Here is a 115343-nt window from a genome sequence, read left to right as displayed (position 1 = left end):
GGTCGAGCGCGATGTAAGAGACCTCAGATCATCGTCCTTCTCCACATAGCCTGACAACTCGCCGGACAGGCCAAGCTTTTGCACAACGGCGAGCTGTTCCAACCGGGCAACAGAAACGGCCCCGGCCACAATCCTGGCACACGCCAGCGAACTAAAAAGTGCCGTAGCAACGATGGCGGCAATGACAAGGACGCCACCTCCTCCGTCCACAATCAGGCCTCCCGCCGCCACGGTCGCCAGGACCAATGAAACAACCACCATTTTGCTGCTGATTGCTGACAAGCTCACCTGCCGTTCGTCTAACATAATAACCACCTTTGGGAAACGATGTGCTCCCAGTTTCTATCACGCCGGTCACGGGCTGTCAACGAATGTCAGGGAGACAATATCTTTAATTTCAGATAGATGGAATAAAATCAGCGCCGTGCGCCCGCGCCAATCGCCAAGTCGGCAGGGACGCCGCAGCAATGCTTGATTTTTTTGGCATCCGGTGCGATACTGGCAAAACTATTTACCCAATGTTTAGGAGGATCACATGTTTGGATTTGGCATGCCCGAACTGATAATCATATTGGTCATCGTTCTGGTCGTATTCGGTGCAGGGAAGCTTCCCGAAATCGGCGGCGCACTGGGCAAGAGTATTCGTAACTTTAAAAAGGCGTCCGAAGGAAAGGACGAGATCGAGATCAAGCCAAAGAAGGAAGGCGAGGACGATAAAAAAGCCTGATTGGGGTTTGTCAATCCGGATGAATTACCAAGGGGGAAAGGCCTGATGCCTTTCCCCCTTTTTTATCCTCTCAGGAGAAAACCGATTTTGAGGGGAGCGACAGCAACTACGACGCCAGGTATTCGCTGATCTTTTCAGCAAGTGTGCTGTAGATCCTGCGGCACTCGTTTTCGTCCTTCTCCAACAGTGTTACGCGAAAGCCCTGCAACGGCGTAGAGAACGATGAGAGAGGCACGACGCAGATACCAGTCGCCGCCAGGATGTGGTAGACGAACCTCTTGTCCGGTGAGACACCGGACTGGTTGACCAGGCCGTTCACCAGGTCGCGCACCTCGCTGTTGGCGATGGGGAGCGACTGGCGGTTGGTCAGCAGACCTTCCTTGAACGCCACAGCCATGTAGAATGCCCCGTTGGTGCGGTTGACCAGAAGTTGGGGTACCTCTTTGAGGAAGTCGTAGGTGATGTTGCTCATTTTTTCATAGCTGGCGATGCGTTCCGCCAAGTACCCGGCGTAGCCGGGATGCTGCATGATGGCTGGGATGACGGTCTGGGGGAGGGTTGTGGAGCAGACCTCGTTCATCTTGCTCGTCAGGATCAGATTGACATACTTGTGAAACTGCTGGTCGTCGTGGCCGTTATAGACCTCGATCCAACCGCAGCGCGAACCGGGCCAGGGAAACTCTTTGGAAATCCCCTTCAGCGAGATAGCCGGAACATCACCGATCACATCGCTGATCGGAACGGCGATTTCACCGTTGTACACAATGTTCGTATAAACCTCGTCCGCAATGATGAACAGGTTGTGTTCCCTGGCCACCGACACGATCTCGCGCAGGGTTTTCTCGGTATATACCATGCCGGTGGGGTTGTCGGGGTTGATGATCATGATAGCGCAGATATTGGGGTTATACTTAATATGGTTGCGCAGGTCTTCAAGGTCGGGATACCAATTTTCCTCGGGCTTGAGCCGGAACAGGGCCGGCGCGGCATGGGCATGGCCAATCTCCCCCAGGGTGTGCGTTGTGTAGGAAGGTGACGGCATCAGTACGCGGGCCTCGGGACGCAGGCAGCCGTAGATCTTGGCAATGGCATCCCCCAGGCCGTTGAAGAAGATGATATCCTCCGGGGTAATCTGGGCTCCACCGCGGCGGTTGGTCGTCTCGCAGATGAACTCACGGGTTTCCAGCACCCCACGGGTGTGGCAATACCCCCAGGTGGCGTCGTCCGCAACCGCCTTAGCCACGATCTCCTTCATCCAGGGCGGGATGACTTCACCCTTGACGATGGGGTCGCCGATATTCTCCCAGTTGATCTTCACGCCATGCTTTTGCAGTTTTTCAGCCACATTGACGATATTGCGGATCTCGTAGGTCAACTCCCCCGTTCCTGGGCTCACCAGATCAATACGCATTGCCGACTCCTCTCGAATATTTTATCTGAAGTGGGTCTCTATCTCTTTGCATCAACCAGTAAGGAAGGCGGCAAGAACCACGTGCCAAGACGCCAAACCGCCGGGCGAAAACAGTGGAAAACAAAACAGCCGCGGGCTTTTCTGCCCGCGGCTGTTAATGGGTATTGGGACCATAGATGATCACCGGGCAGAAGTCACTCCAGCGGCGTCGTTCGCCGCGGCGCTGATAGCTCGTGCTGCTGCAATGGCGGTAATCATGGTAAACATAGGTTTTTTTCTTTACCACACCCGACATGCGAGCGTCAATATTTTTGTGTATCGGAATCCATATCTACCGAAATCAGTAACCGGCCGTCCTCGTCACGCCAGCGCAGCCACCCGAGCGTATCCTGATCAGGCATCACCAGCACCCAATCGCCTTCCAGCTTGACGACTTTAAAAGACTGTTTGGTTAGGGCATGAGGCGTCAAGGGCACCTTACCCGGCCGGCGGAATACCTGGTACTGCTGTTTGCGCAAGCCGGGCAGCAAGCGGCACGACCTCCCCTTCAGCAGGGATTCCCATGACTGAAAAGAATCTCGCTGCCGTGGCTCCAGCCATCCCTGTCGGCCGGCATCATCATAGGCGACCCGCAACCAGTCTCCCCTACGGGCCATCACGATGAGCGGCAGTTGGGAAGCATTCCGGATAAAGAGCCACTCATAGGGAGGTGCCTGACTCCTGTCAAGTGACCCTATGCGCAGCATGGCCGGTTCCTCGTACAGGTTAAGCGGCTCCTGACGGCCACCATCCCCCTGCTCCGTTGCAAGGAACAGCACACCGATGCCGCTGTAGGGCCGCATCGGCTGTGGAGCCTGCTGAGGAGCCGCTGTTGTGGCAATCAGGAGCAGCAGGATAATCGCAGTTGCGCACATTTTCATCGCCGCACCCGCCTCACATCTTAAAAAAGCGCTCTCAGCCGTTCCAGGTAAGCTGTTGCCGCTGGTTCATCGTCGGTTGGCGCCCAAGCGGCTTTCTCGGCGTCGCCGAGCGGCAGGTAAGGCCCGGCCTTGGCCTCGAAGAATACCGTTCCCGGTTCGAGGCTCACGGCCGTATGATAGATGCCGTGGGGGACATCGGTGGCAAGATTGCCGTTCTCGCGTGAGAGCAGAACCGTTTCCGTGACGGCCCCGTCGTCTGAAAACGTGACGACCCCCAGCCTGCCGCTCATCAAAATGAAGGTCTCATCCTTTTCGAGGTCCAGGTGGCGGTGGGGACGAACGTACGAGGCAGGTTCAATGGCGTTCAGCAGGCGATGGCAACGGGATTCGTCATTCTCATGAATATTGTGATTCCTGCGCAGGCGCGGGGAGGTGCGGGCCTGTTCTGAAAGCTGGCGCAGCAGGCCGAAGGTGACTATCTTCATCTATCCAAATTCTCCGTGATTCAAAAGACCTGCAATCTGCCTCAACGACAGGGCACAGAGGGAAATGTTGCCGAAGATGGACGGAACAAACCATCCCCACTCCTTCAATGGGTTGTCGTTATCCTGCCCATCCCCTTTATCCCCACTGGAATGTTTTCTTTTCTATTCTGCGCCCCTGCGCAATATGTACGCGGCAGGAATCAGCGATCCACCAAGGCGTACTGATTACCGTCAAAATCAGCGATTACCGCCATCTTGCCCCACGGGCTCGACTCCAACGGCTCGACAAAGGTAACGCCGCCGGCTCGCAGCGATTCGCACAGTGCCTCGATCCCCTCGACCCGCAGGGAGATGCCGGTATGCCGACCCACCAGCCTACGGGCGTCCTCATGAAGCGCCAGCGACACGCCGAACGAGGTCGGCGCGCCGGGAAAGAACTCCATCATCATCTCGCTCTGCCCGGCAACCGGAAGGCCGAGCAGTTCGCAATAGAACTTCTTTGCCTTGGCCAGATCGGTGACAAAGACCACCACATTTTTTATCGATACGGTCATGAGGCCCCCATTCCCAAGGTAAAAACTTAATGGGCCGCCTTTTGTGACAGGCGATGCACGCACTCCACCATATGGATGGCATTCTCAGGGGCAACCGTCGGCAGGATACCATGCCCCAGATTGAAGATGTGTCCGGGGCGGCCGGCGTTTTCGTCCAACACCCGCTTGACCTCGGCCTCAATGACCTCCTTCGGCGCATAGAGCACAGTTGGGTCCAGATTTCCCTGTACTGCCATGCCCTGGCCCAGCACATCGCGTGCTGTACCCAGGTTGACGTGCCAATCCAATCCCATAACATCACCGCCAGCCTTCTTCACCGTTTCCAGCATGGCGCCGGCACCTTTGACGAAGTGAATCACCGGCGTATCCATCCGGTTCAGGCCGTTGATCAACTTGATGGTGTAGGGGAGGACATAGGTCTCGTAATCGGACGGCGCCAAGATGCCACCCCAGGTATCGAAAATCTGGATAGCCTGGGCCCCGGCCTTGATCTGGGCATTAAGGTATTCCATGTCCATCATGGTGATTTTTTCCATCAGGGCCGCGTAGACGTCGGGCGCCGAGTACATCATGCGCTTGATCTGGGCGAAATCCTTTGAGCCCTTGCCCTCCACCATGTAGCAGGCAAGGGTAAAAGGAGCACCGCCGAAACCGATCAACGGAACCTTGTTGGCCAACTCGCGGCGAAGAATCTTGATAGTCTCCAGAACATACGGCACGTCCTCTTCCATCTGTGGAATGCGGAGTTGCTCCACGTCGGCCATGTTCCTGACCGGGTGTTCGAAAACCGGCCCCGGCACGAAATCCAGCTTCATCCCCATCGGTTCCACCGGGGTGAGGATATCGGAAAACATGATTGCGGCGTCGACCCCCAGTATATCCACCGGTTGAATGCTCACTTCGGCCGCCAACTCCGGAGTTTTGCACAATTCAAGGAAGGTGCAATTCGAGCGTACCGACATGTATTCCGGCAGGTAACGTCCAGCTTGGCGCATCAGCCAGACCGGCGTGCGGTCCACCGGTTTACCCCAACAAGCATCGAGAAAACGTGTGTTCATATCATCTCCCAGAATGTGATAACAGCATGAAAAATGGCAAAATAAGGGAGGATTTTAGTTCTACACCACGGGAAAAGTCAAATTAATTTGAGGGTTAGTCAAAACGAAGGGTCACCAATCAGGGGTGCCGCTCCACCAAGTAGCTGTATCCAGCCAGTTCAACCCGGTCGCCGGGGTGGAGTTTACGTCCCCGGCGCAATTCAACGGAACCGTTCACGCGCACATCGCCTTCCGCAATGATCACCTTTGCCTCCCCACCCGATCCCACGGCATTAACCGCCTTGAGAAAGCTGTCCAACTTGATGTATTCGCTGGTAATGAAAAAAGACATTGATCCTTTTTTCCTTTCGGCCCGAATCCGACGCCCCCTGTCCGATGGGGAATGGAAAGACGATCTGGAGCATCATGAAAGGGTATCCCATATGGACAGGCCTCAGAACTCCGCTGGGTGAGTACACCATAACGCGGTTTTTGTAAACTGTACAGCGAAGACAACTACCAGGAACGATAAAATGGCTATAAGCTTGCCCCAGGCATCCGACTCCTACCTTCCACGGTCTGACCGGCGCCACTCGCGGCGGAACCTTCGCCGCACGCCATCACACCTGCCGCCTGGACCAGAGTAACCTCTAATCCTTTCATGCCAAGCTTCTCAACAGCCAGATTGTTATATAAAGAGAAAGAGGCCGTGCGCCATTCGCCGCACAGCCTCCCGCGTTACCCGTTCACACCGGATTGCAGGTCTCTGCAACCCTACGCTTATCCGCCACCGCCGTTTTCAATGAGAAGCTCGAACTGTTTATTGTAGTCGTCACGCTCATTCTGCAGTTGTCTCAATTCTTGAGGCGTGTAAACATCAGTTCCCCGGCTGATTTCCCCATTCAGCCTCTCAATCCTTTCCTGAATCGAGTCAACGTCCTTGCCGCAGTTCATGGCTACCAGGAGACATTCATCCTTTTGGCCCTGCCCAACCTGCGGAATCTGCGACTCCGTTGCCCCCATATTCCCTTCATCGGCAAGGACCGGTATGGCTGAAAAAAGCATAGATGCCGCGACGATCGTCACCGTTCTTGCTATACTGTTCATGGTTGACCTCCTATGAAACGTTCTACTTCTTTATGGTTGTATAGTAACCAATTCAATTTCGAATGTAAATGATTTTGACTATCGTTTTCATAAAACAGTAAGACCTTATCCTGCAAAAAAGCTTATTTTAAGCCCTGTTGGCATAGCAAGAGTCCGGACAGTGTCATCTTCTTGTCCTGCTCCTGCCCAGACTCATTTCTTCGGCCGCTATTTTACCTCTTCGTAACCGACTGCCACGACGCGATTACGGCCCTCCTGCTTGGCGACATAGAGCGCCTCATCCGCCGCCTTGTAAAGTTTTTCCGCCGTGTCATATTTATCAAGGGAGGCGACACCACAACTGAATGTCGAATAAAAGGAAGTATCCCCGGCCGGAAAACCGATAGTGGCAAAACTTTCCAGCAACTGCTGCAGGAGATGGCCTGCATCCTGGAGGGTGCATGTGGGAAGCACCACGGCAAACTCCTCGCCCCCGGTGCGGCCGACCACATCGGATTTGCGGAGCCGCTGCCTGAGAAGTCTGGCCAATGCCATCAGAACCCGGTCACCCGCCTCATGACCGTAATTGTCGTTAATCTCCTTGAAGCGGTCAAGGTCGATCATGGCAAAACAGACATTTTCTCTTTGACGCTGGGCCTGCTTGATAGCGATGTCGAGATGGTCCTTGGTCGCAGCGTAATTGAAGAGCCCGGTCATGCTGTCCCTCACCATGAAGGAGCGAATTATCTTCATCCGTTCGGCAAGAACGGTCACTGTAGAGATCAGGTGGTCAGGCTTAATCGGTTTGACCAGAAATTCGTCCCCTCCCATCCGTCTCGCTTCAAATTGGGCATCCGCATCGGTTTCGGCGGAGAGGAAGATTATGGGGATACTGAAATAAGCGTCGATCTGCCGGATAGCCTTGGCCAACTCCATACCATTGCAATCAGGCATGTACATATCCATTAGGATCAAATCCGGCTTGAATTCAAAGAGGAGCGGCAACGCCTGCAGAGGATCATTCAAAGTCCGGGTATCCATCCCCGCATCTTGGAGGACCAAGGTGGTCATCTCCGTCAACAGGGGATCGTCATCCACGACCATGATCCGATACGGCTCGGGGGCCTCCCGCGTCGTTAGGGCGTGGAGGGTGGTGCAAAGGTCGGTGATGTTTATCGGCTTGACGAAGTAGGCGCTGGACCCAGCTCGTAACGCCGCGAGACGGGAAGGAAGGCTGCTCTGGGACGAAATGAAGACCGTGGGGATTTCCCGCTCCAGATCGGCCTGCACCTCCCGCATTATGTCCGCCCCTCCGGCCGGCAGGTCGGGATAGACCAAATCCATGACAATGATGTCGGGGTGCCCGTTGCGGATCGCCGTGCGAAACTGATCAAGCTCCCCGAAAGAAACCACCTCGAAACCGAAACAGCCGATCTGCGTGGCAAGATTTAAACGTTGAATCGAATCATCCTCGCAGAGGTAGACGACCTTGCGCTCCATCTCGTGAAAGGTTTCGGCGGCGGCCACAATCTCCAGAGCCTGCAGGTCCATCAGCTGCGACGCATCGGTACGGGCCGCCTCACGTTCCAACCGGCCAACAAGTTCTGCCAAAAGGGGACCCCACGCGGTCTCGGGGCCGGCTTCCCCTTTTCTCGCCTCCTTTGCCAACCGTTCTCCCTCCGCGGCAATGTCGCTTAGGGCGTCCAACCCGAAGTTGGCGCTCACCCCCCTTAAGGAGTGCAAACAACGATGCAGCCTATCCAGCCCGTCCTTGGCCGAAGCAGCCTGACCAAGGGCGGCATGAGCCTCCCTGATCTGGTCTAATTTCGAGGGGAGTTGACGTATGAACGTCTCACGAAAATTTTTCAGTTTTGTTGCAACCAAGGTTGACTTGCCGCTCATAAAGCCTCTACTTAGAACGTCGGTGACGAATCGCGTAAAAAGGACCACACAGGAAATATGCGCGAGGGAGCCGGCTAAGGTTTTGCCGGCATCGGCCAAAACAAGAAAGGCACCCATGCATAAACATAAGTACCTTTATTATATGGCGGAAGAGGTGAAATTCGAACTCACGAAGGCTTGTGCCCCTGCGGTTTCTTAGACCAGTCCCTCCAGAAAATAACTATTATATCAAAAAGTTATCCTCAAGCACTTTCCATTACCGCTGCATTTTTATGTATCACCGTACATTAAACAGTCTTATAATTCAAGTATCTTTGCAGCATGTGGCGGCTTGCCAAGCGATAGTTGGGCATATCGTTCCATTATCTGGAGACTTCCACGCCCAAACTTTATCCATCCGTTATTACGCTACAAAATAAATAGTTACTTAGATTTCTTTGCAGGTACACTAACTTTCTTTGTCTTTGCCTGTACTGGGGCTTTGGTCTTAATCGCCGGTACTGATGCCTTAACTCTCACTGCCGGTACGGCAGGCTTCACTCTCACTGCCGGCACGGGTGCTTTCTCCCCTTGCGCTTTGGCGGCTCTTAACTCCCTGGCTTTGGCAAGCCCTTCACCAAGCCCCTTGTCCACTGCCGTCTGCCGGCGCGACTCAGAATAGCTCTTGGCGGTCAAAGACATTGAGGAAGGTATGCTGAATTGTTTTCTATATTGACCCGGTTTTAGATCGTGTGCTTGTGCAAGGTGCCTCTTGAGGGTTTTGAATCTCTGCCCGCACACCATACAAATGATTTCATCTTTTTTGAAAGCCTGCTTGATGGTCAGCTTGGGTTGCTCTTTTGTCGCTGGTTCGACAGATGTGCCCGATTCGATTGCCTTGAGAGAAGCGTGTACCTTCTGGAGTTCTTCAAGTAATTGGTCTTGGGTCATGTCTGATGAAAGGGCATGTGACGATACGATCTGCACTGTAAGTTCGAGCAGGGTTGGCATTTAACTATCTCCTTTAAGATTTGATATTAAACAATTTATATCACGTTATCATGATACTATAATATATCAATTAGCGTAGACATTATTTTCTATAAAATGGTTCACATAATACTTTTAACAATATTTATCATTACAATCATCGCTATTCTGGTATTTTCGTCGTGCGTCTGGCAGTATGCTATAATTGATGTTGTTCTGAATAGATTCCGCGATTTAGGTGTCAAGATGGCATGGCTATATTCTTATGCTTCTTCCCCCCATTACAACACTCTTATACTTCCTGATGGGAAAGGGTCAACGAGTAACAGATACCAGGGCAAGGTAAACGGTGATCACGATAATACTCCTTATTCCGCTGATACCGTTGACGGCTTTGTATTGTTCCTATTGGACCAACCTCAGCGTTCCCACGAGCATCCCTGGAACAATTACCAATATAAGCACAATAGAATGACTACCAAGGAGCGGTATTGACAATGTGCGCACAATCAATGGCGAGAAATTGCGCCCAGGTGGTTTGCATCAGCTAAGAACGCACTATCCACTTGCAGCCTATGAGTGGGGTCTTTAAGGCAGCACGTTTATACCTGCATCGCCATCCGCGCCAGCCGGCAAAAAAAAGGACTTAGGTTTTTAGCCTAAGTCCTTGATATTTTATGGCGGAAGAGGTGAGATTCGAACTCACGGAGGCTTGCACCTCGGCGGTTTTCAAGACCGCTGCCTTAAACCACTCGGCCACCCTTCCATATGTGCTTTCCAAGGTCCTATAGCATAATCTCTCCCGAAATTCAAAGGGTATCAGGATATCCGCTCCAACCCGCCCATATAGGACCGCAACACTTCGGGAACGAGCACCGATCCGTCCGCCTGCTGGTAGTTTTCCAACACGGCCACCACGGTCCGGCCCACGGCTAGGCCCGAGCCGTTGAGCGTGTGGACGAACTCCGGCTTGGCTTTTTCGTTCTCCCGGAAGCGTATACCGGCACGCCGCGCCTGAAAGTCGCCGAAGGTGCTGCACGAGGAAATCTCGCGGTAGCAGTTCTGTCCCGGCAGCCAGACCTCCAGATCATAAGTCTTGGCGGCGGAAAAGCCGATATCACCGCTGCACAGGGCCATCACCCGATAGGGAAGTTCCAGTAGTTGCAGGACCTTTTCCGCATCGGCTGTGAGCTTTTCCAGTTCGGCCGCCGACTCGGAGGGGTGGACGAACTTGACCAATTCCACCTTGTTGAACTGGTGTTGACGGATCAGCCCGCGAGTGTCTTTGCCGTAGGAGCCGGCTTCGCGCCGGAAGCAGGGGGTATAAGCGGTGTAGCAGATCGGCAGGTCAGAACGTTTGAGGATCTCGCCCCGATGGATATTTGTCACCGGCACCTCGGCCGTGGGGATGAGGAAAAATTCCGGGTCCGCCAGCTTGAAGAGGTCTTCCTCGAACTTGGGGAGTTGGCCGGTTGCGGTCATGGAATCGCGGTTGACCATGAAAGGAGGCAGGACCTCCGTGTACCCGTGTTGTTCCGTATGCAGGTCGAGCATGAAGCTGGTCAGGGCACGTTCTAAGCGAGCCCCAGCGCCCCGGTAGAGGGTGAAACGCGCGCCGGTGATCTTAGCGGCCCGCTCGAAATCCAGGATGCCTAGATCTTCGCCGATCTCCCAGTGGGGCTTGGCAGAAAATTCGAACACCTGCGGTTTTCCCCAGCTTCTGACCATCACGTTGTCGTTTTCCGATTTTCCCAATGGTGTGGAGGGGTCAGGCAGATTGGGCACGGTCATAAGGACGCCGCTTAACTCGTCATCTACCTGTTTAAGCTCTTCATCCAGCGTCTTGATCCTGTTGGACACCTCGCGCATCTCCAAAATCTTGTCCTGGACCTGATTCTTGTCCTTGACCTTGCCGATCTCCTCGGAGACACTGTTCTTGACGGCCTTGAGCGCTTCGCCCTCCCGGAGCAGCGCCCGGCGCCGTTCGTCCAGATCGCGGAACCGGTCCAGACAGGAAGCCCCCCCACGGGTGGCCAGACGGCGTTCTGCCTCGTCCAGATTTTCACGGATAAATTTCATGTCAAGCATCTGAAACACCTTTATTTTTAGGGATTAAAAGTGTATTTTTTAGCACCTGCATCACGCCACGTCAATGTAAAAGAGCCTCATGAAACGGATATCCACCCTTATAATTCTAGCCGTAATCCTGCTCACCGCCATGCCACCATATTCTTATGGCGAGGGGATAGTCATCGGCGCTACCGGCGATATCATGCTGGCGGGTAGGTGGGCACCATTACTCAAGAAGCAAGGCTACGACCAACCCTTCAGCGGGGTGGCGGCAACCCTGGCCAAAAGCGACATCAACCTGGCAAACCTGGAATCGCCCATCGCACGGGGGGGCAAGGAATACACCGCAAAGAAATTCCGTTTCCGGGCCGAACCGGAAGTAGCCAAGGCCATGCGCAAAGCCGGCTTCAACCTAGTCACCCTGGCGAACAACCATAGCATGGACTTCGGACCCGAAGCGCTGACCGAAACCATGACCAACCTGGAGACGGCCGGCATCACCTGGGTCGGTGCCGGCGAAAACCTGGCCAAGGCGCGCCGGATAGCATTTTTTATCGTCAAAGGCAAAAAGATCGCCTTTCTTGGGTACTCCCTGACTCAACCGGTGGAGTTTTTCGCCGCGAGGCAACGCCCCGGAACCGCGCCGGGCTATGAAAACATCTTTACCCCTGACATTGCCCGGGCTCGTCGAGAAGCGGATTACGTGATCGTCTCCTTCCATTGGGGCCAGGAAGGACAAGGTTTTCCAACCTCGCTTCAGCGCAGTATTGCTCACAAGGCCATCGATGCCGGGGCGGACGTAATCATCGGACATCACCCCCATGTGCTGCAAGGTATCGAGCGCTACGAAAAGGGCATCATCTTCTACAGTCTCGGCAATTTCGCCTTTGCAAGCAAGAGCACCACAGCCGACCAGAGCGTCATCATCCTTCTACGGCTTGACGATGCGCAGCGCGAAGCGGAAATATTGCCGCTGGACGTACTCTACCGGCGGGTAGGGTTTCAGCCCCGGCTCTTATCGGGAAAACCGGCCAAAGCTGTTATTGAACGATTGAATTCCCTTTCGAATGCGCTTAAAACAGAGATCAAATTTCAAAATAATTCCTATGTTGTGAGCTTCTGACATGAAAATTCTACTGACCACGCTCCACGCCAAATACTCCCACGCATCACTAGCGCTCCCCTGCCTGGCGACATACTGCCACACCATTCCCGGCGTATCGGCCGCCATCCGGGAATGGACCACCAATGAACCACGCGAGCAACTCCTGCGCCATATCATGTCCGAACAGGCGGATCTGGTGGCCTTTTCCTGCTACATCTGGAACATCGAGAAAACGCTGCGCATCGCCTCAGACATCAAGAAGATCGCACCGGACACACGCATCGTTCTGGGCGGCCCGGAGGTGTCCTTCACTATTTTCGAGTTGATGCACGACAACCCGGCCATCGACTTCGTGATCAAAGGGGAGGGTGAACAGGTATTCCACCAGTTGATCACCGCCCTCGTCAGACATGGCGACAGCAATCTGCTGGAGCGTTCCCTGGGGGAGATCGACAATCTGTATTACCGCGACGGTGACGACATCACCTCCGGCCCACTCAGCAAACATTTCATGGAGCTGGACACTATCCCCTCCCCTTTCGAGGCGGGACTGGTTGACCTAAAAAAACCTCTGGTCTACTACGAGACCTCTCGTGGCTGCCCCTTTTCCTGCGCCTTCTGCCTTTCTTCCGCCGAGGGGCACGTCCGATCTTTCGGCATGGAGCGTATCAAGAGCGACTTGACCCTCCTCATGCGCCACAATATCGCCAGCATCAAACTGGTGGACCGCACGTTCAACTTCGACGCCCAGCGGGCCAACGACATCTGGGAATTCATCCTGAAACATAACCGGGACAGCCATTTCCACTTTGAAATCTCCGCCGACCTGCTGACCGAAGACAATCTAAACATCCTGAAGCGTGTACCGCCCAAAATGTTCCGGTTCGAGATAGGCGTTCAGTCTGCCTCGGAAACCACACTCCTGCGGGTCGGCCGCAAAGCCGACCTGGGCCGCATCTTCGACACCGTCCGCCGCCTGCGGGCCGAAACCGACATCGAGTTGCACCTGGACCTGATCGCCGGACTGCCGGGCGAGGATTTCACCGGCTTTCTCGCCTCCCTGCGCGCAGTGGCCGACCTGAGCCCGCACATGATCCAGATAGAACCGCTCAAGGTGCTCAAAGGCTCCGCCATGCGGGAGATCGCGAGCCATGACGATTACCACTTTTCCGGGTTTCCGCCCTATACGATCCTGCGCAACCCGTGGCTCAACTTTGCCGATATCAGCCGTATCGAGACCATCGGACGCCTGCTGGATCTGTTTTACAACCACAGTGGCTTTTCCACTGTCCTGATGCTGCTGCGGCGCACCATCGACACGGCCTCCCTCTTCGACCGCATGGCGCGTCAGGCTGGCAACGACAACCTTTCCGGCCTTTCCACCCGGCGTGTGTACGAACTGTTCGCCCGTTTGGCGGGACCACTGGTGGACGACGCAACGCGACGGTTGCTGAACGATGCACTCTTCTTCGACTACTGTCGTCAGGAGATGCCGCTCATGGGCAAGCTGCCGACCTTTGCCGCCGAACGCCAGGATGAATGCGCCTGGCCGAACCCGCGTGAATTGTCGCCCCAGGCGGGAGTGCCAGCGGGTAGCCGGGTGAAGGCCTTTCGCTGTACGTTTTTAAAGGATTACCGCTGTGATGAATGGAAAAACGGCGTGGTGGGCATCACGTTCGTGTATGTCTCCGGGGCCGGTCGTGGCCTGCAGGTCATGACGATATAAACAACCCCCTGACGGGAGGGGGTTGTTTAAACACGTAATATACAGAACCCTTAATTTAGCCAGCAGAAACTTGCTCCGTTCTTTCCTGAACCGTTCAATCTCCATCCAACGCCGTGCCACATCCGGTGGGACAACCCCCTTCTGCTTCAGCAAGCGCCACGCATCCTGGCTCCCCAACCCCGGTGCCGAACCCTTCAAACACTTTGAACCGCCGGGAATGAGTTTCAAAGAAGGTCTGCGCCAAGTACAGGCCTGTCAAGGAGCGAATCAAGCCGGTTACGGCCCAGGCCGGCAACACAGACGTCGGAGTACCGCTTACCCCAATAAGGATGCCCGGCGGCGGTCGGCACAAAGCTGCACGGGGCAAAGGTGATGTCGGAGATATTCCGATCAGCCAGAATGCGTACCATTGCCGCGCCATCGGTCCAGGGAGCGCCGTGGGCCAGAAAGGGGTGGTCCGCCCTCCACCCTACCGAAAGTTAGCCGCTTCCAGTGTCCCAAAATGGTGGTAGAGAATGGCGGCCGAGAAACCTTTTATGCCGGGATACGGGTTGCCCCTGGTCAGACTGGTATCGTCGAAGTAAAGAGAACGCCACTGCGTGGGGACGACGGTCAGGCGGAAGTTGATGTAGGTGTAGAACCAGGGGAAGAAGCTTTGTGAGGTTTATCTTGCTTATCCTTGCCCAACAACCTGTACCCTCCCTTACGCCTCCACCGCCCGTTGGTCCTCGGCTACGAAGCGTCCGGCCAGGAAGGCGAAACCGGCCGCAACCAAAATGGCCAGCGGGGTTATCAAAAGTGCGGCAGATAGCCCCCATACATCGGAAAGGGCTCCGATGATGGCGGGCGAGACAGCGTCACCCAAGGCATGGATGGCGAAGATATTGATGGCAAACCCCAAGGCGCGCCGATTGGGCGCCACCACGTTCACCAGCACGGTGTTGAGCGGGCCGGTATTAAGGAACAAGAACAGCTCGGCGGCAAAGATTGCGCCCAGACAAAATGGCAGGGAGCGGGAAAGAATGGCCAATGCAGCCATTGGCGCGCCGACCAGAAAACCGGCAGCGGAAATATGCAGGTACCCGGCGGCGCTGGTGCGCTGCAGACGGTCTCCCAGCCAGCCGCCCGCCAAGGTGCCAATGATACCGGCCACGACGGTCAACATGCCGAACAGTGTATTTCCCCGTGCTACATCCAGACTGAAGGTGCGGTGGAGAAACGAGGGTACCCACTGGGCCAGCCCTCCCAGGGCAAAGGTCATGGCCGCCATGGAGAGGGTGGAGTGGACAAAGGTGCGATTGGCAAGGAACCGGCGTAGCGTGGAGGAGAATCTTTCGCCCTGCACACCCCCGTCAGGCGTCTGTTTCCCACGGCGTGGTTCGGCCAGGAACAGCAGCGGCAAACTCAGAACAAGTCCCGGCAGGCCGACCAGCATGAAGGCCGTGCGCCAGCCGAATGCCTGACCCAGCGCGCCGCCTAGGACATAGCCCAGGGCGCTTCCCACCGGGATCGCAAGAAAAAAGAGCGACAGCACCCTCCCCCGGCGCTCGCGGGGGAAGAAATCGGCCACCAACCCCGGAGAAACCGTGCCGAAACTGGCTTCGCCGATACCCACCAGCGAACGGGCCGTCAGGAGCAGGCGATAGGAGGCGGCCCAACCGGAGAGCATGGTGGCCAGGCTCCAGGCCAGGAGGCCCCCGGCCGCAAGGCGGCTGCGGCTGTGGCGATCACCTAGCCGTCCGAAGAACGGCGCGGCCAGCATATAGCTAAGCATAAAAGCGCTTCCCAGAAGGCCCAAGGCGGTGTCGGTAAGGTGCAAATCAACCTTGATGAGAGGAAAGACGGCATAGAGGGCTTGGCGGTCGATGTAATTCAGGAGGTTGACCGCCAAGAGCACCGTCAGCGCATATCGGCCGCAATGGCGACCAGTGGGGTCATTCACCGCCCTGCTCCCAGGAAACCGGCTCCATCGGTACCCTACCACCCAGTTCTGCCAGCAGGCTATCCATCTCCTCCACAAAGCCGGGCATGACGGCAATGCGGATGATGCCGGCCGCATTGTCCACCGTGCTCATGGTGTTCATACCCTCATAAGCCTCCAGAACGAACTTGAGGTAGACCATGTCGCGGTGTTTTACCCGAAAATAACGGTAAACGGCATCAGACACAGTCACTCCGGGGGGAAAGGGGGATGAGGGGGCAAGATTGAAAACGCATCACGGGACCTGCTCCCCTTGGATGGCTACCTTGCCCGCCCGCCCGGCAATCTCACCCATAAAGAGGCGGCAGGCTGGTACGTTGGAGACCTGACGCGCCGCCTCCCCCAGAGTAATGCAGCGGATACCTCCTGCCGCAAAGCGCTCCAGCAGGCGGACAAAAGAGGGACGGATGGCACCTCCCTCCAGTTCGGCGTGAATGGTCAACACATTGAGCCCTTCCTTCAGTTGCGCGAGATAGTAATCGTGGATATTTTTGGGGGTGATGTCGTTCTCCCCCAGGATCTCGTCGGCGGTCGGCAGGGTGGTCGGAATCTGCAGAGTGCGGAAACGGCGGCCATCCATGACCGGATAAAAGGGGTGCGTGCCGCGCCCGTCGCTACAATAGTTTAGGCCCATGGCATCCTGCACCTCCAGGGAATCAACCGACACGGTCCAGCCCGGCGCTGCGGTGGTTACGGCGCGGTGGCCCAGGATTTCCTCGAACTGTGCCTCTGCCTGGCCCAGTTCCAAGGCAGTCAAATGCTTAGGAAACCAGGGGAGATAATCATGCCATTTAACGTGATCCCAACAATGGATGCCGACCTCATGGCCGCGCAGCTCCGCCTCCCTCAGCACACCGGAAAAGGCCGCCCCGATCATGGGCGCCGGCAGGAGCGTGCCGTAGAGCATGGTTTTGATGCCGTAGGCCGCGGGCGCCTTGGTGCGCAGCATCTTTTTGAGGAAGCCCTTGCGGGTGAAGATACGCCGGATGGCCTTGCCCGAATTGTCCGGTCCCATGGAAAAATAGAAGGTGGCCGTAACCCCGAAACGGGCCATATCCTCAAGCAGCGCCGGTACGCCGTCACGTGTGCCGGCATAGGTATCCACATCCACCTTCAGTGCAACGATCTTTTCCGCCATGAGCCGATCTTTCCGATTAAGTGCGATAGCGCCGGAGTTTATCAAGGTTTGCCCATTGTGTACAACCCAAATGTGGTCCCGCAGTCGCGATACCGGCCTTCTTGATGATTTCTTGAGAGAGTTTCCGGCTATCTTGACACCTTCGTGATAGCGGCGCAAGGTACCAGAAACATTAATCACATTCCGCCGTGTCTCGCGGCTGCAACGCAGGGAGAAGCCCATACGGATCCGGAAATCTGTGCCGCAAAGAGCACTATCTTCAAAAGAATAACCATATTACCCATTTGTGCGGTACCCCCATGAAGATTTATCTTTGCTGCGTGGAAACCGGCCTCTATCCCGGTCAGGATTATGCGGAGAACTCATCAGTAGCCGGCATCAGCAACCCGCCGGAAAACGCCACCACCACAAGACCTCCCGAAGCCAGCCCGGATCAGGTGGCTGTGATGAATCGACAGACCATGCAGCGGGAACGGCACAGAACGCTAGACATGCATCGGGAAAAAACATTGAGCACGCCGCCCTCCGGTGGTATAAGTTATATTTTTTCGGAGGCACTACGTGGCAAAGAATGTGGAAGCCGACTCCTACTGGGGTGGCATCATCAAATCAATGGGCCTGGTGTTCGGCGATATCGGCACCAGTCCAATCTACACCCTGACCGTCATCTTCGCCCTGACCAAACCGACCAGTGACAACGTCATGGGAATTCTCTCCATGATCTTCTGGACCATGACCATCCTTGTTACCGCCGAATACGCCTGGCTCGCCATGAACCTCGGACGCAAAGGCGAGGGTGGTACCATTGTTCTCAAAGAGATCCTGGCCCGTATGCTCAAGCCCGGTCGGAAAATAGCCTTTGTCGGTTTTCTTTCATACCTCGGCGTATCGCTCCTGCTGGGAGACGGTGTCATCACGCCGGCCATCTCGATCCTCTCCGCCGTGGAGGGCATGGTCCTGATCCCTGGACTGGAAGGTCTGCAGCAGGGGACCCTGATCCTGATCGCCGCCCTTATCGCCATTGTGCTCTTCGTCTTCCAGTTCAAAGGGACCGACAAGGTGGCCGGTGCCTTCGGACCAATCATGCTGATCTGGTTCGTGTCGTTGACCATCTCGGGGCTGGTCGCCCTTACGGCTCACCCCGACTTGGTCAAGGCGGTCAACCCCTGGTACGCGGCAAAGTTCTTCATAGATAACGGCGTTGCCGCATTTTTTGTCCTGTCCGAGGTGATCTTGTGTGCCACCGGCGGAGAGGCGTTGTACGCCGACATGGGCCACCTTGGACGCAAGCCTATCATGAGAGCCTGGAAATTCGCCTTCTGGGCCCTGGCCATCAACTACTTTGGCCAAGGGGCCTACGTCCTTGACCACGGTACAGGAAAAAACCTGCTGTTCGGCATGATCCAGCAGGAAGCGCACATGCTCTACATCCCCTTTCTCATCCTGACCATAATGGCGACCATCATTGCCTCCCAGGCCATGATCAGCGGGGTATTCTCCGTCATCTACCAGGGAATCACCACCCGCATCATGCCGCTATTAAAGGTTGATTACACTTCGACCCATCTCAAGTCCCAGATTTACATCGGCTCTGTCAACTGGACCCTTTTGGCAGCGGTCATCTTTATCATGCTCATCTTCCGCAAGTCGGAGAACTTGGCCGCGGCCTACGGTCTGGCGGTCACGGGTACCATGACCATCACCGGCATTATGATGATCATGATCTACAGCCGGACCAGGAAAAAATGGAAGGTTCCCTTTGTCATTCTGGTGACCTTGGTGGATGTTGTCTTCTTCATCGCCTGCCTCAACAAGATTCCTCATGGGGGCTACTGGTCGATCATCCTGGCCTCGATCCCCTTCGCGACCATCCTGATCTGGACCTTTGGGCAACGCGCCCTCTATCGTGCCCTGCGACCACTTGACATGGATACATTCGGATTGGCCTACGAACAAATTTATGCCAAGGACAAAAACATACCGGGAACCGGTCTGTTCTTCGTCAAGGAATGGAACGTCGTCCCGCCTTATGTGGTGCATTGCATTATCAGAAGCAACATCATCTACGAACGTAATGTGTTCATCTCCATTATCCGCACCGATGAGCCGTTCGGACTTAAATCGAAACTTATAACCGGCATTGCCACAGGCCTGGATGCCTTTGAGATCAGGGCCGGCTATATGGAGATGTTTGATGTGGAACAATTGCTCTCGGAAAGCGCCATCAACGAGAAGGTCATCTTCTACGGCATCGAGGATATCACCACTGACAACCCGATTTGGAGGTTCTTTGCCACCATCAAGCGCCAAACCCCCAACTTCGTCCAGTTCAACCGGCTGCCGGCAACCAAGTTGCAAGGCGTGGTGACGCGGGTGGAAATGTAGTGTTCACCTGATCAGGGGTTACATGTTCGGAAAGAATGGTGTATAAATAGTGGGCGGCAGCAATGCCGCTCTTTTTTTGTATTCCCTGTCCGTTAAGAACGGGAGTCTCATGATTCACAAGCCAAAAGATTCTTTCTGGGGTGGCATCGTCAAGGCGCTGGGTCTGGTGTTCGGCGATATCGGCACCAGCCCGATCTACACCCTGACCGTGGTGTTCACTCTGACCAAGCCAACGGTAGCCAACGTCTACGGCATTCTCTCCCTGATCTTCTGGACTATGACTATCCTGGTGACGGCCGAATACGCCTGGCTGGCCATGAGCCTGGGTAAGAAGGGTCAGGGGGGTGAAATCGTCCTGCGGGAGATTATCATCAAGCTCTTCAAAAAGGGGCGTGTGCTGGCATTTGCCGGGTTTCTCTCATTCCTGGGCGTGTCGTTGCTGTTGGGGGACGGGGTCATCACCCCGGCAATATCGATCCTTTCTGCAGTTGAAGGTATGCTGCTGATCCCCTCTCTGGCCGCCACTTCGCAGTCGATTCTGGTCCTGATTGCAGCCCTGATCGCCTTTACCCTGTTCTTCTTCCAATCCCGTGGCACCGACAGGGTGGCCGGCATCTTTGGGCCGATCATGGTGGTCTATTTTAGTGCCCTGCTGGTATCGGGACTAGCCTCCATCGCTGGCACCCCGGCCATCGTCTCGGCCATCAACCCCTGGCACGCGCTGGAATTTTTCCGTCACAACGGCTTTGCCGGCTACATTGTATTGTCGGAAGTGATCCTCTGCTCCACCGGCGGTGAAGCGCTCTACGCCGACATGGGGCACTTGGGCAAGAAACCGATCATCCGGGCCTGGTACTTCGTCTTTGCCTCCCTCTACCTGAATTACCTCGGCCAAGGAGCTTTCATTCTGCGCAACCCTGAGGCGAAAAATATCCTCTTCGCCATGATCCAGAACCAGGCCCCCATGCTCTACATCCCTTTCCTGCTACTGACGATCATGGCCACCATCATCGCCTCCCAGGCTATCATCAGCGGCGTATTCTCCATCGTCTACCAAGGTATAACCACCCGGTTGATGCCGTTGTTCAAGGTGCAGTACACCTCCAGCCATATCCAGTCCCAAATCTACATCGGCGCAGTGAACTGGACCCTGATGGTGGCGGTCATTTTCGTGATGTTCTTCTTTCAGCAGTCGAGCAACCTGGCGGCGGCTTACGGCATGGCGGTCACTGGTTCCATGACCATTACCGCCATCATGATGATCATGGTCTTCTCCCGGACCACCAAAAAATGGAAAGTACCGATCGTCGTCGGCATCGCCCTGATCGACCTGGTCTATTTCACCTCCACTTTCTCAAAGTTCCCCCATGGAGCCTACTGGTCGATCATCCTGGCATCGATCCCCTTTGCCATCATCCTGATCTGGACCAATGGACAGCGATACCTTTACAAGGCGCTACGCCCGCTGGAACTCGACATTTTCCTGCTTTCCTACGAACAGATTTACGGCAAGGGGTGTATCCCGGGCACGGCGCTCTTCTTCCTCAAGGGATTGGATGTAATCCCCCCCTATATCATTCATTGCGTTATCCGCTCCAACATCATCTACGAACGCAACATCTTCATCTCCATCGTACGTACGGACGAACCGTTCGGGACCTTCTGTCATCATAAAAAAGATGTGGGGAGTGGGCTGGAATTTTTCGAATTAAAAGCCGGCTACATGGAGGTTCTTGACATCGAGAAGCAGTTGAAAAACCACGGTATCAGCGAGAAAGTCATTTTTTACGGGATCGAGGATATCGAAACAAACAATCCAATCTGGAAGGTGTTTGCCTTGATCAAGAAGCTGACGCCGACGTTCGTGCAGTTCAACAAACTTCCTGCTGCCAAGTTGCAAGGGGTTGTCACGCGAGTGGAGATGTAATCATGATCAATTGGTTGTTGTTGCTGGTCGCCCTGGGCATCATCCTCCTGGGAGCCACGGTCTTCACCAACGGACTGGAATGGTTCGGCAAGAAGATGAGACTGTCGGACGGCGCCGTTGGCAGCATCTTCGCCGCCATCGGTACAGCCCTGCCCGAGACGCTTGTCCCGATTGTCGCCATCATGTTCGGATCGCCCGAAGCCGGCCACAAAATCGGTGTCGGCGCCATCATCGGCGCACCGTTCATGCTGGGCACGCTGGCCTTTTTCATCAGCGGCCTGGCCGTGATCGTCAACCGCAAGAAGCGGGACGACTACCCGGTCATGCGGGTCGATACCGTGGTCATGCGGCGCGACATGGAGTATTTTCTGGTGTTGTATGCAGTAGCCATCACTGCATCATTCCTCGGCGGGCACCCGGTCGTCAAAACCTTTATGGCGCTGGCGCTTTTCCTCGCTTACGGCGGCTACGTGCTGAGAACCCTGACGGGGGGTGGCGAACCGGAGGCGCACGAGATCGAAGAGTCGGAAATCGATCCTTGCTACTTTGCCCCGAAGTCCCACGATCCGCACATGGCGATCATCGGGTTTCAGGTACTGGGATCGCTGCTTTTGATTGTCTGGGGGTCGTACATCTTCGTGGAAAAGGTGCAGATGCTCTCGCAGCAGATGGGGATTTCGGCCTTTATTCTGGCCATGATCATCGCCCCGATTGCCACGGAGTTGCCGGAGAAGTTCAACAGCGTCATCTGGATCAACAAAGGCAAGGACACCCTGGCAATCGGCAATGTCACCGGCGCCATGGTCTTTCAGGGCTCCATCATCACGGCCATCGGCATCTTGATGACCGAATGGCGGCTCAACAGCGCGGCCATGTTGACGGTCCTGCTGACGTTCGGCTCCGTCGGCATGGCCTACCTGCAAATCCGCTGGAAAAAACATCTGACGCCGGGGACGCTGCTGGTTGGCGGGGGATTCTACTTCATCTTTCTGGTGCTGATCTTTCTGGGAAAAATCTGATCCCCTGCCGACTGTTGCGCCGCTCCATTTCTGCGTCGATCAGGTTGAGCACCTCGAACTTATTGAGCGACCAGAGGGGCGCCACCAGGTTGTCGCGGCCGCCGTCGCCGGTCAGGCGATGGATCAGGATGTCCGGATCCAGGAGCCCCAGAAAATCGCACACCAGTCCGGCATAGCCGTCCCGGTCCAGCACCGCAATCTCGCCGCGTTCGTACATCTCCGCCAGGCGCGTTCCCTTCATCACATGCAGCAGGTGCAGCTTGACGCCGTCCACGCCGAGACGGCTCAACTCGCCCGCCATGGCCAGCATCTCCTCCCGCGATTCGCCGGGCAGCCCCAGGATCACGTGGGCGCAGACCCGTATCCTGCGGACTTTGGCCCGTTTCAGGGCATCCACGAAACAGGCGTAGTCATGGCGACGATTGATGAACGTTAGGCTCTTGTCGTGGATGGATTGGAGCCCCAGCTCCAGCCAGAGATAGGTTTCTTCCCTCAGGCGGGCCAGGAGATCGAGTACCGGGTCGGGCAGGCAGTCGGGGCGGGTCGCGATAATGAGCCCCACCACGCCGGGGACCGAGAGCGCCTCGTGGTACAGCGCCTGCAACCTCTCCACTGGCCCATAGGTATTGGAATAGGCCTGGAAATAAGCGATGAACTTCTCCGCCCGGTATTTGCGGCGCATGACCTCCTTGCCGTCCTCCACTTGGGCGGCCACGGAGAGTTCGGGGCGGATACTGTAGGCGCCGGAACCCGACCCGCCGCAGAAGATGCATCCTCCGGTATCCAGGGTACCGTCCCGGTTGGGGCAGCTAAAACCGGCATCCACAGAGATGCGCTGCACCTTGCAGCCGAAGAGCCGTTTCAATTCATCTGAAAAGGTGTTGTACCGTTTGGGTTGTGACACTAGTAGGTCTCTGAAAACTCAGGTTGTTCAAAAATAGTCAGATCGTCGCACCCGCAGGAAGCCCCGCGGAGGCGTAGCAGCGCTACGCTGCACAAGGAAGCTTTCGAGGACGGCGCTAGATGGCTGTTTTTCAACAACCTGTTAGTGCTTCTTCTCCGGCCGCTCCACCCAGCACTGCTCCACGGCCAGGGACTTGAGGAACTCCCCGGCGAAGAGGAACTTGCCCAAGGGGACCGGCACGCTGATGAAATCCTTGCCGCGGCCCACGGTGAGGGCATAGCCGCTCTTGCCGCCCCGCTCCCACTTTTCCACGGAAAGGGTGGTCACCGTCTCCGCCCCCTGCTCGCCGCCCGCAAACTTGTGGGGGGCGAGCTTTTCCTTGCACGGGGCCGATGAGGCTGCCACCTGGCCGATCATCAGCGCCAGGCCAAAGGCCTCGTCAGGTTCGCAGATGAAGCGGATCTGGGTCACGTCGTCCGGTTTGGTCTTCGGGGTCAGCTTGAAGAAGCGCAGTTGCACCCGGCCGGCGCGCTCCGCGACCTGGCCGTTCTCTTCGTGGACCTTGGATGCCTCGCGGATCTCCACGCCGGTGGATTGGGAGAAGATTTCGTAGCAGCGGTAGTGCTTCAGCTCGTTGGCCAGGGGCATATTCCCCTCCTGAGGATGTTACGGTTTTTATTACGGTGGATGTTACGGTCTTCTCACGGTGGGGTTACGCTTACTCCCCGATGATCTTCACCAGCACCCGTTTTTTCCGCATGCCGTCGAACTCGCCGTAAAAGATCTGTTCCCACGGCCCCAAATCAAGTTTCCCGTCCGTAACAGCAACCACCACCTCCCGCCCCATGATGGTCCGTTTGAGGTGGGCGTCGGCGTTGTCCTCGTAACCGTTGTGACGATAGCGGGAGTACGGCTTTTCCGGCGCCAGCCCCTCCAGCCACTCCTCGAAATCCTGGTGCAGACCGGACTCGTCGTCGTTGATGAACACGCTGGCGGTGATGTGCATGGCGTTGCAGAGCACAAGCCCCTCGCGGATGCCGCTCGCCCGGAGGCACTCCGCAACATCGCCGGTAATATTCCGCAACTCACGGCGCTTGTGCGTCTCGAACCACAACTCCTTGCGATGACTCTTCATGGGTTCCACCTTCCAGTGTCCCGTGCGGTTAGCTGCGGGAAGTAATTCCGCGCTATTTTGGCCGGTGCCAAGGCGCGGCGACGCAGGTGTAGCACGGCCTACATCAAGGAGCCGTAACGACGGCAGCGGTCAAAAGAGCCGGAATGACGAGTGCGAACTAACCGCACGTGACACTGCTTAATACCGGTTGCGCTTCACCTTGTCGTAGTGCAGCGCCCCGGCCGGGACCGGTTTTTTCTCCTCCGCCGGATGTCCGATGCCGACGATGCACTCCACCGCCATATGCTCCGGCAGCCCCAGGATCTCGCGGATATACTCCTCCGCCGAGCGGCCGGCGTCGTGGGTGCGCTTGCGTATTTGGGCCCAGCAGCTTCCCAGCCCCAGGGAGAGGGCCGTCATCTGCACGATGATGGCCGCGATGGAGCAATCCTCCACCCACACGTCCGACTGGGTGCTGTCGGCGCAGACCACGATGGCCAGCGGCGCCTTTTTGATGAATTGGGAGCCGTGCTCCTTGGAGCGGGAGAGCTGCTCCAGCAGTTCCCGGTCGTCCACCACCACGAACTCCCACGGATTCTTGCCACGGGACGACGGCGACCGGAGCAGCGCCTCCACCAGCAGGTCCACGGTTTCCGGCGCCACCGGCTCCGGGGTAAAGGCGCGGATGCTCCGGCGTTTCCTCAACAGCTCGATCATATCGTTCACGGGATCTCCTTTTTCATGCATTGGTAGTGTTCCTGCGGAATATTTCAGAAGCGGCGGACCACAAAACTCCCCTGGCGCAGCCGCCGTTCCAGCCAAATCCCCAGCCAGCGCTTCAAAAGCATGCGGGTGGCGGGGATGAGGAAGAACAGGCCGACGAAATCGGTAAAAAAACCGGGGGTCAACAGGAGAATCCCCCCTGCCAGGATAATGGCGCCGTCCAGGATCTGGGCCCCCGGCATGCGCCCCATGGCCAGTTCGTCCCGGATGGCGACGATGACCCGGAAGCCCTGGGACCGGGCCAGCCAGGCCCCGGCCAGGGAGATGGCCAGCAGGACCCCCACGGTGGGGAGCGCGCCGATGACCCGGCCGATCTTGATCAACAGCCAGACTTCGACGATCGGGACGATGGTGAAAACCAGGAAGAGGCGCAGGAGCATGGGTCACTCCCCGCCCGGCAGGGCGGCGCGGCGCAGCACGGGAGGCAGGGCGGAACGGTATTGTCTCGTGGCGGATATCATGCCGTAGTGAACCACGGGAAGACCTCCGCTGTCAAGAGCGGCACGGCACGATGTTGCAACTCTCCGACGCGGCGTCGAAGACCACCTTCGCCTTCCCTTCGCGCAGTTGCCGCAGCACCTGCTCGATCTTCTGGTCCAGGGTATAGCTGACCTCCCCCGACTCCTCCCACTCCCTGGTCACGAACTCGCCGACCAGATTGCGCAGGGTATCGGGATTGATCTGCTCATAGGGGACTTCCACCCCCTCCTCGTGATAATCGGTCCGTTGCGGCGACGTCATGGTCCGCTCCCCTCTTCCGGTTCCGCCAACAGCAGCCGGTTCTTGGGGGTGATATCCCCCGGTATCCGTTGGGTGATCGCCCGGTAGCCACAGGAGCGCAGCCGGGCCACCCGCGCCGCGTCCATGGCCAGCGGCCCGTCCAGCCACCCCTCCAGCCCCCCCAGGTCGCCCCCCTTCAGGTCGTGGCAACAGGGGAGCACCGCCACCCGAGCCCTCGCCGCCACGGCCCGCTCCAGCACCAGATCCGTCAACCCGCCGCAGGCGTGGGCCGACACCACCACATCGTCCCGGTGCAGTTCCACCCCCTCCAGGTCCGCCTCCACAAACCGGGTCCGCCCCGCCAGGCGCGGCCAGGCCGCGTCCATGGCCGCCGCCAGGGTCGCGGCGCTTTTGGGTATCCGCCGGTCCACGGCCAGGGCCAGGGAAGAGGTATCGTCCAGAAGCAGCAGAAGCTGGGCCAACAGCCCGTGGCCGCAGGCCAGGTCCACGACCCGCCCGCCCCGGAAACGGCGGCGCACCCGGCGGGCCACCTCCCACGCCTCATACAGCTCCTTGCGCGGCAGACAGCCCGCGGCGCAGACCGCCCGACCCACGGCGTCGAACAGGGTGGTCCCGGCAAATTGGGGCAGGAGTTTTTCCGTCAGGCGATTGCGCGAGGAGCGGTCCATGGGGTCAAGGGTGTTCGGTGCAGGATCTCGTAGGGTAGAGGTGGTCAGTCGCTGGACAGGCGGGTCGCCAGCAAGACAAGTTTACTTGGCCCCGTGGTGCGCCTCTTCCAGCTTTTCGTTCAACCAGACCTTGATGAGCGATTGATAGGGTACATCCTGGCGATTAGCGGTTGTTTTGATGGAATCCAGCATCCAGAGCGGCAGCCGCAGGGAGATGGATTGAGTTGTCGGTTTCAGATTCGGGAAGGTGACTTTTTGGGCTTTCGACCAATCGACATAATCGGTCGTGTCGTGGGTCAGCCAGAACTCCCGTTCTTCATCCTCGTTGGCAAATCTTGGTATCTCTTTAAGTTTCTTGCTCATAAACGGTTCGCTCCTTTCGGTGCATGTCCCGGGCGGAGATAACCCGAATTTTGTTGACGCGAATGGTAAAAGTAATATGCAGTAACCGGCCCTCATTTGTGTGACCCAAGGCGTGAAAACGTTGCTCGATATCGCTATGTTTCGGATCATCGAGAACAACCAGCGGCTCATTCAGAAACACGTGCTCCGCTTCGGCAGGCGTAACGCCGTGCTTGGAATTTTTCTGTTCGTTGCCCTTGTCCCAGTTAAAGCCGGTTATCGTTTCCCATGGCACCATTACTGTTCCCTGTATATGGCTAAGATATACACCATAACATCATCCTTGGCAAGCGGCCGTTTCCCTTACTCACGGAATCCCGGCCTGGAAGGCGATGATCGCCCCCTCTTCCGCCTGACAGGTGATCTCGATGGGGTTGCAGCAGACCTCGCAGTCCTCGATGTAGCGCTGGTAGCCGGCCGACAGGTCCAGCACCGCGGAGATGCGTTCGCCGCAGTGGGGGCAGGTGAATACGTGCCTGCGGGTCTCAAGCGGTTCTTCCCGTGGCGGGTGGCGTCTCGGCATGGTTGCTTACACCCGGCTCGCCTCGTTCTTGTGGTAAACCGTAAAGAAGATCACGCTGTTGTCCCCCACCTCGCGGCAGAAACCGCACTTCTCTTCCAGGGTCTTGGCCTGTTTGCGGCAGACCTCGCACCAGTTGTAGATGAGGCGGTAGTCGTTGCGGCCCACGTACTTCTTGAGGCGGCCGTGGTGGTCGCCGTGCATCCAGCCGTCGGCGTCGCCGGGGTTGTGGAGGATGCGGTCGATCACGCCCAGGATGCGGCTGTGCCCCGGCGGGTCGTGTTTCTCGATCTTGGCCAGCTTGGCGGCGAAATCCGGGGTGGGGAAATAGGAGAATGGCGTCATGGTTCACTCCTGACCGGTTTAGCCCGGCATGAGGGTAAAATCGATACGGCGAAGGACAAGAACCTGCTCTCGTTCACGAAACACACCGGCACATGCTGAAAACCTTGGCGTAATAGAGATTACAGGTGGGGTTTAGCCGTTTGTAACTTTAACAGACGGTTCAATTATCGCTGGCACTTGAAACCGTCTCCAGTTTTTTGAGTTTCCGCAGCTCCCGGAAAATCTCCTCGGCCCACCAGTGTTTATTCAGGCCCGGATACGTTTTGTAGAACTCTCCATCATGCTTTCTGAACAGCAGTACCGGATTTTCGCCGTCAAAAGAGTTGTCATGGACGTACAACCGGTCTGAGATAAGACCCGCCGAAACACAAAGGCGCATGGATCTGAAATATCTCGCAAGGATCTTGTTAATGGGTACTTCGTGCCCCCCTTCGATCATCCGGCGGGTAACCCTGGCTGCGTTGATCTCCGGCGTATCCGTGCCAATGAAAAAGACGCGCACAAAAAAACCATTCTCCTGGGCGCGCCGCAAAAAATCGACCTTATCTTCCATCGAAAGAACGGTTTCCACCACCATACTTGTCCTTGTGCGCAGACACTCCTCACGCAGTTCGGCGGCACGGTCGGCAGCCTTCAGTATCGACGCTTGGTCGTTCCATCCTCCGAATTCCCGTTCGGCAATGATATCCGGATTGATGAACACGCAATCGTCCGACCAGTGATGCCCCAGCAACTGTTTGGTAAAGGTGGTTTTCCCGGAGCCGTTCGGCCCGGCGATCACCAGGAGCTTAGGCTTTTCCGGTGGATTTTCGGCCGACAATGGTTCTGGCATCCGTCTTGGCATGGGACATTTCCTTGCGAAAACTGGCTAGCAACGACTTTTTGACCGATTTGGCCTCGGAGCGTACCGACTGACCCACCTTTTTCGAAAGAGCGGAGAGCGTTTTTTCCGTAGCATCCTTTTTCATGTGCCTTCTCCTGTCCGGAGTAAAGAGGTCGGGGGATGGCTTCGAGCCATGAATTCACTATATAACCAGTTTTCCAGACTACCAAGATATAAATATTCAAAAAGAGGAACGAGACTCGCAATCGCCATGTTCACAATTCTCCAGCACTCGGCCCGACTTGTCAATAGGGGCGCAACTGGGCGCCGCAGCCGATGTGCCAGTGCAGGTGCTTGGAGGACTGGTACTCCCCCAGGTTGGTGTACACCCGGCAGGCCCCGAAGCGCTCCATGAAGTCGCGGGCGATCATCGTGGCCGTGCGCATAAGTTCCAGGAGCAGGTCGTTGTCCGCCTCCTCCAGGGTGATGAGGGATTCCACGTGGCGTTTGGGGAGCAGCACCACATGGTTCTCCCAGATCGGGTTGGTGTGGTGGAAGGCAAAGACGTGCTCGTTCTCGAAGCACACCGGCACGTCGATGAGGCCTTTCAGGATCTTGTCGCAATAGAAGTCGCAGATTGGTGCGGTCATGGTGGCTCGCTGTCCCTTTTTGCTCACATTTCAGTTTGATTTGAGGTATAGTAACACTATGAAAAAGTCACTGCTTGACACCAATCCCTACCTGAAAGACCGCGCCACGCGCGATAGTGCCTTGGCGCGCAATGTAGCCTCCTCGTCCGCTATCGAGGGGATTTGGGTAAAACGCGACGCAACGAGCGGACGTTTTGTCGATAAAGCCAAGAACGACGAGGTTCCTACGAAGTCTCGAAAGACCTCTCGATAACACCTGCAAACAACCGTTTCATCGACTGATAGTCCCTGTCCATTCCTGCCCGCACCGCTGCAAAGTATTCTTCCCGCCGCTCCAACCCTCTCACCGTCTCTTCCAGTACGGCGCCTTCTCGGGCATGATCCAGCGCACCCCGCCGCGCGGGTCGCCGGTGTCCCCCGCATAGCGCGGGATCAGGTGGATATGCAGGTGCATGACCGTCTGTCCGGCGGCGGCGCCGTCGTTGATGCCGATGTTGAAGCCGTCGGGGTTATGTTCCCTTTGCAGGAGTGCGCGCATCTCCTCCAGCAGGTCGAGCAGCGCCGACCGTTCCTCCCTGCTCGCCTCGAAGAACGAGGCCATGTGCCGCCTCGGGATGATCAGGCTATGGCCGGGGGTCACCGGAAAGCCGTCGTACACGGCCACTGCATGGTCGTTGGCCAGGACGGCCCCAGGTATCTCCGCAGCACAGAATGGACAACTCATGTGTAACCGCCTTGCCGTTGATCTCCACCCTGTTCTACCCCAGGCCAGCTCGGCCCACAACGGAAATCCGCAGCCACTCGCTTAAAAAAGTGCCGGCCAGGACAGGACCCCGCCCCTATCCGATTGCCCCTAGCAGGCTGTTAAAAAACGCAGGTTGTTCAAAAATAGTCAGATCGTCGCACCCGCAGAAAGCTCTGAGGAGGCGTAGCAGCGCTACGCCGCACGAAAGGGCTTTCGAGGACGGCGGCGAGATGGCTGTTTTTCAACAACCTCCTAGGGGGCCGCTGCCCGCAATGCCCGCTCGATACGCCGGTCCGGCACCAGCCACATCAACGCCACGAACACGTAGATGGCGTTGGCGATCCGGGGTTCGTAGAACGACGCCGGGATGGCGGCGGCATAAAGGATGGGGGACACCTTCCCCTTCACGTCCCGGCCCACGGCCTTTTTCAGGATCGAATCCGGTCCCTGGCTGGCGATGATCGTCTGTTGCAGGATAAAGTAGGCAATGGACGCCAGAAGCAGCACCGCCCCGTAGAGCGCCAGGGGAGCGGAAGTGAAATGGTTGGTGCCGATCCAGCCGGTGGCGAAGGGGAACAGGGAGAGCCAGAAGAGCAGATGCAGGTTGGCCCAGAGGATGCCGCCGGTCACGCGGCGGACCGTGTGCAGCATGTGGTGGTGGTTGTTCCAGTAGATGCCGATGTAGACGAAGCTGAGGAGATAGCTGAGGAATACCGGCAGGACCGGCAAAAGGGCGGAGAGTTCGGAGCCGTGGGGCACCTTCATCTCCAGGACCATGATGGTGATGATGATGGCGATCACGCCATCGCTAAAGGCTTCCAGTCGGTTCTTTTCCATAGGTGGGCACCGTTATCTCTGGTTATCTCTCTGTTACCCTTTATCGCTCTCAAAGTATACCGGCACGCCCAGAAGGTGTTTCAGGAGTTTGTCGCGATAAAAGTCACGGGTGGGTGCGGTCATGTTAGTTCGCTTCGTGGTTATATTCCCACCACCAGCAGGGAAGGGCTGGGAGGGGGTGGCGTACAGTTCGATGTGGTCACGATGGAGTATAGAATTTGGCCGAATCAAAGGGTGACGCCTTGTAGTTTCATTTATTTCTATTAGAATTAAAACCAACTTGACTTACCAAGGTAACTTAGGTAACCTCGTCTTATGATGCATTCACAAGAAACAAAAAGAAAAAAAACTTTCCCTCTTGAAATCGAGGAGAAACTGCACAAAGCACTGAAATTTAAGGCTTTGGAATGCGACATGACCCTACATGCCTACATTATTGATACGCTTAATGCACGAGTGCATGAGAATTCTTCTAGCTATTCCCCCCAAAACGCGTCCGACACATCACGATCGAGAGAAGAATCATGACTGCTGCAACACATTTTGATAATGAGCCGGTTCGAATTATCCATGGTGACATCCGCCAGGAACTATCACACCTCCCCGACAACTTTTTTGATTGCTGCATCACCTCTCCCCCTTATTGGGGTATGCGCGACTATGGTTACGAAGGGCAAATCGGCGCTGAAGCAACGATTCAGGATTATATTAGGGACTTGGTTACCATCTTTCGCGATGTGCGGCGTGTCCTGAGAGGTGACGGCACGCTTTGGCTCAATATCGGTAATACCTACACTTCCGGCGGAAGAACTTGGCGTCAATCCGACTCCAAAAATGCAGGCCGGGCCATGTCATTCCGCCCTGACACACCAGAGGGTCTTAAACCTAAAGACTTGATCGGTGTAGCCTGGATGCTTGCAATGGCCTTGCAACTTGATGGCTGGTATCTACGCTCCGACATTATCTGGCACAAGCCAAATTGCCAGCCCGAATCGGTAAAAGACAGGGTAACAATGGCGCACGAATATCTGTTCATGCTATCAAAGAACGAAGTATACTACTTCAATCAAGACGCTATAAAGGAGCCAACTGCAGACGGGAAAACCCGAAAAAATAAGCGGTCAATTTGGAGCATCAATACAGAGCCGTGCAAGGAAGCTCATTTTGCCGTATTCCCGCGTGCACTCGTTCGTCCTTGCATTTTAGCCGGTTCTCCGGTAGGCGGCACTGTACTTGATCCATTTTTCGGAAGCGGTACTGTGGGTGTTGTAGCAATTGAGACAGGCCGTCAATGCGTCGGTGTAGAATTAAAAACAGAATACGTTGACATTGCCCGCCAACGTCTGTTCTCTGTCACGCCACCTCTTATGCCTGTTCTTGAAACTCCACATCGAAACGCCAAGTTGCATGAATTCTGCACAAATCCTTCCGTAGCGACTTGATTTGCAGTTTTCGCTCCCCACCACCATCGAAATAAAGGCTGTATAGAGTCTCGTTATCACGTTCTACGTAGCAGTATCCCGGTTTCGGGTGCTGCTTACTCTCCAACCGCATTTCTAAACGTCCCTGATTTGCCAATTCAAGCAAAGCCTTTGGTATTTCAACAAGTTCGTACAAATAATCTGGTGCCCCTTTTTTTAGGGCACGCAACACTAATATGCGCTCTATTCCGGCGAGATTTCCAAGAAACTGTTGTCTCAGGCCGACGAGATCATTGGGGCTATCGCCCCACTGTCCACCGCCAAGTTCCATAAATTTTGAGATGTGAATTAATTCTTGTCGGATTGCTTTGGCCGCTTCGGTTTTTAGAGATACTTTATGACCTGAAATTTCGATGTCATATCCACGCGTTCCTCTTGGAGCCAATCGGGCATCTTTCCCAGAGGCTTGGAGGACCATTTCAAGGGCAAACTCGAATTTATCCTTTGAGAAAGGTTCTCTTGAAAAACAATGATGAAGGCGCAAAACATCCCCGAAATCAGCGAGAGAGGTCTCTGAAATAATATCAGAGGTTGGATCACACGCCAATTCCCATGGTTGTGAAAAAACAGCAACAATGCGATCTACTAGCTCTAAACGATAATTACTCAAATCCGGAATTGCCTTTATTAACCGCTCGATTCGTTCTCTACGCGTCATATTTTTCTTTCCTAGTAAGTATGATTTTGCATTGAGTATCGTACCGTTAACGTATCAGATCACATAACTTACTGTAAGCATAAATACTACTGAGAATAAATACAAAGCCTTCGTTGCCTCTCTTGAAGTAAAAAAACCGCCCAACCGAGATCCTCCCCGGTTCAGCGGCCTCCATAAATCGTCCGATTCTCCCATCCCAACCATCCCCACTCCATAGCAAAAAAAATCGACTTACCTTACCCTGCCTGCATCCACCTGTCAACGCTGCAAATCCCGCCACTCCTCCACCACAAACCCGCCCTCCCCATCCATCCGCACGTACCGCAACTCATCGAACCCCTCCCCCAAGGTCGGCAATTCCAGCCGCGCCGCGACCCCGGCCACCCCCTTGTCCGGTATCCGGCCCGTGCCCTGTCGCTGCCGGTTGCGTTCCAGCGCATCCGCCACCGTGGAGTCGAGATAATAGCCGACCACCCGGAACCCGGCCTGCCGGGCCGGGCCGATGAAGCGGGCGCGCTCCTGGGGGCTGGCATTGGTGTTGTCCACCACAAAGGGTTGGCGGGCCGCCAGGCAGGCCTCCACCAGGAGCCTTTCCCGGTGGCGGGTCTTGAGCATGTCCAGGCTGATGCGCATATGGGTGAAGAAGAACCGCTGCCGGTAGAAGGTGCTCTTGCCGCTGGCCGGTATGCCGATGAGGATGATGGCGTTCATGGGGTGAGGGTAGCGCATTTCGCGGAAAAGGAAAAGCCCACCAGGGAATCGGTGGGCTTCTGAATTTTTTTGGTTCTGTGTTCCTCTTGCGAGGATAGTTCCGATCCGTGCTGCATCGGATTATGTGGTGCTGCTATACTACGTTAAAGAGCCAGGCGGAGTGTCTTCCATACGAATTGAAACCTCCTTATGCCTTTTTGTACCTCTTCCAGCTGATTTAACTATACCACCGGAAAAAAAAATAAACAGTCTGTTAAAAAAATTAACAGCGGGGTATACTCGTCAATTGTGGATAAGCACCCGCGACCCGCCTTGGCCGTCTCACCGCATCCCCACCCCCACAACAAAAGCACATCGGCGCAGGCAGACATCAGTCTGCCGGTACGTCTATCGCCCCCATCAGCCGGGTGAAAAAGTCCGGGACGCCGGTCTCGAAGAAGAGCCTTCTGCCGTTCACCGGGTGGGTGAAGGCGATGGAGCGGGCATGGAGCGCCAGGGTGGCGTAGCCGTCGTTTCTGCCGTATTTCCGGTCCCCCGCCACCGGGTGCCCCTGCTCGGACAGGTGGACCCGGATCTGGTGCTTGCGGCCGGTGAGCAGGTGGATCGCCAGCAGGCTGAGGCCTTTGGCCTCTTTCAGGACGGTGTATTCGGTGCGGGCAAGTTTCCCCTTGGCGGGGTCGGTGGTGGAGTAGACGTTCAGGGCGCTGTTCTCGGCCAGGTAGCTGGCGATGGTCCCGCTCTTCGGGTCGAGGATGCCGTGGACGATGGTGAGGTAGCGTTTGTCGGTCTCCTGCCAGTGGTCCTGGAGGAAGATCTTGGTGGTTTCGCTCTTGGCGAAGATGAGGAGGCCGGAGGTGTCCCGGTCCAGGCGGTGGACGATGTAGACCCGGTTCCGGGAGCGGGGGTCGCCCTTGCGCACGTAGTCGTTGAGGATGGTGTGGGCGGTCCGCGTCTTGTCCCGCTCCGTGCCGATGGTGAGAAGGCCGCACGGTTTTTCCACGACGATGATTGCCCGGTCCTCGTGCAGGACCGTGAGCCCCTTGGGCTGGTACTTGGGCGGCGGGCGTTTGGGTGGCGGCATGGGGGCTCCTGGAACTGCGTACTGTACCGTGGCAACCAGTTCCTTCCCCCGGCGGAGGGAGGCCGAGAGGGGGATGAACAAAAAAAAGAGCGGCATTGCTGCCGCTCCTTGACATACCTATCCGGTAGTGAACCTACCTGCGAACCGCCTTGCCCGCTACCTGCACGCGGATCATGGCACGCTCCAGCGCTGCCTCGTAGACCTTGAACTGCTTGTCCTCGGCGGTGAGCTGCTTGAGCTTTTCCTCGGCGCGCCCCAGGGCGGCCTTGGCACGCTCCACGTCGATCTCTTCGGCGGCCTCGGCGGTCTCCACCAGGACGATGATCTTGTCGTCCTTGATCTCGAAGTAGCCCCAGTTGAGGGCCATGTGCTCGATCTTGCCGTCGTACTTGTAGGCAAGCTCGCCGATCCTGAGCGAGGTCAGAAACGGGGCGTGGCCCGGCAGGACGCCGAATTCGCCCAGCTTGCCGGTGGCGGTGACCTCTTCGACTTCCATGTCAACCACCTTCTTGTAAGGGGTGACGATCTCCAGCTTCATCTTTTCAGCCATATATCAGTCCTTGAAAGGGGTGTGCCCCGTAAGGTTAATTTATACCGCAGCCAGCTTGGCGGCCTTTTCAATGGCCTCTTCAATGGAGCCGACCATGTAGAAGGCCTGCTCGGGCATGGCGTCGTGCTTGCCGGCCACGATCTCCTGGAAGCCCTTGATGGTGTCCTTCAGTTCGACGTATTTACCGGGGGAGCCGGTGAAGGCTTCGGCGACGTGGAACGGCTGGGACAGGAAGCGCTGGATCTTGCGGGCGCGGGCAACGACCAGTTTGTCCTCTTCGGAAAGCTCGTCCATACCGAGGATGGCGATGATGTCCTGGAGGTCTTTGTACTTCTGGAGCACGTACTGGACGGAACGGGCCACGGCGTAGTGTTCTTCGCCGATGACCTGGGGGTCCAGGATGCGGGAGGTGGAGTCCAGCGGGTCAACGGCCGGGTAGATGCCCAGCTCGGCGATCTGGCGGGACAGAACCGTGGTGGCGTCCAGGTGGGCGAAAGCGGTGGCCGGGGCCGGGTCGGTCAAGTCGTCGGCCGGGACGTAGATGGCCTGGACCGAGGTGATGGAACCCTTTTTGGTGGAGGTGATGCGTTCCTGCAATTCACCCATCTCGGTGGCCAGGGTCGGCTGGTAACCGACGGCGGAGGGGATGCGGCCCAGAAGGGCGGAAACCTCGGAACCTGCCTGGGTGAAACGGAAGATGTTGTCGATGAACAAAAGAACGTCCTGGCCTTCTTCGTCGCGGAAGTACTCGGCGACCGAGAGGGCGGTGAGGGCGACGCGGGCGCGGGCCCCCGGGGGCTCGTTCATCTGGCCGTACACCAGGGCGGCCTTGTCGAGAACGCCGGATTCCTTCATCTCCATCCAGAGGTCGTTCCCTTCGCGGGTACGCTCGCCGACGCCGGCGAAGACGGAGAAGCCGCCGTGCTGCTTGGCGATGTTGTTGATCAGTTCCATGATGAGAACGGTCTTGCCGACGCCGGCGCCGCCGAACAGGCCGATCTTGCCGCCGCGGGCGTAGGGGGCGAGGAGGTCAACGACCTTGATGCCGGTGGTGAAGGCCTCGACCTTGGTTGACTGGTTCTCGAAGGAGGGGGCTTCGCGGTGGATGCCGTATTCCTTCTCGTTGCCGATGGGGCCCATTTCGTCGACCGGCTCGCCGATGACGTTCATGATGCGGCCCAGGGTCTTGTGGCCGACCGGGGCGCAGATCTGTTTGCCGGTGTCGATGACCGTCTGGCCGCGCTTGAGGCCGTCGGTGGAGTCCATGGCGATGGTGCGGACCGAATTCTCGCCCAGGTGCTGGGCAACCTCGAGAACCAGGTTGTTCTCACGGTCGTCGATGGCCGGATTGGTCACCCGAAGTGCATGGTAGATCTCCGGCAGTTTGCCGGGCTCGAATTCGACGTCGATAACAGCGCCGATGACCTGCGAAATTTTACCGATGTTCTGACTCATGGAACTCTGTCCTCCTGTGGCCGTGAAGCCTCATATAGTGATTCGGTTCTCTTGTTATCCCTTGATCGATTCGGCGCCGGAAATGATCTCCATCAGCTCGGTGGTGATGGCGGCCTGGCGGGCCCGGTTGTATTGCAGGGTCAGCTTGCCGATCATCTCGTTGGCGTTTTTGGATGCGCTGTCCATGGCGGTCATGCGGGCGCCGTGTTCGGCGGCCACCGACTCCAGCATGGCCTTGAAGATCTGCACCTCGATGTTCTTGGGCAGGATCTCGGCCAGAAGTTGGGCCACCGACGGTTCGTAGATGTATTCCACCGGGTTCTCGTCGGCCACGGTCTTCTCTTCGGCTTCCACCGGCAGGAGCTGCTGGAAGGTGATGTCCTGGGACATGACCGTGCGGAAGGCATTATAGAGCAGGATGACCTGGTCGTATTCCGCGGCCAGGTAGCCGTCGATCACCTCGTGGGCCAGCATGGCCGCGGTCTGGTAGCTCGGCTTGGCCAGCACGTTGGGAAAGTTCTTGGCGATGGTGTGGCGGTTTTTGAGCGCCTCGTACCCCTTGCGCCCGACCGTCATCAGCGTGATTTCCTCGAACTCGCCCTGTTTCTCCTTGATGAAGCGCTCGCCGGCCTTGCACAGGTTGCCGTTGAAACCGCCGCACAGGCCGCGGTCGGAGGTGACCACCACCAGGAGGAGCTTCTTGGCTTCGCGCTTCTCCAGAAGCGGGTGGAGATCCCCTTCCACACTGCCGGCCAGGGACTGGAGCACCTCGGCCAGCTTGCCGGCGTAGGGGCGCGCCGCAACGACGTTCTCCTGAGCCCGGCGCAGCTTGGCGGCCGAGACCATCTTCATGGCCTTGGTGATCTGCCGGGTATTCTTTACGGATACGATCCGTTTTTTAATGCTTTTAAGGCTTGCCATGTCTCAAACCGTCCTTGTTTACGCGGTGAATTCCTTCTTGAACTGCTCCAGCGCGGCAACGATCTTGCCCTTCAGCTCATCGTCGATGGCCTTCTTGTCGCGCAGTTCGGCCAAAAGGTCGGCCTGACGGTTGTCGAAAAAGGCGTACAGTTCCGGCTCGTAGCGCTTGAGCGCCGAGACCTGGTAGTCATCGAGGAAGCCGTTGTTGGCGGCGAAGATGATCAGGACCTGTTTTTCGTTGGGGATCGGACGGTACTGGGGCTGCTTGAGGATCTCAACCAGGCGCTCGCCGCGGGCCAACTGCATCTGGGTGGCCTTGTCCAGGTCGGAACCGAACTGGGCGAAGGCGGCCATCTCGCGGTACTGGGCCAGGTTGAGGCGCAGCGTACCGGCGACCTGCTTCATGGACTTGGTCTGGGCGGAACCGCCGACGCGGGAGACCGAGAGGCCGACGTTGATGGCCGGGCGGACGCCGGAGAAGAACAGGTCGGACTCCAGATAGATCTGGCCGTCGGTGATGGAGATGACGTTGGTCGGGATGTAGGCGGACACGTCGCCGGCCTGGGTCTCGATGATCGGCAGGGCGGTGAGTGAACCGGCGCCGCACTCGTCGGACAGTTTGCAGGCGCGCTCCAGCAGACGGCTGTGGAGATAGAAAACGTCGCCCGGATAGGCTTCGCGTCCTGGCGGGCGGCGGAGCAGCAGGGAGAGCTGGCGATAGGCGACGGCCTGTTTGGAAAGGTCATCGTAGATGATCAGGGCGTGCTTCTTGTTGTCGCGGAAGTACTCGCCCATGGTGACGCCGGTGTAGGGGGCGATGAACTGGAGCGGGGCCGACTCGGAGGCGGTGGCGGCGACGACGATGGTGTAATCCATGGCGCCGTGCTCGCTCAGCTTGGAAACGACCTGGGCGACCGTGGAACGCTTCTGGCCGATGGCGACATAGATGCAGATCACGTCGCCGCCCTTCTGGTTGATGATCGTATCGATGGCAACGGCGGTCTTGCCGGTCTGGCGGTCGCCGATGATCAGCTCGCGCTGGCCGCGCCCGATGGGAACCATGGAGTCGATCGCCTTGAGGCCGGTGGCCATGGGCTGGTGAACCGACTTGCGGCTGACGATGCCGGGGGCCTTGATCTCCACCTTGCTGAAGGTGCTGGTGTTGATGGGGCCTTTGCCGTCGATGGGCTGGCCGATGGCGTTGACGACGCGGCCGACCAGGGCGTCACCAACCGGTACCTCGGTGATGCGGCCGGTACGCTTGACCGTGTCGCCTTCCTTGATCTCGGCGAATTCACCGAGAATAGCGGCGCCGACGTTGTCCTCTTCCAGGTTGAGGACCATGCCGGACACGCCGCCGGGGAACTCCAGCAGCTCGCCGGCCATGGCGCCAGCCAGGCCGTGGATACGGGCGATACCGTCACCGATGGAGATGATCGTGCCGGTTTCCGACACCTCTACCTCCTTGCCATACTCCTTGATCTGTTTCCTGATGATCTCGCTGATCTCTTCGGCTCTGATTTCCATGGAAGCATTTACCCCTTCTGTAGTATATCTTGAATCCGTTTAAGCTGAGTTTTTACGCTGCTGTCAAAGGCCGTATCGCCGATCTGGGTCACGACGCCGCCCAGAAGGGCCTGGTCCACCGTCACCTGCGGCACGACCTTCTTGCCGGTCTTTTTCTCCAGGGCGCCCTGAATGGAGGCCACCTGGGCGTCGTCCAGCGGGAAGGCGGTCCTGATGAAGGGACGGATGACGCCGGACTGTTCGTCGGCCAGTTTTTTGTAGGTCTGGACGATCTGGTCGAGGAAGGCCACGCGGTTCTTGTCCACCAGGAGGAGCAGGAAGTTCCCGACCAGTTCGGAGCAGCCGGCCTTCGCCACCAGCTCCTTCATGATCCCCTTCTTCTGCTCGGCGGTGAAAGCCGGGTTGCCGAATGCGGCCCGCAGCTCGCCATTGCCGGAGAAAAGACCGTCCACCGCGGAAAGCTCCTCATTGAAGCGGTCGATCAGGCCGGCCTCCGAACCAAGCTGCACCAGGGCCTTGGCGTATCGTCTCGCAATCGTATTGTTGATCACTGGATCTGTACCACCTTGTCAAGATATTCGCCGACAAATCGGTCGTGGTCGGCCTTCTGGATGGCGCCGGTCAGCTTGCCGGTGGCGATCTCCACCGCCAGGCGGGCAGCCTCGGCGCGCAGCTCGGCACGGGCCTTGAGGGTTTCCTGCTCGGCGGACTGGCTGGCCTGGAGCGCGATCTTTTCGGCAGCCTTGCGGGCCTCGCCGATGATGCGCTCTTTCTCCTGCTCACCCTCGCGGATGATGGCGGCGTGCAGTTCGTCAATCTCTTTGGATGCCTGGTCGAGCTTGGTGCTGTATTCCGCCAGCTTGGCCTCGGCAACGGCCCGGCCCTGCTCGGCTTCCTTGAGGTTCTTTTCGATCTGGGCCTGGCGGTCGGCCAGCGAGCCCTTCACATTGGCCTTTTTCAGCGCCCATACCATAATAACGACCAGAACGGCGAAGTCGAACACGCGCCAGCCGAAATCCTTCATCTGGGCGGCGGCGTGGTCGGCATGGTGCGCAGCCTCGCCACCCTCTTCGGCAAAACCGGCGGAGGCGGCCAGGGCGATAACGGCAATACAGGCCAGGGAGAAGGCGATTTTCTTTGTACGATCGGATACCATCAACATGTTACAGGCTCCTCCCCAGGATTTTCTCACAGATGTCGCCGGACAGGGCCTCGGCCTGCTGTTTCAGCAGCGCGCGGGCGTCGGCGGCCTCCTTGGCGACCTTGGTGCGGATTGCGTCCAGGGAGCCGGCGGCTTCCTTGCGGGCCTTCTCCAGAAGCGCGGTTTCTTCGGCCTGGGCCTCTTTGAGGGCCACGGCGCGACGGCCGGCAGCCTCGGTCTTGGCCTCGTGCAGACGGGCCTCGTACCGGGCCATCTTCTCCTGGACCTCCAGATCGACGGAAGCGGCCTTTTCACGGGCGGAGTCGATCACCCGGCGACGATCGGCCAGGGTCTTGCGGATCGGCTTGTAGAGGAAGATGTTGAGGATGAGGACAAGAATCCCGAAGTTGATGACCTGAACAACGAATGCCAAATTTAATTCAATCACGACCTACCCCTTGCAGGCATGCATAAATTGTATACTGTATCCACATATCGGACCTAGCTACCACATATTTTGGCTATATGTCAAGCTGAATTGCAAAGAAACCGGAACGATTTTACCGGCAACAGTGGCGGGCAGGGACCGGCGGGCTATTGAAAAACTCGGGTTGTTCAAAAATAGTCAGATCGTCGCACCCGCAGAAAGACCCGCGGAGGCGTAGCAGCGCTACGCCGCACAAAAGGGCTTTCGAGGACGAAGGCCTGATGGCTGTTTTTCAACAACCTGCTACAGTTCGAGCAGATCGACGATGCGGGTCAACTCGTCGGGATCGCTGAAATGGATCTCCAGCCTCCCCCCCTTGGCCCCGACCCTGCGGATGGCGACCCGTGCCTGGAAGCGCTTCTGCAACTGCTCTTCCAGAGCCCCCATGAGCAGATCGGGCTGCTGCGGGCGCTTGTGCGGCGCGGGGTGGGGATTCATCTTCAGCCGCCGCACCAGGTTTTCGGCCTCCCGGACGCTCAATTGGCGCTGCACGATCTCGTGGCGGGCCGTGAGGATCGACTCGGGGCTCTCCAGGGCCAGAAGGGTGCGGGCATGGCCCATGCTCATGCGTTCCTCCACGATATCCTGCTGCACCTCGACGGGCAGCTTGAGCAACCGCAGGGAATTGGTGACGCTGGTGCGGTTCTTGCCGACCTTTTTGGCCACATCCTCGTGGGAGATGCCGAAATGTTCCACCAGCGAGCGGTACGCCTGGGCCTCTTCGATGGCGTTCAGATCCTGGCGCTGGATATTCTCGATCAGGGCCAGCTCCAGTACCGTGTCCTCGCTGGCCTCGCGGATGACCACCGGCACGTCCCGGACGCCGGCCTTCTGGGCGGCGCGCCAGCGGCGCTCGCCGGCGACGATCTCGTAGAAGCCGTCCTTCTTGGTCACCACCAGCGGCTGGATAATACCCTGCTCGCGGATGGAGGCGGCCAACTCCTCCAGCTTGTCCGTGGCGAAATACTTGCGGGGCTGGTTCCGGTTGGGCCTGATCTTCTCGATGGGGCAGATAAAATAATCGGAGTGCTCGCCGACCGTTTCCGTTACCTGCAACAGCGCCGCCATCCCTCTCCCGAGGCCGCCTTTCTTAACCATTGGCCGTCTCCCTCTGGATGATTTCCCGGGCCAGTTGCAGATAACTGGCGGCACCGCGTGACGATATGTCGTAATGAATGACCGGCTTGCCGTGGCTGGGCGCCTCGGCCAGGCGCACGTTGCGCGGAATGACCGCCTCGAACACCTGGTCGGCGAAATGGGTCCTGATCTCCGCCACCACTTCCTTGCCCAGGTTGCCGCGGGAATCGAACATGGTCAGCAGAATTCCCTCCACCTTGAGCAACGGATTGAGCCCCCGCTGGATCAGGCCGATGGTGCGCAGGATCTGGGAAAGCCCCTCCATGGCGTAAAACTCGCACTGGAGCGGGATCAGCACGGAATCGGCCACGGTCATGGCGTTGACGGTCAACAGGTTGAGCGACGGGGGACAGTCGATGATGATGTACCGATACTGCTCCACCAGGGGGGCAAGGGCGAATTTCAGCTTCAGTTCCCGGCCGATCTCGGAGGCCAGTTCCAGCTCCGCCCCGGCGAGGTCGGAATTTGCCGGTATGACATGCAAAAACGGCTGCCCGATGTCCATGACCAGGCCCCGGGCGTCCGCCTCGTTGACGAGAGCGTCGTAGACGGAGTGCTTCAGCCGGGATTTGTCGATCCCCACGCCGCTGGTCGCGTTGCCCTGCGGGTCGATATCAACCAGAAGCGTCGGCTTCTCGGCCGCAGCCAGCGAGGCGGCCAGATTGACGGCGGTGGTGGTCTTGCCGACCCCACCCTTCTGATTGGCGATGCAGATGATCTTGGACATAACGGAATGGGCCTTGCCTGAAATCTGGTTGCGATAATTTTATAGTCATGGGGGCGCTGGGCGCCGAAGAGCGCAAAATTACCATACAAGTGCCCTTGGTGCAAAACATATTTTTCCGGCGGTCCATGAGCCGTTTATTGACAACGGTCAAATATTTTCCCACGGGGAGGCGTTAGGATTTGCCGGAAGCGTCATTTTGCAGCGAGGTACCGTCCAGATGCCAAAACCGTTCATACCGCTACTCGCCGTGGCAATCGGCCTGTCCGCAGCACCAGCGGCCATGGCCTTCGAATGCAAGGTCTGCCACAGCAAAAATCCCAAGATGGTGGCCATGCACACCGCCCTCCGGGGGGAGGGCTGTTTCGGTTGTCACAATCCGGGGGAGAAACTGATGGGCAAGAACCGGCCCACAGACAGGGAAAGCCTGCTGAAACGCAGGGTCACGGACGCACAGTGCGCGCGGTGCCACGGGGAAAAAGAATCTTGACGGACTTTCACGGCTCAGACATCGATTTTGAAACCAAGATCGATATCGCACGCCGCGTAGCCCCCTCTGATGCCCCAATTCTCGGGGGCGATTTCCCGCAGCATTATCTTCACATGGTTGGCGGGGATATCGTATTTCGAGAGATTGGTTACGATGGCCTTGTACAATGACCTCTTTGCCTCAAGAGATCTGCCGGCAAAGCAATCTATGCTGATGTGCGTATAGTATTCCGGCCGCTCCCGATCCGGCGGGCATTCGAACCGATGGGGCTCATGGACCAGCAACCTCACATTGCGATCATGGGGCATTATTTTGAAGCACTCTCTCAGGGCCGAGTGAACGGCCTCCATGATTCCCTTCTCGACCTCGACGGGGTAGTGCTGGCGGACTTCTATCAGAACGCTTGGCATCATATTCTCCTTAAGGATATCTCCGGGATCGGGTTCAACGTTTAACAGGTCGTTGAAAAACAGCCATCTCGCCGCCATCCTCGAAAGCCCCTTTGTGCGGCGTAGCGCTGCTACGCCTCCGCGGGACTTTCTGCGGGTGCGACGATCTGACTATTTTTGAACAACCTGAATTTTTCAACAACCTATTAAACGACATTCGAGGGAACGGTTTTTTTGAACGTAACCACCCGCCCCAGTCGGTCTCCCCGGCCCAGCGGAGAGTCACGCCCTCTTTGGCGCCGCCGATTATCGTGTATCGCCGGGGATAATGCAAGATGGCAATCGCTCGTTGCGAAATTGCCGCGCGTTGCCGGGCGCGGGCGGTGCCACGGCAAAAAGGGGTGAACTGGGGGGCTATCGGGTGTTCCTGATGGCGTATTGCCTCAGGGCTTTCATGCCGTCGAGGCCTACTTTTTCCATGATCCGGGAGTAATATGTTTCCACGGTGCGGTGGCTTACGGCAAGGGCCGCGGCGATGTCGGAGGTGGTATCGCCCCGGCTGATCATGGCCATGACCTGGCGCTCCCGCTCGCTCAGGGATTCGTCCCAAATCGCCATCGGGGCGGAAACCAGTTTTTTTGCCAGGCCCTGGGCGGCCCGGGGACTGATGTGGCGCTGCCCCGCCAGGACGTCGCGAACCGCCTGCACCAACTCGGCCGCAAGATCCCGCTTGGTGACATAGCCGCCCGCGCCGAAGGCGAATGCCCGTTCGATGCTGCCCGTATCCTCGTGCATGGAATAGATCAGCACCGGTATGTCCCGTTTTTTCAGATCCCCGATCAGATCGAGGCCGCTCTCCTCCCCCAGGGAAAGGTCCACCAGGGCGATATCGGCCCCGCACCCCTGGAGACGTTCCAGGGCTTCGGCCCGGCTTTCCGCCTCGCAGCAGATCGTGAACCCTTCCTGCATAAGCAGAAGCGCAACCCCCTGGCGTACTGCCGGGTGGTCGTCAACCAGAATGATTCGAGGGTTCTTTTTCTCGTGGCCCATGGGCGAGTCCTTTGAGCATGGCGGCAGAGGTGGCGTTGTTTGCAACGCTTTCCTTTTCGGGGTTGTCGCCGGCGCGGTCAAACCGTATGGATTTGCGGATGAGGACAAGCAGAAAAAGCGCCAATACCTGAAGAACGATGTATCTTGTCTGCATAGAGAATCTTCCCGTTTTCCGATTGCACCAGCTCCACAACAACGATCGGAAACCTTTCCATTCACGGATCGCCGGCACGTCGCACGGTATCGACGGCTACCGGGGATTTTCGAAAGAATAGCCTCGATCAAGGCATTTGTCTGTGGGGGGAATTACGGTTTTTGTGTAGGGAATTTTACGGACAGGGTTCCGAAAAAAAAGGGGGGGGAACGGCCTCCCCCTGCCCGGCTCCGAAACCGGACAGGGGTCCCTCGAAAGGGAAACTACTGGTAATTATGGATGGCGTGGCGCCTCAGGGCCTTCATCCCGTCCAGGCCAAGCTTATCCATGATCCGGGAATAATAGGTTTCCACGGTGCGGGCGCTGATGGCGAGGGTTGCGGCGATTTCGGCGCTGGTGTCGCCCCGGCCGGTCATTGCCATGATCTGGCGTTCCCGCTCGCTGAGCACCCCCTCCGCTTGGCCGGCCTGCGTGGCAAGCACCCTGTCGGCGAGGCTTTGGGCCGCGTGGGGACTGACGTGGCGGCGCCCGGCAAGCACGCCGGCCACCGCTTCCAGAAGGACGTCGGAAACCTCCCGCTTGGTGACGTAACCGTCGGCGCCGGCGCCGAATGCCCGCTCGATGGTTTCGGCGTCCTCGTGCATGGAGTAGATCAGCGCCGGTATGCCGCGCTCGTGCAGGTCGCCGATCAGGTCGAGCCCACTCTCCTCGCCCAGGGAAAGGTCCACCAAAGCCAGATCCGCCGGGGAACCGTCGAGCAGTTCCAGCGCCCCGGCCCGATCGCCCGCCTCGCCGCAGACCACGTAGTCCTTCTGGGCAAGCAGCAACGCCAATCCCTGGCGCACCGCCGGGTGGTCGTCGACCAGAAAGACCCGTGCCCCGGTTTTCGCTTCGTCAGCCATCCCGTTCCTCCCCTGTCATGCCCGCTTCGCATGGGACCGTACAGGTAACCACGGTCCCGCCCCCCTCGGCATCCCCGATCCTGAGCGAGCCGCCGATCATCCTGGCGCGGTGGGCCATGATCCCCAACCCCAGCCCCCCCTGCGACCTGGCCGCCCGGTCTCTGCCGATGCCGTTGTCGCTCACCGCGAGGGTGACGATCCCCCCCCCGCCCAGACAGGTGAACGCCACGGTAATCCGGCTCGGCCGGGCATGTTTCACGGCGTTGGTGAGCGCCTCCTGGGCGATGCGGTACAGGTGGGTGATCTGCTCGTTGGCACAGGAGACGCAGGCCCGTTCCTGTTGGAATTCTATGGCGATGCCGGTCGATTCGGCGAAACGCCGGGTCAACTCCTCCAGGGACGGGCTCATGCCCCGGGGATCGTGCTCGACCGGCCAGAGACCCCGGGAGAGGTTGTAGGCGTGATCGACCGACTCCTCCAACAGGGAGGAGAGTTGCCGCAACTCGGCCGTATCCTCCCCGGCGCCCGCCAGCTTGCGTTCCAGCACGGAACAGCGCAGCCTGGCGCCGGTCAACTGCTGGCAGAGTCCGTCGTGCAGATTGTGGCTGATGCTCCGGCGCTCCTCCTCGCTGATCATGACGATCTTCCGTTCCAATCCGAGACGCTCGGCCATCTCCGTTTCCAGGGAGACGTTCTTCTGCTCCAGTTCGCCCGAAAGGCGCTCGACGGCGGAGAAGGCGCGGGAAAACCGCAGCGACAGGGCAAAGGCCTGGAACAGGATAAAAACGAACATCCCCACCGGTATCAGAAACAGGGACGGGATCAGGCGGAGATCATAGAGCATGTCGTTGATGCCGACAAGCCCCAGGATGACGAAGCCGGCCAGAATGAACGTCGCCCCTTCCCTCCCCTTTATCCTCGCCCTGAGGAGCATGGCCAGGCTGTAAACGATCTGCAGGACGGCTCCGGCATAGTAGACCGGCAGCAGGCGGCTGAGCGTCAGGGCCGGAAAGAACAGGGCCACGGCCAGGAACAGCCCTGCCATGACCTGGGAAAAGCGCAGGACGCGCACGGAAAACTCCTGGGGGTACAGAGAGCGGAAAAAGCTGTAGCCGACCGGCACGGAAAGAAAAAAACAGATCGCGTCGATCATGTTCAGAAGCGGCGCCGGGACTGCCGGGAAGAAGAGGCGGATGCTCCAGTCGCCCGTGTTCGAAGCGAGGAGCGAGCCCATCCACAAAAGACAGTAGCACCCGAAGTAGAGCGGCGAGACGTCCCGTCTGCGGAACGAGAACAGGACCAGATGGTAGACCCCCATGACCAGGAGACTGCCGATGAAGAACAGGGCCATTCCCCAGCGCCGGACCTGGCCGGCCTCGATCGCCCCGGCATCCCCCAGCAGGATGGGCGAGGTGACGCCGCCCACCCGCGAGTGGTAATTGGACACCTGGAGGATCAGTTCAAGCGGCTCTCCCGTACTCGGGAAACGGGCCAGGAGTACCGATGGGCCGGGGACTTCCGTGGCGGTACTCGTCCCCACGCGACCGCTTGCGGCGAGGAGGGCGCCGTTGACCCACAGCCGGCAGGCCGAGGGGATGTCGAAGAGGCGCAGGGCCAACTCGCGCCTGCCCGGTCCCGGCAGGACCCGCAGACGAAATGTTGCGTACCCCGTCTCTCCGATCTTTTTGCCGTTGAGTTTGAAATCGTTCCAGGACGCCGGCAGGGAAAGGTAGCCGTTTTTTTCGGGGGCATGGGGACCGTGGAAATCCTTCGGAGCCAGTAACCGCCCCCAGTAGAACTCCCACTCGCCGTCGAGGCGCAGGGGGCCGTCCCGGCCCAGGTCATGGCCGCCGAGTTCCAATCCTCCCTGCCGGGCAAGGGGATTGGCGGCCAGGGCCGGGGATTGGAGCATGGCGACCAGTATGATGCAGTAGAGCCAGCGCACCATCAGGGTATGCCGCAATCCCGCAAAGCGGCCTCGAAGGCCCGGTCCAGGGGGGCTTCGAGACGGATCTCCACACCCTTTTCGTTTTTGAACGAGAGACTGGCGCAGTGCAGCATCATGCGCACAGCCTCCGCGCCGCCGTAGGTGGCGTCCCCGACGATGGGCAGCCCGGACGCCTCCAGATGGACGCGGATCTGGTGGGTGCGCCCGGTCAGGGGGTGCGCCTCCACCAGGGCGCCTCCGGCGGCGGCAGCCACCACGCGGAACTCGGTCAGGGCCGATCTGCCTCCCGCCATGACGCCGTAGCGCGACGTGCCCAGCTTGCCGATGGGGCCGTCCATGCGCCAGGTTTCCTGCCGCGGCTGTCCGCTGACCAGGGCCAGGTAGCGCTTGTCCGCCAGGCCGTCGTGAAAACGGGCCGAAAGCCAGGCGGCGGCCCGCTTGTGTTTCGGGAACACCATCACCCCCGAGGTGCCCCGGTCCAGACGGTGGATCACCCTGGCCGGTTCCATGATCCCATGCTGGCGGAAGTATTCGGCCACCCAGAACTCCATGGTCCCCTTGAGCTGATAGGGGGTCCGCTGGGTATTCGCCCCGGCGGGCTTGTCGACCGCGATCAGGTCGTTGTCCTCGTACAGGAGGGCCTCCGGGGGCAGGACGAGTTCCCGGAACCTGCCCGGCTCCATCACGCCCACCTCCACCACGTCCCCCGCCTTGACGGTGCGCGACGCCACCCGGACCAGGGCGACGTTGACGCTGCACCCGCCCCGGTCGATGATCCGCCGCGCCTCGGACTTGCTGAGGCCGTCGAACAGGAGCGCCACGGCATCGTCCAGCCGCCGCCCCCCCTGATCTTCTGTCACGGTTTTCTTATATATCATGACCTCGTTACTACCCCGATTTCATGGTGAGATGCAAATAGTTTCCTCCGGGGCTCTGGATGAAAACCAATAAACCTTAAAACGGCTATTGGGTCCACGAACGACACGAAATATCACGAAAAATAGAAACATGGTGCAAAACGGCAATTCGCCGGTAGGTTACAACCATGAAGTTGCCAAGTCTTATTATTTTTGTTCGTGTTTTTCGTGCATTTCGTGGACAACAGCATTTTTCAGGATAAAAATTCCCTGTGGAAAAAGCGGTCCGACTTTGGTACCCTCTGGCGGCCATGACTCCTGACGCACCCCACGATATCCCGCTCCTGCGCGGGCCGGTCCCCCTGGCGCACCTGCTGCTGCGGCACTTCGTCCGCCCCGGCGACCGGGCCGTGGACGCCACCTGCGGCAACGGCAACGATACGCTCCTCCTGGCGGAACTGGTAGGGACTGGGGGCAAGGTCTGGGGCTTCGACATCCAGCGGGAGGCCATCGGGAACACGGCCCGCAAACTGGCGGCGAGCGGTTTGACGGAGCGGGTGACGCTGATCGACGGGGGCCATGAAACCATGGCCGAACGGATCGACGCACCCCTGAACGCCGTGGTCTTCAACCTTGGCTATCTGCCGGGGGGCGACCGCAGCGTCATCACCCGGCCGGAGACCACCGGAGCGGCCCTGGAACAGGCTGCGGCCCTCCTGGCGCCGTCGGGCGTCGTGACGCTGACCATCTATCCCGGTCATGGAGGGGGCGGCGAGGAACGCCGCCTGGTGGAGGAATGGGCGGCGACGCTCAGGGCTCCCCTGTTCCACGTCTGGCGCATGGGCCAGATCAACGCCGCGGCCGACGCGCCGTACCTCATCCTCGTCCAGAAGGGCGCCTGACATGCTGCGTGCGCTGCTCCCCTTCATCGTCGTCCTGCCGTCATTGGCCTACAGCCTGATCTCCCTGGCCTGCGCCCGGCGGTTCTTCGCCGCAACGCCCCCCCGTTCGCCGGAAGCCCCGGCCATCACCATCCTGAAACCGGTCAAGGGGATGGACGCCGGGAGTTACGAGAACTTTGCCTCCTTCTGCCGGCAGGAGTACGCAGGCCCGGTGCAGTTGCTGTTCGCCGCGGCATCGGCCGACGACCCGGTCATTCCGGTCATTCGCCGGCTCATGGAGGAGTTCGGCGACGACCGGGTTTCCCTGGTGGTCAATCCGGCCATCCACGGGCCGAACTACAAGGTATCCAACCTGATCAACGCCTTTCCCCAGGCCCGGCACGACATCGTCATCGTCTGCGACAGCGATATCCGCGTCCCGGCCGACTACCTGAAAAACGTGACCGCCCACTTCAGCGATCCCCAGGTTGGGCTGGTCACCTCGCTCTACCGGACCTCCAGCGCTCCCACCATGGCCACGGCCATCGAGGCCCTGGGCTTTACCTCCGAAATGATCCCCAACGTGCTGGTGGCGCTCCACCTGGAAGGGCTCTCCTTCGCCCTGGGGGCCTCCATGGCCGTGCGCCGCGAGGCCCTGGCGGCCATCGGCGGCTTCGAGGCCCTGGTGGATTACCTGGCCGACGACTACCAACTGGGCAACAAGGTGCACCGGGCCGGCTGGCGCATCGCCCTGGACGGCACCTTCGTGGAGAGCATGCTCAAGGCGGAAGAGGTACTGCCGGTGCTGGCGCGGCAACTGCGCTGGGCCCGCACCATGCGGGTCAGCAGGCCGGGCGGCTACCTGGCGTCGGGGATCACGCTCCCCTTTCCCGCCCTGCTGCTGGCGGCGTTCCTTGCCCCGTCTCCGGCCCCGGCGCTGGCCGCAATCGCCCTGCTGTACGGCGTGCGCCTCGCCGTCACCACCGCCTTCAGCCGCCGCTTCGTCCGCGACCGCCTCCTCCCCGCCTGGCTCTGGCTGATCCCGGTGCGGGACATGCTGGCCTTCTTCACCTGGGCCCTCTCCTTTCTCGGCAACCGGGTCGAATGGCGCGGCAGCCGCTTCCGGCTCAGGCCGGGGGGCAAGATCGAAGAGTTGGCCTGAGCATCCAAGCCGTCCCAGTAAATCGAGGATAGCTGCGAGGCAAGGCGAACGGACAACTCCCACCGGCTACCGGACAGCCACCCTTTTAATCTATTGTCCTTTTTCAGTACACGATTCCTGTGATTGGGGAAATTGCACAGAGTGCTTGACAAATTGATTGCCGAACAGTATATGAATGACTGTTCATTCAAAATGAGTAGCAGAGGTTCATCCTTTACATTGCATAATAACGTGCTGTATAAAATAATGATTTATACTTTTTAGAGGATGTGTGGCGTGTCAAATCCGGTCCAGGCCATAGGCCGTCTGACAATCAGGTATGTGCGGGAATTGGGCAGAATGGGATGGTTCATCCTCTACTCCCTCTACATGATCGTCCGCCGGCCGGGCCATCCGCTCTACATACTCAAGCAGATGCGCTTCATCGGCACCAAATCGCTGTTCGTCATCGTGCTGACCGCCGCCTTCACCGGCATGGTGCTGGGCTTGCAGGGGTACTATACCCTGGCCAAATTCGGTTCCGAGGGGATGCTGGGGACCGCCGTGGCCCTCTCCCTGATCCGTGAGCTGGGTCCGGTGCTGGCGGCCCTGATGGTGACCGGCCGGGCCGGCAGCGCCATTACCGCCGAAATCGGCATCATGCGCATCAGCGAGCAGATCGACGCCCTGGAGACCATGGCGCTGGACCCCTTCAAGTACCTGATCACCCCCAAATTCGTCGCCGCCATGATCTCGCTGCCGCTTTTGTGCGCCATCTTCGACGTGGTCGGCATCTACGGCGGCTGGCTGGTGGGGGTCAAGCTGCTGGGCGTCAACCCCGGAGCCTATTTCTACGAGATGGAGAAATCGGTCGTGTGGCGCGATGTCTACTCCGGCATAATCAAATCATTCTCGTTCGGGATGATCATCGCCTGGGTCAGCTGCTACAAAGGCTATTTCAGCGGCCATGGCGCCGAAGGGGTGTCCCGGGCCACGACGGAATCGGTGGTGTTGACCTCCGTCCTCGTCCTGGTATGGGACTACTTCCTGACCTCGATACTCTTATGATAAAACTGACCGACGTACATAAATCCTTTGGCGCCCAGAAGGTCTTAAACGGCCTCAACCTCGAGATCCCCGAGGGCAAGGTCACGGCCATCATCGGCCCCAGCGGTGAAGGCAAGAGCGTCCTGCTCAAGCACATCATCGGCCTGCTGCAGCCGGATAGCGGCCGGATCGAGGTGGACGGCGAGAACATCATAGGATTGCGCCGCTCCCAGTTGAACCGCATCCGGGAGAAGTTCGGCATGCTGTTCCAGAATGCGGCCCTGTTCGACTCCATGAATGTGTTCGAGAACGTGGCCTTTCCGCTCCAGGAAAAGACGAAACTGGCCAGGGACGAGATCCGCCGCCGGGTGCTCTCCGCCCTGGAGGATGTGGGGCTCAAGAACGTGGAGAACAAGTTCCCGGACGAACTTTCCGGCGGGATGAAGAAACGGGTGGGACTGGCGCGGGCCGTGGTGCTCGGCCCCAAGATCATCCTCTTCGACGAGCCGACCACCGGGCTCGATCCGGTCATCAAGCGGGCCATCCACCACCTGATCCGGGAAACCCACGCCAAGTTCGGCTATACGGCGGTGGTCGTTTCCCATGAGATACCGGATATCTTCGACATCGCCCAGAACGTGGCCATGCTGTATAAGGGAGAGATTCTCCAGCACGGGACGCCGGAAGAGATCCAGGCCTCGACCCACCCGGTAGTGAGGCAATTTATCAGTGGAAGCCTGGACGGCCCAATTCATCTGGGGTAAAATAGCGAGGAAACAGGAACCATGAACATGGCAAAATTGGAAATGATGGTCGGCACATTCATGATCATCGGCATACTCTGCCTCGGCTACCTCTCGGTCAAACTCGGCAAGATGGAGTTGATGGGAGGCGACTACTACACGGTTTCGGCCAAATTCGATTCGGTATCGGGCCTGAAGCCGGGGGCGCGGGTGGAGATCGCCGGGGTCGAGGTCGGCAAGGTGGACCGCATCACGCTGGACACCAAGGGGTGGGATCAGGCGCTTGCCTACCTCAAGATCAAGAGCGACACCAAGATCGGCGACGACGTCATCGCTTCCGTGCGCACCAGCGGCATCATCGGCGACAAGTTCATCATGCTCAAACCGGGCGGCTCCGACCACTTTCTCAAAAACAACGACACGATCCGCGAGACCGAATCTGCCATCGATATCGAAGAACTGATCAGCAAATTCATCCACGGAAAGGTCTGACCCCAGGGAGAAAACCCATGAAATCACGCTTCGTATCGATCCTGGTCGCCGGGGCTTTCTTCGGTTCCCTTTCCTGTAGCCACGCCGCGGAAGAGGTTCCCGCAAACAAGTTGACGCTTGGCTTGAACGACTGTATCCGCATGGCCCTTAAGTCTGCACCGGAACTGGGCGAGGCCCAGGCCGACATCGAGCTGACCGCCAGCAAACTGGAAGAGGCCAAGTCCAACCGCTATCCCCAGATCGAGGCCATAAGCCTGTTCGGCCCCGCCCCCCAGGCCCGGGCAACGGACATCACCCCCACCATCGCGACCGACCGGCGCACCAAGCTCAGCGAACTCACCTGGTTCACCAGCGCCGACGCCACGCTCATCCAGCCGCTCTACACCTTCGGCAAGATCTCCGAGAATATGAAGGCCGCCACCCACGGCATCGCGGTGGACCGCTCCCGCAAGGAACAGCGCGCCAACGAGATCGCCCTCAAGGTGCGGGAGTACTATTTCGGCCTGATGCTGGCGCGTGAGCTGAAAGAGCTGGTGCTCGAGGTCCAGGACGATCTGACGAGCGCACGCAAGAAGGCCCAGAAACTCCTGGATGAAGGTTCGGAATCGGTCGACCAGATCGATATCTACAAGCTGGACGCCTTCTCCGGCGAGGTCGTCAAGCTGCTGGAAGAAGCGAAAAAAGGGGAAAAACTGGCCTTGGCGGCGCTCAGGACGCGCCTCGGGCTTGCGGCCGACACCCCGCTGGATATCGCCAACGAACGGCTGACCATGGACGAAGAGGTGGTCCCGGCCTATGACAGCTTCGTGGAAAGGGCTCGCTCACGGCGGCCCGAATACCGCCAGATCGCCGAAGGACTCAAGGCCCGCGCCGCACTGGTCGAGGCGGCCAAAGCCAATTATTACCCCGACATCTTCCTGGGCGGCCTCGTCTCCTGGGCCTACGCCGACGACCGCGACCGCATCAACAACCCCTACATCACCGACTCGTACAAACATTTTTACGGCGGCGCCGCCCTGGGCGTGCGCTGGAAACTGGATTTCGGCATCACCGGCTCCAAGGTGGCCGGCGAACAGGCCCAATACAACCGGTTGCTCAGCACCAAGGAGTTCGCCGACGCCAATATCCCGTTGCAGATCAAAAAATATTACCTGGACCTGCAGGAGGCCGACAAGAGCGTCACGGCAACCAAGTCGGCCTACTCCAACGCGAAAAAATGGGCGGTGGCCGCCCTGGCCAACTTCGATTTCGGCGTCGGCCCCGCCAAGGAGATATTCGATGCCCTGGAGGCCTACGCCCGTATGCGCGCCGAATACTTCCAGGCCATCTACAACTACAAGATCGCCAGGGCCAACCTGGACTATGCCGTCGGGGAACCGCCCCTGGACGGCGGAAAATGAGAGGGATGAATCAATGCTGAAACGCTACATCGTCATAATCATGGCCGGTGTGTTCCTGGCAGGCAACGCCTTTGCCGGAGCCACCGACGACGTCAAAAAGACCGTGAACGAAGTGGTCCGCATCGTAGCCGACAAAAACCTGAAAAAACACGACCAGGAACGGCGCAAGGCCCTCAAAAAGGCTATCAGCGTCATCTTCGACTATTCCGAGATGGCGAAACGCTCCCTCGGCAGGCACTGGAACCAGCGCAGCCCGGCCGAACGCAAGCAGTTCACCGACCTTTTCGCGTCGCTTCTGGAAAACTCCTATGCCGGCAAGATCGAGTCCTACAACAACGAGAAGATCGTCTACCTGAATGAAAGCATCGACGGCAACTATGCCGAGGTCAGGTCCAAGGTGATCACCCCGAAGCGGGACGAATACTCGCTGGACTACCGCCTGCTCAACGAGAACGGCAAATGGATGGTGTACGACGTGGTCATCGAAGGGGTCAGCCTGGTGTCCAATTATCGCACCCAGTTCAACAGGATCATCACCGCCAACGGCTACAACGAACTGGTCAAAAAACTCCAGACGAAAACCGATGAATTGAAGGCGCCGTAACACCGTAACAAGGCACGAATTTTATCGTTAAAAGTTCTTGACACGTGCTTTATGTCTATGATAAACGACACGGGCAGCAAGTTTCGGAAGTTTTTGCAGAACGTTGCAGTACAAGTTTGACCAAGCTTGGCGGTTTTCCTGCATCAAGACTCCGGAAACTTAAGCGGTATTCTCATCTGTTCCGGCGAAGGACCGGAGAAAAAAGGAGGTAGGAAAATGGCACAGGGCAAGGTTAAATGGTTTAACGACACGAAGGGTTTCGGTTTTATCGAGCAGGAGGGCGGCGAAGACGTTTTCGTTCATTTCTCCGCCATCGTGGGTGACGGCTTCAAATCCCTCGCCGAAGGCGACGCGGTCACCTTCGACATCACCCAGGGTCCCAAGGGACTCCAGGCTTCCAACGTCAACAAGATCAAGTAATTCAGACCACCTATTTCCCCAAAAACCCGCTGATCATTCAGCGGGTTTTTTTTGTTTTCCGGCGGGGATCGGGCAGGTTCCCCCGCCCCGGCACGCCGCCGCCCGCCACGCCCAGCATCGCCGCCGCGTCCTCGCGCCCCGCCTCCCTGAGCGCCTCCAGAACCTTGTTCCTCTCACCCGGCTGGTGCCACAGCAGAAGCGCCTTCTGCAACCCCTTCTCCCGGTCGCCGGCCGGGACATACACCCGCTTGCCGTTTTCCGGGTCGATACCGGTGTAGTACATGCAGGTGGAAAGCGTCCCCGGTGTCGGGGTGAAGTCCTGGACCTGCTCGACCATCATCCCCAGTTTTTTGAGGGCCAGGGCCAGATCGAGCATGTCCGCCACGGTACAGCCGGGGTGGCCCGAGATCAGGTAGGGCACGATGTGCTGCCGTTTGCCGAGGCGGATGCTTTCCTCGCGAAAGCGGGCCAAAAAGCGTTCGAAGGGCTTCCTCCCCGGTTTGCGCATCAGCGCCGTGACATGCTCCGCGAGATGCTCGGGGGCGATCTTGAGCAGGCCGCTCACGTGATGCCCCACCAGTTCGCGAAAATAGCCCGGTTGCCGCTCCATCAGGTCGTAGCGCACCCCCGACGAAACCGCCACATGCTTGACCCCCTGCCGGTTCCGTACCTGCTGCAGGAGGGCGACGGCGCGTTTATCGGAGGTTTCCAGATGGGCGCAGACGGCGGGATAGATGCAGCTCTCCCGGCGGCAGACCCGCATGGCCTCGGGATTTTTGCAGGCCAGGCCGTACATGTTGGCGGTCGGCCCGCCCACGTCGCTGATACTGCCCCGGAACCACCCCTGGCGGGCCATGGCGTCGACCTCGCCGATGATCGAGGCCTCGCTGCGGGACTGGATCACCTTCCCCTGGTGCATGGCGATGGCGCAGAACGCGCAGCCGCCGAAACAACCGCGATGGCTGGTGATGGACGTCTTGATCTGCTCCCAGGCCGGTATCGGCTCCCGGTAGGAGGGATGGGGCGTCTTTTCGAAGGGGAGCGCATAGACCCGGTCCATGTCGGCCTGGCTCAGGGGGAAGGCCGGCGGATTGCACACCAGCAGGCGGTCGCCGTGGGGCTGGACGATGGTCCGTGCGGAGAAGGGGTTTTGCTCCCGGTAGGCCAGGCGGAACGCCTCGGCGAATTTTTTCTTGTCGGCGGCCGCATCGTCGAAGGAGGGGAGAAAGACGCTCTCCCCGTTCTCCGGGCCTGCCGGGGCTCCGTCCGTCCCCTTCGCGATCCGGCAGGCGCCCCGCAGGTTGCGGATCTCCGAAAACGGCTCCCCCCCCGCCATGCGCCGCGCCAGCTCCAAGAGCGGCGACTCCCCCATGCCGTAGATCAAAAGGTCGGCCTTGGCGTCCAGAAGGATCGAGCGGCGCACCTTGTTCTCCCAATAGTCGTAGTGGGCGAACCGGCGCAGGGAGGCCTCGATGCCGCCGATAACCACCGGCACATCCTTATAGGCCTCTTTCAGGCGCGAGGTATAGATGATGGTGGCGCGATTGGGGCGGGCGCCGTGGCGGTTGCCCGGCGTATAGGCGTCATCGTGGCGCAGCTTGCGCGCCGGGGTGTAGTGGGCCACCATGGAATCCATGGCCCCGGCCGACACGGCAAAGAACAGCTTTGGACGCCCCAGCGCCATGAAGGGCTCCTTGGAGCGCCAGTCCGGCTGGGGGATGATCCCCACCCGGAAGCCGTGGGCCTCCAGCCAGCGGGCCAGGAGCGGAATCCCGAAGGCCGGGTGGTCGATGTAGGCGTCGCCGCTGACAAAGACGACATCCAGTTCGTTCCACCCTCGTGCCCGCGCTTCGGCAAGATCCAGGGGCAGGTGACCGGTCAAGGGAAGAGCGCCAGACCGTCAAGCCCCATGGTCTCCGGGAGTCCGCAGGCCAGGTTCATATTCTGCACCGCCTGGCCCGAGGCGCCTTTGACCAGATTGTCGATGGCCGAAACCACGATGACCCGCCCGGTGCGGCTGTCGACCAGGGGGGCGATGTCGCAGAAGTTGGACCCGCGCACGAACGCGGTCGAGGGGAGGCTCCCCTGGGGAAGCACCCGCACGAAGGGCTCGCCGCCATAGAATTCCTGGTAGAGGGCAACCAGCTTTTCGGTCGTCGCCTCTTTCGCGGGGGTTGCGTATATGGTGGAGAGTATTCCCCGGTCCATGGGGACCAGATGCGGGGTAAAGGTGATCTTGAGGTCGGTCCCGGCCAACAGCGACAGCTCCTGCTCGATCTCCGGCGTATGCCGGTGGGCTCCGCCGACGCCGTAGGCCTTGAAACCCTCGTTCACCTCGCAGTACAGGCTGTCCACCTTGGCCGACCTGCCGGCGCCGCTCGTGCCCGAGGCGGAATCGGCGATGATGCTGTGCGGATCGATCAGCCCCTTTTTCAAAAGCGGCGCCAGGCCGAGGATGATGCTGGTGGGGTAACAGCCGGGGTTGGCCACCAGCCGCGCCCCCTTGATCTTGGCCCGCCTGATCTCCGGCAGGCCGTAGACCGCCTTTTTCAGGTTGGCCGGGTTGAGGTGCTTTTCATACCAGGCTCCGTAGACCGCAGGGTCGGAGAGCCGGTAGTCGGCCGACAGGTCTATCACCGTCTTGCCCAGCTTCAGGAAGGTGGGCACCACCTCCATGGCCGCCTTGTGGGGCAGGGCCGTGAAGATGACGTCGGCCTTCTCCGCGACCCGCACCGGCTCCAGGTTCTCCAGCACCAGGTCGCAGCGTCCCCGCAGGGTGGGAAAGACCTCGGAGATCCGCTTCCCGGCGCTCTGCTCGGAGGTCAGGCAGGTCACGGCGACCTCGGGGTGGCAGTACAGGATGCGGATCAACTCCAGCCCGGTGTAGCCGCTGGCTCCGACGATGGCAACGTTCAACATGGCAAACCTCCACAAAACGTAATGGTTTAACTGGTTGTCTCAGGTTGTTCAAAAATAGCCAGATCGTCGCACCCGCAGAAAGCCCCGCGGAGGCGTAGCAGCGCTACGCCGCACAAGGTGGCTTTCGAGGACGGCGGCGAGATGGCTGTTTTTCAACAACCTCCAAGCAAAAAGGGGAAACCCTTGCGGATTTCCCCTTCTACCATGCCAGTGTACTGTAATCCGGCGATTAACGCTTGGAGAACTGGAACCGTGCGCGGGCTGCGGCCCTGCCGTATTTTTTACGCTCTTTCACGCGGGAATCGCGCGTAATGAAGCCGGCTTTCTTGAGCACGCCGCGCAGTTCGGCGTCGGTCTCCAGCAGGGCCTTGGTGATGCCGTGCTTGATGGCGCCGGCCTGGCCGGAGTCGCCCCCGCCCTGTACCGTTACGTAGATATCGTACACGCCGACCTTCTCGACCAGTTCCAGCGGCTGACGCACGACCATCTTGGAGGTCTCGCGGCCGAAGTACTCGTCCAGGGTCTTGTCGTTGACCGTGATCTTCCCGGCGCCCGGCTTGAGCCATACGCGGGCTATCGAGCTCTTGCGTTTTCCTGTGCCATAATAGCTGACTGCTGCCATATCGTATATCTCCTCAGAGTATTAAAATGCCAGGTTCTTGGGCTGCTGGGCGTCGTGGGGATGGCTGGCGCCGGCATAGACCTTGAGTTTCTTGAGCATGTGCCGGGCAAGTTTATTCTTGGGGAGCATGCCCTTGACAGCCTTGCGGATGAGGTCTTCCGGTTTTTTCTCCAGAAGCTTGCCTGCGGTGATCTCTTTCAGGCCGCCCGGGAAACCGGTGTGGTGATAGTACATCTTGTCGTCCAGCTTGCGGCCGGTCAGCGCGATCTTCTCTGCGTTCACCACGATGACGAAGTCACCGGTGTCCACGCTGGGGGTAAAAATGGCCTTGTTCTTGCCGCGCAACACATTAGCGATCTGGGTGGCAAGACGTCCCAACACGGCATCCTGCGCATCGACCAGGTACCAATCACGTTTTACGTTTTCCGCTTTTGCAACTTCGGTTTTCATAAGCTTCCTCACATACTGCACGATCTGCCGGAGACAGACCATGGTTTTTTCGAAGAGGTGTAACTTACTGAAAGAATGATGCCCTGTCAACAAAAAAATCAACCCCTCCAAACATTTCCACAGCCCGCGCCCGCTGGTTGCTGAAAATCGTCGCGAGGAGGCTGGTATGCAAGGCGCAAGCGAGCGAGGGGGTGAGGCGTACCCCTTGGTACGTTGAGCCCTTGAGCGAGCGGCAACGCCGCAGACCGGCCCCGCAGTAGATTTTCAGCAACCAGCCTGGCACAACTCTGTCAGGACCCCGTTACTGCTCTTGGGATGCACAAACGCGATCCGCGTTCCGTGGGCGCCGTTACGCGGCCGCTCGTCGATCATCCGCGCCCCGTCGGCCAGAAGTTTGGCGATGGCGGCTTCGATATCCTCCACCTCGTATGCCAGGTGATGGATGCCGGGGCCGTTCTTTTCCATGAACTTCGCCACCGGGCTCTCCCCGCTCGTCGGTTCCAGGAGTTCGATCTTGGATTCGCCCACCTGGAGCATGGCGACCCGCACCTTTTGTTCGGCGACCTCTTCGATGCCCGCAAAGGCCATCCCCAGATTATCCCGGTAGAACGGCAGCGCCTCGTCCAGCGACTTCACGGCAATGCCGATATGATTGATTTTGGTAAGCATGGTAACCCCCTTCTGGAAGGTTTTTGAAAAAAACAAGGTTGTTCAAAAATAGCCAGATCGTCGCACCCGCAGAAAAGCCCCGCGGAGGCGTAGCAGCGCTACGCCGCACAAGGGCTTTTCGAGGACGGCGGGGAGATGGCTGTTTTTCAACAACCTACTTACAACACCACGGTTTCGTGGTGCTTGCCGAACACCTCCCTGAACACATCCGCAATCTCGCCCAAGGTCGCGTAGGACTTGACCGCCTTCAGGATGTGGGGCATGAGGTTATCGGTCCCCCGGGCGGCCGTTTCCAGCGCACCCAGGGCCGCCTGCACCGCTGCCGCGTCCCGTCCGGCCTTCATGGCGCCCAGGGACGCCTTCTGGGAGATCTCCACCTCTTCCTTGACCTTGAGCAGGCCGGTGGGCGGCGGTTCCTGGACGGTGAACTTGTTGACCCCCACGATGACCATGTCGTCGGACTCGATGGCCTTCTGGTAGGCGTAGGCCGAATCCTGGATCTCCTTCTGCTGGAAGCCGCGGGAGATGGCCTCGACAGCGCCTCCCAGCTTGTCGATCTTCTCGATGTATTCCACGGCCGCCTTTTCCACCTGATCGGTCAGGGACTCCACCAGGAACGAGCCGGCCAGGGGGTCGATGGAATCGGCCACGCCCGATTCATAGGCGATCACCTGCTGGGTGCGCAGGGCGATACGGACCGAGTCCTCGGTCGGCAGGGCCAGGGCTTCGTCGCGGGAGTTGGTGTGCAGCGACTGGGTGCCCCCCAGCACGGCGGCCAGGGCCTGGATGGTGACGCGCATGATGTTGTTGTCCGGCTGCTGGGCGGTCAGGGTGCAGCCGGCGGTCTGGGTGTGGAAGCGGAGCATCTGCGACTTGGGGTCCTTGGCGCCGAAGCGCTCTTTCATGATCCGGGCCCAGATGCGGCGGGCGGCGCGGAACTTGGCCACCTCCTCCAGCAGGTTGTTGTGGGAGTTGAAGAAGAAGGCCAGGCGCGGGGCGAACTCGTCCACATTCAGGCCGGCCTTGATGGCGGCCTCCACGTAGGCGATGCCGTCGGCCAGGGTGAAGGCCACCTCCTGCACCGCGCTGGAACCCGCCTCGCGGATATGGTAGCCGGAGATGGAGATGGTGTTCCACTTGGGCACGTGGTCCTTGCAGTAGCCGAAGATGTCGGTGATGATCCGCATGGACTCCTTCGGCGGGTAGATGTAGGTCCCGCGGGCCATGTACTCCTTGAGGATGTCGTTCTGGATGGTGCCGGAGATCTTGTCCGCGGAAACCCCCTGCTTCTCGGCCACGGCGATATACATGCAGAGCAGGATGGCGGCGGTGGAGTTGATGGTCATGGAGGTGGAGACCTTGTCCAGGGGAATCCCGTCGAAGAGGATCTCCATATCGGCCAGGGAGTCGATGGCGACGCCGACCTTGCCGACCTCGCCGGCCGCCATGGCGGCATCGGAATCGTAGCCCATCTGGGTCGGCAGGTCGAAGGCGACGGAAAGGCCGGTCTGCCCCGCCTGGAGCAGATACTTGTAGCGTTCGTTGGACTCCTTGGCGGTGCCGAAACCGGCGTACTGGCGCATGGTCCAGAAACGGCCGCGGTACATGGTCGGCTGCACGCCGCGGGTGTAGGGGTACTGGCCGGGAAACCCGAGTTCTTCGTCATAGCCGGGGTAGTCGAATTCCGGCGTGAAGCAGCGCTCCATCTCGATGTCGGAGGTGGTGCGGAACTCCGGTTTGCGCTCCGGCGACTTGGCGATGTTCTTCGCAACAATGCCGTCCTGCCATGCCTTCTTGTCTTCGGGAATGCTCATGAGATGTCTCCTCACCCTGTAAAAATGATGTAGCACGCACAAAGCGCCGCATTTCGGGCTCATTGCGGTTTTGCGCATGCAAAGCGCGGTAATGGCGTTATACTGTAGCTATACGAAGCACCTTGTCGCCACGATCCATCGGTATCTGACGGAAAGGAGGAGACCATGAAGTGCCCCGCATGCAGCAGCTACGACTATAGCGGCATGGACCTGCAAACGGAAGGATTTTCCGAACAGATCATGGAATGCCGCTCCTGCGGAACCATGTGGTCGGTCAACCACGGCATTGTCGAGGTCGTCAAGGACCCCCATGGCAACTCGTTCCTGCAGTCGCAATCCGAGTGCGTCGAAGGGGACGACTACAACTCCTCGCTCTAGGCGGTTGTTGAAAAACAGCCATCTTAGCGCCTATCGGCGTCCCGCTAAGCGGGATGACTACGCTATCGCTTCGTCACCGATAATTATGCTCACGCATAATTATACGCCGCCATCCTCGAAAACCCCTTCGTGCGGCGTAGCGCTGCTACGCCTCCTCGGGGTTTTCTGCGGGTGCGACGATCTGACTATTTTTGAACAACCTGAGTTTTTCGGCAGCCTGCCGGTGTCCCAAATGGCGGACCCCGTCTTTTCAGGCGGGGTCCGCTGGCACATCGACGACTCAACCGGTTCCGGTCCCTAAGGCGTACTTGCGCCTTCGACCTGAGGGGCCTTCTAGATGACCGCCTTCAGGTATTCCGCCGTCCGCTCTCGCTTCTCGCGCTCAAGCAGCTTGGGATCGACCTCGACGAATTTCTCGTCCGGCGTGATCTTGAAGAGCGGCTGCCCCTTCTGTACGATCGTTCCGTCCCCGCCGTCCATGATGATCTTGTCCACCGTCCCGGAGAACGGGGCCCTGATCGTATTGAACATCTTCATGACTTCGATGATGTAGAGCGGCTGGTCCTTCTCGAAGTGCATCCCCTCGTGTACGAAGGGGGGGAGCCCCGGCGCTTCCTGGCCGTAGTACATCCCGCCGCAGGCGGCGACGATCTCATCGGCCTTGGTGGCGGGCGGCGGCACCAGGACCTTCTTCATCCGGGCCTGCAAATCGGGATCGGTCAGGTAATCGGGGATGACGATTTCCAGGTCGTCCAGGACGCGCATATCCCAGAACTTGGTGTTTCCGCCCACCAGGAACAGCATGCCGAGGAGTTCGAGCCCGGCCTCGTAGCCGGAATGGGCGGAGCGGATCTGGCTCCACTGCTCGGCGTCGAAGCCGCCCTGGGGCTGTTCCTTCTTCAGCAGTTCGTTGAGCTGGAAATATTCGTCGCGCGCCAGGCCGAGCTTCTCGCGCAGGGTGCGGTAGAAGTGCAGCGACTGCTGCAACAGCTCGTTGTCGTGGCTCCAGATGATCTCGGCCGCCGGCTTGTGCGGACGATAGGACATGTGCAGGTATTCGTAGGTCTCGTTCAGGACCCCGAGAGGGTTCCTCAGCCAGATGACCCGCCCTTTTTCGATGCGGAAGTTGATAGTGTTCATGCTCAACCAGCCGGAAAGCAGATGGGGGTCGTCCAGGAGGCGCTCCATGGGACGGGTGATGAGGGTGCCCTTGCGGTCGAGCAGGGCCGACATGTGTTTGCGCTCCTTGGCGCACAGCTCGGGCTGATCGGCGTACTGCTCGCACACCAGCTTGTCGTAGTGTTTCTTCATCTGCAGGAAGGCATACACCGGGTCCAGCTTGTTGGCCTCTTCCTTCAGCGTTCCCACCAGGGTCAGATACGGGACCACGAACCGGGTGGTCGGCTTGGCCATGACATTCCTGCCCAGGAACCAGTTCACGAGGCCATAGTGGAACTCCAGGTTGGTGGCCAGCGCGCTGCCCCGCAGGGTCGTGCTGCGCAGCACCTCGGACAGGCATTCGTAGCTGGCATGACGGTCCTCGCCCTTGGTGAGCAGCAGGGCGATGTTGGAGTCGTACGCCCCGGCCACCTTGTACTTCATGAATACGGCGGTGTCGGGATTCAGCATGCTGATGCCCTGATCGTCGCGGATCTCCCCTTCGATCGGCTTGGACCAGTAGCGGATCATGCCGCCGGCATGGGGGGAGAGGGAGGCGTCGGTGGCGTTCAGGCGGGCTTCCACGGCCGCGTTGAAACGGACGATCCGCTCCGGCTTGGGAAGGCGTTTCTTGTGCCGCGCCAGGAGCGCCATGGCCTCGACCAGGGATTCGACGATGAAGAAGTCGTTCTTGTCCTTGGGGTTGGTGAACTTGAGGCTGTAGCAGAGCTCCGTGACCCGGTGCTCCACCTGGATGCGGGTATTGACCTCCATGAAATAATGGCGGTCGCGGTCGACGATGCACTCGAAGGTGGAGGCGGAGTCCAGGCCGACCGCCTGGCCGAAACGGGCCGATTCCTCTTCCATCCGCTTGAGCACCTTCAGGTCGCTCTCCAGGGCCTTGACCTCTTCCTTCCTGCCGGCGGCCTTTGCCTTGGCGATGGCCTCGGCCAGGCCTTCCTGGGTGACGGAGACCTCCAGCAGCTTCTGTTCGTGCATCTGCAGGGAGCAATCGCGGCCGCCGAGGGAGATGCACCATTCGCCGTTGCCCAGGAGCTGGATCTCGTTATGGCGGGTCTGCTCGATATTGAGTTCGATCAGGATATTCTTGTTGTCGCCGACGCCGTTGGCCTTGACCTCGTTCAGGATCTCGCGGACCATGGCGGGCGCCTCGGCGGCGGCCTTGGCGATCATCTTCTCGTCGGCGTTCTTTGCCGCCAGAAGCGCGGCGCCGACAATGCGCTGTCCCTTGCCGCCGCCGCCGCCGATGGCCTTCAGGCGGAAACGGTTGCGGGGGTACTTGCGGAACAGTTCGGCCACTTCGCTCTGGACCTGGGCGCACAACTCCTCGATGGTAAAGAGGTCGATCCCCTTGGCGTAGGACGCGAACAGGACATGGTCGGCCAGTTCTTCAAGCGGCAGCTTGGCGTCCTTGAGCACCTTGGCGTCGCAGGTAAGCCCTTCGGCCTTGACCAGCGCCAGGAGCTTTTCCCGGGTGGGGTGTTTCTTGAGCAGGGTCAGGGCCGTTACGTTGTTGACGCCGGGGGTGACGCTGACATTCACCGTAAGGGCGGTCCGCTTGGCTTCGTCCTTCTTGCCGGCCCGGGCCTGGGTGTTTGCGCAGGGGCCGATGAAGGTGAGGCCGGCCTTCTCGATTGCGGCGACGAACTCCTCATCCTCGGCCATGAAGCCGTAACCGGCGAAGATCGAGTCGTAGCCGTTGTCCTGGGCGATGCGGATGATCTGGTGGATACGCTCCACCCGCTCTTCCTTGCTGGCCCCGGTGTAGTCGGGCACGCGATGCACCCGGTTGGAATCGGTCAGCTGCCGCAGTTCGGGGGCCAGGGCGTTGGGGTAGACAATGGAGTCCTTTTCGGAGAGCAGGATTCCGTAATGGGTGATGCCCATCTCCTGGTACACATCCATCGCCTCTTTCCGGATCGGGCCGCGGCAGACGATGAGCGGTTTCAGGTCCTCGCAGGAAAAGGAGCGCACCCACTCGGAAGCGGCGGTGCCCAGGCGGCGATCCCGGTGGATCAGGGGATTATTCAGGTAGTAATCGGAAGCATGTGACATGGGTCTCTATCTCCAATCTCGTCGTAAAATAGATTAGTAGAACTCGCGCTGCACCGCCTGCATGGCAGAAGGCTGGTAATGGCGGAGGAAGAAGTTCAGGTTCTCGCCAAGCACCTTGCGCAGGTCGGTGGGCATCACGAGCGAGGAGATGGAGCCCAGACTGAGCGCTTCTTTGGGGTTCATCAACTCCTTTTCATAGCGGAGGTTAAGTTCGGCCTCCCGTGCCTTCAACCACTCGGTCGCGTCCTTTTCGGCCTCTTTCTTGGCCTCGCCGGGCTCCATGCCGGCTGCGACCCGCTCCTGGGCTCCCTGCTTCACCTGCTCGGCAACCGCGTTGCGCACCTTGCGGAGTTCATCCTTGTAGACGAACTCCTTGCCGGCCGGACCCATGACCGCCAGCCGGGTGGTCGGCAGCGCCAGCACCAGGTCGGCGCCGGTGGGGTAGTTGTTGTAGGAGGCGTAGGCCCCGCCGTAGGCGTTGCGGATGATCAGCAGGATACGCGGCGTTCTGATATCGACGATGGAGTCCAGCATGGCGCGGCCGGCCTGCACGATGCCGCGGGCCTCCTGCTCGCGCCCCGGCAGGAAGCCGGTGGTGTCTTCCATGAAGATCAGCGGGATGTTGTAGATGTTGCAGAAACGGTTGAAGCGGGCAATCTTGTAGGCCGCGTCCACGTCGATCTGGCCGGAGGCCACGGCGCTGTTGTTGGCCACGAAGCCGACCACGTTGCCGCCCAGGCGGCCGAAGGCGGTGATGGCGTTACGCGCCCGGTCCCGCTGCATCTCGAAATAGTCCCCGTGGTCGCAGATCTGCTGGATCATGATCGACACGTCGAAGGGGGTATTGAAACCGGTGGGGGAGTTGAACGCCTTCTTCAGGAGCGTGTTGATCTCCCAGGTCTTGCGGTCGAGGGGGTCGCTCGTCTGCTGGAAGGGGGCCAGTACGCTGTTGTTGTCGGGCAGGTAGTTCAGCAGTTGGAGTGCGGTCCTCAGGGCGCCCACCTCGTCCTCGACGGTGAGGTCGGCAACGCCCGACAGCCCGTGGACCTTGGGTCCGCCAAGCTCCTCAGGGGTGACGTCCTCGCCCAGGACCGACTTGACGACACCGGGGCCGGTCAGGCCGAAGAACGTGTCGTTGGGCTGGATCACGAAGCTTCCCTGGCGGGGGAGGTAGCTGCCGCCGCCGGCGTTGAAACCGAACATGCACATGATGCTGGGGACCACGCCGCTGATCTTCCGAAGCGCCGTAAAGGCCTCGGCGTAACCGTCCAGGCCGCCGACCCCCGCGGGCACGTAGGCGCCGGCGCTGTCGTTCATGCCGATCAGCGGGATGCCCTTCTCGCCGGCCATCTGGAAGAGGCGGGCCAGTTTGTTCCCGTTGGTGGCGTCCATGGAGCCGGCCCGGACGGTAAAGTCGTGTCCGTAGACAGCCACGTCGCGGCCGCGGATATTGAGGATGCCGGTGACCAGGGAGGCGCCGTCCAGGTTCTTGCCCCAGTTCTGGAACAGGATGTTCGGCTCGTTTTCGGTAAGGACGCGGATTCTTTCCCAGACCGTCATCCGCTTTTTGAAGTGCTGTTTTTCGATCTGGTCGATGCTGACCGATCTGATGGGGCGATGGATCAGGTCATGGCCTTCCTTCATCACCTCTTCATAACCGCCGGTCTTGCCGGGGATCTCTCCGGGAATGGTGAATTTGACGACCTCGGGCGGGGCAAAGGGGTTTTGCAGTGACGGTTTAATCGCTTTCTTGGACATCTCCGCTATCCTTCCGATACAGGGAATTTTTCAGCAGCGTCAGACTCTATTGAGTAAACACACTTGTCATTGCGTATGAAATTGCCACGGGAACTGGGGGACGGCATGGGCGGAAAAGAGCCCTTTCCGGGCGGAAACTATCTCGTCACGACGGCCAGCACCTTCACCTCTTCCCCGTCCTTGGAGAGCAGGCGATGCTTCAGGACGGAATCGAAGTAGACGCAATCCCCCTCGTAGAGGGTAATCCTGCGATCATCCAGCAACAGGTCGGCCGTCCCTTTCATGACGAACAGAAACTCCTCGCCGTCATGGCTGTAAGTATTCTCCTCGAGGGCCTTCTCCGAAACGGTAAGAAGAAAGGGTTCCATCTTCTTGCTCTGCTTGCGGAAGGAAAGGGACTCATAGGAGTAGCCCTGGCTGGTGCCGGCGCGGGAGATGACCCGCGGGATGGCCTTGCGCTCGTGGGAGCGGACGATCTCGAAGCGGCACTCCTCCTCGTCTTCGGCGAAGAATATCCCGATCTTGACATCAAAAAACTTGGCGATCTTGGACAGCGTGGCAATCGGAGGAGATACGTTATTATTCTCGATCTGGGAGATAAGGGCGGGAGAGAACCCCGTTTCCCTGGCCACCGCCTGAAGGGTCATTTTTTTGGCGAGTCGCAGCTTCTTGATTTTTGCACCGATATTGAAGTCACTCATGCACACCCTACCAGAAATAGAACCCATTTTTATGCCGGGCTTTGTATACAATTTGCCTTATTATGTCAATAAAAATTATTTATCAGGAGCAAAGATTATAAGCCATAATAAAAATATTTAAGTACAATAAAAAAGCGTATCAAAGTTTCAATCGCCGGGCCAGCAGTTGCAGCGTGTGCAGGGCCTGGACGCGGGAGCCGTGCTGCTTCAGGCCGTCGGAAAGCTGCATCATGCAGCCGGGACAACCGGTTGCCACGACCCGGGCCGCCGTATCGATGATGGCGCGGCTTTTGGCGTCGTTGATGGTCATGGACGAGCCGTAGTGGTAGACATTGAACGTGCCTCCCAGGCCGCAGCAGCGGTCGGCCCCCTCCATCTCGGCCAGCTCGATGCCGGGCGTGCCCTGCAGGAGCTCGCGGGGCTGTTTGGTCAGGCCGCGGGTGCGCAGGTGGCAGGGATCATGGTAGGTTATGCGCACTGCGTCGCCCGCCCCGGTCTCGGCGGGGTTAAGCCCCAACTGGTGCAGCAACTGGGTGGCGTCCACCGTCTTTTTCGCCAGGGCGTCCAGCCGCGCCCGCAACTCCGGGTTGCGCTTGCCCACCACCAGCGGGTAGAAACGGTGCAGGGCGCCGCCGCAGGTGGCGCAGGCGCTCATGACGTAGTCGGCTTCGTACCGTTCCATCTCCGCCAGGTTTTTCTCGGCCAGCTCCCGAACCGTGGCGACGTCTCCTCCCGACATGGCCGGCAGGCCGCAGCACTGCTGTCCCTTGGGGATGATCACCGTGCAGCCCAGGTGGCGGAAAAGCGCCAGGGCCGCCTCGCCGATATCCGTATAGACGAAGTTGGTCATGCAGCCGACAAAGAAGACGATCCGCGGCTTGCCCGGTTCACCGGGGATCACCTCGGGATGCCGGTCCATGAAGGGCTTTTTGGCGATGGCCGGGATGTGGCGTTTGTTGCCGATGAACGGCACCGGGAACCGCAGCCGCAGGCCCGAGGTTTCGGGCACCTTCCTGAAGAAGAGCGGGCCGAGCAGACCGGCCATCCTGGCGCCCATCTTCATCAGGGTGCGGTTTTTGATCACCTGCCCGACGGCCGCGTGGAAGGTGGTCAGACCGCGACGCTGGGCCAGGGCCTCGCGCGCGGCCACGACGATCTCGTCGGTCGGCACCTCGTTCGGGCATTTCTCCACGCAACTGCCGCACAACAGGCACTTGGACATGGCCACGTAGGTCTGGTCGTCCAGTTCGATGTCGTCCTTGAGGATATGCTGGGCCAGGGCCACCTTGCCGCGGGCGACGGCCGGCTCGCGCTGAAAGGCGGTGAAGGCCGGGCAATTAGCCCGGCAAGCGCCGCACTTCACACATTTTTTAAGATCCTTTTCAACTCGCTTGAGAGGGTCGCGGGATTGTTCCACGAAAACGTTCCTTTTCCATATACAGCGTAAATTATGGCCGGTTGCCGGTGCTGCGCACCCCGCATCATGCAGGGGCTCCATGCCGAAGTTGGTATAATATCACAAAAATACCATGAAAGGCCAGACTAGTACGTCCGGCGGCGCGTGTCAAACGTTTAATCCGCTCGATTTGCCGATAAATTACACTATGATACATCAAAAAAACCACAGGCGCCGGGTATGGAATTCAATCATTTCGATGAAGAGGGCAATGCGTGATGGTGGATGTGAGCGCCAAGCGGGGGAGCGCGCGATGGCGAGGAAAGAGCGTATCGTCAAATATACGGATGAAGAATTGACCAAATTGGCCGAAGAGAAGGGCACACGTTCCGATTGGGGGAAGGCTGCCGACATGACAAAGGCCAAGATCGAGGCCCGCGTTGCTTCCGATGCCGATGAAGCCGACATGGTCATGGATTGGGCGAACAGTACCGTTGAATCGCCGCAACCCAAAGCCGTGCTTAACATGCGAATCGACCGGGAAGTTCCGGACTGCTTTCGTCGGACCGGCAAAGGCTGTCCGTCCCGCATTAATGCCGTTTTGCGGTCGTATGTCGAGCGGCGGGAGCAGCCTGATCGCCAAAAATGAAAGGCTGTGATACGGTGGGCGGGTAAAGCAAACCGTGGGGCCGCTGTCTTAGTGCCGTGGTGTGGATTTATAATTTTCCGGCGGCTTCCAAAACCGTTCGGATGGTTGACAGCGGCAGAAGCAAAGACAGAGGAGTGTCCAGAAGGGGCAACGCGCCATAGCCGGCATACCAGTGTGCTACGCCGTCATTTTTGGCATCAATCAGCATCGCCACGCCCCCCACGTCTTGAGAGGCGCGAAGGCAACGCCTACCGGCAGACAGCAGAAGTTGCCCCCCGAGCCCCTTGCCCTGCATGGACCGATCGACAGCCAGCCGGCCGAGGCGAAAAACAGGCACGTCATACCGTGCCAATCCCCGCTTGACGACAGCAGGGGCGCGGGAAAATTCTACAGAGGCGGGACTGAGGGAATAAAATCCAAGAACCGGCGGCGCGTCATCGTCTCTGATCGCAAGAAAGGTTTTGGCCCCGCCCTGGTCATGCGCTTGACGCGCATAACTGCGCAAAAAATCATTCAATACAGTATCGCCACAATCAAACGCTTCCCGATTGTGCCGTTTGGAAATCGGCTCTTCATGCCAAGGGGGAATCGTCACGATTGCTTCGGCAAAGCATGGGCCGCCGCCAGCAGCTTCGCGTTTGGCGCGGGCGGATTCTCCAAAGCATCCAATACGCGCAGGCTGTCGCGCTCCGACAGCAAAGCGTGTTCGGCTTGGGCAATCACAGCCTTCGCCGCCTGCATGGTAGTGCGCAGCACAAAATCCGTGAGATCGGTATGAGCGTAGGCAACGGCGCGCATCAACAGCGCCTTATCGTCCGGACGTATTCTCAGGGACATCCGGCTATTATCTTCAACAGCTATTCTTGGCATGTGGAACCCCCGTATCCTTGTACACATTCAAATAGTACACAAATCCAGGGAGATCGTCAAGCCGCCACTACTAAACAACAAGTACTGTTTTGTTTAATGTTGGAAAAACCAGGGCAGCAATTACGAATGATTAGGCCACATCCGGGGGGACAAAGGCCAGAATTTACGGCAACTCCGTCGTCCCCATCAGATACCGGTCGCACTCCCGCGCCGCGCCGCGCCCCTCGTTGAAGGCCCAGACCACCAGGCTCTGGCCCCGGCGGCAGTCGCCGGCGGCGAAGACCCCCGGCAGGCTGGTGGCGTACCGGCCGTAGTCGGCCTTGACGTTGCTCCGCGGGTCCCGCTCCAGGCCCAGGGATTCGAGCAAAGCCTGTTCCGGCCCGAGGAAGCCCATGGCCAACAGCACCAGACCGGCGGGACGCACCTGCTCGGTGCCCGGCACCGGCGTGGGCACGAACTGCCCCTTCTCGTTTTTCTCCCAAGCGACCTGAACCGTGTGGACCGCAGCCACCTGGCCGTTCCCGTCCCCTTCGAATTTCGTCGCGGTGGTCAGGTAGACCCGCGGGTCGTCGCCGAACCGGGCGGCGGCCTCTTCCTGGCCGTAATCCACCTTGTGCACCTTGGGCCACTCGGGCCAGGGGTTGTCGGCGGCACGCTCCTCGGGCGAGCGGGGCATGATCTCCAGTTGCGTGACCGATTTGCAGCCGTGGCGCAGGGAGGTGCCGACGCAGTCGGTGCCGGTGTCGCCGCCGCCGATGATCACCACGTCCCGGTCCTGGGCGGTGATGAAGCCGCTGCCCCTGTTGATCACCGCCTTGGTGTTGGCGGTCAGGAAATCCATGGCAAAGTGGATTCCCTTCAGGCCGCGCCCCTCGATGGGGAGATCGCGCGGCACCGTGGCTCCGGTCGCCAGCACCACGGCATCGAACTCGCTGCGCAGCCGTTCGGCCGGGAAGGCCGCGCCGCCGATCTCGGTGTTGCAGACAAAGGAGATGCCTTCCGCCTCCATCAGCTTGATGCGGCGCAGGACCACCTTGCGCTTGTCCAGCTTCATGTTGGGGATGCCGTACATCAAAAGCCCGCCGGGCAGATCCTCCCGCTCGAAGACCGTGACGCTGTGTCCGGCCCGGTTCAACTGGGCCGCCGCCGAGAGACCGGCCGGCCCGGACCCGACCACGGCCACCCGCTTGCCCGTCTTCACCCGCGGCAGCACCGGAACGATCCAACCCTCGTCAAAACCCCGCTCCACGATGCTGACCTCGATATTCTTGATGGTCACGGGAGGGTCGATGATGCCCAGGGTGCAGGAGCCCTCGCAGGGGGCCGGGCAGACGCGCCCGGTAAACTCCGGGAAGTTGTTGGTCTTGTGCAGCCGGTCCAGAGCCTGCCGCCAGAGGTTGCGGTAGACCAGATCGTTCCATTCCGGGATCAGGTTATTGATCGGGCAGCCGCTGGCCATGCCGCTGATGAGCTTCCCGGTATGGCAGAACGGGATGCCGCAATCCATGCAGCGGGCCCCCTGGGTACGCAGAGCGTCGTCGCTCATGTGCAGATGGAACTCGTTCCAGTCCCGGGCCCGTTCCAACGGCTCCCGGTCGCTCGGCACTTCGCGCTGATATTCCAAAAATCCGGTTGTTTTTCCCATGTCGTTTCCCTATGAGGTTGTTGAAAAACAGCCATCTCGCCGCCATCCTCGAAAGCCCTTTCGTGCGGCGTAGCGCTGCTACGCCTCCTCAGAGCTTTCTACGGGTGCGACGATCCGACTATTTTTGAACAACCTGAATTTCTCAACAGCCTATTATATACGATGTACTGAAATTAAACGTAACGCTCATTATTCCCCGAGCCGGGCGTTCTCCTCGAAAGCCGCGTTCAGGGCATCGTCTCCGCTCAGACCGGCGGCCTGCGCCCGTTCGATAGCCTGCAAAACCCGTTTGTAGTCCTTGGGCATGACCTTGACGAACCGGGGCAGGAACCCATCCCAGTCTGCCAGTACGGCTGCCGCGCGCTCGCTTCCGGTCAACTCCCCGTGGCGGCCGATCATCTCCCGCACAATGGACACATCCCGGTCGTCAAGCCCCTCGAGCCCAACCATCTGGGTATTGCAGCGGCCGGCAAAATCCCCGTCCTCGTCCAGCACGTAGGCCACGCCGCCGCTCATGCCGGCGGCAAAGTTACGTCCCGTCGGGCCGAGGATCACCACCGTGCCGCCGGTCATATACTCGCAGCCGTGGTCGCCCACCGCCTCGACCACCGCATTGACGCCGGAGTTGCGCACGCAGAAGCGCTCGCCGGCCATGCCGCGGATGAAGGCGTCACCGCTGGTGGCGCCGTAAAAGGCCACGTTGCCGGCGATGATGTTTTCTTCCGCCTTGAAGGGCGACCCCTCGGGGGGATAGACCAGGATCGTGCCGCCGCTCAACCCCTTGCCCAGGTAGTCGTTGGCGTCGCCGCACAGCGCCAGGGTGATCCCGCGGGGCACGAAGGCGCCGAAACTCTGGCCGGCCGAACCGTTGAACAGCAGGTTGACGGTACCGTCCGGGAGCCCTTGGGGGCCATGATGGCGGGTGATCTCGTTGCCGAGGATCGTCCCCACCACCCGGTCCACGTTGGTGATGGGCAACTCGGCGCTGACCTTCTCGCCACGCTCGATGGCGGGCTCGCACAGTTCCAGGAGCCTGGTCATGTCGATGGACTTCTCCAGGCCGTGGTCCTGGGACTCCATGCAGTAACGCCCCACATCCAGGCCCACCTGGGGCTGGTACAGGATGTTGGAGAAATCGAGCCCCTTGGCCTTCCAGTGGGCAATGGCCTTGCGGGGCTCCAGGACGTCCGCGCGCCCGACCATCTCGTTCAGGGTCCGGAATCCGAGCTTGGCCATGATCTCCCGCAACTCCTGGGCCACGAAACGCATGAAGTTGACCACGTATTCCGGCTTGCCGGTGAACTTGGCCCGCAGGACCGGGTCCTGGGTGGCCACGCCGGCCGGGCAGGTATTGCTGTGGCAGACGCGCATCATGATGCAGCCGAGGGAGACCAGCGGCGCGGTAGCGAACCCGAACTCCTCGGCCCCCAAGAGGGCGGCGATGGCCACGTCGCGGCCGGTCTTGAGCTGGCCGTCCGCCTCGATGACGATACGGCTGCGCAGATTGTTCAGGACCAGGGTCTGGTGCGTCTCGGCCACGCCCAACTCCCAGGGCAGGCCGGCGTGCTTGATGCTGGAGACCGGCGAGGCGCCGGTGCCGCCGTCGTAACCGCTGACGAGCACCACGTCGGCATGGGCCTTGGCAACGCCGGCCGCGATGGTGCCGACCCCCACCTCGGACACCAGCTTGACGCTGATGCGGGCGCGGCGGTTGGCGTTTTTCAGGTCATGGATCAGTTCGGCCAGATCCTCGATGGAATAGATGTCGTGGTGCGGCGGCGGCGAGACCAGACCGACCCCCGGCGTGGTGTGGCGGGTCTTGGCGACCCAGGGGAACACCTTCTGGCCGGGCAACTCGCCCCCCTCGCCCGGTTTGGCCCCCTGGGCCATCTTGATCTGGATCTCGCGGGCATTGGAGAGATAGTCACTGGTGACGCCGAAACGTCCCGACGCCACCTGTTTGATGGCGCTGTTCTTGGAATCCCCCTGTTCGTTGGTCCAGGTGAAGCGTTCCGGGTCCTCCCCCCCCTCGCCGGTATTGGAGAGGCCGCCGATGCGGTTCATGGCGATGGCCAACGCCTCGTGGGCTTCCTGGCTGATGGAACCGTAGGACATGGCACCGGTCTTGAAGCGCTTCATGATCTCTTCCACCGGCTCGACCTCGTCGAGCGGCACCGGGACGATGGTTTTCCTGAAATCCAGCAATCCGCGCAGGGTGTACAGCCTGGTGTCCTGCTCGTCGATCAGCGAGGAAAACTGTTTGAACTCGTTGTAGTCGCCGGTGCGGACCGCCTTCTGGAGCGAACTGACGGTAAGCGGATTGTACTGGTGTTCTTCCCCGGCCTCGCGCCACTGGTAGATTCCGCCCGCGTCCAGGGTGGGCTCGGCGGGCACCCGCTCGGGCCAGGCCCGGCGGTGCCGCGCCAGGAGTTCCGTGGCGATCCCGGCAAGATCGGTGCCCCCGATACGCGACGGGGTCCAGGTAAAGTACGTGTCGATCACCGACTGATGCAGGCCGACCGCCTCGAAGATCTGGGCGCCGCGGTAACTCTGCACGGTGGAGATGCCCATCTTGGCCATGGTCTTGACCACGCCCTTGATGGAGGCCTTGATGAAGTTCTTGACCGCTTTCTTGTAGGTGATGTCCGTCAGCATCCCCTGCCGGATCATGTCGTCCAGGGATTCGAAGGCCAGGTAGGGGTTGATGGCGTTGGCGCCGTAGCCGAGCAGCACGGCGAAGTGGTGAACCTCCCGCGGCTCGCCCGATTCGAGCACCAGCGAGACCCGCGTGCGGGTAGCCGTCCGGATCAGGTGGTGGTGAAGCCCGGAGACCGCCAAAAGGGCGGGAATGGCGGCATGATCCTTGTCGACGCCGCGATCGGAGAGGACCAGGATGGTGGTGCCGGCCTCGACCGTTATGAGGGCTGCCTCGAACAGCTTCTTCAGGGCGTTTTCCAGCCCGGCGGGACCTTCCGCCGCCGGGAAGAGCAGCGACAGGGTTACGGCCTTGAAATCGGGCTTCTCCACGTGACGCAGTTTTTCAAGCTCCTCGTTGGAGAGCAAAGGGTGTTCCAGCCTGATCATGCGGGCGCTCGCGGCGGCCGGCTTGAGCAGGTTGGCCTCGGAACCGATCAGGGTGGTGGTGGAGGTGATGATCTCCTCGCGGATCGGGTCGATGGGCGGATTGGTCACCTGGGCGAAGAGTTGTTTGAAATAGTTGTAGAGCAGTTGCGGCTGATCGGACAATACCGCCAGCGGCGTGTCGGTGCCCATGGAGCCGAGCGGCTGGACGCCGCTCATCGCCATGGGTCCCAGGATGACGCGCTGATCCTCGAAGGTATAGCCGAAGGCCTGTTGGCGCTGCAGGACCGTATCGTGGTCCGGCCCGTACACATGGAGCGCGTCGGGCAAATCCTCGAGGAGGATATGATTATCCTTCAGCCACTGGCCGTAGGGTTTGGCGTCCGCCAGCTCGCGCTTGATCTCCTCGTCCGGCACGATGCGCCCCTGTTCCGTATCCACCAGGAACATCCGGCCCGGCTGCAGGCGGCCCTTGCGCAGGACCCGCTCCGGTTCGATCGGCAGCACCCCGGCCTCTGAGGCCATGATGACGAGATCGTCGCTGGTGACGTAATAGCGCGACGGACGCAGGCCGTTGCGGTCGAGCACGGCGCCGATGCTGCGGCCGTCGGTGAAGGCGACGGCGGCGGGGCCGTCCCACGGCTCCATCAGACAGGAATGATACTCGTAAAAGGCCTTCTTCGCGGGGTCCATGGTCTCATGGTTTTCCCACGGCTCGGGCACCATCATCATGACGGCATGGGGGAGCGAGCGGCCGGCCATGACCAGAAGCTCCAGACAGTTGTCGAACATGGCCGAGTCGGAGCCGTCGGTGTTGATGATCGGCAGGGCCTTCTTGATGTCGTCCCCGAACAGGGGGCTGCTGAAGAGCGACTGACGGGCGTGCATCCAGTTGACGTTGCCGCGCAGGGTGTTGATCTCGCCGTTATGGGCCAGGAAATGGTAGGGATGGGCCCGGTCCCAACTGGGGAAGGTATTGGTGGAAAAGCGGGAATGCACCAGCGCCAGGGCCGTTTCCATCGCCGGATCGCGCAGGTCGGGGTAATACTGGTCCACCTGGACCGGCATGAGCATGCCTTTGTAGATCATGGTCCGGCTGGACATGCTGGCCACGTACCAGTTTTTGTCCACACCGGCGCGACGGATCTGGTTGATCGCCCGCTGGTTGACGACGTAGAGCTTGCGGTTGAACGACAATTCGTCCAAATCATCGGCGCCCGCCTTGAGGAACAACTGGCGCACCACCGGCTCGCTGGCCCTGGCGGTGATCCCGAGGGAGGAGTGGTCGGTGGGGACATCCCTCCAGCCGATGATCTTGAGCCCTTCCTCGACGACGATCCTTTCCAGGATGTGGCGGGCGCTGTTGCGTTCCGTCGGGTCGGGCGAGGTGAACACCATGCCGACACCATAGCGGGAAGGCTCGGGCAGGTCTATGCCCAAAGGCCCACAGACCTTGCGCAGAAAGCGGTCCGGCATCTGGATGAGTATGCCCGCGCCGTCGCCGGTATTGGGCTCGCAGCCGCAGGCGCCGCGGTGGTCGAGGTTGACGAGGACGGTCAGGGCCTGGCGCACGATCTCGTGCGATTTCTTCCCCTTCATGTTGACCACGAAACCGACGCCGCAGGCGTCGTGCTCGAACTGGGGATCGTAGAGTCCCTGCTTTTTAGGTGCTTCGATGGTTTTCATAGGGCTGCCTTTTGTATGGTGCTGGTATCGCGCATGTGCCGCTCGACGGTGAGGCGGGAAGAAATGGTGTTTCGGCGCATGCTTTGAGCGTGGGGTATTCGAACCGGTGTTGAATTGGATAGCATACCGGGAGACGTGGATATTTTCAAGAGCAAATGCCGATTTGCATGAGGAAGGAGGGCGGACGCCACCGGCTGCCGCACGGTGGCGGTCAAGGCGGTCAAGGCGGTCAAGGCGGTCAAGGCGGTCAAGGCGGTCAAGGCGGTCAAGGCGGTCAAGGCGGTCAAGGCGGTCAAGGCGGTCAAGGCGGTCAAGGCGGTCAAGGCGGACCACCGGCGCCCCGCGGCAAAACCGGATCGGGAACAGGACTGAAAAAAGGGGGGATCGCTCCCCCCACCACATGAAGGAGGCTCGTTATCGAGCCCGTGCTACTCCGAAGTTTGAAACGGCGTCTTCCGGCAGGGAGCCGGATCGGGCATGTTCACAACCCGTTCCCCCGATCAGGCCAACTTGAATTGTTCGACCAGGGAGTGGAGATCATCCGACAGCCTGGCGAGCTGCGCCGCGGCGGCGGCGGATTTCTGGGAACCCTGGGCCGTCTGATGGACCACGCCGGAAATCCGGTGGATGTTGCTGGTGATCTCGGTGGTCGTCGCCGACTGTTCCTCGGCCGCCGTCGCGATCTGGTTCACCTGCATGGAGACCGCGTCTATCTGGTGAAGGATCTCCTGAATGGCCCCGCCGGATTTCGCCGCCTCTTCCGTACCCTGGCGAACCTCCCTGACCCCCTCTTCCATCGCGGAAACGGCCCCCTTGGTTTCCGTCTGGATCGCCTTGATCATGGCGCCGATCTCCTTGGTCGCCTTGGTGGTGCGCTCGGCCAAAGCCCGCACCTCATCGGCGACCACCGCAAACCCCCGCCCCTGTTCGCCGGCCCGGGCCGCCTCGATCGCCGCGTTCAGGGCCAGGAGGTTGGTCTGGTCCGCAATATCCTCGATGGTGCCGACGATGGTGCCGATCTGGTCCGAACGGGTTCCAAGCCCCTCGACGCTCCGGGCCGTTGCGTTGACCCGCTCGGCGATGCGGGTCATGACGCTGACCGTCTGCGCCACGACCTCGGCGCCGGTCTGGGCGGCACCGGTCGCCTGCCGGGAGCTTTGGGCCGCAGCATGACAGTTCTGGGCGATATCGCCGGAGGTGGCCGACAACTCTTCACTGGCGGTGGCCACGGTCTGTGCCTGGCCGGAGACCTCTTCGGCCCCGGTGGCGATCTGCTCCGATGTGGACTGGAGCTGGTTGGAAGCGGTCGCCACCTGGTCCGAGGTGGCCTTGACCCTCCCCAGGGTATCGCGCAGGTTTTCGGCCATCTTGGCGAAGGAGCCGGCCAATACGCCGATCTCATCCCGGGATTCCTGCTCGATCTTCACCGTAAGGTCGCCGGCGGCGATCTTTTCCGCCTGTTGCACCAGGCTGTGGACCGGCCGGGTGATCAAGCGGGTGCTCACCATGCCGAACACGAAGGCAATCGCCAGCATGACCACGGTGCAGACCACCGACAGGATCAACGAGGAATCGGTGATGGCGATGGCCGCCTCGGTGTTCTTGTTGCCGTGGGCGATCTTGGCGGCAGTCAGCGCCTTGAGCTGCTCGGTGCTGGCCTTGACGGTGGCGGCAACCTCGGGGGTCCTGCCGAAGGCGTCCGCCTCGGCGGCCTTGCCGGCGACAATCATCTCGTAGATCGTGTCGAGGATGGCATTGTACCGGGTGATGGATTTCCGCAGTTCGTCCGCGGCGGCCCTCGATTCGCCGGAACTGGCGGCAATCGCGATCAAGGCCTCGTTTGCGGCCCTGAAACTCTCTTTGCGCAGAGCGCTTCCCTTCTGCCTGGCTTCCGGGGTTTGCGCTATGGTGACGTCGCGGGTGGCCACCCTCATCTTCTGGAACGCCTCGGTCAGATCGACCAGCTCTTTCATCGGCTTGATATCCTGCGCGTACAGTTGCTGCTGCATCCCTTTGATGTGCGCCAGCCGCAACGCGTTCACCACATTCACCGCCGTGGCGATAACGGCCAGAAACAGGAACCCGGCAAAAAGCTTTGTTCCTACGCGGGCGTTCTTGTGGACCGACATGACTGCCTCCGTATGTAGCAGAATAGCCCCCGGCCAGGCCGGAGGAGGTACGATCACCGGGCCGAGAGAGGGGCGCCGCCACCGGGGGCGGCGAACGCAAATCCCGGAGGCTTCAGATAGTCGGCTTTTATGGAACGGACAGCTTCGCCGGAGACAGGCGCCGGCCCCCTGCTTTCCGGGGGCACGGCAATTCCGGGGACCTGTTTTCGCGATGCGGCATCCCCGTTTTCGGCGACAGGGAACAGGACGCGGAAGGTTGTCCCCCTTCCCTGCTCGCTTTCCAGCAGGATGATCCCGCGATGCGACCTGACGATGCCTTGGGTCGCCGCCAATCCCAGCCCCCGCCCGCTGAATTTCGTGGTGAAGAACGGATCGAACAGCCGTTGCTGCGTCTCCTCGTCCATGCCGCACCCGTTGTCGGACACCTGGACATAGCAGAACCTCCCCGGTGGAGGTTTTTCAACGAGACGGCTCCTGCGGATAAGATCGGCATCGCATTCCATAACGCCGGTGACGAGCGTCACCACTCCGGGCTGCGTGCCGACAGCCTCGGCGGCATTGGCGATCAGGTTCATGACGACCTGCTGTACCTGGCTGGGGTCCGCCGTCACCGGGGGCAGGTCGGCGGCGGCGACAAGCGTCAGGGCGATGTTGCGCGGCGCAACCGTTCTGAAGAGTTCGGCGTTTTCCCGTACAACCTTGCCGATATCGATATCCATCGACTGGAATAATCCCTTGCCCGAATAGACCAGCATCTGGTTGGCAAGATCGGCGGCGCGCCTGCCGGCAAGCTCGGCCTGTTCTATACGGCGGCGGCCGGGGTCGGAGAGCGGCAACTCCTGCAGGAGCAATTGCAGGTTGCCGATAATGACCGTCAGCAAATTGTTGAAATCGTGGGCAACCCCGCCCGCCATGACGCCCAGGCTTTCCAGCTTCTGGGTGTGCAGCAGCGCCTTCTCCCATTCGAGACGTTCGGCCTCCGCAAGCTTTTGTTCGGTAATATCCTGGATCGCGACGACGATGCGGTCGGTCGCGCCCGCATTGTCGAAGACCGCTTCGCCCCGTGCCTGGACCACCCGTTCCGCGCCATCGGGCCGGCAAATACGGTATTCGAGCAGATTGGGAGCACGGTCCCGCCGTATGCATGCCGATGCCGAGCGGAGCCGCTCCCGGTCGTCGGGGTGCACGAATTCCAGATACGCCTCGAACGTGCGTGGGAAATCGCCCGCCGGCACCCCCAGAATAGCGGCGCACTCTTCGGAAGCGGAAAGGAACCGGCCGTCGTGGGAGGTTATGCAATTCCCCATGCGGGCGATGCGCTGGGCCGCCACCAGATCACGATGGGCCTCTTCCAGGGCGGCGTTCATGGCCTTGCGTTCGCTGGCGTCGAAACAGTATCCGTACAGCAACTCCTTGCCGTCGTATTCCATGATGTTGCTGGTCACTTCCACCGGGATCCGCCTCCCCGCGGCGTTGCAATGCGTCGTCTCGAGGCGCCCCATGTTCCCCTGCCTGATCAGGGCAACGACCTCCGGGAGACTCTTCACGTCGAAGAAGGGGTCCCAGTCGGCGATCCGCATGGTCAGCAGCCGCGCCAGATCGATCCCGAAGTGGGCGCAGGCGGCCTCGTTGGCATAGAACATCTTCCCGCCGTCATTACTGTCGACGACGTAGACCGGGTCGCGGGAAAACTCGATCAGGGTCTTGTAAAAAGATGCTTCCTTCTCGGCCTTGACGAGGTCGCTGATGTCTTTCACCATGGAGCAGACGAATTCCCGGTCATGGTATCTGAAGTAGGAGGAGGTTATCTCCACGGGGATGCGGCGGCCGTCCTTGGCGGTGTGAAACCGCCTCTGGCGCACGACCTTTCCCGTGCGCCTCAGTTCGTCGAGATTGGCGTGCCGCTCGGCCTGGGAGTAATCGGGGTCGATGTCGCTGTTCGAAAGCGAGAGGAGTTCTGCGCGACGGTACCCCAGCATGGTGCAGGCAGCCACATTGCAATCCCAGAAGCTGCCGTCCACGTTCGTCCAGTGGATCGCCTCCGATATGTTGTCGATGGAGAAGTTCTTGAATTGCAGGATCTCGTCGAGGTGTTTGTGTTCCGCAACATCTTCCACGACAGAGCATTTGGCTTGAGTTCTCATTCTACACCATTGTAGTGTTGCCCGAGTTATCGTCAGGACCCACCCCTCATATCCCTTTGCAGGCTTACTTCAAAAACGGACCCGTGCTGCGGCTGCTTCACGGAAGTTGCTCTCTGCATGCCGTTGCAGCGGGCGTGCCATGAAAGCATTTAAATAACTGGTCAATTTCATTTACCATTTTGCATCAAATAGGCACGCGCTACTCTTATTTTGAGAAACGGCTTCTCGCTTTGACAAAACGCCTGAAACAGTACCAAATTCGGGCGAACCGTAGCCGGCAAGACCACGGCGGCCCTGCTTTCTCAGGTGGGGAAGCCTGCGGGGCGTTCCGGTTTCTTGAAAAAACAGCACTGAAATCGGCTTTACGGGGCCATGAAGGTTCGTGCGGGATCGCACGGGGATGCGGCGGGATGGGAGGAGACGCTGACAGGACGGGCGCGGAACCCGAGCCGGCGGGGACCCGCAGGCTCTTCGCCTGGAATCGCCTTCGGGAGGGGAAAACCGGGAAACCGGTGAATGATCACCATGGCCCGGGGCTATGCGAACCGGGTTCCAGCAAGCAAGGGGGTGCAACCGGCTCTGACGCTGGTATCCCGAAGCCGGGCCGGACCATGACTACCTACATGGGGAAGCTCAAAGGGGTGGCACGCAAGGTCAGCCGGCCGGATTCCGGGTTCCGTAGAGTCCCCCGCAATCGCCCTGGTCGCCGCGGATCTTCTCCACGGCATGGCCGATGACCGGCCAGACCGCTTCCAGATTTTCCAGCGCCCCACGGGGACTGCCCGGCAGGTTGATGATCAGGGCCTGGCCGCGGATCCCCGCAATCGCCCGGGACAGTGCGGCCATGGGGGTCTTCTCCAGGCTCCTCAGGCGCATCAGCTCGCCGATGCCGGGGATCGTCCGCTCCACCACCTTCAGCGTCGCCTCGGGGGTTACGTCCCGCGGCGAGACCCCGGTGCCCCCCGTGGTCAGGATCAGCTCCGCCTTGTCCGCGTCGGCCCAGGCGCCCAGCACGGTCACGATCCGCTGGAAATCGTCGGGGATGATCTCGGCATGCACCGTGGTCACCCCCCGCTCCGCCAGCCATGAGGCCAGCGCCGGACCGCTCTCGTCAACCCGCTCGCCCCGCGACCCCTTGTCGCTCAGGGTCAGTATGGCCACTCTCATGGTCGCTCCTCCCGGCGGTACACGCCGCTTTTGCCGCCTTCCTTGTATAACAGCCGGATATCGCCGATGGTGACGGATTTGTCGGCCCCCTTGCACATGTCGTAGATGGTCAGGGCGGCCACGGCCGCGCCGGTCATGGCCTCCATCTCGACCCCGGTGCGCTCGAAGGCGCGCACGGTGCACCGGACCCCGATCCGCCCGGAAGCCGAATCCTGCTCGAAATCCACCGCCACCGAGTGCAGGGACAACGGATGGGAAAGGGGGATCAAATCCGGGGTCTTCTTGGCCGCCATGATCCCGGCCAGCCGCGCCACCCCCAGCACATCCCCCTTGGCTACCGTGCCGGTGCGGATCGCCGCCAGCAACTCTCCCGACATGTGCACCTCCGCACCCGCCGTGGCGGTCCGCAGGGTCTCCTGCTTGGCGCTCACGTCCACCATCACCGCATTGCCCTCTTCATCAAAATGATTGAATTCCATAGCTGACACCTGTGGTTGGATTTTGAAACGTCAGAAACGCCGGGCCGTTGCCAGCTTCAACGCAAGTCCGGCAAAAATGGTGCCCGCAAGGCGGTTCAGCAGCAGTTGCGCCCGGGCGGACTGCCTGAGCCGGTCTCCCAGCGCCCCGGCCAGTATGCTGATCGCCCCGAACACCAGGATGGTGGCGACAATGAACAGGCCGCCCAACAGCAGGAACTGCACGGCCAGGGGTCCCCGGCGCGGATCGACGAACTGGGGAAGAAACGCCAGAAAAAAGATGGATACCTTGGGGTTGGTGACATTCATGATGACGCCGCGCCGCAAGAGCTTGCCCGGACTCAGCCGGTCCACCGTGCCCGACGGCCCGGTCTGGGCGCCGGCCCGGAACGCCTGCCAGGCAAGAAAGAGCAGGTACGCGGCCCCCGCGAATTTCAGGGCGGTGAAGGCTGCGGCGGATGCCGCGAAGACCGCCGCCAGCCCGAAGGTGACCGCGGTGGTGTGGACGACGAGCCCGCCGCACAGCCCCAGCGTCACCAGAAGCCCGGCTTTTTGCCCCTGCTGGGCCGCCTGCGCCAGCACAAACAGGTTGTCCGGGCCGGGCGACAGGGCCAGGAGGAGCGATGTCGCGAAGAAGAGCAACAGCACATTTGCTTCTATCATGGGGGCACTCTCCCGTGTCGGTCTTATACCTTCAGATACTTGTAATACCATGCACGGCGCTCCGGAAGAAAGCGCCTTCTTATCATATCTCCAGCACGCGGCAGGGGATGCCGTTATAGGTCGCCGTGCCGATCAACGGATCGGAGGCGTCATAATCGGCGCTGGTCAGGACGTTTGCATTGGAAAGCCAGAGACCGCCGAGGGTGGGTTCGGACGCCTGCATTTCGGGGTACCACCAGCCGTATTCCACACTCACGACATTATCGCACATCGGCGAGATTTTCAGCATAAAACTCGCTTTGCCGCGTTCCGTCTCGACCCATACCCGGCAACCGTCCTCCAGCCCCAGCCTGGCGGCGGTGGCGCTGCTGACCTCAGCCCAGGGTTCGGGGTGAAGCGCCCTCAGCGAATCGAACTGGCGGAAACTGGAGGCGTAAAACGGCTGATACCGCGCCCCGGTGATGAGTTGCAGCGGGAAATCCCTCCCCGGCTGTTCAAACGGCTTGGGGGACGGCAGAGGGTCCCCGCCGATCCCGGCAAGCAGTTCGTTATACAGCTCGACCTTGCCGGTCGTGGTGGCGAATCCGGCCGGCTTGCCGCTCCGGGGATCGATGCGCTCGTGTTTTCCGTATTCTTCCGGCAGGTTATACAGGCCATACTGACAAAACAAGTCCCAACCGACCCCCGTGGGGGCCAGTGTCTCTTCCAGGCTTGCCTCGAAGCTTTCCCACGGCCAATACGCTTCCTGGCCGAGCCGGCGGCCAAGATTGCTCCAGAAATCGAAATCGGAACGGCGCTCGTAGTACGGTTCCACGGCTTTCGCGCCGCCGTAGATCAGGTTGGCCGTCCCGGCCTTTGTCTCGAACAACGGCCGCTCCAGCGCCCCGGCGCTGGGCAGCACGTAGTCTGCCAGCATGGATGTGGGGGTCTGGAACAATTCCAGGACCACGAGGAGGTCCAGGCTTTTCAGGGCCTCGTACAGCAGGGCGGAGTCGGCCTGGGTCAGGAGCGGGTTGGTTGCCATGACGATGAGCGAGCGTATGGGATACGGCTCTCCCGTCAGCATGGCCCGCCAGACGAGGTTGGGCTGGGCCGAGGTAAGATAGCGCATGGGAAGGCGCTTGCCGTGTTTCAGGGTCAACTGGCGGATACGTTCGTACGTCCGGTACGATTGCAGCTTCAGGTCGCCAAGTTGCTTGGCGCGCAACGACTCCGGGAACTGCTCGCTCAACTCCAGGTCCACCTCCGGGACGAAATCCGGCATTTCCGTCAGGTGCGATGCGCCCTTTGCATCCAGATTCCCGGTGATTGCCCGCAAAGACGCAAAGGCGTGGTGGGCGGGGACGCTGTTTCGTCCGATCTGGTCCACCCCGCGCCCGGAAAACAACGACGACGGCGTGTTCCCGGCATAGAGGCGGGCGACCTCGGCCACAACCTCCGCCCTTATCCCGGTAACGGTTTCCACATACTGCGGGGTGTACGGAGCCGCCTGCGCCGCCAGCTGGTCGAAGCCGTGGCACCAGGCCTCCACAAAGGCTCTGTTGTAGAGCCGCTCGGTTATGATGACATTGATGAACCCCATGGCGAGAACGGCATCCGTACCGGGGCGCACCGCCAGCCAGTGGGTGGCCCGCTCGGCGGTCCGGGTGCGCCGGGGGTCGATCACGACCAGGGGCTTCCCCGTGCGGCCGAACGCCATGATCCGGTGCCAGAGCAACGAGTTGTCCGACTCGGCCTGGTTGACGCCCCAGAGGATGGCGCACTTGGTGACGTGCGGATCAAGCTCGTTGTCGATCGTCCAGCCGTAGGTCACGGAATTGATCAAGGTGCCCGGGTTCCAGCAGATCTGGCCGATCCCCACGTTGTTGGGGCTGCCGAACAGGGTCATGAACCGGTGCAGGGGCCAGAATACCGCATGCGGCCCGCCGATGCAGCTCGCAAGGGTCTCGGGGCCAAACCGGTCCTTGAGCGCGGCGAGCTTGCCCGCGATCTCGTCCAGTGCCTGGTCCCAGGTGATGCGCTCCCACTTCCCGCCGCCCCGCTCCCCCACCCGCTTCAGGGGATGGTTGATCCGCTCGGGATGGTCCAGGAATTCGGGCACCAGACGCCACCTGTGGCAGCCGCGCTGGATCGACGCATCGCCGGGGTACTGGGCCGGATCGGGCTCCACCGCCACAACCCGGCCATCCTCGACCCTCGCCGTCAGACCGCATTGATAGCCGCAAAAACGGCAGTTCGTCTTTACCGTCCCGTTCATGCCGCGTTCCCCGAGCCGATCTCCGACCTCTTCTTTCCGTGGATATTCGTCAACTGGTACGAGCAAAACGGGATCAGTTCCCCATTCGGCCCGGCTACGGTCATGCTGCATTCCCTGAGCCGTTTGAGATCCATGTTCATGGCATCCATGTAGCTCATCACCACGATCGACAAACCCGGCCCAAGTTCGGGGAACATCCTGTCGGCGATATCCGGGAGCACGGAGCCCTGGGGGCTGTCCGGATCGAAATGCTCCACATACTCTTCAGTCGTGATCATGCCGGTGAGCGGCCTGAACCGCCCCTGGTCTTCAACGATATAGGTCGCGGAATCGCAGGCGGGATGGGAACACCCCAAAGGCCACAGGTCATAGGGGGTCAGGATGCCGTTACTCTGTTCGGCCAGAAGATTGGCCACATCCCCCATGGTAAGCCGCCGCTCGTTGGAGACGTCGAAGCGCCCGGAGCCGAAGGCCGGCTGGTAGGCGACGCCGGCGATCACATCGCGGTTTTGCAGGGCGAAGCGCAACACCGCGCCGAGCTGGTCATGATTGATGCCCTCGATGATCGTCATGGCAAGAACGACCTGGACCCCGGCTTTCCGGCAGTTTTCGATGGCCTGCTGTTTGATCTGCAACAGGTCCTCGCCGCGGATCTTGTCGTACACCTCGGAGGTCAGGCCGTCGAACTGCATGTAGATGCCGCTTATTCCCGCTTCGAGCAGTTCGGTCACAAGCTCCGGGTTCCTGGCGATCACCACGCCGTTGGTATTGACCTCGATGGCTTCGAAGCCGATTCGTTTGCCCAGGCGGACGATATCCGGCAGATCCTTGCGTATGGTCGGTTCGCCGCCGGTAAGCTGGATGCTGGTGGAGGGGCCGGTTTTTCCCATGATCGCCCGGTACATGGTTTCCAGCGCCGCCAGGTCCGGCCCCGGTTGCGCCGCCGCCTGCAGTGCTTCGGCAGCCATGAAACAGACCGGGCAGCGCAAATTGCAGCGCTGCGTAAGCTCGATCTCCACCAGCGTCGAATGACGCCGGTGCGCCGTGCACAAACCGCAATCCTCGGGGCATCCTTTCAAGGCGGGCGCGGGCCGTTCCGGCTTTACGAAGGGGAACCTGAAAGCGTCCATCCAGCGATAATGCTCCACATCCGGCGACAGATACGTCCTGAACCGCCCATGCTCCGGGCACTCTTTTTCCATATGAACGGTTGTGCCTTCGGCAACGATCCGGGCGTCGACAACCGCCAGACAGACCGGGCAGACGCTCTGCGTGCTGTTCAAAAGCACGGTGTCAGCAGGTATTTCGGATGTATTCATAGTTCAAGATCTCCTGCCGGTCGGCTCGTCGGATAACTACGCATGCCTGCGCTGTGACCGTTTTCGTCATAACCATCTCTGGAGGAGGGCCGGAGAATCCGGCCGTCAAGCCCGTATCCTAAACGCGCGGCGAGTAGCCGATCCGCACATTGCCCCAGTGTCTCCCCCGTATGAATATCGGGCAGGCAAGGTCGATGATGATTTCACCCGAAACCCGCATGAAGGTCTGGAGCAGGAACGGGGCGGTATTTTTGCAGGCCCTTATGCTGGTCCTGTCTTCAAAGATCAGCTTTGTCCGGTTCTGCACCCTGTCTATTTCCTTATTTCCGGTCAGCGGCTTGCTGAACTTGAGGAGGTGGCAGGGGAGATACGCCTTCTCGTCAAAGCAGGTTGCGGTCGCCAAGTCCGGATTGGCGGCGGCGACATCCTCCTGAATAGGCGAAATGATCCGTTCAAACAACGAATCGTATGCGGTCGTATATTTCTGGGGGTCCGTATTGGGTATGGGGGTGTAGTTTCGCGAGAAAAGCTGCTCCAGGGTGATCGCGCCGTTCTCGACGGCTTTTTCGAGGGTCTCCGCAACCCTGTCGCGGAACTGCAGGGCAATGGCGCGCTTTTCATCGTGGTAGGTGCCGACGCTGAAACAGCCCACCGACGAGAAGATCTGCTCCGCAACCTCGGAGAGCCCCAGCAAGGTAGTGTCGGTGGCCACCATCTGCTTGTTCACATCCTGGGCCATGTTCGAGATGCGCTGGATCTTTTCGGTGATCTCGGACGTCACAACGCTTTGCTCTTCGGTTGCGGTCGCAATCTGGTTAATCATATCGGTGGACTCGCCGGCCAGGCCGAGTATACGCGCCAACCCGCTTCGCGCCGCCTGGGCCGTAGCCACTCCGTCGACCACCTGGGCGTATTCCTCGCGCATGGCAACGAGGGCCCGTTGGCTCTCCTGGCGTATGGCGGCGATGATGCCGGCGATCTCACGGGTCGAGGCCGCGGTCTTGGCGGAGAGATTCTTGACCTCGTCGGCGACGACGGAAAATCCGCGGCCGTGCTCGCCGGCCCGGGCCGCCTCTATGGCCGCATTGAGGGCCAGCAGATTGGTCTGATCGGCGATATCCTCGATCAGTCCGGTGATCTCGCCTATCTTCTCCGAAGAATCGGCCAAACGTTCGACGGTGCCGCGAGTCACCTCGACACTGCCCTTGATCTCTTCCATGCACCGGAAGGCGGTCTCCACGGCACTCATGCCGCTGTTGGCCGCCTGATCGACGGAAGAGGCGACGTCGGCGGCATTGTGGGTGTTGTTCGCGACGCCGTTAAGGGTGGAGGCCATCTCCTCGGCGGCCACCGCCACCGCAACCGCCGCCTCCTTCTGGGTCGATGCGGTCGCAACGGTGTCCTTGGCCGTCCGGGCCATCTCGCACACCCTGACGGCAACATGTTCCCCCTGGTCATAGAGCGTGGAAATCATGCCGCGCAGCCATGCGAGCAGGGTATTGATGCCGGCGGCAAGCTGGAAGATCTCGTCGTCGCCGGACAATTCCAGGTCGCGGGAGAGGTTGCCGCCCGACAGCAGGGCGACCTGCGCGCCCAACGCCGTGATCCGCCGTACCACCAGCCGGTTGAAACAGAGGTACAGGGCCGCCAGCATGGCGCAGAAGAAGGACACCCCGACCGCGGACAAGGTCAGCGCCAGCCGTAGCGCGCTCCTGGCACCCTCCTCCAGGGAGGCGGTTATGGCGACCCCGCCGAGATATTTGTGCTCTGCCTGATGGCAGGGGCGGCAACGCTCCTCGTTGACCAGCGGCAACGCCACGTTCAAGACGCGCCGGCCGTCCTTAGTGCCCCGGATGTCCAGTTGCCTGCCCGTATCCAGTGCCCGCCTCATCGCATCGTCGGAGGCGCCGCGCCCCCGTTCCTTGCCCTCCGCATCGAAGAGCCTGATGTCCAGGACCCCTCCCTTGTTCTTGATGTCGCTTACGTATGCGTCGTATTCCTTCAAGTCGCCCCGCATCATAAGCGAAAAAACATCACGGGTGATGGTGACGGTCAATTGCCGGGCGGCCTCTGCTTGCAGGTCTATGGTGGAATTATACTGCAGGTAGATGGTCAGCAGGCCCATTCCGGCAAAGCCTATGCAGAGGATGAGGCTGATGATGGCAAGCACTTTGCGGACAAGTCTGGATTGAAACATGGAACGCTTACCCCTTTGGCAACTCACATCAACGCATGACATTACAAGTCAACAAAATTGAGCGGATGATAAATGAACCATGCTGAACGAATGTCCGGCACCGGGGAGAAACCGGCAAAATACGCGACGACCTGAAAAGGACAGGCCGTCACGTTTATAAACCGATTCAAAGAACGCCAACCTCTTTCCGTACCGGATACGGTGCCGCGCAGCACCATGCCCGTGCCGGACGGCACCTTGGCAACTATTTGTTCCAGGCTTTCAGGAATGCTTCGTCTCCAAGGGGGAGACGCCCCCGGTATTTCTGCTCGCCCGGCAGCCAGGTCCGGTCGTGTCCGGCGCGTACGACAAGGCAGCGCATGACGACACCGCCCAGCAGGACGAATAGTGCGCCGACGCCCTGCAGGGCAGGAGATGCCTGGAGGAACAGCACCATCGGCACCAGCGTCCCCAGGAACAGAAATACGAACTTGAAACTCCCGGAGAGATCGCCCGCAATCCATCTCTGGGCGCTGTCCGCTTCCGCTGCCGTAGCACCCGTACGCTTCACCCAGAGGTACCCGAACCAGACGACCAATTGGAAGAACAGCAGTGCTCCGGCCAAGAGGGGGAAATTTGCCAGGACGCCGGGCACGACGGCCGGCGGGAAGGCAAAGCCGCTCAGGAAATGCGCCGATACGCCGGTGACGAGCGAAGAAAGCAGGAAGAGCGTAATCATGCCGGGACCGACCCAGAACGGGCGGCCCTTGTGCCGGGCCAGCAAAACACCGGGGTAGGCGGCCACGACAAGTCCGGTCAGGACGCATATGACGGCCAACAGCTTACGGACGAGATATTTGTCCTGCCAGAACAGCTTCTCCACGCCGAACCACGCCGGGTCAAGGCCAAAAGAGGCATATGCTAGGCCGACGACAATGGCTATCGACATGGTCCAGGCACCGGCGGTCAGGATCGCCTTGGGGTTCATGAACACCCGCCAGGACTGGAAGGGACGCCCCAGTTCGAAAACCAGGAACGCGCATCCGACACACATAAAAACCGGTCCCAAAAGATTACCGACCAGGGACGTCCTTCCCTCTCCCACAAACAGCTCTATAATCCCGGCGATCAGGAGCATCGCGCCGCCCATGCCGGCAAAGAAAAAATCGACCGCCAGCATCCAACCCCAGCCTTCATGTTTCGTGCTCATGGATTTTTCACCTCCAATCCATAGATATAGAATGTGTACGGTTCGGTATTGAGTTCCCCAAGAAGGCGGGCCGCGTTTTCGCTGTTCACCAGCTTGTAGACCTCGCTGGTTTCGTCATCCAGGTCACCGAAGATACGCGCTTTCTGATGACAGGTATTGACACAATGCGGTTTTTTGCCGGCATCGAGGCGCTCCTTGCAGAAGTCGCATTTCTGTACCGCTCCCGTTTCATCGTTGAGGGTGCGTGCGCCATAAGGGCATGCCATGACACAGGACAGACAGCCGACACACATTTTGTCCTCAACGAAAACCACCCCGTCGTCGCGTTTCTGCGAGGCGCATGTCGGGCAGGCGTCGACACAGGGAGCATTGGCGCAATGCATACACAACAGCGGGATGTGAACCTGGTGAAGATTGGGATAGACCCCGGTCGGGCCGACCGTCGTGACCGGATTATAGATCATGTCCACCGGCAGCCCATTATGTACCTTGCATGCGACTGTACATGAATGGCAGCCGATGCAACGCCGTGTATCCAAAACCATTGCATAACGTGCCATCTATTTGCCCCCCTTTAGATTTGAAGCATCCACCTTGTAGACCCTGCAGAGCAAACCCCGGTTCGCCCAGGCGCCGCTGTAGGGATCGCAATGCTCGTCGGCGGTACTGGTCAGAACGTTGGTGTTCGATTCCAGGCAGCCCCCCAGTTCCGGATCGCGCATGTCCCGCTCCGGGTACCACCAGCCTCGCTGGGTATAGACGACGCGGGGGTGAATCCCCTGGGTCAGGTTGGCTTTCTGCTTGATACGGCCGCGTTTCGTTTCGATCCATACCCAGTCGCCGTCTTCGATGGACAGCTCGGCGGCCGTTGTCGGATTGATATCCATATACGGCTCATGGCGCAGGAAACGCACCTCCTTGATCTGGAAATGTTCCGAGTGGTGGTACGGCATGAAACCGCCGCCCGTCGTCAAAACCAGCGGGAAATCCTTGGCCAGTTCCGGGTCGTCGACCTCGTTTTCCGAAGGCCCGATATACGGGGGCAAGGGAGGATAGCCAAGGTCCTTGAGCACGGAGGAGTAGAGCTCGACCTTGCCCGAGGGCGTGGCGAATCCCTGTCTCTGGTATTTGAAATATTCGCGCTCGGGGAAGTGGAAGCGGTACAACTCGACGAATTCGTCGTAGGTGCCGGCATCGTAGCCGAGCGGGGCGATGCGGTGATAATAGGCGTCTTCCACCGTCTCCCAGGGCCACTCCTCTTTCTGGCCGGTTGCCATGCCGAGGTCGCGCCAGAAGTTGTAGTCGTTGCGGCGCTCGTACATCGGCTGGATGGCGCGCTGCGAAGCGAGCAGGAAGTCGGAGCAGCCGTAGCTGCTGGTGATGGTCGGCCGTTCCAGGGCGCCGGCGATGGGCAGCACGTAATCGGAGAGCGCGGCGGTCGGCGTCATCCAGTAGTCGCAGGTGACCATGAAGTCCACGGCCCGCAACGCATCCAGCACCAGCTTGGTTTCGCCGTAGGAATTGATCGGGTTGGTGGCGGAAACCAGGAGCGCCTTGACCTTGTAGGGTCGCTCCGTCAGAATCGCCCTGAACACTGATGGCGGGTGGGCTTCGCACATCCATTCCGCCGTCGGCGCCTTGCCCCATACCTTTTTGGTTTCTTCGGCAATGCGGCTGTAGCCGGGCCAGGTGACCAACTTGAAGCGGTCGGCACCGATCTGTTTGGGTTTCTGGCTCTCCGGCAACCGGTCGTTGGCCTCCATCTCCTCGTCGGTAATGAAGTCGGGGCTGGGACCGGTCAGGAGGTCGGAGCCGGGGGCGTCCAGGTTGCCGGTTATGGCACGCAGGATCGCGCGGGCGTGCATGGCGGAACCGGCCGGCTTGCCGATCTGGTCCACGGAGGTGCCCCACTGGATATTGCCCGGCTTATTCATGGCATACATATAGGCGCCCGCCCGGATCTGTTCCGGTGTCAGCCAGGTCAGGGGCGAAGCCCATTCCGGCGTGAACTGCTCGACATGATCGGCCAGCTCGCCGAAGCCTTCGCAGCAATTGGCCACAAACTCCTGATCGTACAGGCCTTCGAAGATGATGACGTTGATCCACGCCAGCGCCAGCGCCAGGTCGGAGCCGGGGCGGAGCGGCAGCCAGAGATCGGCCTTGGCGGCTGTTTCGCTGAAACGCGGGTCGATGACGATAACCTTCATCCCCTTGGACTGGAACTCGGTTATGTGGTGCATCTCCGGCATACCCGCGGCACCGGGGTTTTGCCCCCAGAGGATCAGGCAGCGGCTATTGCCCATGTCCAGTTCAAACGGACACCAGCCGTAGATGGCCGTTTCCACCATGAACGTGGGAATCCAGCACAGGTGGGAGTTGTGGAAACCGTTCGGACTGCCGAACAGATTCATGAAACGCCGGCGCGCCCAGTCATCCGTGCGTTGCGTCCCGCCGGCGGTGGCCACGGCTTCCGCGCCGAACTCATCCTTGATGCCGTTCAGCCTGGCGGCGATCTCCTGGATCGCCTGATCCCAGGGGATTTGCTCCCATTTCCCCTCACCGCGCTTGCCGACGCGTTTGAGCGGGTAGTTCACCCGCTCCGGGTGGTCGAGGTGTTGCAGGGCGATGTTTCCCCGGCAGCACAAGCCCCCCTGGTTCGTGGGAAAGTCGGGATCTCCTTCGATCGCGAGCACCTTCCCGTCCTTGACGTAGGCCAGTACGCCACAATTCTGGTGGCAAAAGTAACAGGCCGACTTCCTTACCTCGACGCCTTCTTGTTCCAAATCGACATTTTTGCTCATCGTTTCACCTTTCGGACCGTACTGGGACAGATTATGCTTTTCTTTTCCTACCTATATGTTTTCCGAAGATTCCGCACACAGGGCTGTGGCCTTTTGCTCCGTGAGAGCCTTGCGTTTCCTCACCAGCATGAAGCAGCCCACGAGGAGAAGACCCGCCAGATTGATTGCCGCGCCGATAATGAACGCCTTCGTGTAGTCGCCGTTATTCGCCTGCTTGACCACCGATGCCAGAAGCGGTCCGACATAGGCCGCGATGGCGATGGTCAGGAACATGATCCCGAAGTTGAGGCCGAGATACTTGGGACCGAAGGCGTCGGCGGTGACGGGGGCCATCAGCGAGAGGAACCCGCCGTAACAGAGACCCGTTACGGAAATCGCCAGAACGAAGGGAATATAGGAGGTGATGGTCGACATGCCGACCATCGCGGTGCCCGCCAACAGGTTCAGGATGACGAACACCGGGTAGCGGCCGATCTTATCCGAGATGACCCCCCACAGAACCTTGCCGAAGACCATGCCCACCGCAAGATAGCCGACGACGACGCTGGCGGCCTTGGGCGTAACCTTCAGCACCTCCTGCACGATCGGGGAGGCATGCCCGACGGCCATCATCCCGGAGGTCGTCCCGAGGATGAACATACAGGCGAGCACATAGAAGGCAGGGGTCTGTATCATCGCTTTCCAATCCTTGTCCTCCGCAATCGGGGCGCTGGCGCTGGCGGCCGGAGGAACCCAACCCGTGGGGCGGTACCCTTCGGGGGCGGTTTTCAGCAGGCGGGACATGACGCCGATGATGACAACGAAGACGACGCCCAATATCTTCAGGGCGGAAAGAATACCGTACTGGCCGATCAGGAAAGCGGATACCGGCGCCCAGACGACGGGACCGGACCCATAGCCTGCCGTCAGCAGGCCGGAGGCCATCCCGCGCTTGTCGGGGAAGAACCGGACCGTATTGGTCATCGTTGCGCCGGGGTATACCGTCCCCAGGCCGACACCGGCCAAAACGGCGCATATATAGAGCTGGCTCAAGGACTGAATGTAGCCGAGACTGGCTATGGACGCCCCGAACAGCACGCCGCCGAAGAGCAACAACTGCCGGGGCTTGACGTACTCCAGGGCTTTACCCGCGAAGATGGCCGTCGAGGCCGCCGTCGACATGATCAGGGTGAAGGAAAGGGAAACATCGGCTGCCGACCAGTGGAACATCGTGATCAACGGCTTCATGAAGACACTCCAGGCGTAGGCAAACCCGGCACACATACTGGCGATCATGCAAGCGATCAGCGACACCCACCTTTGCGAATCATTATTCATCCCTCTCCACCTCCCTGAATTCGATCTGCGATTTATGTAAGATCGCCGGCCGCCGCCCCGGGCGCCCGTGCCCGGTTTGCCGTCGACCTTGTATCTTCTCCGCGTCTGCCGACCGGGTATGAGCCGATCTTGCCCTCAAATTAGCAACAAGCGCGCCAAGATGTTTACACCTTCATAACGTATCGTAATCAAAGGTATAATTAGGCTTCATCATTTTATTTTTATGATATATCCATTCTCATTCTGAGAACAAACCGGGGGAAATTTTTTCAATTAGAGCATCGCGGCCGGTCTGGAAGTGTTCCGCTGCTGGAGATCCAGGGGGGCGAGCGAGCCTGCTGCCCGGAACCCGTCCTCCTCCAGGCGGCCCGGCTCCCTTTCATCGACAAACAAAAAAAATCCCGCGATCGCAACGATCACGGGATTTTTTTTGTCTCATGAAGCAAATATTCACTGGTTCACAGGAGGTACAATGAGCACCTCGCCGCAAAACTTACGTAAGCGCAGACTGCAACCCTAGACCTCGCCGGTGGCGGTAGATCTCATGTGTCTTTGCAGTATTACGACAAACACGGCGATAACCAGGGCGCTCATGCCATTGACGGCGCAGATCTTGAACACGCTCCAGTTGCGGGCCAGGTAGAAACCACCGACGGCCGGGGCAACGAGAGAACCGATCTTGCCGAGACCATACGCCCAACCGATCCCCGTGGCGCGGATTTCCGAAGGATACACGGCCGAGGCCATGCCCATGAGGGAGGAGTTGCCGCCGTTCACCAGCATACCGGTGAAGATGGAGACCAGCAGGACGATAACGAACGGATAGCCCTGGGAGAAGTAGCCGAAGCAGAGCATGGCGATGAAGGCGCCGATGAAAAGGCCTTTCACGACGTTCAGCTTGTTGAACTTGGCCATCAGACGGCCGATGCACAGGCAGGCGATGACGGAGCCAAGGTGAATGAAGGCAAAACCGATACTGTACTGCTGGACCGTGGCGCCGCTCTTCTTGAGCAGGGTGGGAACCCAGGAGAAGAGGATCCAGAGGAGGTAAAAGCTCATGAAGAACAGGGCCCACAACAAAAGCGTCGTCAGCAGGCGGTCACCGCTGAAGAGCGATTTGATGGAGCCGCCTTTTTCCTTGCTCTGGCTCACGACCGTAAGCTGGACGTCGGCGGTCACCGGGGTGCCCTTGTCGATCCTTGCCAGGATCGCACGCGCCTGTGCGATAGCCTTGTCCGTTCCGGTCCTCACCAGGTGGTGCAGGGATTCGGGAAGCAGGAACAATACCGCTATGGCGATGACCACCGGGGCAATGCCGCCCACATAGAAAACGGACTGCCATCCGTAGTTCGGCAGCAGGTACGAGGCGACAAAGGCCGCTATCGTCGAACCGGTAGGCATACCGGCCCACATGTACAGAGAGAGGGAGGCGCGGACCCTGGCCGGGGCGTATTCGCTGCCGAAGGCCAGGGCGTTGGGGATGGCCCCGCCCATGCCGAGGCCGGCGAGGAAGCGGTACAGGGCCAATTCCTCAACGCTGTTGATGTGCGCCGTCATGTAGGTGAAAAAGCCGAAAACAATGGCCGAACAAAACATGGTCTTCTTACGACCAACCTTGTCGGCCAGCATGCCGAGAAAAACAGCCCCAATCATGGGTCCCAACTGTCCGGCGCTCAGCGCCAGCCCCAGCTCGCTCGGTTTGGCGTGCAGGTGTTCCGCGATCTTGGGCAACGCCACCCCGATGACCGTCAAATCAAAACCGTCAAGGAATACAATGCAAAAACAGAGCAAACAGACCCCAATTTGATACGGTGAAAAAGGAATATTGTCGAATACGTCATTAACGTCAACAGACCTGCTCATACCTGACCTCCTTGTATATTGGGAATCGAGTTCCTTGTCACATTATTCGGATAGCTATCCTCTGCCTGGTGTATCTTCAGTCCGTTGCGCCCCGGCACCGGGCTGCACGGTGCGTGTCCGCCTCATCTCGCGCACGCCTGCATCTGCCCGGGTACGGATACCGATGAAGGGTTGGTATTCCGGCAATCCGGCGCCATGATACCGTAGATCAAAATTTCAGCGGTTTCGGTAATAGCATTTTTCAACGTGCTGTTGTTTTGAAAAAGAAAGTTGAAATCGGATAGTTTTTCGACGGTGCCCATATATATCTTCTGTAAAATAGCGAGATTCACCGCTCTAAACAAACCCTTTTCGACCCCTTGGCTGATGACCAACTCAACCTTTTCCCACTTGTCTTCAAAATATTTTTCAAACTTTTTCCACTGATTCGGCATGAACCTATTGACATCATTAAGTACCTGTTCAGTAAGAGGCCCGAGCGCCTTAGGCGACGCCAGCATCAAAGCTGTAAGTTTCTCTATGGGGTCCAGGCCCTCGTCATAACAGATACGGCTGATTTGTTGCCGCAGGTCATTAAGAATCAGATCAAAGACGGCTCCCAAGAGATCTTCCTTGGAATTGAAATATTCATAGAGCGCCCTTTTGCTGACCCCCAGCTTCCGCGCCAACCCTGCTGTTGTAAATTTCAGTCCCTGTTCATTGATCTGTTGCAAAGCCTTGGTCACAATCACATCGCGCACGTTACCCTCCCGGCTTCTGGTACCGGCATGGTTTCACGGGTACCCAAACTATAAAGTAGTTGGGTGTGGAGCACTTTCGATCAGGTAATTAATTCTCTGCATTTGTTTTTGAGACGACAGCGTATTCATGTTTGTAGCTACTTGTTTTGCCTGCTGGGGTAAAACTGTCGTAAAATTGTGGAGCATACTGCTTTTAACTGGTTTGAGGTTAATTGAGTAAAATAGTTATCAATCCGTGTGCGCCATGGCTCCTTTCATTTTTTATAGTCAGGCATTATTCCCCCCTTTCAGTTTGCTGCCAAACCTTTACCGGCCACATATCTGTTGTGGGTTACTTCACGAGCATCTCTATAATCCGATGCCGCTCAAGATTGTTGTTCGAAGTTGCAACGAATATGCCACGGCAAAACTCTCGCATAATAAGCTGTTTTTATTAGATTATTTTCTGCGATCCGTAATAAATGTTCTTTTTATGATAAGTTGCCTCTCAATTTGAAAAGAAGGAATAAAACAAGTTATGGAGGACTTGGCGGCCGCCGTGCCGCGAAAAATATGGACATATCCGCGTCAAATCCAGTAATGGAGCGGCGCCGGCGTCGCAACTATGAAGTTTCCAGGCAGCAACGGCAGGTTATTCCGTGAAAATCAGCAACAAACCGTAAACAGTATGTGGTTTTCTAGATCGAAAATTTTGAAATTATTAATTTACTACTGAGGTCGTATCGGGGATTCCACACACGGCCGGGGGAGGCAAGACGTCAATCTGCCTGTGGCTCTGTCGCGTATTTTGTTTCACGATACCAGGGGAACGGGACCTGCCTCGTACGAGCGTCGACGAGGCCGCCAGGGAGAACAGCGGCGGGGATACGCGGGTGCCGCAGACATTACGGGGGAGAAGACGGGAAGCCACGGGCGGAGGATCGCCGCAGCCGACAGGGACGGGAGCACATCGCGGTTGCGTGCCACCGGCGGCACGATTTTTCATGCTGCCGGTGGCGCGATCCCGGAAAACCGAATTGAGACGGCCATGAACGAGAAATCTTCACAGCCTGCGACATCAAGCCAGAGCGGCTTTTTCCCTCTTGGGGTCGAGATTCACGTCCTTGACGTAAACCACGGCGGAGTGCTCGGATTCCCACTGGACATCGAGCTTCATGCTGGCGCCCGACGTTTTGTTGGTAAAATCGATCTCACCGGTAGCTTTCGTCATCAGCAGCTTGTTCCCGAAACTTTCTATCAGCCGCTTGACTTCATCGACCATAACCCCTTGTTCCGTAAGGCCGGTCATCAGAGACGCATCCATAACGACCCTGAGATTGCCGCAGTCATATTTTGTCTGTTCCATAGTGCTGTACACCTCCTCCCTTTCTCGGTTAACGAATCGGCCTGCCGATATCGGCACGCGTGATGTCAGACAGGCATTATCAAATTGAAATAGTTATCAAACGGCCACGCACACCGGCCTTACAGCCGGCTCAGGCGGCCCGGTATCCGTCGGGTACCGGCGCGGAAGCCTCCAGCCCCAGGGCCTGCAAAGCCTGAATAGTCCTTTGGGGCAACAAAATGGAAGAACTGTGCTTTGCGGCCACCTGCATGGTTTTCACTACCGAGATGAAACCGGCAAAGTCCACGACGACATCGATATCGGGCACGATTTCGAGGATACCGAGGGGGATCTCCTTTTCCCGCGCCTTGAATGAAACCATATCCAGGGCGGTAACACCGTCCCGATTATAAAAGACCCCGCCGAAATCGAATGGCGTCGAACAGGTGTACCCCAGCAGGTTGAAGCCACACTCCTGATCGGCCGAGACGACCATTGCCGCCCCGATGCGCGGTTCGGCGCCATCCGTCGGCTCGGGACGTCCGAGGGCCGCCAGGCGCTCAAGCTCTCCGAACGCCTTGCGAATTGTGGCCGGCTGCAACGAAGGCATATCGCCGCCGACGATCAGAACCGCGTCCGCGAGCCTGGCGGAAGCGCCGCCCTTAAGAATATGATCGACGGCATACTGCATGGCCTTGTCGAAGGTCCCGCCCCGATCCGGAAAAACGCCTTTCAGGGGAGGAACCTTCTTCAGGAGCCGTTCCAGGCCGTCGCGGTCCCCATCGGCGTTATGGCAGAGATACACATCGCAACACGCCGACTCCACGCAACTGTCAAGTACGTCCAGAAGACACGCCTCATAGAATTCCGTTGCCTCTTCCGGCGTCAGAACCCCTCCGCGGTCAGTTGTCAGCCTTGTTTTCGTTTCGCCGGCCTTGGGTATCTTTGTAAATACCACAACAGCATTCAACATGTGCCATCCCCCCGGCGCAGTCGCCTGAACACGGCTTCCCCCGTACTGTTTAATCACGCATACCGGACATTACGGATACCCTGATATAGTCGCAGCTACTCTACGGGGAAGTCCGCCAGGTTTACCTTGGCTTTCGGCTTCCCATCGATGGTAAGGTTCTCAAGATTCAATATGGTAACGTCGACCGAGGCCTTCGTATCCGACTCCCATTTGATATCGAGGCCAAAACCGGCGCCGGTGTCTTCATTTGATAACTGCAAAAAATTGTCTTCTTTCAGGACCAGGATCTTGCTGGCAAAGCTTTCTATCAGCCTGAAGACTTCGATCGGGTTGATGCCTTTTCCCATCAATTCCTTTTGTACGGTTTCCTCGATATTAACAGTGAGGTCGTTACCATCAAATTTTGTTGTGAACATGCGTACTTTCCTTTCGGGTAATTTGATTTCACCATGCGCCGTTATTATCGAACGTAGAGCTCGTTGAATGCTGCTTCGGAATTTTGCAACGAGCATGCCATCACAAGAGAGGCTCTCAACTGCCAAAAATAATTGATCTATTTTTTAAGCCCCCTGACGGGGCCTCCAATTTCAACCAATTTTTTCTCAAATTGATAATGGGTGTGAGAAAGGAACGGCGGTGCCTTTATGGCGGTCATATTTCCCTGGATACCCACAGGGGGATACGGAGGCCGGGCTTTTTTTGGGGGAGGGCATGACTCAAACGGGCGCAGACTGCAATCCCCTTGTAGTCTGACGATCGCCATCACAATTTGAAGTAAAAGAGGGGAAAAACGAATGCAGCCTATTCTGTTGTCACCGGTTCCCTCGCGCCTTCTGCATCTCTTCCGTAGCAACCGGCAGAAGGCTCGGGGAAACCGGGATCAACCAGCAAATAGGCTGCATTTAGTTATTTTGCGATTCCCATTACGGCAATAACTATACCTGAATACCAATAGGAGCACACACGTCATCTAAACGTGGATCAAACTATTTTTGCTTTGCATGCTCTACTACGTCGATCCCGCCTTCGGTCTTGTCTCCGCTGTCCTTCAGTTTCCCGCCTTCGTACTCTTTCGTCGGCTGGTATTTGGTGGAATCATACTTCTGGCCCGGTTTTGCAGCAAGCGGATTGAGCGGTTTTTCAATCTTTTTGCGCGGCGGCACGTTGCTTGTTTGATCGTCAGCCATTTTGCCATCTCCTTTTTGGTTTAATTTCTCTACTTGTATGGATATAAGCGCAATTTTTATTATGTAATATTGCTCATTAACCCAAAAAGTAGAGTTTATTTATCGTGTATAACCGTTAGTTCCGTAAAACAAATATACTATAAGCTGTTGACTCAAAATATAATACTATTTATAGTTAAATCAAAGGCAATTACAAGTACGTACCATAACAGTTCATATATTTATTACAAACAACCGTACAAATCGAATCACCAACGAAAGGCCTTACTATGTGCTGGTCATGCAACCCGTACTGCGGTGGCTGCAAGCCGCCAAAACCGAAACCGGTGAAATGCCCTACCTGCAATGCCTATTGCTTTCCCGAACTGAAAACGTGCAAGCGGTGCGGTACGCCCGTGCCGGAGGTACCGAAGCCCATTCCGGTACTGTGCCTTTACATCGGTAAAATCTGCGCCACTCCCTGCAACAAGCACAAAAAAACCGTTGAAAAAGGAGCCGCAATCGAAACGTGCAAGTATCACACCCCGGTGGATGACACTGAGGACCCATCGCACTTGGGCTGACCGCTGGACGGAGCCTCCTCATATGAGAGGGGCTCCGTCTGACAGCCTGAAATGCTTCTCACCGGACAACCCGTCTGTCAGGGGGCAAAGAGAGCGACTTTCTTGCCTTTTTCCTGCATCTTCTTGGCAAGCTCATCGACAGGGCCGTATTCCATGCATCCGCCAAGGCAGTGAAGGACGCACGACGGCACTTTGCCCTCGGCGACCCTGTCCGCACAGAGATCGCAGAGCTGGGTCGGGACGGCGACATAGTTCCATTCCCACTTATCGGCGTTGATCTGGAAGGGGCCCACTTCCGTCATCTTGATACCCCATTGGCCCCTGGGTATTTTGTGCTCGTTCTTGCATGAAACTTCACAGCTGTGGCAGCCTGTGCAGTATTCGTAATCTATCAATAATCCGTTGCGTTTAGACATTTGTTTTGCCTCCAGTCTCAATTATTTCTGTTAAGTTACCCCCCCCGGCCAGCACGGGGGGGGGGCATTACCGGTTACTACAGGCTAAAGGTATGATCAGGTTCAACCCTGTAAGCCTTACAGATCATCTGTTTGAGCGGAGCGCCAAAACCGAGTTTTCCGATATGTTTGTGCGGCACCAGAGTATTGATGTTAGCCTCCCAGACACCATACAGGCTCGGCTCATCGGCCGGTTTTTCGGGATACCACCAGCCGTGTGTGGCGTGAACGACCTTCGGATGAATGGTCGGGGTCACCTTCGCCTTCATCTTGCACTTGCCGAACATGTTTTCCAGCATGACATGGTCGCCTTCGATAATGCCCAGATTTGCAGCGGTATCCGGGTGCATCTCGACGATCGGGCCGGGATCGATCTCCCGCAGGGTCGCGATATGCCGGTGTTCGGAGTGGAACGAGGTGAACTTCCTCGCGCCGGTCGTAAGCACCAGCGGGTACTCCTTGAAGAGTTCCGGCGTGCTGACGGGGCTGTAGGGAGGCTCTTTGTAATACGGGAGTGCATCGTCGCCCCAGGCCTCGAACAGGGTCGAGGTCAATTCGACCATGCCGGTTACCGTATTGAATCCGGGCTCGCCGTCGGAACGGAGGCCGCCCGTTTCATACTTGCGGTACGTATATGCCGGCTGGTACACGCCAAGCTCCCGCAGGTCGTCGAAGGTAATACCCAACTCCGGCTGGATCTGCTTGGTGAAGAAGTCGGGTACGTCGTCGAAAGGCCACATATCCGGGTGCAGTTTTTTGCCGAGTTCGATGCAGACTTCGATGTCGGACCGGGTGTCGCCGACACGCAGGGCTTCGTTGATGGCGCCGAGGAACACGGAGTTGCGGCCGAAGTGGGTGATGACGACGCCGTCATGCTCGGCGAAGGTGGGCAGCGGCAGGAAGATATCGCCGAATGCCATGGCCGTAGGCGTCATGAAGCAATCCTGCACAACGCAGAATTCGAGTTTCTGGAGCGCTTTGTGCCATCTCTGCGGTGCAGCCGAACAGGTAGGCGTGATGAAGTTACTGCTGTTGAACCAGCCCATCCGCAACTTGTACGGTTTATCCGTTTCCAGGGTATCCAGGGTTTCGTCGGGATGGGTCGTGGCCAATGCCGTGCTGAGTGCCGGCCATTCCTTGGCGCCGATACGCTTGTCCCAGAGTTCCTCGGACAGATTGCGGCGGGTTTCCACACGCCATTTGCCGAGCAGGGCTGCCGGGGGTCCGAGGGTGATGCCGCCCGGAACGTCCAGGTTGCCCGTAATGGCGGCGAGGGTCAGGATGCAGTGACCGAGTTGCACGCCGTTCGGGTTTTCGTCGACCGCCAGGCCCCACTGAATGGTGGAGGGCTTGCAGGTTGCAAACTGCCGTGCCACTTCGATGATCTTTTCTTTCGGTACCCAGGTGATTTCCGCAACCTTTTCGGGCGGATATTCCTGGACGCGCTCTTTCAACTCGTCGAAGCCGTAGGTCCAGTTATCGACGAAGTCATGGTCGTACAGGTCCTCGTTGATGATGACGTTGAGGAAAGCCAGGGCCAGGGCGGTATCCGTACCGGGACGGAGCTGGCATACGTATTTGGCCCTGGAACCGAGCCAGGTGATACGCGGGTCAATGATGATCAGTTCGGTACCGCGTTTCATCATGTCGATGTAGGAGTGGCCGAAGAAGCCGTCCGGGTTCGACATGAGGGGGTTTTTGCCCCATGCCATGATATATTTGGGCAACGTATAGGCGGGGTTGTCATAACGGTCCGGATAGTAACCGGCGTTATCGATCTCCGGGTAGCCCGCGCCGAGGATGTAGTCGGTAATGGCGCAACGGGGGCCATAGCAGGACCAACCGCTCAGGGGGTAACATACGTTGGGAGTTCCGAGTGAAGCAAAACCGAGCGGGTAATAGTACAAACACGCCTCGCGACCGGTGCCGCCGAAGACGACGATGGATTCCGCCCCGTGATCGGCCTTCAGCTGCTTGACCTTGGGAACAATGATATCCCATGCCTCGTCCCAGGAAATCTTGGTCCACTTGTCCTTACCGCGGTCCGCAAAGTCCCTTTTCATGGGGGTGGTAATACGCGAAGGATGATGCACATACTCGGGCAAGGTCAGGCACCTGATACAGAGCCTGCCGTTGGTGATCGGGTGCTCGGGGTCACCCTCGACCTTTTCGAGCATACCATTCTTGACGTGCAGGAACATACCGCAGCCCACCGGATGATCGCCCGGTGGCGACCAGCCGCATGTCCTGACGGTATAGGATCCATCTTCATTCTGTACTTTCCATTCTTTTTTCATCGTTTCACCCATCCCTTCTTTTAGTTATATAGCCAACAGTCAAATTCTGCTTTTATATTTTCAGTACACCTCCTTTCTTCTATTGGTGATATCATTGCAGATACAGATATTAAATAATCTTCACAGTGAAAGTTTTATTTAATATCGACAGCAAATAGTATTCACATAATTCAATACCGATAATGGCAAGACCAGTTGCCGGACAACTTGATACATTTAAAAAATATTCCCGCTTGATCTTTCCCGCTTTTCGTGACGAAGGCTTCCGGAGCCCTTATCGAAACGACCGCTGATGATGATTTTCATGTAGTATCAGCAACGACTGTGCCAGCACGAAAAGCTATTGATAACTATTCGATATTATTTGATTTATTTACCGAATCTCGCCAAAATAGCTATTGTTTTGATAAAGTAGTTCTCAATTTGAAAAGGCCGGAAAGCAGGCCATTAGCTATTTGGGCTGCCGCGGAAAATTATCTACATGCATTACCTGAAAACGGGACCCACCTGCAGCCGTCCAACAACGAGTTATTCTCTGCCATGCCTTGATTACATAAATAAAAAACCCCGTTAACAATAACGGGGTTTCCACGAACGATGTCCCTATCACAAAAAAATCGACTGGTATTAGTGCGGCCTGCCCCCTCTATCATATGGCGGCCAAACGAGTCCCCCAGGGGCGCCTCCAGCCTTACCGGCCCTCCCGGCAAGAGCACCCGCTCAATTCCGCGGCGACGTCGGCGGCGAAGCGGCACAGGCGTCAGTTGAGGAGCCGGACCTCGTCAACCGGACGGATGGTCCCGCCGGCGAGGACCTTGGCGAAAATACCCTCCTTGGGCATGACGCAGTCGCCCGCCTGATAGTAGATGGCGCAGCGGGTATGACATTCCTTGCCGATCTGGGTCACCTCCAGCAGGGTTTCCCCCACCTGGAGATGACTCCCCACGGGCAACGTCACCAGTTCGATACCCCTGGTGGTGATGTTTTCGGCGAAATCGCCCGAGGTTACGTCCAGCCCCAGCGCCCGCATCTTGTCGATGCTCTCCTCGGCCAGCAGGCTGATCTGGCGATGCCAATCTCCGGCATGGGCGTCTCCCGCAATGCCGTGACTCTCCCGCACCTGGACCTCGGGCACCGGGGTTTTGCGCTCACCCTTTTTCTCGCTGATGCAGACGGCGACAACCTGTGCCATCCTACCCTCCAATCTGTGCCATCGTAAAATTTTCGTGCTCATACCCGGTAAAGGAGATATTATGCCGTTCAGGTTTCGCCATGACGATATCCCTGAGGGTACGTCTCAGCTTCAGGCGATCAAGAGGGCGCAGACAATGGAGCAGGTCGGTTTTTTCATCGGAAAACAGACACCCTTTGCCCTTGCCGTCGCTGGTAACCCGGATACGGTTGCACTCTCCGCAGAAATGGCCCGACACTGCGGTGATGATGCCGATGGTGCCGCGAGCCCCCGGAATACGGAAATCGCGGGAAGGACCGGCAAAAGCCCCCTTGTCCACGTTGACCAGCAAGTGGCGCGTCGCGATGCGTTGCAGAATTTCTTCGCCCGGGACGCAGTAATGCTGCCAGCCGGACTCCTTGATCACCGGCATGTACTCGATGAAGCGCACGGAGTTGCCACGACTGATGGTCAGTTCGGCGAAATCGAGGATTTCAGCGTCGTTGACCCCGCGCATGACCACCATGTTGATTTTGGGCGCCGGAAAGCCGACCTTTTCCGCCGTATCCAGGCCGGCCAGCACCATATCCAGATCGCCGCCGCGGGTGACGGCGGAAAACACCTCACGCTTCAGGGAGTCGAGGCTCACATTGAGACTTTGCACTCCGGCTGTGCGCAGGTCGGCGGCCATTCTTTTCAGCAGGACGCCGTTCGTGCTCAATGCCAGGTGGCGCAATCCCCTGATTTCCGCAAGGCCGGCGAGAAAGTCCACGATGCCGGCCCTCACCAGGGGTTCGCCGCCCGTGATCCGCACCTTCTCGATTCCGATGCTCACGGCGGCTTCCGCGATCTGTTGCAGTTCTTCGTATCTCAAGATATCGTCGTGACACATCTTGGAGACGCCATGAGCGGGCATGCAATAGGAACAGCGCATGTTGCAACGGTCGGTAACCGACAGCCGCAGATAGTTTATGGTTCTCCCGAGGGAGTCAGTAAGCTTCATAGATGATCGGCTCCTCCACGAAATCGGCCACCCGGACGGATTGCCGAGGTCCGAGACCCCGGCTGTATTGGCCCATTACCGGCGGGAGTCGCGAGGCCGTGGTCAGGCACCTCGCCCCCGGCGGAGCAGAACGGAATCGCATCCCTGGCGATGAATTTCGATCATAGCTTGGTTCAGCGCGTCACGAAGACAACAACCGGCAACCGACTCAACCGGGGTTGCTCAAGCCCCCCGGTTGAATCTTGGCACTATCATCGCCAGAGGATAGCTGCCGACCATTGACGGCACTATGCCTTGGCTGCCCCGGCTGCATCATCCTCGGTCAGAGGCGTTTTGCAAAACGGACAGATCTTTTGCTTGACCCCACCTATGGCGGCAAGCTTCTTCTTACAATTGGGGCACTCTTGCGGTTTGGATACTCCAGCAGGTCTAAAACACATGTCTTTGTTTCCTCCTTTTTGTTATACGGAGATGGCATCACCGTTTGTTGAATAATACCGAGAACCCGGCAGCCGGCAGACTTCAGGGCCTTGTGAGTAGTCAATCAGGTAAATAACGCATCCCTCGCTATATAATCTCTTTGCATTCGTATTTTTTTATGTTATAATAAAAAATTTTATGTTACACTTAACTTACATTATTCAAACAGCGCACTTCGTTACCTGCCGTTACCTATAGCACGAGCCATGCCACTCGTTCAGGAGACATAACAAGCTTAATTTATTACATTTTTAATTATCTACCCGTGCAGTGGTTTCTTGTTTTGATATTCGCCTTATCATTATGAAAAATTGGGGGCACCATTGAGAATCGACGACATGGACCTGCGTGAGTTGCTGTCATTCAACCCCGAAGGGGGCGTAATGAAGCTGTTGGGGGAGAGGGCGCTCCTGATGAACGCCTTCGCCCAAGGGCTGTTGCGCAAGGAACTTATCGACACCCTGGGGACCTTCGCCGCCCGCAATATCCTTACCAGGTACGGCTATGCAAACGGCTGGCGCACGGCCATGAACATCCAACAGAACATGCCGGAGGTCTGGAAGGACTCGAAAGGATATGCGGGGTCGAAACTCCATGCCTTAACCGGCCAGCTCGGCGTCCACCACAACATACGAACCGATGGAGAAGGCGACGAACCGCTGATCTCCTCCAACTGGGGCGACTGCTACGAAGCCGAACAGCACCTGCTGCACATCGGGAGGTCGGACGAAGCGGTCTGCTGGACGGAGACGGCCTTCGCCAGCGGTTACTCGTCCTACGCCGAGGGGCGGGAGGTTATCTTCATTGAAGACCAGTGCCGCGGAAAGGGCGATCCGATCTGCCATGTCACGGCACGCTACAAGGAGAAATGGGGGCCGGAGATCGAACCCCATCTCGTCTATTACCGCATGGAATCCTTCCCCACCCTGCTCAAGGATCTGAGCGCCAAGCTCAATTGCACGGAAAAGAAACTGAAGAACCGGCAATCCCAACTGGCGTTCCTGGAGGGGGCCGAGGCCCCGCCGCTCATCATGGCCCGCAGCCAGTCCATGCGCAGGATTGTCGATATTGCCTGGCGCGTCGCCAAAGTGGATTCTTCCATATTGATAACCGGAGATAGCGGCGTGGGTAAGGAACTCATGGCCCGCTTTATCCACGACCAGTCTTCGCGGACGTGCGGACCGTTTTTGGCCGTGAACTGCGGAGCGCTTACCGAGACGCTCCTGGAGAGCGAACTGTTCGGACACGCGAAAGGCTCCTTTACCGGCGCGGACAGGGAGCGGGCGGGGCTCTTCGAAGCGGCATCCGGCGGAACCCTGTTCCTGGACGAGATCGGCGAGGTGTCGCCGGGCATGCAGGTAAAGTTGCTGCGCGCCCTTCAGGAACACGAAGTGCGGCGGGTGGGAGAAAACAAGTCCCGCCCCACCAACGTACGGGTGGTCGCCGCCACCAACCGTAACCTGACGGAAGAGATCGCCTCCGGACGTTTTCGCCAGGACCTGTATTATCGCCTGCGGGTGATCGAACTGCATGTACCGCCCCTGCGTGAACGCAATGAGGACATTCTTCCCCTGGCACGGTTTTTCCTGCACAAGATCACCCATGCCATGGGACGCACCATCATAGGGTTCACCCCGGATGCCGCCGACCAGTTGCTGCACTACAGCTGGCCGGGCAACGTCCGGGAACTGCAGAACACGGTCGAGTACGCCGTTGCCATGTGCCAGGAAAGCCATGTGGACGTCTGCGACTTGCCCTGCGAACTGCGGGCCATGTCGTTGCAGCCGACGGTATCGGGCTGTATCCGTCCGCTGGATGAAGTGGAGCGCGACTATATCCTGGGTGTTCTCAATGCCTTGGGAGACAACAAGGCCCAGGCGGCGGCCGAGCTGAATATCGGATTGGCCACGCTGTATCGCAAGCTTAAAGAATATGAAGCGCAGGGTTCGGGGCGGGGCGGGGCAGCCTCCTGACGAGGAGCTTGTCCGCGAATAAGCTTTGCGGACTCGCATCCTGTTTTCAGAGCATCTTCCCCTGTCCTTCGATCGCAAAAAGCAAAAACCACCGGCACAGCCCTGCTCCGCCGGTGGTTTTTCTCTGTCAGGCCGGGAACGTCCGCCCCAAATACGGGCGCGATACCCGGCCAACGTTATTTACGGACTAACCCTAAATCTGGACGATTACCGCAAGGCCCGGCAGTTTCTCTTTCATGGCCCGCTCGATGCGCAACCGGTGCGTCCAGAGGGTCGCGTGGCAGGTCCCGCAAAGCCCCGTCATTTTCACCGTGACCGTGCCGTCCGCGCCTATTTCCACCAACCTCAGATCGCCGCCCTCGGCGACAACCGCAGGGCGCACCGCATCCAGAACCTCCACTATTTTCTCTTTCATACGTCATCTCCTTTGTTTTCATACTGGGGTGTTCTCCACATCCCTCTCCGGGCAGGGCGCGAAGTCGCCGATTCCGGGAAGACCGATGCCGCACGGACGGCACGGCGCACGGCGATGCGCCACCCATGACTGTAGAGGCAACAGCAACGAATGTGCCATCCGGGGAAGGCGCGCAATCGTCCGATATCATTCAGCTCCTTCCCTGCTCCACGCTCGCGGATTCTTCTTTTGACAAGGTGCATTTCAATTTGGCTGCGGCCCGGCGGCCCGTTTGCGTCAACACTTGCCAGTAACAGGCTGTTTCGCTTCCGGAAGCTGCCTGGGCGCGCGGGCCCGGCCATCTCGAACCATATTTTCCCAAATCGATAATGCTATTATCAAAAGAAGAATACCGGCAGGACACCCCTGTAAATAAATTCAACAATTACATGAATTTAAACATTTATTCCCGATGGTACGTTAGCTGCAAACACCACTTTGTAACGTGTCGGACGCTCGCCCCCGGCCATGAATCAAGGGTGCAACCGGGGAGCTGCGGGGACCGATTACGTTGCGGAACCGGCGATGTCGCGGGCAAGCGATGGAGTGACTGCGGGACCCGCCGGGAAGGAGGGATCATGGAAATGCTCATGGAACAAGGCAGCGGCATCACCCTTTACCTGCATCAAGAGGGGCGTGGCATAGGCTTGATCAAAAAACTCAAGACGTCTACCCTTCAGACGGCAAAAGAGACGCTGTGGGGGTCTGCCGAAGGACGGACATCCGGAACGGCCGCCAGGGGAGCGGTATCCGCATCCGAACCAGGCCCGCCCCGGCGCCCGCTCAACCGGACCGACGGCCAGCTCTCCCGGCACGAGGCCCTGAAGACCTGGATACGTCCGGGTGATTCCAGATCCGACGCCAGGGCGGATCTCAACCACCGGGGTCTTCCCCAACTTCTCCAGGACCCGCTTCGAGCGGGTGGCGCCTGCCGGAGGGCATCCGCTGCAAAGGTCCCGGACATGGAACTCCTGGCCTACCAGCAGGGTAGCCACTACTTCTCGAGTGCAATGGCCGATTCCCGCCAGTATTCCGGGAGTGAGTCAAGCTGCGATAGCCGGCACCGGAGCATCACCAGCCAATTGAATACCCTGATCGACACGGTACGCCACCGGCCGGACTGCAATCCCACGGCGGAAGCGGAACGGCTTCTGGACGCCATGCTGGACCATTTCGGTTACGAGAACAATTGCATGATGCAGGTGGGATTCCCCCAGGCCGTGGTACACGGCCTTCGTCATCAGGCCATCTGCTTCAATACCGCCAAGGTCAGCCACCGCCTCCGCAAGGGTCAGGAGGTGGCGCCCCACGAGGTCGCCTTTATCCGCCTGCTCTGGCTGGAACACATCCAGGTGCACGACCGGGCCTTCGAAGAATTCCTGGCCTCCTGACGCCACGGGGAAGGCCGGCGGCCAAGTACCCGGAACGGCGGCCGACACCCTCACAAGCATTACCGCCTCTTCCGGCCCTCAAGAAAGAGCTATCCTATGGAGCTACCCGGACGTGCAGCAGATAAGCGTCTTTTGACCGCCTGCACTATCAGCTTCTTCTGCTTCCTTGCCTCGTACATGCGGATGCCGATTGTCCCGCTCCTGGCCACCGCACTGGGCGCCGACACGTTTCAGGTGGGCATGATCAACGGCGTTTTCATGCTGACGGCATGCTGCCTCTCCATACCGTCAGGCCTCATCTCGGATCGGCTGGGGCGCAGAGTGCCCCTGCTGGGGGGGCTTCTCATCCTCGGGGCGTCGTCGTTCCTGTTTTTCTGGAGCGGCAACCTGCCCCAGATGGCCGTTATCTATCTGTTCTTCGGGGTCGGGCTGTCCACGTTTTCTCCGGCCCTCATGGCCTACGTGGGCGACATCACCCCTGCCGAGTTGCGGGGTCAGGCCTTCGGTTGGTACACCATGGCCATGTACGCCGGCATGACCCTCGGGCCGGCGGCCGGCGGCTTCCTGGCCAGGGCGACGGGACTTCGGCCGGTGTTCCCTGTCGCGGGCGGCCTCATCTTCGCCATGTTTTTCGTGGCCCTTTTCTTCCTCCCGATCCCCGCCGCACAGCGGCGCAGCGACCACGCCCATCCGGCAATACTGCCGTCCTTGCGCTCTCTTATGGAAAACCGCCCGCTGGTTGCCTGCCTGGTTGCCGTCCTCGGTTGCTGCCTGGGCTACGGCATGTTTGTCACCTTCATGCCGCTCTACATAAAAAGCCTGGGGATGAATACCATGCATGTGGGGCTCGTGTTCGCGACCGGCGCCCTGACCAACACCCTGTCGCGTTTGCCGGCGGGACGGCTGTGCGACCGGTTTGAAGACCCAAGCATCCTCGTAGCCGTCAGTCTGGCGGTTTTTGCCCTGGCGCTGTTCGCTTTCGGACTGTGCCTCTCGGTGGCTTCGCTTATCGTTACCGCGGCCATAATGGGGATCGGCATGGGGGGCGCTTTTACCGTCATCTGCGCGCTGATTGCCCAGGTGGTGCCGCGCGAAATGGGGGGACTTGCGGTAGGATGCTACAACACCTGCATCTATGCCGGCATGATGCTCAGTTCGGTGTGCATGGGGCCAGTCATCAGGGCAGAGGGCTTCAAGGCCGGTTTCTTTATCAACGGAGCCCTGGGATTGGTCGCGCTGGTTCTGTTCAGATTGCTGTACACCCGTCAACCCATTGCGGAGAAGAATCCAGCCTGATAATGACGCCAGGGGCAAGGGAACGGGCAGACCGGCGAAATGCGCGGCTAGTTTCCAAACCCGGTATCCGCTACGCCGGCTGCTCTCAACGAAGCGGTTTCAACTGCACCCGCATGAATCCCCGGCCATGTTTTTCCTGTTCATCAGCGGTTCCATTACGCAACTGAGCCCCGCAGCCGCCACACCGCCGACAATCGGCCCCAATACGTAGACCGTGATAAAACCAATGCCCTGGTCGGGAAACACGGCATCGCCCCACCCCATGAACCAGGAAAACAGACGCGGGGAGAGATCCCGTGCCGGATTCAGCCCTGCCTGCGTGAGCGGGGCGAGTATGGAGATGATGACCGTCACCGTCAGGCCGATGAAGAGCGGGCTGAGCGCTTCTGACGGCCTGCCCAGGTTGCACCCTGCGGTGAGGGCGAAGATCATCGACACCAGGATGAAGGTGCCGACCGCCTCGGCGAAGAAGGCGCTCAGGGTCGAAACGACGGCGGCGGGACCGGCTCCGGGATTGGGGTAGAACTCACCGAACATCTGCGCGGTCTTGACCGATTGGGGCGAGCCGCGCAGGATGCCGTTGATGCTCTCGAAGTTGGCTATGGAATCGGCAAACAGCAGGTACAGCAGGCCGGCGGCTATGAATGCCCCCAGGAACTGGGCCGAGAGGTACACCGGCAGACGGTCCCAGGACATCCGGCGCCGTACCGCCATGGCAATGCTGACCGCCGGGTTGAGGTGGGCGCAGGAGAGATGCCGGGTGGCGTAGATGGAAAGGGTCACTCCCAACCCCCAGATCATGGCGACCTGGAACAGGCCCACGTGGGCCGAAAAGAGCACCGACACGGCAACTGAGGCGCAGCCGATCAGGACCAGCAGAAAGGTGCCGAAGAGTTCGCCGACGAATTCGCGGGTATATTTCATGAGCGGTATCCTTTATTTTTTCTTTATCCGTCCGTTCAACAGCATGAACCGCCGGCACAGGGATCGGCCGGGCCTGCCGCCGGCGCAGGTCCGCAGGGAAAAGCGCCGAAATGCACGGAGCGGTCGCCATGGACGGTAAAATGTTTGCCGAAGCGGGTTTCCTGGACCATGGCGGTACTGTTCCCGCACACCAGCATCGGCTTGCCGGTGAAGAAGGTGTGGTGATCGTCCAGTTCGAAGGAGTGGGGGCAGCCGGGGATGGTGCCGTTGTAGTACGCCACCTGGCCGAAGTCCTCGCAGATGTCCTCCAGGCAGTCCAGCTTGAAGGCGCGTATCGTCATGGAACTGAAATTGGCCTGGCCGATCCTGGCGGCGATCTCCGGGTTGTCCAGGGAGATGGCGCGCGTGGATACGGTGCGGTAGTCCATGCAGCCGAGGGAGAGGAGCAGGCGGCGGAAATCTTCGATGTAGAGCGCGCCGCTCAGGCATTCGCCGTACAGGGTGGGGTCGTTCCTCAGGTTCTCCGGCAGGCGGCGGTCGGCGAAGACATCGGAGAAGTAGAGCTCGCCGCCCGGTTTCAGGACGCGGAAGATCTCCGAGAAGACCCGCTTCTTATCCGGGGAGAGGTTGATCACGCAGTTGGAGATGACCAGGTCCACGGAGTTGTCGGCGATCCCGCACCCGGCCAGATCTTCGATGTATCCCTGCCTGAAATCCACATTCGGCTTATCGAAACCGAAGCGTTTGGCCTGGCTGTCCACATGCCTGCGGGCCACGGCCAGTTGTTCGTCGGTCATGTCCACGCCGATGACGAAGCCGTTCGGCCCGACCAGTTTGGACGCCAGGTACACGTCCCGGCCGGAGCCGCACCCCAGGTCCAGCACCGTGCAGCCGTCGATCGCCGGCGGGATCGGCGACCCGCAGCCGTAGAACCTATCCAGAATCTCCGCGTCGATCTCGGCCAGGACCGCCCGGTGCTCCGGCGGAAACGACTCGGTCGAACAGCAGGCGCTCGTTTGCAGATCCTTGGTTCCGGTCAGGACCTTGCCGTAGTATTCCTTGACCATTGCCAAGGCATCCCTCTTCTCTTTCATGCCTTCCCTCCCTGAGTTTTGACCCTTCATAGGTATTCGTGAGATGATCATCCGCTCTCACGGCCGTTCCGGTTATGGCGTCGACTATGCCAGGAGTTTGTCGAGAATCTCGGCCGCCGTTTTCACGTAGCCGGGGCAGCGGGAGGTGAAGTAACCGGCATCCGCGGCCTTCTTGACGCCTTCCGGGGTACCCATGTCCGTCCCCAGCAACCCGGAACAGCCGATATGTTTGTGCCGCGCCTCGAATTCCCTGACAAACTCCGCCACACGGGTAAAGGTCTCGTCATCCGCATGGGAATCGTTATCCACGGTCTTGCCGCACTTCATACCGATAACCATGAAGGCGCCCGTGACCGCCCCGCACTCGCTCCCCCTGCCCATGCCGCCGGCAAAAGCCGCCGCAACCCTTCGAGCCTGCTCGACCGGCATCCCCAGCGAGGGGGCATAGGTCTCCAGGATGGCCTGGGAACAGTTCATCGACTTTAAAAATCGGTCCGCCGCATGCTCGGGCTTGTTGGACGGGTCGTTCTCCGTGCCGCCGGCGCGCGCGATGCCGGCAATCCCCCCCGCAGCAAGGGTGACGCCCGTTGCCAGGGTAAGTTTGAGCAGATCGCGCCTGTTAAGACTGTTTTCCATGGGACTCGTCCTCCACGACCTTATTTGTGAACATACCTCGTGTCCCCTGCGGTTAGTTCAGGCTCCCCTGACAACTGCTGCCCGCCCCCGCGGTGCAGGCGAAGCAGTGTTCGCCGGTAATAACCGGCTTGCCGATCAGTTCCCCGCCCGTCAGATCCCCGATATGGCCGCGGGGCACGTCAAGCGGCAGTTGCAGGACATGGTTGAAGTCGCAATCGTACACGTATCCCTGCCAATCCACGCTGATCATGTTCCGGCACATGACCTTCTTGAGGTTGTCCGGGTTGAAATTGTCCGCCAACAGCTTCCGGTAGGCGTCCAGCCGCCCCTGGTTCGCCAGGTCCAAACCGAAGCGGCCGATCGGGATATTGGTGATGGTGTAGAGGCTGTTAAAGGCGATGCCGAACGCCTTTCCCAGATTTTCCTTGTAGGCGGCCTCCAGCGCCGGTTGGGGTCCGGGCAGAACACCTCCGCCGGGATTGTAGACCAGATGCAGCTTCGGCCCTTCCCCGCCGAAACCGACCCGGTTCAAGCGCTGCAGGATGCGGATGCTCGCCTCATATACGCCGCGGCCGCGCTGGGCCGTCACGTTTTCCTCCAGGTAGCAGGGCATGGAGGCGATG

Annotated in this window: 112 protein-coding genes, 1 tRNA gene and 1 pseudogene (2 of these 114 running past the window's edge); 22 read left to right on the top strand and 92 right to left on the bottom strand. The window is 59.2% G+C overall.

Annotation, left to right across the window (positions count from 1 at the left end; all coding sequences use genetic code 11):
• On the bottom strand, window positions 1–306 hold the 5' end (the start) of the coding sequence (locus LDN12_RS02970) for a methyl-accepting chemotaxis protein (protein ID WP_223921202.1). It extends 1392 nt beyond the left edge of the window; the window shows 306 of its 1698 coding nt (coding positions 1–306); the start codon lies at window positions 304–306; the stop codon falls past the left edge of the window.
• 229 nt (window positions 307–535) lie between these two features.
• On the opposite strand from LDN12_RS02970, the gene LDN12_RS02965 reads away from it, so the two are divergent.
• A complete protein-coding gene (locus tag LDN12_RS02965) occupies window positions 536–727 on the top strand; it encodes a twin-arginine translocase TatA/TatE family subunit (RefSeq protein WP_149211424.1) in 192 nt (63 codons plus the stop codon).
• A gap of 106 nt (window positions 728–833) precedes the next feature.
• Here the strand turns inward: LDN12_RS02965 and LDN12_RS02960 are convergent, their stop codons facing one another.
• The 12 genes from LDN12_RS02960 to serS all read right to left on the bottom strand — a co-directional run bounded on the left by LDN12_RS02960 (window position 834) and on the right by serS (window position 11179).
• Window positions 834–2138 (bottom strand): pyridoxal phosphate-dependent aminotransferase, encoded by a 1305-nt coding sequence (locus LDN12_RS02960; RefSeq protein WP_223921201.1) that lies wholly within the window; start codon window positions 2136–2138, stop codon window positions 834–836.
• Between the two features lie 154 nt (window positions 2139–2292).
• Window positions 2293–2424, bottom strand: coding sequence for a hypothetical protein (locus LDN12_RS17840; protein WP_274382184.1), 132 nt, complete (start codon window positions 2422–2424; stop codon window positions 2293–2295).
• A gap of 16 nt (window positions 2425–2440) precedes the next feature.
• Complete coding sequence (locus LDN12_RS02955; protein WP_223921200.1) at window positions 2441–3058, bottom strand: hypothetical protein; 618 nt, start codon at window positions 3056–3058, stop codon at window positions 2441–2443.
• 20 nt (window positions 3059–3078) lie between these two features.
• A complete protein-coding gene (locus LDN12_RS02950) occupies window positions 3079–3543 on the bottom strand; it encodes a WbuC family cupin fold metalloprotein (protein ID WP_223921199.1) in 465 nt (154 codons plus the stop codon).
• Window positions 3544–3743: 200 nt separating this feature from the next.
• Complete coding sequence (locus LDN12_RS02945) at window positions 3744–4097, bottom strand: VOC family protein (protein ID WP_223921198.1); 354 nt, start codon at window positions 4095–4097, stop codon at window positions 3744–3746.
• 26 nt (window positions 4098–4123) lie between these two features.
• On the bottom strand, window positions 4124–5155 hold the full coding sequence (gene hemE / locus LDN12_RS02940; protein ID WP_223921197.1) for a uroporphyrinogen decarboxylase: 1032 nt from the start codon (window positions 5153–5155) through the stop codon (window positions 4124–4126).
• 118 nt (window positions 5156–5273) lie between these two features.
• Window positions 5274–5486, bottom strand: coding sequence for an RNA-binding S4 domain-containing protein (locus LDN12_RS02935; RefSeq protein WP_223921196.1), 213 nt, complete (start codon window positions 5484–5486; stop codon window positions 5274–5276).
• A 428-nt stretch (window positions 5487–5914) separates the two neighbouring features.
• On the bottom strand, window positions 5915–6241 hold the full coding sequence (locus LDN12_RS02930) for a hypothetical protein (protein ID WP_223921195.1): 327 nt from the start codon (window positions 6239–6241) through the stop codon (window positions 5915–5917).
• A 207-nt stretch (window positions 6242–6448) separates the two neighbouring features.
• Window positions 6449–8122: a diguanylate cyclase gene (locus tag LDN12_RS02925; RefSeq protein ID WP_223921194.1), complete on the bottom strand. Its 1674-nt coding sequence runs from the start codon at window positions 8120–8122 to the stop codon at window positions 6449–6451.
• A gap of 423 nt (window positions 8123–8545) precedes the next feature.
• Window positions 8546–9112: a MucR family transcriptional regulator gene (locus tag LDN12_RS02920; protein WP_223921193.1), complete on the bottom strand. Its 567-nt coding sequence runs from the start codon at window positions 9110–9112 to the stop codon at window positions 8546–8548.
• 657 nt (window positions 9113–9769) lie between these two features.
• A tRNA-Ser gene (locus LDN12_RS02915) sits at window positions 9770–9857 on the bottom strand.
• A gap of 53 nt (window positions 9858–9910) precedes the next feature.
• Window positions 9911–11179, bottom strand: a complete 1269-nt coding sequence (gene serS / locus LDN12_RS02910; RefSeq protein WP_223921192.1) for a serine--tRNA ligase — start codon at window positions 11177–11179, stop codon at window positions 9911–9913.
• A gap of 79 nt (window positions 11180–11258) precedes the next feature.
• On the opposite strand from serS, the gene LDN12_RS02905 reads away from it, so the two are divergent.
• Window positions 11259–12284, top strand: coding sequence for a CapA family protein (locus LDN12_RS02905; RefSeq protein WP_223921191.1), 1026 nt, complete (start codon window positions 11259–11261; stop codon window positions 12282–12284).
• A gap of 1 nt (window position 12285) precedes the next feature.
• Complete coding sequence (locus LDN12_RS02900) at window positions 12286–13992, top strand: B12-binding domain-containing radical SAM protein (protein WP_223921190.1); 1707 nt, start codon at window positions 12286–12288, stop codon at window positions 13990–13992.
• A 224-nt stretch (window positions 13993–14216) separates the two neighbouring features.
• Here LDN12_RS02900 and LDN12_RS17935 read toward each other — a convergent pair.
• The 4 genes and pseudogenes from LDN12_RS17935 to LDN12_RS02885 form a co-directional block, all read right to left on the bottom strand.
• Window positions 14217–14459: pseudogene (locus LDN12_RS17935) on the bottom strand (hypothetical protein); the annotation flags it as partial.
• 236 nt (window positions 14460–14695) lie between these two features.
• Window positions 14696–15934 carry an MFS transporter gene (locus LDN12_RS02895; RefSeq protein ID WP_223921189.1) on the bottom strand — a complete coding sequence of 413 codons (1239 nt, stop codon included), beginning with the start codon at window positions 15932–15934 and terminating at the stop codon, window positions 14696–14698.
• Window positions 15927–16160: a DUF4911 domain-containing protein gene (locus tag LDN12_RS02890; RefSeq protein ID WP_223921188.1), complete on the bottom strand. Its 234-nt coding sequence runs from the start codon at window positions 16158–16160 to the stop codon at window positions 15927–15929. The genes LDN12_RS02895 and LDN12_RS02890 overlap by 8 nt, the downstream gene beginning before the upstream one ends.
• A 48-nt stretch (window positions 16161–16208) precedes the next feature.
• Window positions 16209–17111, bottom strand: coding sequence for a polysaccharide deacetylase family protein (locus tag LDN12_RS02885; RefSeq protein ID WP_223921187.1), 903 nt, complete (start codon window positions 17109–17111; stop codon window positions 16209–16211).
• A gap of 612 nt (window positions 17112–17723) precedes the next feature.
• On the opposite strand from LDN12_RS02885, the gene LDN12_RS02880 reads away from it, so the two are divergent.
• The 3 genes from LDN12_RS02880 (at window position 17724) to LDN12_RS02870 (ending at window position 22442) form a co-directional block, all read left to right on the top strand.
• Window positions 17724–19496 (top strand): KUP/HAK/KT family potassium transporter, encoded by a 1773-nt coding sequence (locus LDN12_RS02880; RefSeq protein ID WP_223924012.1) that lies wholly within the window; start codon window positions 17724–17726, stop codon window positions 19494–19496.
• Window positions 19497–19605: 109 nt separating this feature from the next.
• Window positions 19606–21423, top strand: a complete 1818-nt coding sequence (locus LDN12_RS02875; RefSeq protein WP_223921186.1) for a KUP/HAK/KT family potassium transporter — start codon at window positions 19606–19608, stop codon at window positions 21421–21423.
• 2 nt (window positions 21424–21425) lie between these two features.
• A complete protein-coding gene (locus LDN12_RS02870) occupies window positions 21426–22442 on the top strand; it encodes a sodium:calcium antiporter (RefSeq protein WP_223921185.1) in 1017 nt (338 codons plus the stop codon).
• On the opposite strand, the gene LDN12_RS02865 is transcribed toward LDN12_RS02870, so the two are convergent.
• The 16 genes from LDN12_RS02865 to LDN12_RS02790 form a co-directional block, all read right to left on the bottom strand.
• On the bottom strand, window positions 22405–23346 hold the full coding sequence (locus tag LDN12_RS02865) for a TIGR01212 family radical SAM protein (RefSeq protein WP_223921184.1): 942 nt from the start codon (window positions 23344–23346) through the stop codon (window positions 22405–22407). The two genes, LDN12_RS02870 and LDN12_RS02865, sit on opposite strands and share 38 nt — an antisense overlap.
• Window positions 23347–23487: 141 nt before the next feature.
• On the bottom strand, window positions 23488–23994 hold the full coding sequence (locus tag LDN12_RS02860) for a hypothetical protein (RefSeq protein ID WP_223921183.1): 507 nt from the start codon (window positions 23992–23994) through the stop codon (window positions 23488–23490).
• Window positions 23995–24064: 70 nt separating this feature from the next.
• Window positions 24065–24481 carry a secondary thiamine-phosphate synthase enzyme YjbQ gene (locus LDN12_RS02855; RefSeq protein WP_223921182.1) on the bottom strand — a complete coding sequence of 139 codons (417 nt, stop codon included), beginning with the start codon at window positions 24479–24481 and terminating at the stop codon, window positions 24065–24067.
• Between the two features lie 177 nt (window positions 24482–24658).
• Window positions 24659–25177, bottom strand: coding sequence for a nitroreductase family protein (locus LDN12_RS02850; protein WP_223924011.1), 519 nt, complete (start codon window positions 25175–25177; stop codon window positions 24659–24661).
• 53 nt (window positions 25178–25230) lie between these two features.
• Window positions 25231–25623, bottom strand: coding sequence for an FxsA family protein (locus LDN12_RS02845; protein ID WP_223921181.1), 393 nt, complete (start codon window positions 25621–25623; stop codon window positions 25231–25233).
• 112 nt (window positions 25624–25735) lie between these two features.
• Window positions 25736–25984 (bottom strand): YheU family protein, encoded by a 249-nt coding sequence (locus tag LDN12_RS02840; protein WP_223921180.1) that lies wholly within the window; start codon window positions 25982–25984, stop codon window positions 25736–25738.
• Window positions 25981–26652 carry a methyltransferase gene (locus tag LDN12_RS02835; protein WP_223921179.1) on the bottom strand — a complete coding sequence of 224 codons (672 nt, stop codon included), beginning with the start codon at window positions 26650–26652 and terminating at the stop codon, window positions 25981–25983. Before LDN12_RS02835 ends, LDN12_RS02840 begins: the two co-directional genes overlap by 4 nt.
• Window positions 26653–26733: 81 nt before the next feature.
• Entirely contained in the window at window positions 26734–27015 is a 282-nt protein-coding gene (gene brnA / locus LDN12_RS02830; protein ID WP_223921178.1) for a type II toxin-antitoxin system BrnA family antitoxin, read from the bottom strand.
• Entirely contained in the window at window positions 26999–27292 is a 294-nt protein-coding gene (locus LDN12_RS02825) for a BrnT family toxin (protein ID WP_223921177.1), read from the bottom strand. The genes brnA and LDN12_RS02825 overlap by 17 nt, the downstream gene beginning before the upstream one ends.
• A gap of 69 nt (window positions 27293–27361) precedes the next feature.
• Window positions 27362–27577, bottom strand: coding sequence for a CPXCG motif-containing cysteine-rich protein (locus tag LDN12_RS02820; RefSeq protein ID WP_223921176.1), 216 nt, complete (start codon window positions 27575–27577; stop codon window positions 27362–27364).
• A gap of 6 nt (window positions 27578–27583) precedes the next feature.
• On the bottom strand, window positions 27584–27919 hold the full coding sequence (locus tag LDN12_RS02815; protein ID WP_223921175.1) for a type II toxin-antitoxin system RelE/ParE family toxin: 336 nt from the start codon (window positions 27917–27919) through the stop codon (window positions 27584–27586).
• Between the two features lie 160 nt (window positions 27920–28079).
• Window positions 28080–28763 carry a zeta toxin family protein gene (locus LDN12_RS02810; RefSeq protein ID WP_223921174.1) on the bottom strand — a complete coding sequence of 228 codons (684 nt, stop codon included), beginning with the start codon at window positions 28761–28763 and terminating at the stop codon, window positions 28080–28082.
• On the bottom strand, window positions 28708–28887 hold the full coding sequence (locus LDN12_RS02805) for a hypothetical protein (RefSeq protein ID WP_223921173.1): 180 nt from the start codon (window positions 28885–28887) through the stop codon (window positions 28708–28710). The genes LDN12_RS02810 and LDN12_RS02805 overlap by 56 nt, the downstream gene beginning before the upstream one ends.
• 160 nt (window positions 28888–29047) lie before the next feature.
• Window positions 29048–29392, bottom strand: coding sequence for an HIT family protein (locus LDN12_RS02800; RefSeq protein ID WP_223921172.1), 345 nt, complete (start codon window positions 29390–29392; stop codon window positions 29048–29050).
• Window positions 29393–29735: 343 nt separating this feature from the next.
• Window positions 29736–30116 (bottom strand): HIT family protein, encoded by a 381-nt coding sequence (locus LDN12_RS02795; RefSeq protein ID WP_223921171.1) that lies wholly within the window; start codon window positions 30114–30116, stop codon window positions 29736–29738.
• Between the two features lie 273 nt (window positions 30117–30389).
• On the bottom strand, window positions 30390–30974 hold the full coding sequence (locus LDN12_RS02790; protein ID WP_223921170.1) for a TMEM175 family protein: 585 nt from the start codon (window positions 30972–30974) through the stop codon (window positions 30390–30392).
• A gap of 524 nt (window positions 30975–31498) precedes the next feature.
• Between LDN12_RS02790 and LDN12_RS02785 the strand changes: the two genes are divergently transcribed.
• Window positions 31499–32416 (top strand): site-specific DNA-methyltransferase, encoded by a 918-nt coding sequence (locus LDN12_RS02785; protein ID WP_223921169.1) that lies wholly within the window; start codon window positions 31499–31501, stop codon window positions 32414–32416.
• Here the strand turns inward: LDN12_RS02785 and LDN12_RS02780 are convergent.
• From LDN12_RS02780 to LDN12_RS02725, 12 genes are all read right to left on the bottom strand, one after another.
• A complete protein-coding gene (locus tag LDN12_RS02780; protein WP_223921168.1) occupies window positions 32340–33113 on the bottom strand; it encodes a restriction endonuclease in 774 nt (257 codons plus the stop codon). The genes LDN12_RS02785 and LDN12_RS02780 overlap by 77 nt on opposite strands.
• Window positions 33114–33371: 258 nt before the next feature.
• On the bottom strand, window positions 33372–33824 hold the full coding sequence (locus LDN12_RS02775; RefSeq protein WP_223921167.1) for an ATP-binding protein: 453 nt from the start codon (window positions 33822–33824) through the stop codon (window positions 33372–33374).
• A gap of 370 nt (window positions 33825–34194) precedes the next feature.
• Window positions 34195–34905 carry an RluA family pseudouridine synthase gene (locus LDN12_RS02770; protein ID WP_374045073.1) on the bottom strand — a complete coding sequence of 237 codons (711 nt, stop codon included), beginning with the start codon at window positions 34903–34905 and terminating at the stop codon, window positions 34195–34197.
• A gap of 133 nt (window positions 34906–35038) precedes the next feature.
• On the bottom strand, window positions 35039–35455 hold the full coding sequence (locus LDN12_RS02765) for a F0F1 ATP synthase subunit epsilon (protein ID WP_223921165.1): 417 nt from the start codon (window positions 35453–35455) through the stop codon (window positions 35039–35041).
• Window positions 35456–35494: 39 nt separating this feature from the next.
• Complete coding sequence (gene atpD / locus LDN12_RS02760) at window positions 35495–36910, bottom strand: F0F1 ATP synthase subunit beta (protein ID WP_223921164.1); 1416 nt, start codon at window positions 36908–36910, stop codon at window positions 35495–35497.
• Between the two features lie 54 nt (window positions 36911–36964).
• On the bottom strand, window positions 36965–37831 hold the full coding sequence (gene atpG / locus LDN12_RS02755; protein ID WP_223921163.1) for an ATP synthase F1 subunit gamma: 867 nt from the start codon (window positions 37829–37831) through the stop codon (window positions 36965–36967).
• Between the two features lie 18 nt (window positions 37832–37849).
• A complete protein-coding gene (gene atpA, locus LDN12_RS02750; RefSeq protein ID WP_223921162.1) occupies window positions 37850–39358 on the bottom strand; it encodes a F0F1 ATP synthase subunit alpha in 1509 nt (502 codons plus the stop codon).
• Window positions 39359–39366: 8 nt separating this feature from the next.
• Window positions 39367–39909, bottom strand: a complete 543-nt coding sequence (atpH, locus tag LDN12_RS02745; protein WP_223921161.1) for an ATP synthase F1 subunit delta — start codon at window positions 39907–39909, stop codon at window positions 39367–39369.
• Window positions 39906–40520, bottom strand: a complete 615-nt coding sequence (locus tag LDN12_RS02740; RefSeq protein WP_223921160.1) for an ATP synthase F0 subunit B — start codon at window positions 40518–40520, stop codon at window positions 39906–39908. The genes atpH and LDN12_RS02740 overlap by 4 nt, the downstream gene beginning before the upstream one ends.
• Window position 40521: 1 nt before the next feature.
• On the bottom strand, window positions 40522–40947 hold the full coding sequence (locus LDN12_RS02735; protein ID WP_223921159.1) for an ATP synthase F0 subunit B: 426 nt from the start codon (window positions 40945–40947) through the stop codon (window positions 40522–40524).
• 282 nt (window positions 40948–41229) lie between these two features.
• Entirely contained in the window at window positions 41230–42084 is an 855-nt protein-coding gene (locus LDN12_RS02730; RefSeq protein ID WP_223921158.1) for a ParB/RepB/Spo0J family partition protein, read from the bottom strand.
• The gene (locus LDN12_RS02725) at window positions 42077–42850 is read right to left on the bottom strand and encodes a ParA family protein (protein ID WP_223921157.1); all 774 of its coding nucleotides are present in this window, start codon (window positions 42848–42850) and stop codon (window positions 42077–42079) included. Before LDN12_RS02725 ends, LDN12_RS02730 begins: the two co-directional genes overlap by 8 nt.
• A 217-nt stretch (window positions 42851–43067) precedes the next feature.
• Between LDN12_RS02725 and LDN12_RS02720 the strand changes: the two genes are divergently transcribed.
• A complete protein-coding gene (locus LDN12_RS02720) occupies window positions 43068–43337 on the top strand; it encodes a cytochrome c3 family protein (protein ID WP_223921156.1) in 270 nt (89 codons plus the stop codon).
• A gap of 14 nt (window positions 43338–43351) precedes the next feature.
• On the opposite strand, the gene LDN12_RS02715 is transcribed toward LDN12_RS02720, so the two are convergent.
• From LDN12_RS02715 to LDN12_RS02690, 6 genes are all read right to left on the bottom strand, one after another.
• Window positions 43352–43747 carry a tautomerase family protein gene (locus LDN12_RS02715; protein ID WP_374045072.1) on the bottom strand — a complete coding sequence of 132 codons (396 nt, stop codon included), beginning with the start codon at window positions 43745–43747 and terminating at the stop codon, window positions 43352–43354.
• Between the two features lie 393 nt (window positions 43748–44140).
• Entirely contained in the window at window positions 44141–44776 is a 636-nt protein-coding gene (locus LDN12_RS02710) for a response regulator transcription factor (RefSeq protein ID WP_223921154.1), read from the bottom strand.
• The gene (locus LDN12_RS02705) at window positions 44736–44930 is read right to left on the bottom strand and encodes a hypothetical protein (RefSeq protein ID WP_223921153.1); all 195 of its coding nucleotides are present in this window, start codon (window positions 44928–44930) and stop codon (window positions 44736–44738) included. The genes LDN12_RS02710 and LDN12_RS02705 overlap by 41 nt, the downstream gene beginning before the upstream one ends.
• 263 nt (window positions 44931–45193) lie before the next feature.
• A complete protein-coding gene (locus LDN12_RS02700) occupies window positions 45194–45832 on the bottom strand; it encodes a response regulator transcription factor (RefSeq protein ID WP_223921152.1) in 639 nt (212 codons plus the stop codon).
• On the bottom strand, window positions 45825–47780 hold the full coding sequence (locus tag LDN12_RS02695) for a sensor histidine kinase (protein WP_223921151.1): 1956 nt from the start codon (window positions 47778–47780) through the stop codon (window positions 45825–45827). The genes LDN12_RS02700 and LDN12_RS02695 overlap by 8 nt, the downstream gene beginning before the upstream one ends.
• The gene (locus LDN12_RS02690) at window positions 47780–48640 is read right to left on the bottom strand and encodes an RluA family pseudouridine synthase (protein ID WP_308464303.1); all 861 of its coding nucleotides are present in this window, start codon (window positions 48638–48640) and stop codon (window positions 47780–47782) included. The genes LDN12_RS02695 and LDN12_RS02690 overlap by 1 nt, the downstream gene beginning before the upstream one ends.
• Window positions 48641–48909: 269 nt before the next feature.
• Between LDN12_RS02690 and LDN12_RS02685 the strand changes: the two genes are divergently transcribed.
• The 8 genes from LDN12_RS02685 to LDN12_RS02650 all read left to right on the top strand — a co-directional run bounded on the left by LDN12_RS02685 (window position 48910) and on the right by LDN12_RS02650 (window position 55365).
• Window positions 48910–49539, top strand: a complete 630-nt coding sequence (locus LDN12_RS02685) for a class I SAM-dependent methyltransferase (RefSeq protein ID WP_223921149.1) — start codon at window positions 48910–48912, stop codon at window positions 49537–49539.
• A 1-nt stretch (window position 49540) separates the two neighbouring features.
• Window positions 49541–50680 (top strand): bacteriohopanetetrol glucosamine biosynthesis glycosyltransferase HpnI, encoded by a 1140-nt coding sequence (gene hpnI / locus LDN12_RS02680; protein WP_223921148.1) that lies wholly within the window; start codon window positions 49541–49543, stop codon window positions 50678–50680.
• Between the two features lie 276 nt (window positions 50681–50956).
• Window positions 50957–51727, top strand: coding sequence for an ABC transporter permease (locus LDN12_RS02675; RefSeq protein ID WP_223921147.1), 771 nt, complete (start codon window positions 50957–50959; stop codon window positions 51725–51727).
• Window positions 51724–52470, top strand: a complete 747-nt coding sequence (locus tag LDN12_RS02670) for an ABC transporter ATP-binding protein (protein WP_223921146.1) — start codon at window positions 51724–51726, stop codon at window positions 52468–52470. Before LDN12_RS02675 ends, LDN12_RS02670 begins: the two co-directional genes overlap by 4 nt.
• 21 nt (window positions 52471–52491) lie before the next feature.
• Window positions 52492–52941, top strand: a complete 450-nt coding sequence (gene mlaD, locus LDN12_RS02665; protein ID WP_223921145.1) for an outer membrane lipid asymmetry maintenance protein MlaD — start codon at window positions 52492–52494, stop codon at window positions 52939–52941.
• Window positions 52942–52958: 17 nt separating this feature from the next.
• A complete protein-coding gene (locus LDN12_RS02660) occupies window positions 52959–54341 on the top strand; it encodes a TolC family protein (protein ID WP_223921144.1) in 1383 nt (460 codons plus the stop codon).
• Window positions 54342–54354: 13 nt separating this feature from the next.
• Complete coding sequence (locus tag LDN12_RS02655) at window positions 54355–54945, top strand: phospholipid-binding protein MlaC (RefSeq protein WP_223921143.1); 591 nt, start codon at window positions 54355–54357, stop codon at window positions 54943–54945.
• A gap of 216 nt (window positions 54946–55161) precedes the next feature.
• Window positions 55162–55365 carry a cold-shock protein gene (locus LDN12_RS02650; RefSeq protein ID WP_223921142.1) on the top strand — a complete coding sequence of 68 codons (204 nt, stop codon included), beginning with the start codon at window positions 55162–55164 and terminating at the stop codon, window positions 55363–55365.
• A 37-nt stretch (window positions 55366–55402) separates the two neighbouring features.
• Here the strand turns inward: LDN12_RS02650 and LDN12_RS02645 are convergent, their stop codons facing one another.
• From LDN12_RS02645 to LDN12_RS02620, 6 genes are all read right to left on the bottom strand, one after another.
• Window positions 55403–57247: a YgiQ family radical SAM protein gene (locus LDN12_RS02645; protein ID WP_374045029.1), complete on the bottom strand. Its 1845-nt coding sequence runs from the start codon at window positions 57245–57247 to the stop codon at window positions 55403–55405.
• Window positions 57244–58284, bottom strand: a complete 1041-nt coding sequence (argC, locus tag LDN12_RS02640) for an N-acetyl-gamma-glutamyl-phosphate reductase (protein WP_223921141.1) — start codon at window positions 58282–58284, stop codon at window positions 57244–57246. The genes LDN12_RS02645 and argC overlap by 4 nt, the downstream gene beginning before the upstream one ends.
• A 229-nt stretch (window positions 58285–58513) precedes the next feature.
• Window positions 58514–58906, bottom strand: coding sequence for a 30S ribosomal protein S9 (gene rpsI, locus LDN12_RS02635; protein WP_149307402.1), 393 nt, complete (start codon window positions 58904–58906; stop codon window positions 58514–58516).
• Between the two features lie 21 nt (window positions 58907–58927).
• Complete coding sequence (gene rplM / locus LDN12_RS02630; RefSeq protein WP_223921140.1) at window positions 58928–59356, bottom strand: 50S ribosomal protein L13; 429 nt, start codon at window positions 59354–59356, stop codon at window positions 58928–58930.
• 264 nt (window positions 59357–59620) lie between these two features.
• Window positions 59621–60025 (bottom strand): methylmalonyl-CoA epimerase, encoded by a 405-nt coding sequence (gene mce, locus LDN12_RS02625; protein ID WP_223921139.1) that lies wholly within the window; start codon window positions 60023–60025, stop codon window positions 59621–59623.
• Window positions 60026–60183: 158 nt separating this feature from the next.
• Window positions 60184–61839, bottom strand: coding sequence for a methylmalonyl-CoA mutase (locus LDN12_RS02620; protein ID WP_223921138.1), 1656 nt, complete (start codon window positions 61837–61839; stop codon window positions 60184–60186).
• A gap of 165 nt (window positions 61840–62004) precedes the next feature.
• Here LDN12_RS02620 and LDN12_RS02615 point away from each other — a divergent pair, with 165 nt between their 5' ends.
• A complete protein-coding gene (locus LDN12_RS02615; RefSeq protein ID WP_223921137.1) occupies window positions 62005–62217 on the top strand; it encodes a hypothetical protein in 213 nt (70 codons plus the stop codon).
• 333 nt (window positions 62218–62550) lie between these two features.
• Here LDN12_RS02615 and LDN12_RS02610 read toward each other — a convergent pair whose 3' ends face one another.
• The 4 genes from LDN12_RS02610 to LDN12_RS02595 form a co-directional block, all read right to left on the bottom strand.
• The gene (locus tag LDN12_RS02610) at window positions 62551–65451 is read right to left on the bottom strand and encodes a biotin/lipoyl-containing protein (protein WP_223921136.1); all 2901 of its coding nucleotides are present in this window, start codon (window positions 65449–65451) and stop codon (window positions 62551–62553) included.
• A gap of 33 nt (window positions 65452–65484) precedes the next feature.
• Window positions 65485–67209 (bottom strand): acyl-CoA carboxylase subunit beta, encoded by a 1725-nt coding sequence (locus LDN12_RS02605; protein WP_223921135.1) that lies wholly within the window; start codon window positions 67207–67209, stop codon window positions 65485–65487.
• A gap of 137 nt (window positions 67210–67346) precedes the next feature.
• Complete coding sequence (locus LDN12_RS02600) at window positions 67347–67910, bottom strand: helix-turn-helix domain-containing protein (protein ID WP_223921134.1); 564 nt, start codon at window positions 67908–67910, stop codon at window positions 67347–67349.
• A 139-nt stretch (window positions 67911–68049) separates the two neighbouring features.
• Window positions 68050–69327, bottom strand: a complete 1278-nt coding sequence (locus LDN12_RS02595) for a (Fe-S)-binding protein (protein WP_223921133.1) — start codon at window positions 69325–69327, stop codon at window positions 68050–68052.
• A 292-nt stretch (window positions 69328–69619) separates the two neighbouring features.
• Here LDN12_RS02595 and LDN12_RS02590 point away from each other — a divergent pair, with 292 nt between their 5' ends.
• Complete coding sequence (locus LDN12_RS02590) at window positions 69620–69955, top strand: BrnA antitoxin family protein (protein WP_223921132.1); 336 nt, start codon at window positions 69620–69622, stop codon at window positions 69953–69955.
• Between the two features lie 67 nt (window positions 69956–70022).
• Here the strand turns inward: LDN12_RS02590 and LDN12_RS02585 are convergent, their stop codons facing one another.
• The 4 genes from LDN12_RS02585 to gltB form a co-directional block, all read right to left on the bottom strand.
• Window positions 70023–70550: a GNAT family N-acetyltransferase gene (locus LDN12_RS02585; RefSeq protein ID WP_223921131.1), complete on the bottom strand. Its 528-nt coding sequence runs from the start codon at window positions 70548–70550 to the stop codon at window positions 70023–70025.
• Complete coding sequence (locus LDN12_RS02580) at window positions 70547–70825, bottom strand: DUF1778 domain-containing protein (RefSeq protein WP_223921130.1); 279 nt, start codon at window positions 70823–70825, stop codon at window positions 70547–70549. Before LDN12_RS02580 ends, LDN12_RS02585 begins: the two co-directional genes overlap by 4 nt.
• A 163-nt stretch (window positions 70826–70988) precedes the next feature.
• Window positions 70989–72470 (bottom strand): glutamate synthase subunit beta, encoded by a 1482-nt coding sequence (locus tag LDN12_RS02575; RefSeq protein ID WP_223921129.1) that lies wholly within the window; start codon window positions 72468–72470, stop codon window positions 70989–70991.
• Between the two features lie 189 nt (window positions 72471–72659).
• On the bottom strand, window positions 72660–77237 hold the full coding sequence (gltB, locus tag LDN12_RS02570; RefSeq protein ID WP_223921128.1) for a glutamate synthase large subunit: 4578 nt from the start codon (window positions 77235–77237) through the stop codon (window positions 72660–72662).
• A 204-nt stretch (window positions 77238–77441) separates the two neighbouring features.
• Between gltB and LDN12_RS02565 the strand changes: the two genes are divergently transcribed.
• Window positions 77442–77609 carry a hypothetical protein gene (locus tag LDN12_RS02565; RefSeq protein WP_223921127.1) on the top strand — a complete coding sequence of 56 codons (168 nt, stop codon included), beginning with the start codon at window positions 77442–77444 and terminating at the stop codon, window positions 77607–77609.
• Between the two features lie 128 nt (window positions 77610–77737).
• Here LDN12_RS02565 and LDN12_RS02560 read toward each other — a convergent pair whose 3' ends face one another.
• The 22 genes from LDN12_RS02560 to moaA all read right to left on the bottom strand — a co-directional run bounded on the left by LDN12_RS02560 (window position 77738) and on the right by moaA (window position 106472).
• Window positions 77738–79366, bottom strand: a complete 1629-nt coding sequence (locus LDN12_RS02560; protein ID WP_223921126.1) for a methyl-accepting chemotaxis protein — start codon at window positions 79364–79366, stop codon at window positions 77738–77740.
• A gap of 53 nt (window positions 79367–79419) precedes the next feature.
• Window positions 79420–81510 carry a PAS domain S-box protein gene (locus LDN12_RS02555; protein WP_223921125.1) on the bottom strand — a complete coding sequence of 697 codons (2091 nt, stop codon included), beginning with the start codon at window positions 81508–81510 and terminating at the stop codon, window positions 79420–79422.
• 654 nt (window positions 81511–82164) lie between these two features.
• On the bottom strand, window positions 82165–82677 hold the full coding sequence (locus LDN12_RS02550; protein ID WP_223921124.1) for a molybdenum cofactor biosynthesis protein B: 513 nt from the start codon (window positions 82675–82677) through the stop codon (window positions 82165–82167).
• A complete protein-coding gene (moaC, locus tag LDN12_RS02545) occupies window positions 82674–83156 on the bottom strand; it encodes a cyclic pyranopterin monophosphate synthase MoaC (protein WP_223921123.1) in 483 nt (160 codons plus the stop codon). The genes LDN12_RS02550 and moaC overlap by 4 nt, the downstream gene beginning before the upstream one ends.
• A gap of 30 nt (window positions 83157–83186) precedes the next feature.
• Window positions 83187–83816 (bottom strand): LysE family translocator, encoded by a 630-nt coding sequence (locus LDN12_RS02540; protein WP_223921122.1) that lies wholly within the window; start codon window positions 83814–83816, stop codon window positions 83187–83189.
• 82 nt (window positions 83817–83898) lie between these two features.
• Window positions 83899–86073, bottom strand: a complete 2175-nt coding sequence (locus LDN12_RS02535) for a molybdopterin-dependent oxidoreductase (RefSeq protein ID WP_223921121.1) — start codon at window positions 86071–86073, stop codon at window positions 83899–83901.
• Window positions 86070–87392, bottom strand: coding sequence for a radical SAM protein (locus LDN12_RS02530; RefSeq protein ID WP_223921120.1), 1323 nt, complete (start codon window positions 87390–87392; stop codon window positions 86070–86072). Before LDN12_RS02530 ends, LDN12_RS02535 begins: the two co-directional genes overlap by 4 nt.
• 118 nt (window positions 87393–87510) lie before the next feature.
• On the bottom strand, window positions 87511–89589 hold the full coding sequence (locus LDN12_RS02525) for a methyl-accepting chemotaxis protein (RefSeq protein WP_223921119.1): 2079 nt from the start codon (window positions 89587–89589) through the stop codon (window positions 87511–87513).
• Between the two features lie 244 nt (window positions 89590–89833).
• Window positions 89834–90778 (bottom strand): NrfD/PsrC family molybdoenzyme membrane anchor subunit, encoded by a 945-nt coding sequence (nrfD, locus tag LDN12_RS02520; protein WP_223921118.1) that lies wholly within the window; start codon window positions 90776–90778, stop codon window positions 89834–89836.
• Complete coding sequence (locus LDN12_RS02515) at window positions 90775–91338, bottom strand: 4Fe-4S dicluster domain-containing protein (protein ID WP_223921117.1); 564 nt, start codon at window positions 91336–91338, stop codon at window positions 90775–90777. The genes nrfD and LDN12_RS02515 overlap by 4 nt, the downstream gene beginning before the upstream one ends.
• On the bottom strand, window positions 91339–93579 hold the full coding sequence (locus tag LDN12_RS02510; RefSeq protein ID WP_223921116.1) for a molybdopterin-dependent oxidoreductase: 2241 nt from the start codon (window positions 93577–93579) through the stop codon (window positions 91339–91341).
• A 51-nt stretch (window positions 93580–93630) separates the two neighbouring features.
• Window positions 93631–94896 carry an OFA family MFS transporter gene (locus LDN12_RS02505; protein WP_223921115.1) on the bottom strand — a complete coding sequence of 422 codons (1266 nt, stop codon included), beginning with the start codon at window positions 94894–94896 and terminating at the stop codon, window positions 93631–93633.
• A 516-nt stretch (window positions 94897–95412) separates the two neighbouring features.
• Window positions 95413–96759, bottom strand: coding sequence for an MFS transporter (locus LDN12_RS02500; protein WP_223921114.1), 1347 nt, complete (start codon window positions 96757–96759; stop codon window positions 95413–95415).
• Window positions 96760–96881: 122 nt separating this feature from the next.
• Complete coding sequence (locus tag LDN12_RS02495) at window positions 96882–97499, bottom strand: TetR/AcrR family transcriptional regulator (RefSeq protein WP_223921113.1); 618 nt, start codon at window positions 97497–97499, stop codon at window positions 96882–96884.
• A 1057-nt stretch (window positions 97500–98556) separates the two neighbouring features.
• Window positions 98557–98844 carry a hypothetical protein gene (locus LDN12_RS02490; protein ID WP_223921112.1) on the bottom strand — a complete coding sequence of 96 codons (288 nt, stop codon included), beginning with the start codon at window positions 98842–98844 and terminating at the stop codon, window positions 98557–98559.
• A 130-nt stretch (window positions 98845–98974) separates the two neighbouring features.
• On the bottom strand, window positions 98975–99796 hold the full coding sequence (locus LDN12_RS02485) for a DUF2064 domain-containing protein (RefSeq protein WP_223921111.1): 822 nt from the start codon (window positions 99794–99796) through the stop codon (window positions 98975–98977).
• Window positions 99797–99891: 95 nt separating this feature from the next.
• On the bottom strand, window positions 99892–100212 hold the full coding sequence (locus tag LDN12_RS02480) for a hypothetical protein (protein ID WP_223921110.1): 321 nt from the start codon (window positions 100210–100212) through the stop codon (window positions 99892–99894).
• A gap of 570 nt (window positions 100213–100782) precedes the next feature.
• Window positions 100783–100983 carry a hypothetical protein gene (locus LDN12_RS02475; protein ID WP_223921109.1) on the bottom strand — a complete coding sequence of 67 codons (201 nt, stop codon included), beginning with the start codon at window positions 100981–100983 and terminating at the stop codon, window positions 100783–100785.
• Window positions 100984–101623: 640 nt separating this feature from the next.
• Window positions 101624–101962: an oxidoreductase gene (locus tag LDN12_RS02470; protein ID WP_374045028.1), complete on the bottom strand. Its 339-nt coding sequence runs from the start codon at window positions 101960–101962 to the stop codon at window positions 101624–101626.
• A gap of 77 nt (window positions 101963–102039) precedes the next feature.
• On the bottom strand, window positions 102040–104298 hold the full coding sequence (locus LDN12_RS02465; RefSeq protein ID WP_223921107.1) for a molybdopterin-dependent oxidoreductase: 2259 nt from the start codon (window positions 104296–104298) through the stop codon (window positions 102040–102042).
• 760 nt (window positions 104299–105058) lie between these two features.
• The gene (locus tag LDN12_RS02460; RefSeq protein WP_223921106.1) at window positions 105059–105490 is read right to left on the bottom strand and encodes an MOSC domain-containing protein; all 432 of its coding nucleotides are present in this window, start codon (window positions 105488–105490) and stop codon (window positions 105059–105061) included.
• A 1-nt stretch (window position 105491) separates the two neighbouring features.
• Complete coding sequence (moaA, locus tag LDN12_RS02455) at window positions 105492–106472, bottom strand: GTP 3',8-cyclase MoaA (protein ID WP_223921105.1); 981 nt, start codon at window positions 106470–106472, stop codon at window positions 105492–105494.
• Window positions 106473–107275: 803 nt separating this feature from the next.
• On the opposite strand from moaA, the gene LDN12_RS02450 reads away from it, so the two are divergent.
• A complete protein-coding gene (locus LDN12_RS02450) occupies window positions 107276–108925 on the top strand; it encodes a sigma-54-dependent Fis family transcriptional regulator (RefSeq protein WP_223921104.1) in 1650 nt (549 codons plus the stop codon).
• Between the two features lie 193 nt (window positions 108926–109118).
• On the opposite strand, the gene LDN12_RS02445 is transcribed toward LDN12_RS02450, so the two are convergent.
• Window positions 109119–109340 (bottom strand): NifU family protein, encoded by a 222-nt coding sequence (locus LDN12_RS02445; protein WP_223921103.1) that lies wholly within the window; start codon window positions 109338–109340, stop codon window positions 109119–109121.
• Between the two features lie 368 nt (window positions 109341–109708).
• Between LDN12_RS02445 and LDN12_RS02440 the strand changes: the two genes are divergently transcribed.
• Window positions 109709–110770: a hypothetical protein gene (locus LDN12_RS02440; RefSeq protein WP_308464302.1), complete on the top strand. Its 1062-nt coding sequence runs from the start codon at window positions 109709–109711 to the stop codon at window positions 110768–110770.
• 96 nt (window positions 110771–110866) lie between these two features.
• Window positions 110867–112066, top strand: coding sequence for an MFS transporter (locus tag LDN12_RS02435; RefSeq protein ID WP_223921101.1), 1200 nt, complete (start codon window positions 110867–110869; stop codon window positions 112064–112066).
• A 99-nt stretch (window positions 112067–112165) separates the two neighbouring features.
• Here the strand turns inward: LDN12_RS02435 and LDN12_RS02430 are convergent, their stop codons facing one another.
• The 4 genes from LDN12_RS02430 to arsS form a co-directional block, all read right to left on the bottom strand.
• Window positions 112166–112990 (bottom strand): MIP/aquaporin family protein, encoded by an 825-nt coding sequence (locus tag LDN12_RS02430; RefSeq protein ID WP_223921100.1) that lies wholly within the window; start codon window positions 112988–112990, stop codon window positions 112166–112168.
• 35 nt (window positions 112991–113025) lie between these two features.
• Window positions 113026–114084, bottom strand: coding sequence for a methyltransferase domain-containing protein (locus LDN12_RS02425; RefSeq protein ID WP_223921099.1), 1059 nt, complete (start codon window positions 114082–114084; stop codon window positions 113026–113028).
• Window positions 114085–114168: 84 nt separating this feature from the next.
• Window positions 114169–114720 carry a C-GCAxxG-C-C family protein gene (locus LDN12_RS02420; RefSeq protein WP_223921098.1) on the bottom strand — a complete coding sequence of 184 codons (552 nt, stop codon included), beginning with the start codon at window positions 114718–114720 and terminating at the stop codon, window positions 114169–114171.
• A 52-nt stretch (window positions 114721–114772) separates the two neighbouring features.
• Window positions 114773–115343, bottom strand: partial view of an arsenosugar biosynthesis radical SAM (seleno)protein ArsS gene (gene arsS / locus LDN12_RS02415; RefSeq protein WP_223921097.1) — the 3' portion only. It continues 386 nt past the right edge of the window; the window shows 571 of its 957 coding nt (coding positions 387–957); its start codon lies off the right edge, out of view; the stop codon is at window positions 114773–114775.

This window comes from Geobacter sp. AOG2 (genome assembly GCF_019972295.1).
Lineage (GTDB): Bacteria > Desulfobacterota > Desulfuromonadia > Geobacterales > Pseudopelobacteraceae > Oryzomonas.
The sequence above is the reverse complement of the archived record's forward strand: the minus strand, read 5'-3'. Positions and strand labels throughout refer to the sequence as shown.

Coding starts and splice junctions, on each gene's coding strand:
- LDN12_RS02875 (WP_223921186.1), top strand. CDS start 19,606: ATGATTCACAAGCCAAAAGATTCTTTCTGGGGTGGCATCGTCAAGGCG.
- LDN12_RS02790 (WP_223921170.1), bottom strand. CDS start 30,974: ATGGAAAAGAACCGACTGGAAGCCTTTAGCGATGGCGTGATCGCCATC.
- LDN12_RS02555 (WP_223921125.1), bottom strand. CDS start 81,510: ATGAGAACTCAAGCCAAATGCTCTGTCGTGGAAGATGTTGCGGAACAC.
- LDN12_RS02960 (WP_223921201.1), bottom strand. CDS start 2,138: ATGCGTATTGATCTGGTGAGCCCAGGAACGGGGGAGTTGACCTACGAG.
- LDN12_RS02795 (WP_223921171.1), bottom strand. CDS start 30,116: ATGAGTTGTCCATTCTGTGCTGCGGAGATACCTGGGGCCGTCCTGGCC.
- LDN12_RS02930 (WP_223921195.1), bottom strand. CDS start 6,241: ATGAACAGTATAGCAAGAACGGTGACGATCGTCGCGGCATCTATGCTT.
- LDN12_RS02840 (WP_223921180.1), bottom strand. CDS start 25,984: ATGACGTCGCCGCAACGGACCGATTATCACGAGGAGGGGGTGGAAGTC.
- brnA (WP_223921178.1), bottom strand. CDS start 27,015: ATGAGCAAGAAACTTAAAGAGATACCAAGATTTGCCAACGAGGATGAA.
- LDN12_RS02475 (WP_223921109.1), bottom strand. CDS start 100,983: ATGGCTGACGATCAAACAAGCAACGTGCCGCCGCGCAAAAAGATTGAA.
- LDN12_RS02480 (WP_223921110.1), bottom strand. CDS start 100,212: ATGTTCACAACAAAATTTGATGGTAACGACCTCACTGTTAATATCGAG.
- LDN12_RS02560 (WP_223921126.1), bottom strand. CDS start 79,366: ATGTCGGTCCACAAGAACGCCCGCGTAGGAACAAAGCTTTTTGCCGGG.
- LDN12_RS02600 (WP_223921134.1), bottom strand. CDS start 67,910: ATGAGTGACTTCAATATCGGTGCAAAAATCAAGAAGCTGCGACTCGCC.
- LDN12_RS02725 (WP_223921157.1), bottom strand. CDS start 42,850: ATGTCCAAGATCATCTGCATCGCCAATCAGAAGGGTGGGGTCGGCAAG.
- LDN12_RS02510 (WP_223921116.1), bottom strand. CDS start 93,579: ATGAGCAAAAATGTCGATTTGGAACAAGAAGGCGTCGAGGTAAGGAAG.
- atpD (WP_223921164.1), bottom strand. CDS start 36,910: ATGAGTCAGAACATCGGTAAAATTTCGCAGGTCATCGGCGCTGTTATC.
- LDN12_RS02775 (WP_223921167.1), bottom strand. CDS start 33,824: ATGAACGCCATCATCCTCATCGGCATACCGGCCAGCGGCAAGAGCACC.
- LDN12_RS02765 (WP_223921165.1), bottom strand. CDS start 35,455: ATGGCTGAAAAGATGAAGCTGGAGATCGTCACCCCTTACAAGAAGGTG.
- LDN12_RS02715 (WP_374045072.1), bottom strand. CDS start 43,747: ATGCCAAGCGTTCTGATAGAAGTCCGCCAGCACTACCCCGTCGAGGTC.
- LDN12_RS02770 (WP_374045073.1), bottom strand. CDS start 34,905: ATGCCGCCACCCAAACGCCCGCCGCCCAAGTACCAGCCCAAGGGGCTC.
- rpsI (WP_149307402.1), bottom strand. CDS start 58,906: ATGGCAGCAGTCAGCTATTATGGCACAGGAAAACGCAAGAGCTCGATA.
- LDN12_RS02845 (WP_223921181.1), bottom strand. CDS start 25,623: ATGCTCCTGCGCCTCTTCCTGGTTTTCACCATCGTCCCGATCGTCGAA.
- hpnI (WP_223921148.1), top strand. CDS start 49,541: ATGCTGCGTGCGCTGCTCCCCTTCATCGTCGTCCTGCCGTCATTGGCC.
- LDN12_RS02575 (WP_223921129.1), bottom strand. CDS start 72,470: ATGGGAAAAACAACCGGATTTTTGGAATATCAGCGCGAAGTGCCGAGC.
- moaC (WP_223921123.1), bottom strand. CDS start 83,156: ATGGAATTCAATCATTTTGATGAAGAGGGCAATGCGGTGATGGTGGAC.
- LDN12_RS02860 (WP_223921183.1), bottom strand. CDS start 23,994: ATGCCCCTGGCCAACGAGCTGAAGCACTACCGCTGCTACGAAATCTTC.
- LDN12_RS02805 (WP_223921173.1), bottom strand. CDS start 28,887: ATGAAAAAGGATGCTACGGAAAAAACGCTCTCCGCTCTTTCGAAAAAG.
- LDN12_RS02800 (WP_223921172.1), bottom strand. CDS start 29,392: ATGACCGCACCAATCTGCGACTTCTATTGCGACAAGATCCTGAAAGGC.
- LDN12_RS02445 (WP_223921103.1), bottom strand. CDS start 109,340: ATGAAAGAGAAAATAGTGGAGGTTCTGGATGCGGTGCGCCCTGCGGTT.
- atpA (WP_223921162.1), bottom strand. CDS start 39,358: ATGGAAATCAGAGCCGAAGAGATCAGCGAGATCATCAGGAAACAGATC.
- LDN12_RS02420 (WP_223921098.1), bottom strand. CDS start 114,720: ATGGAAAACAGTCTTAACAGGCGCGATCTGCTCAAACTTACCCTGGCA.
- LDN12_RS02540 (WP_223921122.1), bottom strand. CDS start 83,816: ATGATAGAAGCAAATGTGCTGTTGCTCTTCTTCGCGACATCGCTCCTC.
- LDN12_RS02650 (WP_223921142.1), top strand. CDS start 55,162: ATGGCACAGGGCAAGGTTAAATGGTTTAACGACACGAAGGGTTTCGGT.
- LDN12_RS02525 (WP_223921119.1), bottom strand. CDS start 89,589: ATGTTTCAATCCAGACTTGTCCGCAAAGTGCTTGCCATCATCAGCCTC.
- LDN12_RS02785 (WP_223921169.1), top strand. CDS start 31,499: ATGACTGCTGCAACACATTTTGATAATGAGCCGGTTCGAATTATCCAT.
- LDN12_RS02485 (WP_223921111.1), bottom strand. CDS start 99,796: ATGTTGAATGCTGTTGTGGTATTTACAAAGATACCCAAGGCCGGCGAA.
- LDN12_RS02460 (WP_223921106.1), bottom strand. CDS start 105,490: ATGGCACAGGTTGTCGCCGTCTGCATCAGCGAGAAAAAGGGTGAGCGC.
- LDN12_RS02925 (WP_223921194.1), bottom strand. CDS start 8,122: ATGAGCGGCAAGTCAACCTTGGTTGCAACAAAACTGAAAAATTTTCGT.
- LDN12_RS02695 (WP_223921151.1), bottom strand. CDS start 47,780: ATGGTGCGCTGGCTCTACTGCATCATACTGGTCGCCATGCTCCAATCC.
- LDN12_RS02885 (WP_223921187.1), bottom strand. CDS start 17,111: ATGGCGGAAAAGATCGTTGCACTGAAGGTGGATGTGGATACCTATGCC.
- LDN12_RS02440 (WP_308464302.1), top strand. CDS start 109,709: ATGCTATTATCAAAAGAAGAATACCGGCAGGACACCCCTGTAAATAAA.
- LDN12_RS02435 (WP_223921101.1), top strand. CDS start 110,867: ATGGAGCTACCCGGACGTGCAGCAGATAAGCGTCTTTTGACCGCCTGC.
- hemE (WP_223921197.1), bottom strand. CDS start 5,155: ATGAACACACGTTTTCTCGATGCTTGTTGGGGTAAACCGGTGGACCGC.
- LDN12_RS02670 (WP_223921146.1), top strand. CDS start 51,724: ATGATAAAACTGACCGACGTACATAAATCCTTTGGCGCCCAGAAGGTC.
- LDN12_RS02720 (WP_223921156.1), top strand. CDS start 43,068: ATGCCAAAACCGTTCATACCGCTACTCGCCGTGGCAATCGGCCTGTCC.
- nrfD (WP_223921118.1), bottom strand. CDS start 90,778: ATGAGCACGAAACATGAAGGCTGGGGTTGGATGCTGGCGGTCGATTTT.
- argC (WP_223921141.1), bottom strand. CDS start 58,284: ATGTTGAACGTTGCCATCGTCGGAGCCAGCGGCTACACCGGGCTGGAG.
- LDN12_RS02700 (WP_223921152.1), bottom strand. CDS start 45,832: ATGGCTGACGAAGCGAAAACCGGGGCACGGGTCTTTCTGGTCGACGAC.
- LDN12_RS02515 (WP_223921117.1), bottom strand. CDS start 91,338: ATGGCACGTTATGCAATGGTTTTGGATACACGGCGTTGCATCGGCTGC.
- mlaD (WP_223921145.1), top strand. CDS start 52,492: ATGAACATGGCAAAATTGGAAATGATGGTCGGCACATTCATGATCATC.
- LDN12_RS02500 (WP_223921114.1), bottom strand. CDS start 96,759: ATGAGCAGGTCTGTTGACGTTAATGACGTATTCGACAATATTCCTTTT.
- LDN12_RS02850 (WP_223924011.1), bottom strand. CDS start 25,177: ATGATCGAGCTGTTGAGGAAACGCCGGAGCATCCGCGCCTTTACCCCG.
- LDN12_RS02710 (WP_223921154.1), bottom strand. CDS start 44,776: ATGGGCCACGAGAAAAAGAACCCTCGAATCATTCTGGTTGACGACCAC.
- LDN12_RS02470 (WP_374045028.1), bottom strand. CDS start 101,962: ATGTCTAAACGCAACGGATTATTGATAGATTACGAATACTGCACAGGC.
- LDN12_RS02550 (WP_223921124.1), bottom strand. CDS start 82,677: ATGAGAGTGGCCATACTGACCCTGAGCGACAAGGGGTCGCGGGGCGAG.
- LDN12_RS02620 (WP_223921138.1), bottom strand. CDS start 61,839: ATGAGCATTCCCGAAGACAAGAAGGCATGGCAGGACGGCATTGTTGCG.
- LDN12_RS02590 (WP_223921132.1), top strand. CDS start 69,620: ATGGCGAGGAAAGAGCGTATCGTCAAATATACGGATGAAGAATTGACC.
- LDN12_RS02530 (WP_223921120.1), bottom strand. CDS start 87,392: ATGAATACATCCGAAATACCTGCTGACACCGTGCTTTTGAACAGCACG.
- LDN12_RS02900 (WP_223921190.1), top strand. CDS start 12,286: ATGAAAATTCTACTGACCACGCTCCACGCCAAATACTCCCACGCATCA.
- LDN12_RS02880 (WP_223924012.1), top strand. CDS start 17,724: ATGGGCCTGGTGTTCGGCGATATCGGCACCAGTCCAATCTACACCCTG.
- LDN12_RS02955 (WP_223921200.1), bottom strand. CDS start 3,058: ATGAAAATGTGCGCAACTGCGATTATCCTGCTGCTCCTGATTGCCACA.
- LDN12_RS02905 (WP_223921191.1), top strand. CDS start 11,259: ATGAAACGGATATCCACCCTTATAATTCTAGCCGTAATCCTGCTCACC.
- rplM (WP_223921140.1), bottom strand. CDS start 59,356: ATGAAAACCGAAGTTGCAAAAGCGGAAAACGTAAAACGTGATTGGTAC.
- LDN12_RS02610 (WP_223921136.1), bottom strand. CDS start 65,451: ATGTCACATGCTTCCGATTACTACCTGAATAATCCCCTGATCCACCGG.
- LDN12_RS02430 (WP_223921100.1), bottom strand. CDS start 112,990: ATGAAATATACCCGCGAATTCGTCGGCGAACTCTTCGGCACCTTTCTG.
- LDN12_RS02615 (WP_223921137.1), top strand. CDS start 62,005: ATGAAGTGCCCCGCATGCAGCAGCTACGACTATAGCGGCATGGACCTG.
- LDN12_RS02490 (WP_223921112.1), bottom strand. CDS start 98,844: ATGGAACAGACAAAATATGACTGCGGCAATCTCAGGGTCGTTATGGAT.
- moaA (WP_223921105.1), bottom strand. CDS start 106,472: ATGAAGCTTACTGACTCCCTCGGGAGAACCATAAACTATCTGCGGCTG.
- serS (WP_223921192.1), bottom strand. CDS start 11,179: ATGCTTGACATGAAATTTATCCGTGAAAATCTGGACGAGGCAGAACGC.
- LDN12_RS02780 (WP_223921168.1), bottom strand. CDS start 33,113: ATGACGCGTAGAGAACGAATCGAGCGGTTAATAAAGGCAATTCCGGAT.
- LDN12_RS02815 (WP_223921175.1), bottom strand. CDS start 27,919: ATGACGCCATTCTCCTATTTCCCCACCCCGGATTTCGCCGCCAAGCTG.
- LDN12_RS02965 (WP_149211424.1), top strand. CDS start 536: ATGTTTGGATTTGGCATGCCCGAACTGATAATCATATTGGTCATCGTT.
- LDN12_RS02810 (WP_223921174.1), bottom strand. CDS start 28,763: ATGCCAAGACGGATGCCAGAACCATTGTCGGCCGAAAATCCACCGGAA.
- LDN12_RS02935 (WP_223921196.1), bottom strand. CDS start 5,486: ATGTCTTTTTTCATTACCAGCGAATACATCAAGTTGGACAGCTTTCTC.
- LDN12_RS02535 (WP_223921121.1), bottom strand. CDS start 86,073: ATGAACGGGACGGTAAAGACGAACTGCCGTTTTTGCGGCTATCAATGC.
- LDN12_RS02655 (WP_223921143.1), top strand. CDS start 54,355: ATGCTGAAACGCTACATCGTCATAATCATGGCCGGTGTGTTCCTGGCA.
- LDN12_RS02855 (WP_223921182.1), bottom strand. CDS start 24,481: ATGAAGAGTCATCGCAAGGAGTTGTGGTTCGAGACGCACAAGCGCCGT.
- LDN12_RS02505 (WP_223921115.1), bottom strand. CDS start 94,896: ATGAATAATGATTCGCAAAGGTGGGTGTCGCTGATCGCTTGCATGATC.
- LDN12_RS02945 (WP_223921198.1), bottom strand. CDS start 4,097: ATGACCGTATCGATAAAAAATGTGGTGGTCTTTGTCACCGATCTGGCC.
- LDN12_RS02580 (WP_223921130.1), bottom strand. CDS start 70,825: ATGCCAAGAATAGCTGTTGAAGATAATAGCCGGATGTCCCTGAGAATA.
- LDN12_RS02740 (WP_223921160.1), bottom strand. CDS start 40,520: ATGTTGATGGTATCCGATCGTACAAAGAAAATCGCCTTCTCCCTGGCC.
- LDN12_RS02465 (WP_223921107.1), bottom strand. CDS start 104,298: ATGAAAAAAGAATGGAAAGTACAGAATGAAGATGGATCCTATACCGTC.
- LDN12_RS02950 (WP_223921199.1), bottom strand. CDS start 3,543: ATGAAGATAGTCACCTTCGGCCTGCTGCGCCAGCTTTCAGAACAGGCC.
- mce (WP_223921139.1), bottom strand. CDS start 60,025: ATGCTTACCAAAATCAATCATATCGGCATTGCCGTGAAGTCGCTGGAC.
- LDN12_RS02730 (WP_223921158.1), bottom strand. CDS start 42,084: ATGGTTAAGAAAGGCGGCCTCGGGAGAGGGATGGCGGCGCTGTTGCAG.
- LDN12_RS02920 (WP_223921193.1), bottom strand. CDS start 9,112: ATGCCAACCCTGCTCGAACTTACAGTGCAGATCGTATCGTCACATGCC.
- LDN12_RS02660 (WP_223921144.1), top strand. CDS start 52,959: ATGAAATCACGCTTCGTATCGATCCTGGTCGCCGGGGCTTTCTTCGGT.
- LDN12_RS02835 (WP_223921179.1), bottom strand. CDS start 26,652: ATGGACCGCTCCTCGCGCAATCGCCTGACGGAAAAACTCCTGCCCCAA.
- LDN12_RS02825 (WP_223921177.1), bottom strand. CDS start 27,292: ATGGTGCCATGGGAAACGATAACCGGCTTTAACTGGGACAAGGGCAAC.
- gltB (WP_223921128.1), bottom strand. CDS start 77,237: ATGAAAACCATCGAAGCACCTAAAAAGCAGGGACTCTACGATCCCCAG.
- LDN12_RS02820 (WP_223921176.1), bottom strand. CDS start 27,577: ATGCCGAGACGCCACCCGCCACGGGAAGAACCGCTTGAGACCCGCAGG.
- atpG (WP_223921163.1), bottom strand. CDS start 37,831: ATGGCAAGCCTTAAAAGCATTAAAAAACGGATCGTATCCGTAAAGAAT.
- LDN12_RS02705 (WP_223921153.1), bottom strand. CDS start 44,930: ATGCAGACAAGATACATCGTTCTTCAGGTATTGGCGCTTTTTCTGCTT.
- LDN12_RS02870 (WP_223921185.1), top strand. CDS start 21,426: ATGATCAATTGGTTGTTGTTGCTGGTCGCCCTGGGCATCATCCTCCTG.
- LDN12_RS02605 (WP_223921135.1), bottom strand. CDS start 67,209: ATGTCCAAGAAAGCGATTAAACCGTCACTGCAAAACCCCTTTGCCCCG.
- LDN12_RS02425 (WP_223921099.1), bottom strand. CDS start 114,084: ATGAAAGAGAAGAGGGATGCCTTGGCAATGGTCAAGGAATACTACGGC.